This window comes from Caballeronia sp. LjRoot34 (assembly GCF_964253815.1).
In the GTDB taxonomy this organism is placed as follows: domain Bacteria; phylum Pseudomonadota; class Gammaproteobacteria; order Burkholderiales; family Burkholderiaceae; genus Caballeronia.
Map to the genome: position 1 here is coordinate 574143 of NZ_CAXUSB020000003.1, position 112679 is coordinate 686821.

Consider the following 112679-nt stretch of genomic DNA (forward strand, 5'->3'; position numbering starts at 1 on the left):
ACGTCGAACAAGGGAGTCGGGAATTCACCCGGCGGCAGGCCCACCAAAACGCAGGTTCCGTGCTTGCGGGTCATGCCTACACCCTGCTTGAACGCCCCGAGCGATGGCGCGGTAATCAGCACACCATGGGCGCCGCCACCGGTGGCCTTCTTGACGGCGGCGATCGGGTCTTCGTCCCGGGCGTTGACCATCACGTCAGCGCCCAGACGTTTGGCGTGGGCGAGCTTGCCGTCGTCGATGTCGACCGCGCAAACGTGCAGACCCATGGCCTTGGCGTACTGGATACCCAGATGTCCCAGGCCTCCGACGCCTGAAATGACGACCCATTCGCCCGGGCGGGCCAGCGTTTCCTTGATGCCCTTGTAAGACGTGATGCCGGCGCAGATAAGCGGCGCTGCATCGCGGGCGGCCAGGTGCGCCGGAATGTGCGCTACATAGTTGGGGTCCGCGAGGATGTACTCGGCGAAGCCGCCGTTCTTTGTGTAGCCGCCGAACTGAGCTTCCGGACACACGGGCTCGTGCGCCGCGAGGCAATATTCGCAATGTCCACAGGCGGAATAGAGCCAGGGCACGCCAACGCGGTCGCCCTCTTTCACGGCCGTGACACCCGCACCGATTGCAGTGACAATGCCAATCCCCTCGTGGCCCGGGATGAACGGTAGCGAAGGCTTCAAGGGCCAGTCTCCATTCGCGGCATGCAGGTCGGTATGACAGACGCCACAGGCCTCGGTCTTGACCAGCACCTGCCCTGTTCCTGGCGCTGGAATGTCGACTTCCTTCAGCACGAGCGGCTTGCCGAACGCTTCGACAATAGCGGCTTGCATCTTCGTTTTCATGATCTTTCCCTCGGTTAATATATGTCAGCCGCTTTACGCCACGGCGGGCAAATTCAGGCCTCTGACTGCCTCGATCATCTTGACCAGCACGGTCTGCGCATCGCCATACACCATGTCGCAGTTATCGGCGTAGAAAAGGGCATTGACGATACCGGCGTAGCCCTTGCCTTCCCCACGCTTGATCACGAATACTTTCTTGGCGTAATCAGCGTTGAGGATCGGCATGCCGTAAATAGCGGAGGATTTATCAGTGCGCGCGGCCGGATTCACCACGTCGTTGGCGCCGATCACAAGGGCCACATCGGTACTGGCGAACTGGTCGTTGATGTCCTCTAACTGAACAATCAGGTCATAGGGCACGCCCGCCTCGGCCAGCAGCACGTCCATCTGGCCCGGCATCCGGCCTGCAACCGGATGGATTGCGAACTTCACCGACACGCCGCCCGCCTGCAGCAGTTTGACGAACTCGAAGAGCTTGCCCTGGCCTTGCGACACGGCGAGGCCGTAACCCGGCACGATGATGACCGACGCCGCATAGCGCATCGCGATACCTGCGTCGCCGGGCTGTATGGGCTTCAGGCTGCCTTTTATCTTCCCCTGCTTGTGCTTCGCCACTTCTCCGAAGTTCGTGAAGACCACGTTGCTGACGGAGCGGTTCATCGCCTTCGCCATCAGCAACGTCAGCAGCATGCCGGCAGCACCCACCACCATCCCCGCGATCATCAGCGCCGGGTTCTGAAGCACGTAGCCCTCAAGCCCCACCGCCAGGCCTGTGAAGGCATTGAAAATGGAGATCACGACCGGCATGTCGGCGCCGCCGATCGGCAACGTCATCAGGATGCCGAGCGCCAACGCGCAACCAAAGAACAGGTAGATCGTGGTCGGCATGGCCAGTACCAGTGCAGCCTTGTCCGCGCTCGCCACGACAATGTATGCGCCGACCGCGACGGTCACGAGTATCACCAGCGCGTTGAAGGCTTGCTGGCCCTTCACCCGGACCGGCTTGTTGATCACCCCGTCGAGTTTGGCCCAGGCGATCAGCGAGCCTGACAGCGACACCGCGCCGATCAACGCTCCCAGCAAGGTCACGATGACCTCCGTCTCGCCTTGCGCCTTGTTGCCGAACAACTCCACGGCGGCGATAGCGCCGGCCGCACCGCCGCCCATGCCGTTGTAGATCGCGACCATTTGCGGCATGGCCGTCATTGCCACCTTACGGCCGCTCCACCAGGCCGCGCCTCCCCCAAGCACGAGGGCGACGACAGCCAGGCCGATGTTCATCGGCAGGTTCGACCGCGCAGCAGTGTCGACACCGAAGGCGTAGAGAAAGCTAGCGAGCACGGCCACCGCCATCCCTATACCGGCGACGAAGATGCCCGAAGGCGCCGTCACGGGCGATGACATGCGGTGCAGTCCATACAGGAAAAGAAAGGCGGCAGCCAGATCAGCGGCACCGATGCCGAGTTGTTCAATGAGGATCAGCATGGCGGCGTCCTCACTGCTTCTTTGCGTGGATCGACTTCACGCGAGCCGTCTTGCCGTGGGCGCCCCGCTTCGCGGGAGGGCCGCTGGTCTTGAACATCGCCAGCATGCGGTCGGTAACGGCATAACCTCCTGCGGCATTGCCTGCGCCGAGCAGCACGGCGAAGAAGCCGATCACCTGCTCCTGCACCGTCGATGCGTTCAGAAGCGCGTAGATTCCGCCCACCACCACGATACCGTGCACGAAGTTCGAACCCGACATCAAGGGCGTATGAAGGATCGCCGGCACGTGTCCGATGATGACCCATCCCGCGAAAGCGGCGAGCATGAAGATGTAAAGGGCAACGAAGCCGGAGATGCTGATCTGGAAGTCCATGCGTGTGTCCTCTGTCGGCTCGTGATATCTAACTGGATGTGGCCGGTGTCGCTTTCTCAGGCGGCACGGCGGGCGTGTCCGATCTTGCTGCTTTGTCGCCTTTGTCACTCTTGGCAGCTTTGTTCTCACCCGCATGCGTGAGAACCGTGTTGGCGAGTATTTCGTCGCTCCAGTCGATCTCGATCACGTTGTCTTTCATGATCAATGCGAGCAGGTTGTACTGATTCTTCGCATACAGTTCGCTCGCGTCCTCGCCAAGCATTGAAGGTACGTTCAACGGAGCAACGATCGTCACGCCACCCAGTTTTACCGTCTCACCGGGGCGCGTGTCCTCGCAATTACCGCCTCCCTCGGCTGACAAATCCACAATGACGGCGCCGGCCTTCATGCCCGCAACCTGCGCGTGGCTGATCAGCTTGGGCGATGCCTTGCCTGGGATAGCGGCCGTCGTGATGATCAGGTCGGCTGCCTGAATATGCTGTGTGAGTACTGCCGCAACCTTGGTCTTTTCCTCTGCGCTTAGCTCGCGGGCATAACCGCCTTTGCCACGCGCATCGACGCCGGTCTTCACGAAGGTCGCACCTAATGACAACGCCTGCTCCTCCGTTTCGGGACGCACGTCGTAGCCTTCTACAATCGCGCCAAGCCGGTGAGCCGTGGCGATAGCTTCAAGTCCCGCGACCCCCATTCCCATCACGAGTACATGGGCCGGCCCGAGGGAGCCCGCCGCACTCGTGATCTTCGGCAGCACGCGCGCCAGATGCGTCGAGCCAAGCTGTACGGCGTAATATCCGGCGAGCGCCGCCTGGCTTGAAAGCGCGTCCATTGCTTGCGCGCGGGTAATGCGCGGCACCCGCTCCATCGCGAAGCAGGTAATCTTTTTCTCGATCAAACGCTTCACCAGTGCGGGCTCGTTGTGCTCATAAATGAAGGAAACCAGGATCGAACCCTCCTTCATCGCATTGATTACATCGAGCGCGGGTGGTTGAACGGCAAGTACGACATCTGCATTCCTAACCAATTCGCTTCGATCCGCCATGAAGACCACGTTCTCGAAGGCCGCGTCGTTCAGGTCGATGGCCACCCCTGCGCCGGTTTGCATGTGCAGTTTCGCACCCAGCTTGATGAGTTTAGGAATGACAGCGGGCACGAGCGCCACCCGGCGCTCGTGTGCCTGTGTTTCCTTTAGCACGGCAACGTTGATATACATGTCGGAGTTTCCGTGGCGAGTCGTGACAGTCAGGTCGGAGCGTTCAGGTTAGCGGTGCGAACCAGCTTCTTATTGACGAACTCCTGAATGCCCATGTTGCCAAGCTCCCGCCCGTAGCCGGAATACTTGATGCCTCCGAACGGCAGTTCGGCGTCGGACCAGTCGATGTTATTGATGAACATCATCCCGGTGTCGATCTGGCTGGCCACGCGCTTGCCACGCGCCTCGTCCCTGGTGAAAACGGAGCCGCCCAGTCCGAAGTCCGAGTCATTCGCGAGAGCAATCGCGGCGGCCTCGTCCTTGACGCGGAAGAACGAGACGACCGGGCCGAAGAACTCGTCACGGAACGCCGGGTTGTCGGGCTTGATGTCCGTGAGGATCGTCGTTTCCATGAACGAGCCAGGCCGGTCGATGCGCTTGCCACCCATGAGCAGTTTGGCGCCCTTGGCCACTGCGTCGTCGACCTGCTTGAGCAGTTGTACCAGCGCCGCCTCGGTGGACAAGGGACCATGCGTGGTCTTCTCGTCCATCGGGTCGCCAGGCGTAAGCGCCGACAGAGCGAGCTTGAACTTCTCCAGAAACTTGTCGGCGATGGAATCGAGAACGATGAATCGCTTCGCGGCGCAGCAGGTCTGGCCGGCGTTGTACATCCGCCCCCATACAGCCCATGGAATGGTCTTTTCGAGGTCCGCGTCGTCGAGCACGATAAACGCGTCGCTGCCGCCGAGTTCCATCGACGTCTTCTTGAGGTTCTGCCCGGCCCGGGCCGCAATACTCTTGCCGGCCGCGACGCTGCCCGTCAACGCCACGCCCTTGATTCGCGGGTCGTCGATAATTTGCTCTGACTGTTCATGCGAGATCAGCAGGTTGGTGTAAGCGCCCTTCGGTGCGCCTGCGTCAATCCAGAGCTTTTCGAATGCAATAGCGCATTGCGGTACGCAGCCCGCGTGCTTGACCACCAGCGTGTTGCCCGCCATCAATTGCGGTCCGGCGACGCGCGCAAGCTGATAGAACGGAAAGTTCCACGGCTCCACGCAGAAGAGCACGCCGAACGGGCTGCTTTCCATGTGGGCTGCGCCTACTTTAGGATGGAGCTTGGTTGGCGCCAGGAATTTTTCAGCGTGCTCGGCGTAGTAAGTCAGGATGTCGGCGCTGAACTTCACTTCGCCACGCGCTTCGTCAATCCGCTTGCCCATCTCCAGCGTCGCCAGCTTCGCGAAATCATCAACGTGGGCGCGCATCAGTGAGGCGGCCTTCCCTACGATCGCAGCACGCTCCGCGTATGTGGTGTGCTTCCAGGTCTGGAAGCAGGACTCGGCGGCGGCGAGCGACTTTTCCAGCTGTGAGTTGTTCAGTTGATCGAAGCTCTTAAGGATTTCGCCGGTGCCAGGGTTGACGCTTTGGTAGGCCATTGTCTTGCCCTCTTCAGGTAGAAGTTTTCCGGAGGTCAGGGAGACGACCTCAAGTGTGTTGAATCAACTTTTATAACTGCATTAGTTATACTGACTAGTAACTTTGGAGACGTTAAATTTCAGCCTAGTTAAGCCACGCATACTGAAGCCGCGCATGCGCATTGCGTGCCCGCAGAACCCGCTTCAACAAAACGGTATCTGACGTTGACCTTTGAGTTGATGCCCCATCATAGACTGTGTCCACACTAAAACCAGCCTCGGAAACTACTCAGTGCTTATCCGGCTTACCGGCGATGCGCCATGACACAAATCGGACACGACACCACTTAAGCCGCAGACCCTGTTTAAAAGAGCATCCACCTGTGCAAGCCCCGCTTTGAGGGAAGGAGTCCCCTGATATTCCGTCCGGTTCGGCGAAATTGGATAATAAAAAGTCTCGTCTATTCTCCTTGGCATCGGGCGAATGAGTCGTTAGCAACGGGACGAAAATTTCCGAACTATCCCAGGCCCGGGAGCACCTTGACTTGGATCAAGCGTCCAAGCATTTCCTCACGAATTTATTCGGCAGTAGACCGAGGCATTATGATTTTCGTCACAACTCGGATTCGGCAAACTAAGTAGTTTCCGATCCCACCCAGCCAAGGTTTTGCGAATTACATTGATCAGTTAGGACCGAGATGGCTTCGCTATTTCATCGCCGGAGGTGCTGTCCCGTAAAGCCAAGAGTATGGTCATGGCGCTGCCAAAAAATAAGACTGACTATGCGGAGCAGGAGATTCCCGCGTTCTCCTAAAGCGAAGTCGTACCCTGGATGGTCCGCGAGCTTACTTTTGTGAAGAACACGGACGGTTCGATCATCGTGTACTTCACTCCAACGACACCAACAGGACATAATGCAAACTGACTGTACACTGCGGCGAGCAAGAAATGGTTCGGGATTGTCCGGCTCTACGACTCGAACAAACCACGCTTCAACGAGACATGACGGTTTATCGGCATTGAGCCAGTTTGGGCATTGAGCATGCGGGAAAAGTATGGCGGCCCCTCGATGGTTGTATGCCAGCGGCAAATCGACTACGGGGTTTGTAAGGTCGAGATGTTCGTCGAGGGTCGACTCACTGAGTATCCGGGGGAGCGCCCGTGCTCACAAACGCACGATGAGGATATATCAAATGGAACCGAAGTCTTCTAACCCGGATAAGCCGCCGCGCCGAAAATTATTGCTCAGCAAAGTACACATCGCTCTCGCTGCCATTGGTACGTTATCCTCGGTAGTCGGCATCGGAGTCGCGATAGATGGCGGGCTTGAATTCAACAGAACGAAGGTCTTTGTCGGTGTTGGAATCATAGTCGTTTCGACGATTCTCTATATTTCCATGCTCTTCGTCCCGGACGTTGAATAGGACGAAGACGCTATCAGCGCTTTCGCAGTTGTGACGCTCATGGCATAGTGCGGCCACGTCCATTAACGGAGGCCAACATGCCAACGCTCGAACAACTTCATGAAAAGATGAAAAAACTGCAGGCGCAAGCCGATGCATTGATTGCAAAAAAGGCGCAAGCAGCGGTCGACCAAATCCGAAAAATTATGCTGACTCACGGCTTGACTACGGCGGACATCGAGGCGAAAGCAAAGGCAAGACGAGAAACGAAAGCAGCCAACGGCATTGCTTCGAACGTCCAGGCGAAGGTTACCGGCACTCTAAAGAACGGGGCTCTACCGAAATATCGTCACGCCAAAACAGGCGCGACGTGGACTGGCCATGGCCGCGCTCCGGCCTGGATTGCTAACGTCAAGGACCGCACCAGGTTTTTGATTACAAGTGATACCGATGCTGCTCGTGCAACGAGCGTCGGTGCTGCGGGTAAAGCGAAGACAGCACCCGGGAAAGCAGCGGATGTTGCCGGCGCTCGTGCTCATAAGGGACAGCGCAAAGGTCCGCAACCCGCGAAATATCTTGATCCCAAGACCGGCGCGACATGGAGTGGGCGTGGTCCGGCGCCGGCGTGGCTTGCGGCTGCAAAGGACCGGACGAAGTTTTTGATTGCCGACGCCGTCGCGACGAAGACGAGTACTGCAAACAAAGCGGGTAGACCGAAGTCCCCGCCAAAAAGGAAGTGACAGAGAAGGCCGCGACGGTCGCTGAGTCGACGACCTGAGCACTGCCGTCAGTTTCCCGGTGGGGCAGCGAAGCGCCCGGCCCACCGGGAACCGAGTGACGCGATGTTTTATTGAGCTTGTGGCATTTAATGCTCAACAGGCTATTCGCTCGTGTGCTTCGTCGCTAAGTGCCTTCCCACTGCGTAGCCTCCAACCGCCGTAACGACCATATGTATTCGGCATAGTGGCCTGCTCCTGCAGTCTGGACACACGTCGCAATTTTTGGGTCTCGGCGGGTGCATGGGCTACGCAATTCTGAACGCGACGCTCCGCTAAAGCCATTCGCAAAATATGTCGCTAACTGCTAACTGCCATTGTCAAGTTGCGGGATCGGTGGCGTAAATTGACACACTGACGAAATCGCTCTATGACGGTCACCATTTTCCAGCAGTGGTCGTCAGTTGGGCTGTGCGTTGGCACTTCCGCTTTCAGTTAAGCTTGCGCGACATCAAGGCCAACGCGTGAACAACTGCGTTCGCCACCTTACGTTTCGCGCCACCGCGGCGTGCGTTTCTGAATGAACGCCTCCGTTCCCTCGAGCGCTGCGTCGTCCAACATGTTGCGCGCCATCGTGTCTCCGGCCAGTTGGTACGCCGTATCGATGCCTGCCTCCAGTTGCCGGTAGAAAAGACTTTTGCCAGCGGCGATCGCTACACGCGGCTTCTCGCTGATACTTACCACGAGTGCATGAACTGCATCGTCCAGCCGCTCGGGCGTGGCGACTCGATTCACAAGTCCGCGCTCACACGCGGTTTGTGCATCGATATAGTCGCCGGTCACAAGCATTTCGAATGCGGCCTTGCGAGACAGATTGCGCGACAGCGCCACACTCGGCGTCGAGCAGAACAATCCCAGATTGACCCCCGACACGGCGAAGCGAGCCGTGCTTGCGGCTACCGCCAGATCGCACATTGCGACCAGTTGGCAGCCCGCCGCGGTCGCGACTCCGTGCACGCGTGCGATCAGGGGCTGTGGCATGCGCTGGATGGTCAGCATCATCTGCGAGCATCGAGCAAACAGAGCCTGGTAATACTCGAACGACGGTTTGGCGCGCATCTCTTTCAGATCGTGGCCCGCGCAAAACGCACGGCCCGCGCCCGCAAGCACGACGACGCGCGCATCTGATGCAGCCACTTCATCCAGACTTCTCTGCAGCGCGTCGATCAATGCTTCGGATAACGCATTAAATGATTCGGGACGGTTCAGCGTTATCCGCGCTGCGCCGGGCACTCCGTAGATATCCTGATCGATGACCACCTGCGGGTCTGGATTGGCGCTTTCGTTCATGTTCGCCTCCGTCATACGTCGATTGCCGCAACCGATCCGGCGCGCTTACGCAGCTCGAACTTCTGTATCTTGCCGGTCGATGTCTTCGGCAATTCGCAGAACTCCACCGCGCGCGGCACCTTGAAACTGGCAAGATAGGCCCTGCAATGCGCGACCAATTCAGCGGCGCTTGCCGTTGCCCCCGCCTTTAACTCGACGAAAGCGCAAGGCGTCTCGCCCCAACGAAGGTCCGGCTTCGCAACCACGGCGACCGCAAGTACTGCTGGATGGCGATACAGCACATCTTCAATTTCGATGCTTGAAATATTCTCGCCGCCCGAAATGATGATGTCCTTGCTGCGATCCTTGATCCAGACATAGCCGTCCGGATCAAGGATCGCCAAGTCTCCGGTATGAAACCAGCCGCCGCCAAGCGCTTCCTGCGTGGCGGCCGGGTTCTTCAGGTAGCCCTTCATCATGATGTTGCCGCGAAACATGATCTCGCCGATTGTCTCTCCATCCGCCGGCACCTCCTGCATCGTCAGAGGATCGCGTACCGTCACGGCATCCTGCAAGTGATAGCGCACGCCCTGCCGCGCATTCAGGCGCGCGCGTTCACTTATGTCGAGCGTGCTCCATTGAGCTTGCTGCGCACAGACCGTCGCCGGGCCATAAACCTCCGTCAAGCCGTACACATGCGTCAGCTCGAAGCCGAGCCGCTCCATTCCTTCGATCATTGCCGCAGGCGGCGCCGCACCGGCGACCATGGCGTGAACACGGTGCGTTATCCCGGTTTTCATCTCGTCGGGAGCATTGACCAGCAGGTTCTGCACGATCGGCGCGCCGCAATAGTGCGTCACTCGCTCACGGCGAATCAGATCGAAGATCGTTTTCGCATCGACCTTGCGCAAGCATACGTTGACGCCCGCCCGAGCGGCCACGGTCCAGGGAAAGCACCAGCCGTTGCAATGAAACATCGGCAATGTCCACAGGTACACCGCGTGCTTTGGCATATCCCATTCCAGTATGTTGCTGACCGCGTTGGTGTACGCCCCGCGATGGTGATAGACCACGCCCTTAGGATGTCCTGTTGTCCCCGACGTGTAGTTCAGGCAGATCGCGTTCCACTCATCGGATGGAGGTGCCCACTCGAATGCAGGATCGCCGCTTGCCAGCAGCGCTTCATAATCGAGTTCACCGATACGCTCGCCAGGTCCGGCATATTCGGAATCGTCGACATCGATGACGAGAATCGGCCGGTCTGCATTCGCGATCGCCTCGCGCATCACGGCGGAGAATTCGCGGTCGACCAGCACCACTTTCGCTTCGCCATGATTCAGCATGAACGCGAGCGTGTTTGCATCAAGTCGGGTGTTGAGCGTATTGAGGACTGCGCCGATCATCGGGACACCGAAATGAGCTTCTATCATTTCGGGAATATTCGGCAGCATCGCGGCGACCGTATCGCCAACGCCGATGCCTCTGGCACTCAGCGCGGAGGCTAAACGCCGCGTGCGCGCATAGGTCTGCGCCCAGTCACGTCGCACCGCACCGTGTGAAATGGCGGGCATGGTTGGATACACCAACGCCGCACGTTCGATGAAGGTCAAAGGTGTCAGCGCCGCGAAGTTGGCAGCGGTCTTGTTCAATCCCTCTTCGTACATGTTATTGCTCATCGCATCTCCCTTATCCCGTTCGGCCTTCGGTTTTTCGCAGGACTGTTCGGATGGCGAAGTTCGCCCGCCCCTTGGCACTCGATATTACGCGCGATAGATCGTAGTAGCGGTGATTACGCTTCTGATTGCCGAAACCGCCGCATTTCGCGAGACGCGCGAGCTTGCACCCGGAACCTCGAACCCTCGAATCCTCAAGACGCCGGGTGCTGCTCAAGACGTGTGATTTCGTCTGCAAGCCGTTGCGCCTCAATTCCGATGTCGCGCAACATACCGGTCGGCGAAACGATAAACCCACAGTAATGCAGCCCGGATTTTTCCTCCCCGCCGTTCGGCGGCTGCAACGGCTTTCCCTCGAGGATATCGCTCTGTGGCCTCAGAAAGCCCTCGCCCTGTGGGCGAAATCCCGTCGCGGCAACGATTGCATCAAAGCTCCGCGAACGCCCGTCCTCAAATGTCACTTCAGTCTCGCCTATCTCGCGAATGTCTCCGAGTACCTCGATGTGACCCTCGCGGACCAGTTTGATTGTGCCGACGTCGATGAGCGGGATTCGTGTCCTCGCCTTGATTTGCGTAAAGGGACCCATTGGGGGTTTGCGGAAACCCAGCTTGGTGATGTCTCCGATGGTAAGCCGCACCAGTGGTGCGGCCAGCGCGTCAGCGAACCGGGCAGGAAGGCGGTTCAACGCAATAGAGATAGCGAGCACGGGGACACCGAGGACCTCGCGAGGGACAATGTTCACCGGCCCGCGCACCGCCATTGCCACTCGCGCGCCGTGTTCGTGGAGATCGATCGCAATCTCTCCACCACTATTGCCCAAGCCGACGACCAGAACGCTCTGGCCGCGGAATGACTCGCCGCTGCGGTACTCGCTGCTGTGCAATATGCGGCCGCCGAAGCGCTCCTGGCCGCGCCACCGCGGCAGGTAGGGAACGGCGTTGTAGCCGGTGGCTACGACCACCTGGCGCGCATAATAGACGCTGGCTGTCGTGGTCACAATCCATCCGGGGTTGCGTGGCCGTACCGTCCTGACTTCCTCGTTGAAGTGCGGTACCAGCTTGAAATGCCGCGCATACAGTTCGAGATACTCAATCACCTGTTCGCGCGACGGATAACGTGGCGTTCCAGCGGGAAACGAAAGATAAGGCAGCGCCGAACGATCCCGGTCCGAGTGAAGGTGCAGCCGGTCGTAGTGACGGCGCCAGCTCGAACCGACCTCGGACGCCCGGTCCACAATGATGCAGGATGCACCCCGCTTCTTCAGGCACGCAGCAACCGCGAGGCCCGCAGGCCCAGCACCTATCACGAGCGTATCTATTTGCTGTTCCATCTGCGCCCCCACGAGGACTGGTTATCGCAACGCGTTGAATTCGACTCACAAAACCAGGCGTATCAGCGAGCAGGCGCTAATGAGCTGCACGAGCCGGGGCACGTTGCTGTCAAGTACCCGCGCATGACCCGCCCTTGCGACGTTGCAGCCGCGCCAAGCACCAAGGCTAAAGTTAGGGCCAAATCCAAACCCGGAAAAGGAAATCCATTCCGCAATCAGGGTCGGTCTTTACGGCAACATTATTCAATTACACCGCGTCACAATCAGCCCATCAAATAAGCGCTTATCGTACAATTCGCGGCCACCAGATCGTTTATCAAACTCCGGAATCGCAATGATTAACCTGAGATTGCAATCTCGGGCCGGGGAAGCCCTGTCCGTTGTATGCGCGGTGCTGTTATTCGTGGGGATGTTCGACCATCTGACAGCCATTAAATACATTGGGATCGGCGTCCTCACAGCCATTGTCTTGTGGCTTGCCATTAAGTCTTTGCTAACAAATTCCCGCGAGGGAGCATTCCCTGCATCTTCCTTGCTAATAGCGCTTGGCGTCTGGTCGCTTTGGACCTTGATGTCCGCAACATGGTCAGTCGACGCAGGCGCGACCTTGCATGCATGGCTTGACGAAGTGGCTTATCCGCTAGCGGCGTTCTACGCCTTCTGGCTCGTTGGACAATCACCGCTCAAGCAGCAGCGCCGATTACAAAACGTGGCGTGGACCACATGCCTGATTCTGGCGGTGATGAGCGTCGTCTACTTCCACTATCTTGACCCGGGCGCACCCAAGCCGGGGCTGATGCATTTCTACGCGCGGGTCGGGCATTCCAGCACGCTGGCGCTAATGGCCATTCCCCTCTTTGCGACAATGGCCGCCAAGACCGAAACGAAAATACGCGGCCTGACGGGCGTGCTATTTTGCGTGGTGATTGGCGGCGCTACGTTGAACCGCTTCTTCTGGATTGCGCTGGCGGTGGTTGCCGTGGTGTTGTTATGGCCCCGTTCGTCACGCGAGCGTGTGCGGGCGTGGACCGCGCTGGGCGCGTTGCTTGTAGTGACGCTGGTAGCTGTAGGGTTCAGCAACAAGCTCCGGCTAATGGGGCCGGCCGTCAGCAGCGTGGCCGCTCCCGCCGTGCACGTGTCCGGCGCAACGCCGGGCATGCTGCGTGTCGTTGCTCGCGCCCCTGATATGCAACTTACGACTATAGAAAGCGCACCAGAGCCCAGGCCCGCAACGTTGATCGAGCGGCTGCGTGTTGTCAGCGGCATGAACCGGGCAATGAGTTCGGATGCGCGGCCAAGAATCTGGGCGTTCTATGGAAGCCAGGTCGCGAAGCACCCCTGGATAGGCATTGGCTTTGGCAAACCCTTACCCTCGCTGGCTTACGGAAGCCTTATTCCCGACGACCTGTTCAAGCTGGACGGTAATGTGCGCACGCATGCGCACAACCTCTTTCTCAATACGCTGCTTCAGGTCGGGATTGTTGGGCTGGTGCTCCAGCTTGCAGCTTTGGGTTGCCTCGCTTATCAGTTTTTCAAGGTGCGCCTGATTTATCCTCAGTTGTATCGAGCAGGCATTGCGCTGATTCTAGGTATGCTCGCCAAGAACCTGACCGATGACTTCATGTGGCAATCGACCATGCTGATGTTCTGGTCTTATTGCGGCTGGTTGTTAGGTCAATCCACCATTCGCTCGAATACGCTTGGCGCACCAGCCAGTGGACATCGCGCGGCGCCGCATCCTGTCGACGCCAAGCCAGCAGAGCGTGAGTTGGAAACTATCGGCTGACGGTTTTAGGGAACGTTCGCGGCTTAGGGAATGCGACGTTCTCCTATGCCCCCTGAACGTATCGATCCAGTCCTTCAGCCAGGGCTGCAAACGCGACCTTACAACTAGGGTTGTCGCGCAGGTCTTCATGCATGGCAAGCCAGGTATCCAGTCGAAGCGATATCTTCTCGGGGAAAAGACGAATCAGATCGGGGTCGCGGCGAGCAAGCCCAACCTGACACATTCCAATACCAAAACCCGCCCGCAACATCGCAAGTGAAGCCAGGTCGCTGTCGGTGCGTAACGCCATCAGCTCCCGGCGCAATTCGGGTAGCTGGGTCTTCATGCTACGAATAAAGGCGGTTTCCTTGTCGAAGCCTATGAGCGCGTGGTTAGCCAGCTCGTCGATATTCGCCGGCTTGCCGCGTCGTTCCAGATAGCGCTTGTGCACATGAAGGCCAAGCTCGACATTTCCTATCCGGCGCGCAATCAACACGCCCTGACTTGGCCTCTGCATTCGCACGGCTATGTCCGCTTCGCGCTGCAACAGGTCTTCCATCCGGTTGGACGGCATCAGTTCGATGACCAGTTCAGGGTAAGCGGCGTGCAGCGCAGTGATGATAGGCGGCAGCACCTCCACGCTAATGACGTCGCTTGCAGTAATACGGAGGGTGCCGCGCACCCCCACGCCCTGACTCGACGCGGCACGCAACAGCGCCGCGCTATTCGATTCCAGCGCCTCGGCAAACGGCTTCAGCGCCAGCGCTTCCTGCGTAGGGCTAAGGCCCTGTTGCGTACGGATAAATAGCGCATAGCCCATGGCCAGTTCGAGTGCATCCACATGGCGCCCTACCGTAGGCTGCGTCAGTCCTAGCGCACGCGCCGCCCCCGAGAGCGAACCCTCGCGCAACACGCCAAGGAAAGTCCGGTAGAGGTCCCAGCCAGGTTCAGTGTCAGTCATACAAAAATGTATAGCAGCTCTATTGGTATCGATAATTTCATTTAACCGCCGCCTGCGCAAGAATAATCACCATTACTTCAGGAGGCAAAGATGACAAACACTCGTACGGCATTGGTTCTGGGGGCTACCGGCAGCATCGGTGGTGAAGTAGCGCGGCAACTCGCGGCGCGTGGCTGGAAGGTGCGCGCGTTGCATCGCGACCCCGCTTCGTTGGCCGATCGCGACGATCGATTCGAATGGATCAAGGGAGACGCGATGACTCGTCAGGACGTTATCGCAGCCGCGGACGGCGTGCAGCTTATTCTCCACGCAGTCAATCCACCGGGATATCGCAACTGGGCGCGGTTGGTGCTGCCCATGATCGACAACACCATTGCCGCGGCGCGCGCTTCGGGCGCAAGGATCGTGTTGCCCGGCACGGTTTATAACTACGGTCCGAACGCGTTCCCCGTTTTACACGAATCGTCGTCCCAAGAACCGCTCACGCATAAGGGTGCGATCCGCGTCGAGTTGGAGCGTCGCCTGCAAGCGGCAAGCTCGGAGGGTGTACGCAGCCTTATCGTCCGGGCAGGCGATTTTTTTGGTCCCGGCAGTAATGGGAATAGCTGGTTTTCAGGCGGCCTCGTCAAACCGGGCAAACCCGTTCGCGCCATGTTTTATCCGGGCAAGGCCGGTATCGGACATCAGTGGGCTTATGTACCCGACGTCGCGCAAACCATGGTGCGACTGATCGAGCAGGAACGCCAGCTACCCACCTTCGCGACCTTTCACATGCGGGGCCACTGGGACGCCGACGGCACGCAAATGACCGGTGCAATCAAACGCTCGGTCGACCAGCCCAGCGTCAAGGTACGTGCGTTCCCCTGGTGGGTGCTTCCACTCATGTCGCCCTTCTCCGAGCTATTCCGTGAGATGCGGGAGATGCGCTATTTGTGGAAGGAACCCATCCGCATGGAGAATGCCTCGCTGCTGGCTACGCTGGGTGAGGAACCGCACACGCCGTGGGACGAAGCGGTCAAGACTACGCTGACTTCGCTGCGTTGCGTCTAAGCGTCATGTTGTCCGCACGGCGTGTGGAGGGTGCGGCGTATCTTCTGGCCAAGCAATCGCGTTGAAAGAATTCAGGTCACGTTGCTTGGCGTCAACGCTTCGCCTGTATGAATCGTTTAACTGCAATCGCTGCCTGGAGGTGGTGCTTGTTATCCGGTGAAAATCTTGCCGTAAGACTCGTCACAAAACCCGCAAGACAATAAGGAGCAGGATCGTGCGTATAGGCGGTCCGCCGGTTTGGTTTGTGGCGAGGTTTATCGGCGTGGGGCCTTTATTCGGCGGTTCTGCTCGGTTCTTAGTGGACGGGGGCGGGCGGTTTTTTGGTTGGCGGGGGCTATGCTGGGGTGTTTGGTTCTGGGTTAGTGGTCGGGGTCAATTGCCGGGTTGGTGCTTTCAGTGTTAGTGGTCTGCAAGAGTCGGATTTTCTCTTTACCACTATTAGCCACTGTGCGTGGCGGCACGTCATTTCTTTGTCCAAAGCGACAAAGAAACGAAGCAAAGAAAACGCTTTAACCGCTCTACCCTAAGTGTCCACAGCGTGCAGTTTCTATTCATAGGTGCCCCAAAAGCACGGTGCTCGCCAGAGCGAAGGATGTTTGAACCCCTCCTTCTCGCGAATCCTGACACGAACACGCTTCGCCACCAGTGCTCTCGGGCAAGCACTATTGTCAAGGAATCCGTACGGTATCACGCGTTCCGGCAGTTGCGGTCTTCGCGTGTTAGCTACGTGGTCTGACGGTTATGTCCATAGGTCACGGCCTCGCGCGTATTTACTGCTTCACTTCTTGGCGGGTTGTCTGCGTGGTCCGCACAGTTATTTTCGTGGGTACGGCCTTACGCATCTTCGCGACCTCGTTTCCAGCAGGGTTGGCGACATGGTCGAGGCGCGTACACATTGAAGGGAGGTCGTCCGCGGATAGCGCGGGGTGTCCCTTGGCAGGTTCAATCACTGGTGGCGAAGCGTGTGGGTATCCGTGTTCGGAGAAGGAGGGGTTCACACATCCTTCGCTCTGGCGAGCACCGTGCTTTTGGGGCACCTATGAATAGAAACTGCACGCTGTGGACACTTAGGGTAGAGCGGTTAAAGCGCTTTCTTTGCTTCGTTTCTTTGTCGCTTTGGACAAAGAAATGACGTGCCGCCACGCACAGTGGCTAATAGTGATAAAGAGAAAATCCGACTCTCGCAGACCGCCACGGCCGAAAGCACCAACCCGGCATCAACCCCGACCGCTAACCCAGAACCGCCCCCCAACCACTAACCCAAAACCAAACACCCCAGCATATCCCCCGCCAACCAAAAAACCACCCGCCCCCGTCCACCGGCGCGAGCGAACAATTAACGGCAATATTTAAGAAAACTTTAGGGCTATTTTCGTATTAATTATATTGCTCAAAGAAGAATAACCCACCTCCCAATCCCAGCAAGGCCCACCCCTACGTACCACGTTATTTCTCTTCACCGGTCACGTATTAGTAACATTAAATCAACACTATTCGAGTCTCTTAAAGAATCGCCAATTTCGCAACACCGACCTGTTCTTAGTCAGGGCTCGATACACCAGTTTAGCCCGGGGAGTTCTCAAATGACTATCCGTCATCGCATCACGTTATTGGTCATCCTGATGTTCGTCGCTTTATCGGCGATAGGCGGTTACGCCGTCTACCAGACGCGGCGCAGCGCATCGGAGGTCAGGCAAGTCACGGAAGGCGTGGTGCCCAGCGCGCTGGCTTCCGCCGACCTGGTTTCCCAGGTCAAGGACGTGCAACTCGCCACCATGACCCTCGTGTATTCGCCCGACGGTAACGTGCTCACCCAAGCGCAAGACGCACTGAAAGCGAAGAAGGCGTCCCTGCAGCAAGCACTCGCCTTCCAGGCACGCAACGCACACAGCCACGCGCAAGTCGGGCTGGTAAGCCAAGCCAACGACAGCCTCGAGAACTATTTCTCGGCCATCACCGACACCGCAAAGATGAAAGCCGCAGGCAAGAACGAACTCGCGCAAGCGTATTTGTTCGCTAACGTGGCCCAGTATCGTGACGAACTTGAAGGGATTGTCGAGACGCTTCGTATAGAGAAGAACCGCGAGAAGGACGAGGCAATCACAGCGCTGAACCACACGCTCGCTACAACCACGACCGCCATCGCCATTGTCACAGGTATTGCTATCGTGCTCTTGAGCCTGATCGGTTCCCTGCTCTACCGCCAGATCACGCGACCGCTAAGCCGCATGCAGGCGATGATGAGCGAGATTGCTTCCAGCCAGGACTTCACGCGCCGCGTGCCGGTGGGACGAATGGACGAGATCGGCCACTCTATCGTCGCGTTCAACGGGATGATAGAGAAGATCCAGGAGAACTCGGCCTTGCTCAAACAGAAGACTGCGGACATCCAGGCCATGCTGCAAAACATGCAGCAAGGCATCCTGACGGTCGTATCCGGTGCCGTTGTCCATGCCGAATACTCGGCGCATCTTGAAGCGATCTTCGAGACCCGCGACATTGCCGGCCGCAGTCTCATGGACCTGGTGTTCTCCAATACCGATCTTGGCGCCGACGCATTCTCGCAAGTGGACGCGGCCAGCCACGCATGCCTGGGCGAAGACAGCATCAACTTCGAATTCAATCAGCACCTGCTGGTCCGCGAAACCGCAAAGCGCATGCCGGATGGTCGCGTAAAAATACTCGACCTGAGCTGGTCCGCCATCACCGACGAAACCGATACCATCGTTCGCCTCATGCTCTGCGTGCGCGATGTTACCGAGCTACGCGCACTCGCTGCCGAAACCAGCGAGCAAAAACGCAGGCTGGAAATGATCGGTGAAATCCTCGCGATCAACCAGGAAAAGTTCCACCACTTCATCGAGAGTTCAACCCGCTTTATCAGCGAGAACGAACGGATCATTCGCGAGCATCGCCAAGCGAACGGTGCCGCCATTGCCGAGCTGTTCCGCAACATGCACACGATCAAGGGCAACGCGCGCACCTACAGCCTCCAGTACCTGACCGACATCGTGCACGAGACCGAGCAAAGCTACGACGACCTGCGCAAGCCCGACCCGCAACGGACCTGGGATCAGGAAGGCCTGGTGCAGGAACTCGCTCGCGTGCGTGAAGTGGTCGAGAGCTACGCCGAGATCAACGAGGTCAGCCTGGGACGCAAAGGACCGGGCCAAGGCGGAAACGCGGAACGGTACCTGACGATCGATATCGAGCATATTCAGGAAAGCCTGCGTCAACTGGAAGCCATGAACGTAGGGAACCCCGGCGACCTCATCGAGATGCGCGACGCGGTGCATCAGACCTTGCGCCTGCTCGGAACCGAAAGCATCACCCAGGTCCTCTCCGGCGTGCTCGACTCGCTCCCCTCGCTGGCAAGGGAACTCGGCAAGGACGCGCCTCTAGTACGCATTCGTGACAACAACACCCGCCTGCGCAGTCACGCCAGCGGTGCGTTGAAAAACGTGTTCATGCACCTGCTGCGAAATTCGATGGACCACGGCATCGAGACACCCGAGGTGCGTGCGGCCCAAGGAAAGACGTCGGGCGGCACCATTGATATCAACGTGGCCCTCGAAGAGGATGCGGTTCGCATTACGCTGAAAGACGACGGCCGCGGCCTCGCTTTAGGGCGGATTCGCAATATTGCAGTTGAGCGGGGTTGGATCGGCACGGACGAAAAGACCAGTGACGAGGAGATCGCCGATCTCATCTTCCGCCCGGGCTTCTCGACTGCAGAGCAGGTCACGGACGTGTCGGGCCGTGGCGTGGGCATGGACGCTGTGAGCGACTTCCTCAAGCGTGAGAACGGCAGCATCAGACTGCGTTTTACCGATGATCGTCAAGGTGCGGAATTCCGGCAGTTCGAAACGGTTGTTTGTTTCCCGGACGACGTCGCCGTGGAAAGTACCGGTGCACGGCCGCAACGCGAGGCCGACGAAGTTTCAGCCTAGCACTCACCAAGTACACAAGAAGCGCCGCATTGATTGAAACCCGGAAGGATTGATTGTGATTGAACAGTATCTGTTGGCAGCATTGGCAGCGGCCGTGGCGATGGCGATGCTGGCCCTGCTTTTGCACAAGTTGCATAGCGCACAAGCGTTGGCCCGGCTTCAATCGGAAACGAACAACCGCATCAAAACACTGATGCAAACCAACGCAGAGCAAAGCGCCCTGATCGATCAGGGGCAGCAAAAGATCGAGCAACTGGAATCTTCCATCGCTCAATTGCACGATGACTTTGCCAGGCAGTTGAAGATCGCCGGCGAGGATCGCGCGGCGCTGGCAGCGGCCGTTGAAGACAAAGAGAATTTACTCGATCAGGCCAGACGGATCGCCGCCGAAGCATCGCGGCTCAAGAGCCTCGCGGCAACGTTCGAACGGTGGCACGAGCAGATGATCTCGCTGATGACGCAGAACCAGGACATGCACGCGAAGAATCACGAGCTGTCGTCCATCGTCAAGCATGTAGTCATCGTCTCGCTGAACGCGTCCATAGAGGCCGCGCGTGCAGGAAACGCCGGCCGCGGATTTGCGGTGGTCGCGGGAGAAGTGCGGGCACTCGCGGCACGCTCGGAAGAACTCTCGCGGAGCTACCGGGACAGTCTGCATCGCAATGACCTGACCACAACCGCCACGTTCCAGGACATCCAGGCGGGCGGAAAGATGATCACTGCATCGCTTAGCAGCGTTGAGGTGCTTGCAGATCAATTTCAAGCAAGGCTCCACTAGGCGTCGAAATGATCAGTAACAACGCACAAGCCAGTATTGAAGGCATCCTGCTTAAAGCCGTGCGCTCAAGACTGCCGCAACAGCCGGACGATGCGTGCGAGATCGTCCCGCTGGCCCAAGCCTATGACCGCGCGCGCTCCGAAGCTAACGTGATCATCCTGACCATCTCCTCCATTCTGTTCCGGCTTCTGCTGGTTTTTCATTTCGATGACGACGCCAACACGCGCGACTACTTCGCAAAGGAAACCGGAGACGTTTCACTTGAGGACATGCTTCTTGAAATCTGCAATCTTTGCTGCGGCGCCGTGAATCAGGACCTGCTCCCGTATTTCCAGGATCTTGGCATGTCGACACCGTATGTGCTTAGCGCCCGCTGCCTGCCCTACCTTGAAGGCTTGAGGCCGGACTATCTCTCGTCATACGCGATCACGATCAATGGTTCAGTCGAACTGGCCGCAACGGTCTGCGTGTGCGCCCATGCGCCCATCGACTTCGTGGCCGACATGACTGCCGTTGAAGAAACCAGCGGCGAGCTCGAGTTGTTCTAATTTGGCGTTAATACCATGATGACAAGCGATATGAACGAGAACAAGCCGGTCAGTAAAGTGCTGGTCCTCGATGACTCCCCTGCGCATGCCAATGCGATCAAGCGCTTCTGCGACGAACACAATCTGGTCGGCCTGAAGGTCCGCAAGAATCGCTTGCTGTCCGTACTGCGATCAAACATAGACCTGGGCGCCATCCTCTTTTCCGAAAGCTACGGCGGCTCCCTGGAAGAGAGCACCGAGATCGCGATCAAGATCAACACCGTGCGTCCCGAACTGCCGATCATCATCCGCCGCGACTCGAACCCCACGTTCGACGGTCTGCCGGACGGCCTGCGCCGGGTCTTGTGCGCCGCCTACCTGGCCGAAGACATGGCGCCGTTGCGCAAGGTCATCGACGAATATATCTTCAGCCTGGATTATCCGAACGCGCTGGTACGCGGCATATTGGAGATCACGGAGTCGATACTGAGCAGCCTGTTCAAGAACGTCAGCATTACCTGGGACACACCCTGCATCGTGCGGGACCGTATTATCTTCGGCGAAGTATTCAGCCTGATTCCGCTCGAGAGCACCTGGTGCCGCGGTTACATGATGATGCAGGCCGAAGAGCAACCTATCCTCGAGTTGCTCGACCGGCACGGGATGTGTGACGGTCCCGCTGACTTCCGCGACCTCAATAGCCTGCTGGGCGAGATCACCAACCTGATCTGGGGGTCATTCAAAAACCGCTACATGGGCGACGCCGACGCGCTCGCACGCAGTCAGGTGCAAGTACCGCTGCTGGTCAATCACAAGCAGAAGTACATCTCGTTCGGTACCGCGAACCCGCAGTTGTGTTTCATGTATCACCTGACCGACGAACTGTCGGGCCACACGGTAAAACTTCATCAACGCTTCATCTTCAACCTGAGCTGGTCGCCCGAGGACTTCAGTGAAGTCACGAAAGACATCGGCGCGGTGGTTGAAGCAGGCGAACTGGATCTGTTCTGATTTCTTAGGGAAAAATCATGTCGAAAATTCTTGTTGTCGATGACTCCAGCACGGTGCGCGACGAGGTCGCCGGTTTCTTGCGAAAGAACGGGCTGGACGTGGAGACTGCTATCGATGGAAAAGATGGCCTCTCCAAAATGAAGTCGAATCCCGGGATCAAGCTGGTGATCAGCGACGTCAACATGCCCAACATGGACGGCCTGACCATGGTCGAAAAAATCCGGGGCGAGCTCGTGAACACCACGGTCAATATCATCATGCTGACGACGGAAAGCAGCCCAGCCATGAAAGAGCGCGGCAAGGCCGCCGGCGTCAAGGGCTGGATCGTCAAGCCGTTTAAAGGCGACGCCGTGCTGGAAACCTTCAGGAAGCTGGCAAGCTAAGCGGACTTAAAACCTGGCCTTAAAACTCGGCATCGAGTTCGTCGATCTCCTCGACCTCCTGCTGTGCGTCCGCTATCCACTGCTGCATCTCGGGCAGTGCGAGAATGCGCTGCGCATACGCGACAATTTCCGGTTCGAGCTTGACGTCGTAAGTCACAAAGCGCGTGACGACCGGGGCGAACATTGCATCGGCAGCGCTAAGCGCCCCGAACAGATAAGGGCCGTCGTATTGCTTGAGACAGTCGAGCCAGATTGCCGTAATTCGCTCGATATCCGTCTGCGCGCGTGCCCAGATCGTGAAGTTCGGAAAGTGCGCTTTTATGTTCATCGGCAATGCCGAGCGCAAGGAAGCGAAGCCCGAATGCATTTCACCGCAAATAGAACGGCAGTGCGCGCGCAGGCGCCGGTCAGCAGGCAACAACCCTGCTTTCGGCCGCACTTCGTTCAAATACTCCGCAATTGCAAGCGTGTCCCAAACCTTGATGCCGTCGTGAACCAGGCAGGGAACGAGAATGGACGGCGACAGCAGCAGCAGTTCGGCTCGCGCGCCGGGGTCGTCCATGGGCATCACGAACTCGTCGAACGGCAGCCCGCTGAACTTGGTGAGCAACCAGCCTCGTAACGACCACGACGAATAGTTCTTGCTGCTGATCGTAAGCGTAGCATTCGTCATCTGAAGCTCCTCGGCGGTTCAAACGAAACACGCACGGCAGATGCGCGGCGCAGTGCACACACGCACCAAAAGACAGCATGTTCAGTGCGTGTTCAGGAATGCTGCAAGGGATGTGCCACTTTCAACCGCCCTCATGCTGACGCTTTACGTTGGCATTCAGTTGGCATATGTATTGCGTGCTTTTTCACGACTCGACAATACGCGCTCAAGCGAAAGGCGATGAACCCATTCGCATACTCCGGCTATCAGGCCATGGCAGATCTCACGCTGCCGGTACGCCACGGCGCAGCACTGATGAATCACGCGCTCGACGCGTGGCCGTTTCTCGCCGAGACGCCTCAAGGCCGGTCAATGCGAGCCACATGCGAACTGCTGGCGCTATCAGCACTTACGCATAGCCGGCGTCCATTCGCTATCGACTCAGTGCAGATGGACGGCAAAAGCTTGCCCGTGGTCGAGGAGATTATGCTCACCACGCCGTTCTGTTCGTTGCTGCATTTTGCGAAGGAAGGCGGACCCAAACAGCCGCGCGTCCTGGTGATCGCGCCCATGTCCGGCCACTTCGCCACGCTCCTGCGGGGCACGGTACGCACCCTGCTGCCCGACCACGACGTCTACATCACCGACTGGATCAACCCTCGCGACGTCTCGCTGGCGCAGGGCCGCTTCGGCTTTGACGAATACGTCCAGCATGTAATCGACTTTATCGTCGCACTGGGACCCAACACCCACTTGCTGGCTGTCTGCCAGCCGACTGTTGCCGCCCTCGCTGCAGTGTCCCTGATGGCCGCAGACGATCATCCTCTGCAACCCGCCAGCATGACGCTGATGGCCGGGCCTATCGACACGCGTATCAATCCGACTTCGGTGAACGTGCTGGCCAAGAGCAAGCCGATCGAATGGTTCGAACAGAACCTGATCAGTGCCGTGCCGTGGGGTTTCGCGGGCGCAGGCCGGCGCGTTTATCCGGGCCACACACAACTGATGGCGTTCATGTCGATGAATCCGGCGCGTCATTTCGATGCGTTCGAAGACATGGTGTATCAGCGCGCCAAGGGCGACCCTGCGAAGGCCGAGGCCATCCGCGTATTCTATGAAGAATACTTCGCGACCATGGATTTGACGGCCGAGTTTTATCTCGAGACCGTCGACACCATCTTTCAACGACACGCATTGCCGCTCCAGGAACTCGAAGTACGCGGACGCAAGGTCGATCCGTCATTGATCCGGCGAACCGCGCTGCTCACCGTTGAAGGCGAGCGCGACGATATCTGCGCGGTCGGCCAGACGCTTGCCGCGCAGGAACTATGCAGCAAATTGCGCCCGTACATGAAGACCCACCACGTGCAAACGGGTGTCGGCCACTATGGCGTATTCAACGGCAAGCGTTGGGAACGCCATATCTATCCGCGCGTGCGCGCAATGATCCACGACAACGAGCCAAACCCGGTTGTCATCAATGCGCGCGCCCAGCCTTTGCAGTCATTGGCGCCGCTAGCACGCCCTGTCGCACCGCGCATGGATGTGAATGTGCAGTCCGAAGGGCCTTGATAAGGTTTGTTGAGGGCGCCACCTCAGCCGCGTTTCATGCGGGTTGCTGGCTCGTCCATGGCGTGAAAGCGGGAACGTCACATGGACCCTTTGCGTCGATGGTGGTGAAGTTGGCAGGGCCAACTATCTCCAGATACTCCATGTCCTCGGAGTAATCGAAGAGGTAATGCACGATTCCCGGCGCCTGATGAACGCAGTCGCCGGTTGCAACGAGCGTCTCCTTGTCGCCGTACATGAAGCGCGCCCAGCCCTTGAGCATGATCACAATGTGGAATTCAGCCTCATGACGGTGCCAACCTGTGCCTTGCTCTGGTGCATTGTTAGCTTTCACGAGCTGCGCAATCACCTTGCCGCCGGTCGCGTCTGCGATCCCTAAATCACGATAAAGAAAAAAATCGCGCAACCCTTGATCCTCATAAGGGGTGTCTTGTGGCCGGATATGCGAAAAGCGAGTGGCAAGTTCGAACGTTTCAGATGACATGGGCACGCTCCGGTTAGGCAGCAAAACTGTCGAATGAAAAGGGCTGGCTACTTTGCTATGCATCAAGCGTTCCAACTTGAAGGGCCTAAAGGAAACTGCAATCAAGCGACTGCTTGCGGTCTTCCCTGGACAAAAGCCAAGGCGTGCGCTCGATTAAAAGTGGCATTTAAAAAGCACATTCACTCGCGAGCAATTCGCGCTCAAACTCCGTTAAAGACATTGCACATAAACAGGTGTGTGTTGCTAAACTTGGTTCCGTAGCGTTTCGTGGCGGTTGCAGCGCGAGCCATCCTGGGTACGTTCACTGGAGAGATCGACACCATGTCCTACATCAGCGTCGAGATCAGAGCCTACGATGAAGCGCGAAAAATAGTCACCGTCGCGTTCAGTGAAAAATGGCCCGTCAAACTCTCCTCTGCCGTCATAGCGGAGTTGACCCTTGAAGACTGCGACACCATCGGGCGCGACGGGGAATTGATCGAAGCAGGGCTGACCGATGACGAAGCATGCGTCCTCAAGATGCTGTTCGAGGACGAGGGCACCATTGAAGACTTCCTCGCTAATCCGTCCAGGCTAATTGGTTGCACAAGCGAGCTCGACGAATAAGGCAGTAAGCTTGCGAGGAGCAAGCGCTATCTCTTCCGCAAAAGACCTGACAAACCCTCCCCCATGTTTTGCACGTTCAGGCAAGAACGCGCGAGGATCGGTCTATCGTGCGGGCATCGCATCATGGTTCCATGAAGGCTCAATCAGCAAAGGAGCCGATGATGCAGAAAACATGGTTTATCACGGGCGCAAGCCGCGGCCTTGGCGCGCTTATCGCCAAGGCCGCGATCCAGGTAGGTGATCGAGTCGTCGCCACGGGACGCAAGCGCGAAGATATCGCCAAGAGCCTGGGGCCGGACAACGACCAGTTGCTTAGTGTCGCGCTGGACGTCACCGACGCAGCCCAGGCGCACGCCGCCATCAAGGACGCTGTGTCGCGATTCGGCGGGATAGACGTTCTGGTGAACAACGCGGGATACGGCCATCTGGGATTCTTCGAAGAGAACACGATCGAGGACGCGCAGGCTCAGTTCGCCACCAACCTGTTCGGTGTTTTCAACGTGACGTGGGCCGCGCTGCCTGTCATGCGCTCCGCTCGCCACGGACACATCTTCAACATTTCATCGCTTGCCGGCATCCTCGGTGCGGAACTGGGCTCGCTTTACTGCGCCAGCAAGTTTGCGCTCGAAGGTTTCTCCGAGTCCCTGGCGAAGGAAATTGCACCGTTCGGTCTCTTCGTGACGATTGTGGAGCCCGGTCCTTTCCGTACTGACTTCCTCACCAGCGAATCGCTTCGCTTCGGGGAAACGGTGGTGGCCGACTACGATGACCGGCGCGATCGACTGCGCTCGTCCTTCGAACAACGTAACGGCCATCAACCGGGCGATCCTGTGAAGCTCGCACAAGCGCTGATCGAGCTGGCAAACGAGGCCGAGCCGCCGATGCGTTTTATCGCCGGCTCGATTGCAGTGAATGCCGCGGATGCGAAACTCGCTGGCATGCAAGCCGAACTCGACCGCTGGCGCCCGCTCTCCGTCGGCACTGACGGTGACTACGCCGCCTAGCGCGTTCATCTGCATGGATCGCGTCAGCGCCGCATCGGGCGGGCGCTGAGCGGCCGGTGCCGGCCTCGTTTCCATTGACCCCGGCACGGCGATTCATCTCGCCTGCTGCCACCGTCCACATCGCCCTGTTCCGGCTTCGAGTAAATTCGGAAATGCCAGCCGGTAAACCGGCACTCGCGCATACTTCTGCCGTCCTTCCCTGGCCCCCGCCAAACATCAGTTTCACCGCCGCGGACAAAATCGTGGTCTCCTGTCGTTTCGCGTCGCGGGCGCCCATGCCTATGCGTCCATCGACCCTCACGCCAAATTTTTTCGTGCCGGCCACAATATTCCCGATCGTGAAACGTCTTCACCTGTATGGAACAGCCGCCGACGACGAACCCGATGATCGATAGAGACAGCGACATCACCGCGACCGTCTTGCGTGAGCGTACGAAACTCGGAAACTTCATCCGGCGTCGCGTGCGTGATCCAGGCGATGCCGAAGACATCCTGCAAGACGTGCTTCACGAGTTCGTTCAGGCGTACCGGCTTCCCGAACCTATTGAACAAGTCAGCGCATGGCTGTTTCGCGTGGCGCGCAACCGCATCATCGACCGCTTTCGCAAGAAGAAAGAGCAGCCTCTGAGCGAGACAGCCGGGGCCAGCGCGGCCAACGCGGCCAGCGATAACGCCGATGCCGTCGACGACGAATACCGGCTTGATCTGACGCTCCCCGCACACGATGCCGGACCGGAAGCCGCCTATGCCCGGTCGGTGCTCCTGGCGGCCCTGCAACACGCGCTCGACGAATTGCCGGAAAACCAGCGCGACATTTTCATCGCCCACGAGATCGAGGGCCGCAGCTTCAAGGCACTGGCTTTGGAAACTGGCGTGGCTCTTAACACGCTGCTGGCGCGCAAGCGTTATGCGGTGCTGCATCTGCGCGCCCGCTTGCAAGCCGTCTACGACGAACTGGATATTTAAAGGAGAAGGCAGATGAGTTTCAGACTGAGATTCCTAAGCAAGGCATTGCTGGTGATCGTGGGCATTGCGGTGCTGGGATGGATGGTGATGACCCTATGGAACTGGGTTGTCCCGGCGCTGTTCGTCGGGGCTCGCGCAATCGATTTTGCCCATGCGCTGGGGCTGTTGATCCTGAGCCGGATCCTGTTCGGCGGATTCCGGGGGCATGGCGGCTGGCGTGGACGTCAGCACTGGCGCAGGTGGGAACAGATGACACCGGAGGAGCGCGAGAAGTTTCAGAAGGGCATGCGCTGCGGGCGCGGCAAGCCGCAAGCGCCGCAAGAGCCGCAAGAGCCGCAAGGGGATACGGTATGAGCAATACGCCGGCATCCGCATGCAAACAGGCGCCGGGCGTGATCGTGCCCGTTGTGAACTTCAACCGCTGCGAGGGCAAGGCCGATTGCGCGGTCGTGTGTCCCGAGAACGTCTTCGACATCCGCCGGATCGATACCGCCGACTATCAGCGCCTAGGGCCATTGCAGAAATTCAAGCTGCGTGTGCACGGCATGAAGGTCGCTTACACACCGAACGCCGATGCATGCCGGGCATGCGGCTTATGCGTGACCGCGTGTCCCGAACGGGCCATTACCTTGGCCCGGATGAGTTAAAAACGCCGCGCTGAAGCGGACAAACCAATTGTCCTGATCGCGCCGGCGCCGGGCATTTTCCGGTCTTGCGGACCCGGCGCCATGCCAGGCCCCAAGCTTTTCGCTGATTTTTTTGCGCGTGCCGTCATTAGCGTTCCAAGGCGGCCGCAAACGGCGGCTCAAGCAATCGGCTTAGCAATTTAGTCTTTAAATTTAGGTGCTTAAGCGCGTCAGCGGGGTGACCCGGAACGCTCCACAACCCTTCGCGACAGCATTAAAAACCCTCAATTTGCGGGTTGCAATGCGAAACGCAGGGTCGGTTCAGCCCTCTTGAAAGCAAAATCAGGCAAAATTCGATGGTTAACCCCGGTCGTTGACGCAGCCGGCGGCGCCCCCAACCCATTTTTCTTGAGACTAGCGATGAGTACCGAGCAACCTACGATCATCTACACCCTCACCGACGAGGCCCCGCTGCTGGCGACGAGCGCCTTCCTTCCGATCATCCGCACGTTCACCGCGCCGGCCGGAATTCGTGTCACCACCAGCGACATCTCGGTCGCTGGCCGTATCCTGGGCGAATTCCCGGAATTCCTGACCGAAGAGCAACGAGTGCCGGACAATCTGGCCGAACTCGGCCGCCTGACGCTGCTGCCTGACACCAACATCATCAAGCTGCCCAACATCAGCGCATCCCAGCACCAGTTGATCAGCGCGATCAAGGAACTGCAGGGCAAGGGCTACAAGGTCCCGGATTTCCCTGAGGAACCGAAGACCGACGCCGAGAAGGCGATCCGCCTGCGTTATTCCAAGTGCCTGGGCAGCGCCGTGAACCCGGTGCTTCGCGAAGGCAACTCGGACCGCCGCGCGCCCGCAGCCGTCAAGAACTACGCCCGCAAGAACCCGCATAGCATGGGCGAGTGGAGCATGGCTTCGCGCACCCACGTGGCGCACATGAAGCATGGCGACTTCTATCATGGCGAAAAGTCCATGACTGTTGCGAAGGCTCGCGACGTGAAGATGGAACTGGTTACGCAAAGCGGCAAGACCATTGTGCTCAAGCCGAAGGTCTCGTTGCTGGACGGCGAGATCATCGACAGCATGTTCATGAGCAAGAAGGCGCTGTGCGACTTCTACGAAGAACAGATGGAAGACGCGCGCAAGACCGGCGTGATGTTCTCGCTGCACGTGAAGGCCACGATGATGAAGGTCTCGCACCCCATCGTCTTCGGTCATGCCGTGAAGATCTTCTACAAGGAAGCCTTTGAGAAACACGGCAAGCTGTTCGACGAGCTGGGCGTGAACGTCAACAACGGCCTCGTCAACCTGTACGACAAGCTGGAAAGCCTGCCGGCTTCCAAGCACGAAGAAATCATCCGCGACATGCATGCGTGCCATGAGCACCGTCCTGAACTGGCGATGGTGGATTCCGCCAAGGGCATCTCGAACCTGCATGCGCCCAACGACATCATCGTGGATGCATCGATGCCGGCCATGATCCGCATTGGCGGCAAGATGTGGGGCGCCGACGGTCGTCCGAAGGACACGAAGGCGGTGATTCCTGAGAGCACGTTTGCGCGGATCTATCAGGAAATCATCAACTTCTGCAAGACCAACGGCAACTTCGACCCGGTCACGATGGGCACGGTGCCCAACGTCGGGCTGATGGCTCAGCAGGCCGAGGAATACGGCTCGCACGACAAGACCTTCGAAATACCGGAAGCGGGCGAGGCGCGCATTGTCGACATCGCCACGGGTGAAGTGCTGCTGACGCAAAACGTGGAAGAAGGCGACATCTGGCGCATGTGCCAGGCCAAGGACGCGCCGATCCGCGACTGGGTGAAGCTGGCGGTCACGCGTGCCCGCAACTCCGGCATGCCGGCCATTTTCTGGCTGGACCCGTACCGTCCGCACGAAGCCGAAGTGATCAAGAAGGTCGAGACCTACTTGAAGGATCACGACACCAGCGGCCTGGACATCCAGATCATGTCGCAAGTGCGCGCGATGCGTTACACGCTGGAGCGCGTCATTCGCGGGCTGGACACGATCTCGGTCACGGGCAATATCTTGCGTGACTACCTGACCGACCTGTTCCCGATCATGGAACTAGGCACCAGCGCCAAGATGCTTTCCATTGTCCCGTTGATGGCGGGTGGCGGCATGTATGAAACCGGCGCAGGCGGTTCGGCGCCGAAGCACGTCAAGCAACTGGTGGAAGAAAACCATTTGCGCTGGGATTCGCTGGGTGAATTCCTGGCGCTGGCGGTGTCGCTGGAAGACTTGGGACTGAAGACCGGCAATGCGCAGGCCAAGGTCCTGGCCAAGACACTCGATGCCGCCACGGGGCAACTGCTGGAGAACAACAAGAACCCGTCGCCCAAGACCGGACAACTGGACAATCGCGGCAGCCAGTTCTATCTCGCGATGTACTGGGCGCAGGAACTGGCAGCCCAGACGGAAGATGCTGGCCTGGCGGCTCAGTTCGCGCCGTTGGCGAAGCAATTGACGGCGGACGAGAAGACCATCGTGGGTGAGTTGTCGGCGGTCCAGGGTCAAGCGGCGGACATTGGCGGCTACTACAAGCCTGACTTTGAAAAGCTGGAGTCGGTCATGCGTCCGAGCAAGACGCTCAACGCTGTACTGGCGGCAGCTCAGGCTGAAGCGTTGAAGGGCTGATTGGTGTATAGCCGTTGATCGCTTTCTTCCGGCATCGACCGGAAGAAAGCGTGAACGGTGTGGTTTCTTGCGGGCATCGGCGCGGATAGTTCAACAGGATTCTCCGCGCTGGTTTTCGTCCCGTTTAGTTCGTATAACTATCTATTGTTTGGCGGCCGGGCTGCTTCCGTTCCCGGCCGATCTCCTCCACTACAACGCCAGACTACCCATTTCCGCGTAAGCGCGATTCAACCACACCTTGACGCGCTGCCGCTCCAGCAAACCAAGCCCGGAAGCTGCTCGATCCGGATGATTAACGGCCGCCCAAAAACTAACGCCATGCTGATCGATTTTCTGCATGGTGGTATCGGGCAGGCGCCGCAGGCTGATCACACTGGCACCCAGCGCTTTGGCCCGGGCGAGTTCCCCTGACGCTTCGAGAATCTCGAACCGGTCCCCACGAACCTCATTCAGCACGATGACCAGCTTGATCCGTCCGCCGAACTGATCGAGCCACTGCCGCAGCAGGTCGACCGAATCGCGCCCGGCGTCCATCACATGCCACCAGGTCAGCGTCAGGCCATGCTCTTGCGCGAGATCAATAATGTCCGCGTCGTCGAGCCATTTCCCGAGAGACTGCTGTGTCTGCGCGGCAAGATCAACCAGGATGCGCCGCTGAGGATCCTCAAGCGCATGTTCAATGATGGGGTCCAGGCTATCGTGACGATCAAGCACGGCTGGTGCAGCAAAATCCGCATAGAAGCGCAATAACGCGCCGTGCGATTTGTCGGTGTCGAAACCCGTGAACGGGATGTTCCGATCGACAAAATACTGGGCTAATACGCGGGCGACGAGCGATTTGCCGACGCCTCCTTTTTCGCCACCGATGAAGTGGATGTAGCTCATTTATGCGAATCCTTTGTCGAGGAGCGGGCTGGGTGAAAACAAGAATATCGAGTTTCGATGACGTAATAGCGACTCGGGTAACGGCGACTCAGGCTACACGGAAAAGAAATGCGTGACAGCAGCATGCGGTGCTCTCGCATGGAATTGTTAAATCAGACGGAAGCCGGGCTTGGAGCGGTCCGCATGAATGATACGACCGCACATGACCCATGCCCGCACCGCTAAATAAAGGGGCTAACGTGCCGTTAACCAAGAGAAAGCATCTACGATCAAATTTCCCCCGACAACAGCTCCGCGGTTCCCGATAGATAATTCACCGGTTTTTCCGAAAGAAAACAGTCTAATGATCGTGTTTTGTCCGAGTAGACGATTCCGGCGGGCTGCGGTATGTTGAATCACCGGCTGCAATAAGTCGCCCTGTTTTAAGAATGTGCCAGGCAAGCGACCTGCTGCGAATTAACAAAAATGCCCTCAACCCGGATCTTGCTTGCCAAGCGACTCAAGCTGACAACAGCCGCCCTGTGCGTGCTGGTCTTGAGCCTTGCGACGCCTTTGCTCCTGCATAAATTACGCGCCTATTCACTGGCGGAGAATGGGGCTCAATCGTTAGACCTCTTTCGCGCCGCGTTGCTCGCCATGGAAAGCGTATCGGCAGAACGCGGCCCCACTAACGGCGCGCTCGGCGCAGACGCGCGCAGTGCGCCGTCTCTGCGACTTCCCTTAATCAACGCGCGTGCCGAAAGCGACCACCGCCTGGCAGTGTTGCGCTCACTGATCACAAGTCAGGCGTGTCCCGGCTGCAAGATTGAACGCGCGTCCGTAGATATAGTGCAAGCGCAGCTTGTTGCCGCCCGCAAGCAAGTCGACGGCCTCATCGCTCAGCCCATCGAACAACGTGGCCATGATGCCGTCCTAAGCGCGGTCAACCAGATGGTCGCCGTCATTCCCAATTTCGGGCCGCTGGCTAATGCCAGCGCGGCGGGCATTGTGCGGGGCGACCCCAACGCACTGAATTGCATATTGATCGCCCGGTTGTCCGCTCAACTTCGTGAACAGGCGGGGCTTCTGGGGTCGACCTTCACTGCGGCGCTGACCGCTCACCGGCCCTTGAGTGAAACTGAATTATTCGCGCAAGAACGGGCTAAAGGACGTATAGATGAATTGCGCGGCCTGATAGCGGCGCGCGTAGAACATACACCGATCGGCGCCGCTACCTATCAGCGACTCACCAGCGTCTATTACGACACTGGCCTGAGCTACATTGCGCGCGTCCGCGCAATGGCAACGCGCCCGGAAGGAGTCAATCTCACGGCTGCCGAACTGGCCGCTGATTATGTGCCGACCATGCAGCCCATCGCGCAGTTTCGCGACTACGTGCTGGACCTGGCCGGAAACGAAGTCAAAGGACATCGTAACGATTCGCTGATGTTGCTGGTTGCGAGCACAACGGGCACTGCGGGCGTTCTCTACCTGTTGCTGATTGCGTCCGTGTACTTCAGGCGGCGGTTCGTCCAGCCGTTCATTGAAGCTGCGGACATCATCATGGCGATCGCCGATGGAAAGCTCGAGACGCCCATCCCTCACGGTGAACACCCGTTTGAGATCCGCAACCTGTTTCACGCGATCCTGGTGTTGAAGGAAAACAGCATCGAAAAAATGCGGCTGGAGCACGAGCGCAATATCCTGCTGCGCGAACTCGAGACCGTTGCCGACACCGACTTCCTGACCCGTTTGCTCAACCGCCGCGCGTTCGAACGCAAGGCGACCGCAACGCTAAGCAAGCGCGCGGGAACGCAAGCCAAGCAGGTCCTGATCACGTTCGACGCGGACCGCTTCAAGGAGATCAACGACACCCTGGGCCACGCCGCCGGTGATCTCGCGCTGCAGACGATTGGAAGACTATGCAGCGAGATATGGCATCAGCCGGACATCGTGGCACGCCTCGGCGGCGAGGAGTTCGCGGTGCTGACAAAGGTCGATGATGCCGGCGAAGCCATTGCCACCGCCAACGAACTGCGACGGCGTCTGGCGTCCACGGTGCTGGAACTGGATGGTGTCCGCTTTACAGTCACGTTGAGCTTCGGGATCTCGCTGGCTTCGCAAACCGGGCGTGAGACGCTCGACGCCCTTCTGCTACGCGCCGACAAGCTGCTTTACAGCGCCAAGCTGGGCGGCCGCAACTGTATTGTGTCGGACATCGAAAACTCGACAAGCCACTAGCATCGACTGCGAGGAGCGTGCAGCGGTCGCGGACGCCCATGCAGCGCGAGAGTGCCTGCTGTCTATCATTCCACCATGGTTGTTCGCACGCGTACAGCGAGGAACTGTACGAAGGTGCGCACCTTGCTCGAATGGCGGCGATTCGGCAGGTAAGCGGCGTAGACCACCGAATCGCCCGCATGCGGATTGACCTCGGTGTTTTCAAAGAGGCGCAGCAAGTGACCGGCACCGATCTCCCCCGCCACCAGCCACTCGGGCAGCAGTGCAATGCCCCTGCCCGCGAGGACGGCTTCGAACAGCACGTCGGGGTTATTGGCAATCAGGTTTCCTCGCACTTCGACCCGTTCTTCTTCGGCTCCGTGCCGAAACGTCCACACCTGCCTTGTAGCCCGATGGGGTCCGCCATACGAGAAGCGCAGGCATTCGTGGCTAGCCAGCGCCTGCGGTTCAGCAGGTATGCCGTGCCGCTCCAGGTACTCATGGCTCGCCACGACAAAACGCTTGTTGTCGGCCAGCTTCCTGACGACCAGGTTTTCATCGCGTGAGGGCAAGCCGATTCGAATCGCGACATCGATACGTTCTGCGGCCAGGTCTACATAGTGGTCAGCGACCACCACGTCGAGAACCACACGGGGATACTCACTCAGGAAAGTAGTAAGGTGCGGCGCCAGGCACAGGCGGCTATATGCCGTAGGCACGGAGATGCGCAGCGCGCCAACGGGCGCCGCGCCGCTGTCGAAGATGCTGTCGTCGGCTTCAGCGAGGTCGTCCAGCACCTTGCTGATTTGCTCGACGTACGCGGTGCCGGCGTCGGTAAGGCTGACGCGCCGCGTGGTCCGCGTGAGCAACGCTGTCCCAAGCGATGCTTCGAGCGCGTCCATCAGGCGCGTCACCGACGAAGTGGCCACCCCCAGGCGCTGGGCGGCCTTGGAAAAGCCGCCGGCCTCGGCCACTTCCAGCAAGGTAGTCAATGCAACCAGTTTGTCCACTTTGATGGCTCCGCTGTCTTGGCGTTGCGTGGCACGCAACGCGAGATTGCTCTGCGAACGTATTCTACTAACGAATCGCAATCGATATCCTGTGCGTAATCTTCCTCAGGAGCCCACCGTGCAAGCCATCGAGATCTCTGTCTACTACGACTTCATTTGTCCGTGGTGCTGGATCGGCCACCTGAATCTTGCATCCGGAATTCGCAGCGCCAACCTGCCGGTGCCCGTCTCAATCGAATATGTGCCGTTCGAACTGAACCCGGCGATGCCTCCCGACGGAATGGACCGGCGCGAATACCGGACGGCCAAGTTCGGCAGTTGGGTGCGCTCGCAAGGCATGGACGCGCAGGTCGCGGCGACGGGCCTGGCTGCCGGCGCGCAGTTCAACTACGACAAGCTCAGCAGAACGCCGAACACACGCCTCGCCCATCAGTTGATGCAGTACGCGTTGAGTACCGGCGACGCGCACAAGACCAAAGCGCTCTACCAGTCGATTTTCGTCGCGTACTTCTCGGAGGGACGCGATATTGGCCTGCCCGGCACGTTGGTCGAGATTGCAGCGAAAACCGGCTTCGATGCTAAGGCGGCAGAGGACTACCTGACGCAAGGTCGAGGTCTTGCAAAGGTCGGCGAAGCGCAGCGGCTCGCGCAACAACACGGCATTCGTTCGGTGCCGACGGTGTTCATCGCGGGCGAAGCGATAAGCGGTGCGCAACCGCCGGCGGTATTCGCCGGCGCGCTGCGGGCGGCGCTCGAACGGAGCGCCGCATGAATACGTCAGTGAAGCTGCGTTGGGAACGCGCGCAGCTTCAGCCCGGTAGCCGCATGACCGACCTTGGCACGTCGCTCTGAACCGCCCGATGAACATCGAACATCAGTACCAATTTCAGCCACTGAAGGATCCATCACATGACGCCTAACGCACCTGCTGCCGACCAGAACGGCGGCACAGTCAAGCTAACCCAGGGCATGATCGCGCTATTCGCGTTCTGCTGCGGCGCGATTGTCGCCAATCTCTACTATGCGCAACCGATCACCGAGCTCATCGCACCGGACATCCACTTGTCGGGCGGTGCGGCAAGCCTGATCGTCTCCCTCACGCAGATCGGCTACGCATTCGGACTGTTCTTCCTGGTGCCGCTCGGCGATCTGCTGGAGAACCGCAAGCTGATGATCACGACAGCCATTGTCTCGATCTTCAGTCTCGCGCTGGCAGCCGTCACGCGTCAGCCGAACGCGTTCCTCGCGGTCTCGTTGCTGGTCGGTTTCAGTTCGGTTGCGGTGCAGATCCTGATCCCGCTGGCCGCGCATCTTGCGCCCGACGAATCGCGTGGCCGCGTGGTCGGCAACATCATGAGCGGGCTTCTGCTCGGCATATTGCTGTCACGTCCGATCTCAAGCGTGGTGGCCGGTCATTTCGGCTGGCGCGCCGTATTCGGCTCGGCGGCGGTGTTGATGGCGATAGTGACGACGGTCCTGGCGTTGACAATCCCACGCCGCCAACCCTCGCATCAGGCAACCTATTTTCAGTTGATCCATTCACTTGGCGAACTGGTTGTGACGTTACCCATACTGCGTCATCGCGCGCTGTATCAAGGGCTGATGTTTGCCACGTTCAGCCTCTTCTGGACTGCGGTCCCGATCGAGCTGACACGTCATTACGGCCTGTCGCAGAATGCGATCGCCGTGTTCGCGCTGGTCGGCGCGATAGGCGCGACGTCCGCACCCGTGGCAGGACGGCTTGCCGACGCCGGGCACTCGGTCCGCGCTACGTTGATTGCCCTTGTGGTCGGCGCGCTCGCGTTCACGCCGTCGCTGATTCATCCTGCGTGGGGCGTGGGCGGACTGGTTGTGACCGGCGTTGTGTTGGACTTCGCCGTGCAGATGAACATGGTGCTCGGCCAGCGCGAGATCTATGCGTTGCATGCGGCCAGCCGGAACCGTCTGAATGCGCTTTATATGACCAGCATCTTCATTGGCGGCGCGATTGGATCAGCGCTTGCCAGCAGCTTGTATGACCATGGTGGATGGACGTTGACCGCGACGGTGGCGAGCGTTTTCCCGATCATCGCCCTGATCCATTACCTGACGGTCGGCAGGTCGGTTGCAGTGGCAACGGCTTGAACGGAGTTGAGCGCTCCTCGCAATGGCGGGGGCGCTGGCGTGATAATGTAAGCACGCTACAAGCGGTGCCGGAACGCACGTTGTATGGCAATCAACTCGTGGACTGCGAGCTTGGCATGATGAAGCAAAGTAAGCGCTATTCGCGCTTACAGAGAAGAAGACGATCAACAGATCGTGCTTGTTGCGTGCGGTCTCAATCCGTTCGAACGTCAGTCGCTGTGCGGTGAGATCGCCGGCCCTGCCGGCGATCTCACCGCACAGCCGCAATAGCGCGGCTGAACCGCCGCTTAGCTTAGTTCGACAATGCGGTTTGAATCGCCTCAAGCAGACGCGGATCATCTGCCGTGACATCCGGAGAGAAACGGCCCACTACATGGCCGTCCTTGCCAATCAAGAATTTCTCGAAGTTCCACAACACATCAGGCGCCGGGTTGGGCTCAATGCCGTAGCCTTTGAGCCGCTCGCGAAACGGGCCGTCGCCGGTCGTGTCCGGCTGCGTGCTGGTCAGCGTCTTGTACAGCGGATGCTGGTCGGCGCCGACCACTGATACTTTCGAAAACATCGGGAATTTCACGTCGTAGGTCAGGCTGCAAAATTCCTTGATCTCGGCGTCACTGCCTGGTTCCTGACCCTTGAAGTTGTTCGCCGGGAAGCCCAGTACTTCCAGGCCTTCGGCCTGCTTGTCCTCATAGAGTTTCTCCAGGGCTTCATATTGCGGCGTGAGCCCGCACTTGGAAGCTACGTTTACGATCAACAAGACCTTGCCCTTGAACGGCTCAAGCGTAAGCGCCGCGCCGTCGATGGATTTCACGGGAATATCGTAGATTGTCTGGCTCATGTTTTGACTCAGTGGAGAAAGGGAACAATCAGGGATCAGGCGCATCCGGGAATGTGATTAAGCGCGATCTATCCTACTCCGGAACCGTCAGTGGCTGCAGAGGTCGCCCATTCTCTTCAGTGGGCCGTGCCGTTGATGGCCAGTCCCGCAGGACGCGCTTCAAAGCGGTATTGAAGATGCGTGGGGTATTGCACGTCGACCTCGCGTACCAGACGATCGATTTCATGCTTGAGTTCATCGGCCCGCTCGACTCCCAGCAAGTATCCCGCCTTAACCAGACCTTCACCGAATTTCTCGATCATCACTGCAGCCAACGCCGGCGTTTCCGCGCCACGCATCACGTCCTGCGCGCGATTTCCTGCGTAGCGTCGAATTTCTTCGATCAAAGCCTGAACATCGCCGGTCATAGCACTCCCGCTTTTTATAGTTTCGATCTTGCGAAAACCGTACTGCCTTCGGATCGCCTGGTATGGTTGTATTGTTGACCTTCCGCGGTAATTACCGTGTCGAAAGAACACTCCCCACCGTATATTTTCTGTAAAAACGACGCCCGGCAAAACGATAACAGCCCGACGGCGATGAAAGCGTAATCGCCATCGGGAGATGCCGCAAGAAGCCCGAGTTGAGGAATGAAACCCGCTCTAATCGTAGATCGACCCGTCATCCTCCATGGCATCGATCATTTCGTTATCCTGCATACGCGTCAAGATCATCTCGGCGTGTGAATTCCAGTGTCTCAATGCAGTCACGCGGCCGCCGTCCATCACAAACTCAAACGTAGTTTTCGGACTTAGGCGGTTTCATGTACCGGATCCGCTCGAACAATTGCTTCGGCGACAGATGCGCTTCGTACCAGATCATGTCGTGTCGCGGCACGCCGGTCCGGTGACCCAGCATGTCGCGCAGAGTGACCGCTTCATCGAGTGATTTATCGTAGAAGCTCAAACTGGGGACGAAATCGCGGATCGGCCGGTCGAAGCTCAGCAGACCGCGATCGACCAGCAGGCCCGCCGCCACGGCGGTGAACAGCTTTGTGTTCGACGCAATCGGGAAGCCGGTAGCCGGCGTAAATGGCAGCTTCTGAGCGTGATCGCGATACCCATATCCCTTGGCGAGCAGGACCTCTTCGTCCTTCAGAATACTTACGCCAATACCCGGAACGTTCCAGTCACGGACCAGCGTCTCCATGAAAGCATCAAAATCACTCAATTCTTTCAGCATCGTTGGTCCTTTAATGGCGAGTTAACTGTCAGAGAAGCGTATTGGGTCGTATTGGGTCGCGGCGTTTCTTGAAGAGTCCGGTAAGCACTGGCGCAATGAAGTTAAAGGGAATCGCGATGCGGGTCAACGAAGTACCATCGAATTTCCTGACACTGGATTTTCATTCCAATGCTAACGATAAATCGACCCGGAAGAAGTGCGGTCGGTTCCCTTTATCTTTCCTGGCACGCGAGAGGATCGCTACTTCTCAGCTGGCCACCGCCCGCATTAAGAATGACATCGAGCAGCGCCATTGCGTCCATGCCTTCCGGCAAACTACGGACTATGCCGTCGAGACGCCCGTCGATCTGTAGCAAGGCGAACCCATGGACAAGTGCCCAGGCCGCGACTACCCGCGCGGCGCCGTCCGTGGGCAAGGGAGCCTCGGGCCCTTGTGACGCCCCGACCGTTGCGCGCAACACCGACAACGCGTCGCTCATCGCTTCGCGCAAACCCGGCCGTCCGAGGTCGAGCCGTTCGCTGCGAAACATCAGCATGAAGAGACCCGGAAACTGCGTCGCGAACTCAACGTAGGCGTGTCCCTGGGCGGCAAGCCGCGCCTCGGGAGTGGCAGCCGCGGCGGTCGCTTCGAGCAGGCGGCGCTCGAAGCGGCGAAATCCTACGGCGGCCAACTCGCTGAGCAGTCCCGTCACGTTGTCGAAGTGGTTCTTGGGCGCGGCGTGAGAAGCGCCTGCCTCGCGCGCGGCGGCTCGCAGCGTGAGCCCGCCAATGCCCTCGCGGGCGAGGATGCGCTCGGCTGCCTCCAGCATTGCCTCACGCAATGCGCCGTGGTGATACGGACGCCTGGCTGCGTCGGTTAATGCGTGTTTCGCTTGTCTGGCTTGTTTGCTGATCTTCTTGATGGTCATCCGTTTTCACCGATGTTGACGGCGTCAATTTTAACTTGACGAATGCGGATACAGCATTTATTTTAAATGTTGTCATCGTCAACATTCAAGCGAACCTATGACACTCTTCGTTGCAGGTCTCCTGGTTTTCCTCGGTATTCACTCCGTCTCCATCGTCGCGCCACGCTGGCGAGACGCGCAAGCCAGGCGGATGGGCGAGAACGGGTGGAAAGGACTGTATTCGCTGGCGTCGATCGCGAGTTTCGTTGCGATGCTCTACGGTTACGGCATCGCGCGACAGATACCGGTCATGATCTACATGCCGCCGATGGCGCTGCGGCACCTCGCGCTGTTACTCATGGTGCCGGTGTTTCCTCTGCTGATTGCAGCCTATCTGCCTGGCCGCATTAAACGCCTGTCGCGCAATCCGATGTTGCTCGCCGTGATCTTGTGGGCGGTGTCGCATTTACTCGCCAACGGTACGCTGAACGATCTGCTGCTGTTCGGCGGTTTCCTCGGCTGGGCGGTGGCAGACCTGATCTCGGTCAGCCGGGGCGCCCACGTCCGCCCGGTGCCGTCCGCGCCGGCTTCGGCGGTGAACGATGTGATCGTGGTCGTCGTGGGGTTGGGGCTGTACGCGTTCGTGCTGCTGTGGGCCCATGCACGTGTGATCGGCGTGTCGCCGCTCGGCTGAATGCGGCGGGGTTTCAACGTTCACTGCGCGTAACGCGTCGGCAATTGGCGTCACTCAGAGGACTCATGCTTCAGATGCACGATGGATTCGTAGCGGAAGGAAAGCCGCCACCCCGAAAGCCAATAAGCCTTGCGCGCGGTGGGTTCGCGTAGAACTGACGGACTCCTGTGTATCGATCAACGATCCGCGAGTTTCCCCGAGATAGTTCGCACCAGCAATGCGCCCAGCACAAGGCACGCGGCCACAAAATACAAGCCCATGCGATTGTCGTGCGTCGTCACGTTGAGCCATCCCACCGCATAAGGCGAGACAAAACCGGCGAGGTTGCCCACGCAGTTGATTCCAGCAATTCCGACAGCCACGGAAGTGCCGGCAAGGAACGACGATGGAATGCTCCAGAACAGCGATAGCGCCGACAATATGCCCGCAGCCGCCACGCTCAACCAGATCACCGCGAGCGTCGGGTGGTGACCCACGTAGCCACTCGCAGCGAATCCGATTGCGCCGATTACAGCCAGCACGGAAAAATGCATCCGGCGCGAGCGGAAGCGATCCGAGCTCATTCCAGTGAGCACGATCGCGGGAATGGCGACAAGGTATGGAATGGCCGATAACCAGCCTATCGTCGATACATCACTTAAGCCCGAGTCCTTGATGATCGACGGCAACCAGAAGCTGATGCCGTACAAGCCAATGATCTGGCAGAAGTAGACAGCGCAGAGTTTCCAGATGTGGCGATCGGAAAGAATGGCGCCAAGATTGTGATGCGTCGTCTTCTCCGAGTCCTCCCGGTCGATCTCCCCTGTGACCAACGCTTTCTCATCGTCGGTCAACCACTTCGCCTGCGTGGGACGATCGACCATCAAGGCTAATACCGCAATGCCGCAAAGCAGAGCCGGAATTGCTTCGATCAGGAACAGCCACTGCCATCCCGCCATGACGGTTGAATGGCTGAAGTTGCTGAGTACCCAGCCCGACAACGGACCGCCGACCACACCCGACAGCGGGATCGCGATGTAATACACGCCAAGCGCAAAGCCCCGTTTTCTCGCGGGAAACCAATACGTCAGGTACAACATGATGCCCGGCGAGAAACCCGCTTCGGCCACGCCCAGGAAAAAGCGGGCAGTGTAAAACTGCATCGGCGTTTTCACCAGCAGCGTGAGCGCGGAAATAATGGCCCACGTAATCATGATGCGCGCGATCCAGAGACGAGCGCCAACCCGATGCAGGATCAGGTTGCTGGGTACTTCGAAAATAAAATAGCCGATGAAGAAGATGCCCGCGCCCAAGCCATAGACGGCATCGCTCATGTGCAGCGCATTGAGCATCTGCAACTTGGCAAAACCGACGTTCACCCGGTCAAGATAACCGCACAAATAACACAGCACGATGAACGGCATGATGCGCCAGCCGATCTTGCGATACACGTCGGTACGCGCCGCGGGCGCCACCAAAAGGGTTTCGCTGATATGGCTCATGTCTCCTCCGTCGTCCTTTGCCGGACGTTATAGAGTGCGGCCGGGCGGACGCCAGACCATCGATCAGGGATGCTTAAGATGCGAGTTTTTCGGCTGCCACCTCTACGCCCAACTCCTTGCGGAACAGCGCCTCCATCTCCAGACGCACGCGCACGGCTTCCTTGGTGGAGTCGAAGGCCACGTCGCTCCAGCGAACCGCTTGCCCTGCCGCGACCGGGCGCTGCAGCACCATGTTGTGCGCGAGGCCAATGGGCAACGCGCCTTGCAGCAGCGAGTCCACCGCGGGCATCAGCTTGCCGTAGACGGTGTGACCACCCTCGCCGTCCAGCCGTTCACCTGCTCGCAGGTCACGCTTCGCGGTGGCCGCAACGTCTCCGTGGAAGCCCGTGGTCGCCCCCGTTGCCTCACCGCGCACCGCAATGCTCGCAATCGATACCCCGAGTTCAAGACCGATCAGGTGATACGGCTTGTACATGGCGGCGAAACGTCCGCTCTTGTCAGTCTTGAGACCGTATTGCGCAAAACAGTCGCGGACGTAATCGGAGGGCGCTTCAAAAATGGCGTAGACGCCCCAGCGCAAGTCCCGGAACACGGGACGGCCATCGCGTTCAAGCGACGACACCACTTCCACGCTGCCGCGATGCGGAAGGATTCCGCCCTCGGAGGCCGGGCGCAGCAACTCAGGCAGGTCGTCGACGCCACAGGCGGGAAACGCCAGGCCGTCAGGGGGCGGACGCAGATCACATGCGTTCGATACCGCCGCCATTTCCAGCGCCGACTTTGTGCCGTCGAGGAAGGAGTTGAACATCTGCGCGTTGAAGTCGCCGGAAGCAACCTGCTGTTCCGTGAAGCCGTAATAGCTCCAGACGGTGTCAGGGGTCGACTGATGATAGACCGGCAAATACTTAGTGCCCTTGCCCGCGCAGATGACGTCAAAGCCGATCGTGCGAGCCCAGTCCACCAGTTCCGCAATCAATGCCGGCTGATCGCCCGAGGCCATCGAATAGATGATGCCAGCCTCCGCCGCACGCCGTGCAAGTAGCGGACCGGCGAGCACATCAGCTTCAACATTGACCATCACGATGTGTTTCTTGTGCTTGCAGCACAGCAGCGCGTGATGGATGCCCGCCGCTGGGCTGCCGGTTGCGTCTATAACGATATCGACGTGGTCGCTTGCGATCATTGCATCGGCGTCGTCGGTGATGAAAGTCGAGCCGCTACGCAAAGCCTCTGCCCACGAACTCGCCGAATAACGCGCTTCTTCCCAGCCGACACGTTGCATCGCGCTGCGTGCCCGTGCCGGCGAGAGATCGGCGATGCCGACCAGATGAATGCCCGGCGTACGCGGCGCCTGCGACAGATACATAGAACCAAATTTGCCGGCGCCGATCAATCCTACTCTGACGGGACGCCCTGCCTGGGCGCGGGCTTCAAGCTTCGCGATAAGCGACATGCTGTCTCCTTTATTCATACGGTTGAATCGCGGTTCGTCATGGTTCGTGATGCCGGGATCGAGCCGCGCGCCTTCATCGGGGAAGGACATGAGGTCAAAGATAGCAGCCCGCTTTTTGCAATAGAATGGGCAATTCCACAACTGCGCTGTGCAAAAATCCCCATGCGAAGATTTGATTGGGATTCCCTGCAAGCCTTCCTCGCGGTCGCTCGCGCAGGGCGTCTCACTGTCGCAGCGCAGCAAATGGGCGTAGACCATTCCACGCTAAGCCGGCGTGTTGCTTCGCTTGAGGCAAGCATCGGCGTGCAGTTGTTCGAGCGGCGTTCAGTCGGCTTTCTGCTGACGCCCGAAGGAGAACGGCTGATGACCGATGCCGAGGCAATGGAGAGCCTGGCTCTGCGCATCAACGCACGGTTGGGCGATCCGTCAGCTGGATTGACGGGAACGGTAAGAATCGGCACACCCGAAGGATTTGGGACCTACTTTCTTGCGCCGAGGCTTGCAAAGCTCACGGCCATGCACCCGGACCTGGAGATAGAACTGGTTGCCAATCCGCGCATGTTCAGCCTGTCCAAACGCGAAGCCGATATTGCGGTAACCATGACGCGCCCAAGTCAGGGGCGAGTTTATGCACACCCGCTCAACGACTATTCCCTTGGGGTTTATGCAGCGCCTCAGTATCTCGATACCCATGCGCCCATCGCCACGTTTCAGGATATCTTCAATCATCCGTGGATCGGCTACGTCGAAGATTTGATGTGGAGCGCGGAGCTCGATTACCTGTCGCAGATCTCGACGTCGCTCACGCCGTCGGTGCGTATTTCGAATGTGATCAGTCAGGCGGCGGCCGTTAGCGGCGGCGCGGGGATCGGTGTGTTGCCATGCTTTATCGCACGCATCGATCCCACCCTCGTGCGTATTCTCCCCGATGAAATCTCGCTCAGCCGCTCCTACTGGCTGGTCACGCATGCGGACTCGCACGATGTAGCGCGAGTCAAGCTCATAGCGGATTTCATTCGCGCCGAGTGCAGCGCATCCGGATTATTCTGGGTGGGATAACGTCGACCGACAAGCCGGGCCCCGTGATGCACAGCGCTTGTGTCGTCTAACGCGCCTGAGATTCACCATACATCGCGGGATTCAGGCTGCATGCAAGACCTTGCCAGTCGACATCGCCGGCCGCCCATCGGGCGGCATTTTCATGGGCGATACGTTGGTAAAGCTGCATCGCCATCTGGTCGTCCAGATGCTCGGTATCCTGCCCCAGATGCTCAAGTAGAAGCTGACAGCGCAGCGCTCGCACCACGTCACGATCCCACACCGCTGCATTCATCTCGCTGTGCCCGAACAGGGAATTCGCATGCAGGTTGCACGAGCCAATCGTCGCCCACGCGTCATCGACCAGCATGATCTTCGCGTGAACGTAGACGTATTTCCGGCTACCGGATTGCGTTTGCCCCGCGATGCCCGTCAGCGTGAAATGCTCGTATCGGCTAAGTGCTTCCAGCCGCTCGAAAAATGGCTTGCGCTCAGGACGTTGTCGCCACAAGGCCAGATATTCTTCCGGCTCGCCCGGCACGAGAAGGACGACATGCACGCCTCGTTTGAGCGCTGCCTCGAGCGCATACGCAATCTCCGGCACAGGCAACGCCTGATTTTCCAGATAGATTGAGCGGCAAGCCGTGTTGATCGCCAGCAAGTATTGATCCGTGATCGATCGCCGTCGACGATGTGATAGGCAGACCCTCCGGGCGTTGCATGAGGGTCGCGATAACAGCCCGCATGCACGTTGCGTTGAATCTGGACGACGCTGTTGCCTCGTGCATCGGATAGGTCCGTTGGGAAGGGCAAACGCTCGTCGCTGTCATGGCCCCAACCTCCCAATGCCACGTTCCGCTCGCTGGCCTCGTTCCATCGCTGGACGAAATTGTGATGCACGTCGGTAGCGGACGGGCCCGTGATCTCAGCATCGATATCGTGGCGTTGCCCCTCGCCCGTATGTCCCGGCTCGACCACTGCAAAAGTTGGATTGATCCCGCCGACAAAAGCTGTTTCCGATGACCGCCCTGCGTCGATCAACCAGCTTTTCTGATGATGACAATAGGCGAGAGGAGCACGGTCCCAGCGTGCGAGAAAACGCGAGCCGCGTGCGGCAAGCAGATCGAAGTCCGCCCTCGTGCCGGCGAACGCCTGCCCGTATCCGCTGCTCTCGGGGTTGGGCCGCCAGAACATCACACGGACGTCCAGACCTCGTTCGACCGCACGGTCCAGGACATCGAAAATCGAGCCGCGGCCATCCGGCATCTGGAAATCCGTGGCGATGAAAGTGACCGTGATCCAGACGCTGTGCTGCGCTTGCTCCACCGCTTCGCAAATCCGGTGAAAGGCGGGGCCGCTGTCAACCAAGGGCCTGAAAAGATTCCCTCCCCGCCTCGGATAGGAACCATGCGTTATGAACGGAATGTCTTGCGCGGTTTCAATGGTTACCGGCGCGTTGTGCTGACCCATCGGGCGCTCTCAGATTAACAATGGATACATCAAGCTGAACGACAAAGTAACCCAGCGAAGTCGCCGCCATGAACAGGGCAAGTTTCCACCAACCCATCCTGTCGATCGCGCGGGCATTCGGGACCGCAGCAGGAGTTTCAATCATTTTTATTTTTATACGCACGAGTAAATGGGGTGACGCAATCCCGCTGACCGGTCATTCGATGGAACGGATCATCAGTTGTCGCCGGGAAAGTCGGCCGACGCAAGAATGCGATGCTCCGAGGCACGTGGCCAATATATTATTAGTGGCTTATTAGGTCGAAGAATATATTAATATGTATGCGTCAGTGCCGGGTTGCATCGGTTTCGGCCACCAGGAACCAAGCGGCTGACCGCCCTGGTTTTGTGCGCCCCTCGATATCTGGATAGCCTCACCAGTAAGACGATTATCGCTGCTTCGACCCTCCCCACCCAGACCATGACCAACGAGGTTTCCGTTTTGCCATCACCTTCAGCGTCCAGCCGTCTCTCGCCCAACGAAGTTCCGGTGGGCGAACCGCTCGTGTGGTCTATCGTTGGTGTCGATGGCGCGCTCTTGTTCGAAGCCGGCACCACAGTAACGAACCTGGCCGCGCGAAGTTTCCTGTTCGAGAACTTCGAACCCTACAAGTTTGAAGAGGCAGGCGCACATAACGCGAATGATTCGACGCAGACCGCAAACGCAGGGTCGCCCGGCGATGAGTCCTCCGGGCATCTCACACTCGACAATATCGGCCTGAAGATCGGTGCACGCCTGGGCTTGCGTGCGGCCCCGGGGTCCGCCATGTATTCGAGCCGTGTCATTGGTTTCTCCACGCCGGGAGCGCGCCGCGCCCGCGCGGTATTTATCACGCAACCTGTCATCTCAGGCCACCAGCCGCTGGACCTCGCACGTGGCGAGCAGGTCGAGCTTGTCGCGCTGACAACGCGGTCCGTGTTCCAGTTCGCGTGTACCGTCGACGCCGTATGCCACGAACCGTTTTGCTACCTCGTGTTGTCGGAACCGGGAAATATTCGCCGCTTGCGTGCCCGCAAATTCGTGCGCATGACCACGCGAATGCCCGCGCATTTTTTCAACGCGAGCAGCGAGGAGCACACCCCTCAACTCGGGCTGATTCGCGACATCAGCCCTTTCGGCATGTCGTTAGCCGTCGCTGAGCCGACTGCAAGTCTCGACGACCGGCTCCGCTTGTCGTTTCGTTTCCACACGGACGACACCGACGTCAACATCGACTGCGACGCAATAGTGCGGCATGTCCATGAGGTCGACGCACAGGGTATCAACGGCGCGTATGGCCTGGAGTTCGAGAAAATTGAACCGTCCCAGCGCATTGCGTTGAAGTCGCTCATGGCTGAACAAGTTTGATTCGGCGCTGGGCAAGGACGTCCAAAAAACGGATGTCTGTCTAGCCACGCTGTTTTTCGTCGAGACACAATAGAAGCTTCCAGCGGCATCAAGGCATATTGCCCGATGAATGCTTCGCCTTCTGGAACCTTTTTCCGCGAGGCCGACAACATGACAGCATCCCCCGCGCTAGTCCTGTTCGACATGGAAGGCGTACTGTCCCACTACGACCGTTCAGCACGAGTCGATCACCTGTCAGCCGTGTCAGGTCAGCCGCCCGACGCCGTGCGTCACGCCATCTGGGGGTCCGGGCTCGAAGCGCGCGCCGATGCCGGACAGATCAGCGACGACGAGTATCTGAGCGCATTGGGCGACCTGCTAGGCTGCCCCATCAGCCGCGACGACTGGCTGGCTGCCCGGCATGCATCGATCACGCCTTATACGGAAGTGCTCGCACTCGCCGCAAAAGTGGCCGAACGCTGCCGGATTGCGGTGCTGACAAACAATTGCCGCCTGGTCACTGATTACATCGGCTATCTGAATCCTGCCGTCGCGCAACTCTTCGGTCCTCACGTATATGCATCCGCATCGTTCGGTGCAGCGAAGCCGGCAGCTCAAGCCTATCTTCGTTGCCTCGAGCAACTCGGCGTGGGCGCGGACCAAACTCTTTTCATCGATGACACGGACACCAACGTAGCCGGCGCGATCAATGCCGGTCTGCACGGATACAAGTTCGTCAGCGCCGAAGCGTTGGCAGAAGAACTGGAACGTTGGCAGTTGCTTTAGCGCGTGCGTTGCCAATCCTGATCGCCTTCAAAACGCAGACAACCACGCGTCACTATTTCCCAAATCAATCGTCCGCGCGCCGCCGATGGAAGCTGTAGATGCCGCACATCGAGCAGGAATAGCGGCGTGCTTTCCCGGTCTTCATCTGTAGGTTATTGCAATGCCGTTGCACATGCTCAAGACCATCGCAACACACCGTCGCGAACATATTGCGCGAATGCTCGCGCCGCCGGGCCGCCGTCCGGCAAATGCAGACTGATCGCAAAGTTCGGCAGCGCCGGCATGCCGGTATCTGTATCGAGGATATCCATGTCGGCGGGGACGGTAGACGCCAACCATGCCGTGATCGCGAGGTCGCTTCTCACCGTCGCCGTTGTCGCCTCGATGTTGCCGCTCTCGAAGACGCTTCGCCATTCGAGATTCTTCTCGCGAAGTGCTTGTAAAACAACCGGCCTGAACGCGCAGGATTCCGCCACGATCGAGACGGGCAACGGCCGCTTCAGATGCGCCATTCCCCCTCTTGCGCCCACCCACACAAGTCGTTCGACCCGCAGGCATTCGCCCGCCGCTTCGTCCGTGGCGGCTTCTATGACAGCCAGGTCGAGTGAACCGCTGGCAAGCGCCTTGGAGAGCTCAGGCGACGTCGCGCACATGAGCGATATCTCCACGTAGGGGCAGGCTTCCGCGAACGCCTTGAAGATGGGCGGGAAGCACGTTCCCACGAGGTCATACGGCACGCCGATCCGCAGCGGTCCCTGTAGCGGACGCGTTGCCATATCCGCCCAGATTTCGTCGTTCATTCCAAGCAGGCGTTTGGCCTTGCCCAGAAAACGTTCGCCGATCCGGGTCAGTTCAAGGCGGCGGCCCTCTCGCTCGAACAGACTGCAATCGAACGATTCTTCGAGCCGCTTGATCTGCTGGCTCACCGCCCCTTGCGTCAGATGAAGGCTATTCGCGGCCACGGTCATGCTGCCATGGTCCGCCACAGCGACGAAGGTCCGCACGAGATTGATGTCGAGATTCTGGGTCATGGACATATTATGGATCGTAATGCGTTGCATCAATAAGTATCGATTCTCTAATGCGAACTAGCGGCATACAGTGCGATTCACGCTTTGTCACGCCAGGGGACCCATCATGAGCAACGCCATGACAACACGGACAGTCGGTTTCATCGGACTCGGCGCGATGGGGGAAGCGATGGCGCTGAACCTCGCGAAAGCCGGCACGCCGCTCGTGGTCTGGAACCGCACGCCGGCGAAAACCGGGACCCTCGTCGCTGCCGGCGCAGAGCTCGCACAAGATGCGGCTGAGGTGTTCGCGCGTGCCCCGACCGTCATCCTGATGCTAGTCGATGGCGCCGCCATTAACGCGGTCCTCAAGCGTGGCTGCCCCGCCTTCGTGTCCCGCGTACAAGGCCGTACGATCGTCCACATGGGCACTACCTCCCCGGCCTACTCGCGTGGTCTGGAAGCCGATATCCACTCGGCTGGCGGGCATTACGTCGAGGCTCCCGTGTCGGGATCACGCAAGCCCGCCGAAGCGGGCCAGCTCGTCGCCATGGTGGCGGGCGATGCGGATGCTGTAGAAGCCGTCCGCCCGCTGCTCGCCCCGATGTGCCGCGAGACCATGGTGTGCGGACCCGTTCCGAACGCCCTTCTGATGAAACTATCGGTCAACCTGTTCCTGATTGCACTCGTCACGGGGTTGGCCGAAGCTGTGCATTTCGCCCAGCGCAATGGACTCGATCTCAGCCGGTTCCTGGCCGTGCTGAATGCCGGCCCCATGGCGAGCGATGTATCACGCGTGAAGGCGCCGAAACTCATCGACCGGGATTTCGCGGTGCAGGCCGCGATTTCCAACGTGCTGGAAAACAACCGCCTGATCGGCGAGGCGGCGCGTGAAAACGGTATCGCTTCCCCGCTGCTGGACGTCTGCCACGCGCTCTATGGCGAAGCGCTTGGACTGGGCCTCGGGGAAGCCGACATGGTCGCCGTGCTCAAGGCAATCGAAGCACGCAGCAGCCTGCAACAATGATTGGTTTCTTCCTGACTGGTCTTGTACCCGCTGCTCACATGGTTTGTTCTCGGGCACGTGATGGCGCTCGATGCGTTCTGGGTGCAAGCAGGCGTTCTGATTGCGCGCTTGCCCTCAGCCGGGAATATCTACGTGCTCGCGCAGCGGTATGACGCCGATCCGCAACGAGTGTCAGCGGCCATTCTTTTGTCCACGATCGCCAGCGTGATGACCTTTCCGTGCGCCGCATGGCTCGTCCTTCGGTAAGACTTCCATGACCCATCGATGAACGACTGTATATTCAAGCTACCGACGAACTCCCCAAACGAGAAAAACAACTATGAGTGATGTCCAGCCTACGCCGGTCACGATACATGCCGATGACGGCTACGCGCTGAAGGGCCAGATATGGCGCCATCACGATGCCCCCGATGCGGGCGGACCCAGGCCCGTGGTCATCATCAACCCGGCCACATCGGTCCGATGCAGCTACTACTCGCGCTTCGCCGCGTTCCTGCACACGCACGGATTCGATGTCATCACCTACGATTATCGAGGCATCGGCGGGTCTCGCCCGGCGTCGCTTCGCAGTTTGCAAGCAGGATGGCTGGACTGGGGACGTCTCGATTTCGAAGCCGTATTGCGCATGGCATCCAGCACGTTTGCTCGCCAGCCTGTGCAGGTCGTCGCCCATAGCATAGGCGGCGTCCTGGTGGGACTGGCTCCGTCGAATCATCTGATCGACCGCGTTTTCACCATGGGCGCGCAATTCGCCCATTGGCGCGACTACGCCAGTCACAAACGATTCGGCATGCTGATCAAATGGCATCTAATCATGCCGGCGCTCACGGCCGCACTCGGCTATTTTCCGGGTGGCACGCTAGGCTGGATGGAAGACACCCCGCGCGGCGTGGTGCGCGACTGGACCGCGCCGCAACCCAGGTTCGAGGATGCGTTCCGGCACAGTCCGCACGCCCTGACGGAAGCAGAGCGCGCGACGCTGGTCAAAGGTTTCGCCGCATTGCATGCGCCAATGCTCGCACTCAGCGTAACCGATGACGAATTTGGCACGGTATCGGCCATCGAACGTTTGCTTGCTTACTTCAGGAACAGCCCGATCACCCATCTGCGTATTCCTCCCGAAGCGATGGGGTATCGCGAGATCGGCCACTTTGCGTTTTTCCATAGCCGCTTCGAAACGTCGCTATGGCAGATCCCGCTCGAATGGCTGAAGGCTCGCTCAGTGCGTGCGGACCTTGCAGGGTTTGTCGTCAAGACTAACGCTCGATGAGAGCCTCAGGCCGATGTCCGCGGCTCCCACGCCAGTTCCATGAATACCTGGCATAGCGCTTCCATTCCTTTGGCATCGTCCGCGTCGAAGCGGCCGACCGAAGGGCTGTCGACATCCCAGACGCCGGCCAGAGTGCCGTCCTTGGCAACCAGAGGCACGACAATCTCCGATTGCGAAGCCGAGTCGCACGCAATGTGTCCGGGAAACGCGTGAACGTCTTGCACAACCTGTGTGAGCCGGGTCTGGGCCGCAGTGCCGCATACGCCTTTTCCCAGCGCGATGCGAACGCACGCCGGTTTTCCCTGGAAGGGACCCACAACGAGTTCGACGCCATCGAAGAAATAAAAACCGCTCCAGTTCAGGTCGGGCAGCGTGTGATACACCAGCGCCGAAAAGTTGGCGGCATTGGCGATGCAATCGGTTTCATCGCTGAGAAGCGAGCGCGCCTGAGCAATAAGTTCGTCGTATTGCGCTGCTTTTGAACCGGTGGATTGTTGAACGGTGAAGGACATGATGGCGATGGTGTGCGCCATGACCGGCTAGGTCATGGCTGTTGGAGAAGGAAGTCATTCGACCATAGCACAGCGCGCTAAATCGAGCACACATGCACCTTCTACGTCTATCTCGGCGCTTGCAGCATCACTGTCGTCATGGCCGGATCGGCGGTTATGGCCTCTTCGGTGAACGGAAAGCGCAGCCATTGCTTGCCGGCAAAGCGCCGGGTTGCATCGGAGAAATGGGGCGAGGCGGGGTCGTCGGATTCCGAATGCGCCAGCATCGTGTCCGCTTGCACGCCATTCGCGTCGAACGAAACCACTTGCAGGTAACTCGCACCGTGGCCGCTGCGATCGACGGCGTAGCCGTTTGCATCGACGGGATGGAGCGCACACATTACCGTGAAATAACCCGCTTCGTCGCAACCGCCAAAGAGCGGCACGCGCTCACCGTTCCGGTCGGCGTGCAGCAGTTCGCCACGCGTGGAGTCGAGCGCAAAACCGTAACGCTGCATAGCGAGCACCGCGCCGCCGAGCGCCTGCTGAAGAGCGGGTTTAAGCGCGGGATTGGAGGCGTCGAGACCGCGCGGCGTCGCAAGCGGCGCGGCTGGATCGAACGGCACACGGTAGAAATGCGCCAACCCTGCCCCGTTCAGGCGACGCCAGAATTCGTCCCATAGATTGGCCCCACGCGCCTGGGTGTTGGCGGTGCCGTCCCACTCACGCAGTACCTTGCACGCTTGCGCCAAATCCACCGTTTGCGGCTTGCCGCCGGGCGTTCCTTGCGTGACCGAAACCACCGAAGCCGATGCGTCCGGCACCTCGGTGCAGACCGCGTCAAGAATAGGCTTGCGGAACAATTGCTCCGACATCGACCGGCTATCGAGCACCTTCGCCTCCAGTGCAAGCCGTGTCACGCCACCCTTCTGCGCCTGTAACTCGGCCGCGAGCATGTGGCCAAAACGCGTGCGCAGCGACTGCTCCGTGCCGGTAATGCCGGCCACATGCGGGTAGCCGGTCATTGGCGCGTTGGCGTTGGTCAGCCAGTAACTGCCGTTGAAGTTACCCACGTAATCGCCGCGCGCCATGCCCGGCATCTCGGAGACCGGCAATGCTCCTGCTTGCACACTCGACACTTCCACGCGCCATTCACAGGCGCTTTTCGAACCATCGAGAAACGGCACGCCGGGCGCTTTCGCATCGAACGCCCGGCCAAGCGGCGGCGTGCAGGCCGCCGCCAGCGAATCGGGCACGTCCGGCACAGCGCCAAAGTCGGCGAACCATGCACGCGGGTCATCGCGGCCGATCGCCAGGGTGTTGACCCACGGCGTGGCTGCGAAGCGCTTCTGGATCGCGATGAAATCGTTGAGGGAGCGCGCCTGATCCCACGCCAGGAAGTTCTCGAAGGCGCGTGTGTTATCGGTATTCACGTCGCGCAGCGCGAACGCGTGTTGCGCATTCCATGCGAGTGCCGGTGACATCGACGACAAATCCACGAGCGGACCAAACCGCGAGCGATATAGCGTGCGCGTAATCGGTGTCAGGCTGCCGTCGGCGTTACGCGTTTCGACCGTGACGGGCACAGGTGTCATCGGCTCGCTGACGCCATCGTAGAAATAACGCGTGGGATCGGCGGGATCCAGCGACAACTGGAAAATGCCGAAGCGCCGAGCGCTCGACACGGTATGGGTCCACGCGATGTCGTCGTTAAAGCCGATCATCACGAGCGGCACGCCAAGAAACGACACGCCCGCTACATTCAACTGACCCGGGATGGTTAGCTGTGCTTCATAGAAGCGGTCAGGCCCGCGCCAGAACCAGTGCGGGTTGCCGAACAGGAGGCTTCGGCCTTCCTGCGTGACCGGCGCGCCGAACGCAAGCGCATTGCTGCCAATGCCGCGCTGCCCGCCTATGTCGAGTTGCGAAGGCGCGATATCGACGCCGCCAGTCTGCACGGACGGCCCCAACGGGGCGGGTTTTGCAGGCGGCTGCGCGCTCGCTATCTGTGGCAAAAACCGTACAGCACCACCGGCGAGATTGGCTGCCACGAGCCGGCGGATCATATCGTCGGAGTTGATCTTGCCGACCCACGGCTTGCCTCTGCACGCCGCGTTCGCCCCGCCCATGCGTCCCGCGTCCAACTCGTCGACGTAGCGGTTATAGCCCGCCACGAAACCGTCTATCAACTCGCGAATGGGCGCGGATTGAGCGGATCGATAACGTCCGACAGCGCTCGCGTCGTCGACGAAACGAAAGAAGAAATCGGCTTCAAGATTGCGCGGTTGTCCGAAGGAAGCGGCCGATGGCGGCCGCGCATCGGCACCGAAATTCGCCGAGCGCTCGCCGCGAAACGTGACGAAGCCGTCTGCGAGCGTGCACAGGTTGTCTTGCGCCTGCACGTAGCCATAGCCATAACCGAGGCTCGCCCAATCGTCGGCCTTGATATGCGGGATACCATCTTGCGTGCGGCGAATCTCGACGCTAAAAGGCGGCTCGGCGCTCGCCACGTTCCGGGGGACTTGCACACAACCGCTCAATGTGGCTGCGGCGAACACCACCGCCACCACGAGCCTGACAACTTGCTTCATGAGATCGAAACCTTGAATCAGTGGGCGAAACTGATGGGTGAACCGCCGTGAGGGTGCGGGACCGTGCCCATCGGAATACCATAAATCGCGCCGAGTGTGTCAGCGTGCATCAGCTCCGCGGGCGTGCCCGATGCCAGCAGGCGGCCGCCCTTGAGCGCCAGGAGATCGTCGCAGAAACGCGCAGCCATGTTGACGTCGTGCAGCACCACCACCACACCGAGCCCGCGCTCGGCACTCAAGGTCCGCACCAGTTGCAAAACCTCGATCTGATGCGCAATGTCCAGCGCCGAAATAGGTTCGTCAAGCAGCAGGCATTCGCTGTCCTGCGCGACCAGCATGGCGAGCCACACGCGCTGGCGTTCGCCGCCGGAAAGACTGTCCACCGTGCGGTCCGCAAAACGCTCGACGTCGGTCTGCCGCATGGCTTCTTCCACCTTCGCGCCGTCTTGTGTGCTGAAGCGCCCGAGCGCACCGTGCCACGGATAACGCCCCAGCGCGACGAGTTCGCGCACGGTCATGCCGTCGGCGGCGGGCGGTTGTTGCGGCAGATAGGCGACCTTGCGCGCAAACGCGCGGCCTTCCCAGTCGTCGAGCGGCTTGCCCGCGAAGCACAGCGTGCCGCTGCCGGGCGCTTGCTGGCGCGCGAGCAGCTTCAGCAGCGTGGACTTGCCAGAACCATTGTGCCCAATGAGCCCGCATACGCGACGCTTGGGCAATTCGAGCGACAGCGGATGCAGCAGCACCCGCTCGCCGATGCTGAACGAGACCTCTTCGAGCGAATACATGGACTCGGAATCGGACTCACGAGTGGCCACGCGCTCTGCGTTCCGATCGAGAAATGCGGGGTTGGCGTTCATATCCGTTATGCCGATGCAACCGGCGCAGGCGCCTGCCCTTGTGTCTGCGGATGAATGGCGTTCGGATGATCGACGCGCAAGTCTGCGCCACGGCCGAGTTCAACGACCTGACCGTAGTCGAGCTTGATATAGCGATCGGCGAGATGGTAATAACGATCGTCATGCGTGATGACCACGATGGTCTTGCCCTTCGCCTGAAGCTCCGGCAGCAACTGCTTGTAAAACACTTCCTTGAAGGTCGGGTCCTGGTCAGCGGCCCATTCGTCGAAGACGTAGAACGGCCGGTCTTCCAGATACGTGACCAGCAACGCAAGACGCTTGCGCTGACCTTGCGACAGGTCGGTCGTGGAAAACGCGCCGTCCTTGATCGTGACCTTGTGATCGAGTTGCAGGTGTTCAAGCAGCAACTTCGCCTGACGGTCGAGTCCTTCCACCTTCATGCCGAACAGCGTGTCGAACAGGTAGAAGTCATTGAAGACCACCGAGAAATGCTGGCGATAAATATCGCGGTGCGCTTCATCGACCGGTTTGCCGTTGAGCAGGATCTGGCCGCCTTCGGGCGCGTAAAGTCCCACGAGCATTTTTGCGAGCGTCGTCTTGCCGCTGCCGTTACCGCCGATCAGATAAATCAGTTCGCCCGGCTTGAACGTCAGGTCGATGGGGCCCAGCGTGAAGACTTCGTTCTCCTTTTCGCGGAAGTATCGATGCGTCACCTTGTCGAACACGATGCTGTCGAAGGACTTGGCCGGTGTTTCGCGCAAGGTATCTTCGAGCGGCAGTTCGGCATTGACCTGTTCAATACGCTCCATCGCAACCTTCGCCGAACTGATGTTCGGGATAGCGGACAGCAGGCCTTCAATTGGCATGATCATGTACAGAAAGATCATCGCGTAGCCGGACATCACGTGCGTGCTCACCGGAAACGTACGCGCCAGCACGAACAGCGTAATGCCGATGAACGCAAACAAAATGAAGCTGCCCCAGCTCGCGGCCGCAGCGTACAGGATGTAACCACGCGTGCGCTGAACGCGTACCGCTTCCACGTTGGTTTCCAGCGTGTCCGTCACGAACGCATTCTTGCGCTCACGATGCAGCTTGAGCTCCTTGGCGCCGTCGAAGAGCGCGCGGAAATGCTTGACGAGATCGTCCTCCTTGCGCCGCGACCCGCGCAGATGAAACAGCGCTTTCGTGTTGGCAATATGAAACCCGAGCGAGCCGATGAAAATGGTCACGACAGCGAAGAGCAGGATCTGCCATGACAGATAACCGAGATACGCGAGGCAACCTGCGATCACCGCGCCGTGCATCGCGAGCGCGGGCAGGCTGACGAACAGGATGACGATCGTATCCAGGTCTTGCGTGAGCACGGTGAGCGCTTTGGACGCGCCCTGCTTTTCCAGATGCTGATACGACGCTTCGGCAATGCGCCGGATGGTGCGCATGCGCAGCGTCGCCTTGGCGCGCTGGCCGAGCTGCATGAACAAGGTTTGTGAAAGGGTTCGCGTGCCGAGCACGACCACGCCCACGATCAGGAATTGCCAGCCGAGTTCGACGAGCTTCGTATTCGACGCCCCAAGCGCCTGGTTAATCAGCGCGATGAGCGCCGCGTTGCCGAACCCGCTGACGAGGCTCGCCACCACCGCGACAGCCAGCACCCAGCGTGAGTTGCGGACAAGATACAGGAACAGCGACATGAAACTCCTTGTGGGGCAACGACCGTAAACCGGGCTCAATCCCGCCAGTGAAAGGACGTAAAAAGGACGACCCAGCCGCGTCACAGAATAATTAATTTGACAAGTGAAGTCAATTAAATGCGAATCATTTGCATTATGCTACTTCACCGATAAAGCGGCCGTTTGGGTGCCTCGAGAGGGTGATCGAAACAGGCATCACGAACCGGACGCATCCCGTGGGCTGCGCTTGAACATCGTGACAATCAGGTACACGCCGCCCAGCAGCGTCGCCATCACGCCCGCCGGCATTTCCTGCGGGAACAGGACCCAGCGGCCGAGCCAGTCGGACGCGACCATCAGCGCCGCGCCCAGAGCCGCCGAAATGAACAGGAGCGGCACAGCCCGCCGGATACCGAGCATGCGTGTCATGTGCGGCGCCATGAGACCGATAAATGACAGCGGGCCGATCACGAGTGTCGCCGCCGCCGTCAGCAGCGCGCTCAGCAGCAGCAGCGCAAAACGCGCGACGGTAATGTTCACTCCCAGGCCGCGAGAGACGGCCGCGCCCAACGGCAGGATCTCAAGCCAGCGCCGGCAAAACGGCACCGCGCACAGTGCCGCCAGCGCGACCACGGCCACGACACCCGCTGCGCCCGCGCTGACGTTATAAGTCGATCCTGCGAGCAGGTTGTAGAGGACGATCACGCGGGGATCGTCGCTGGCAACGGCAATAGTCGACACTGCCTGGAACACGGCGCTGATTGTCACGCCGGCGAGTATCAGCGTGTCGGGGGCATAGGACGATTTGCGTGCAAAGAGCAGCAGCGCGCCCAGCGTAATCACCGACCCCGATGCACACCAGACAAGAAACGTCGGCAGCCCCGGACTGGCAGTCAGGAAAAGTGCGCCGGTAAGCCCCATCGCGCCGCCGGCCGTGATGCCGAGCAGGTCGGGGCTCGCCATCGGATTGCCGGTCATGCGCTGGACGATGCCGCCCGCGAGCGCGAGCAACACGCCTACGCCCATCGCCGCGATTACATGCGGCAAACGCAGGAACAGCAACGCAGCGATCTCGTCCGGGCGGCTGACGTGCCAGCCTGCAAGACCTCTCCCCACGCCAAGCGACAAGCCGATGACCACCAGCAAAAACAGTATGCAGACGCCCGTCGTCAAAGCCAGTGCACGCGATGAAAGCGGAGCTGACTGGATCGCGGGCGCGTGGGTCAGGTCGGGCCGTCCACGCAGGCGCCGCAACATGACCAGCAGCAGCGGTGCGCCCAGCAACGTGGTGATCGCGCCCGTCGGAATCGTGGTTCCGTAACGTCCCGCGAATTCTTGCGCGATCTGGTCGGCCAGCCACAGCAACGCCGCGCCGAACAACGGCGACCACAACATCCGGTCACGTAAGCGGCGCGCGCCGGCGAGACGCGCAAGCGTAGGTGCGGCAAGTCCAATGAAGCCGATCACGCCCACGGCGCTCACCACGAACGCGGTCACGAGCAGGGTCAGGAAGAGCGCGGCGCCGCGCGTCATTCGCAACGAGACGCCCAGGCTGCTGGCGACGGTGTCTCCAAGATCGAATACGGCCATGGGCCGCATGCACAGCAGCAACAATGCCACGCACGGCACGAGCCGCACGAGCAGTGCCAGCGCCACGCTCCAGTCGTGCTGGCCGAGCGAACCGCCGCCCCAGATCATCAGCGCGCTCAACAGGTCGTAGTGGGAGATCGCGAGCGCGAAACTCAGCGCGCCGCAGCACAGGTTGACGATCATGCCGCCGAGGATCAGCGCGAGCGGCGAGATGCCGCGTCGCGCGGCCAGCGCAAAAACAATCGCCAATGCCGCTGCGCCACCGGCCAGCGCGACACCATCGCGACCGGATACGAGCAAGCCGGGTGCGTAGACCGTTGCAATCGAGAGCCCCAGGTAGGAGCCGGAGAAGATGCCGAGCGTCATCGGCTCGGCGAGCGGATTGCGCAGCACTTGCTGGGTCGCCGCACCGGCAAGCCCGAGCGCCGCGCCGCACAGCCACGCGACCGCGATGCGCGGCAGGTCGCCGTAGTGGACAAGCAGCTGGCGCAGATCCGTCGGCGATGGCGCCACAAGCGCTTGCCACCACAACGACGCCGGCAACCGCTCCTCCAGCCTGTGCAGCGACAACACCGTGGCCAGCACGATCACAAGACAAACCGGCAGGAGTGGCCAGCGTCGTGAGGAAATCACGGGCACGGTCGCGACGCTTTTCATGCATGCTCCTTCGCGGTATTGGTCTGCTCACTGGCCTGCTTACTGACCTGCCCGAAGGCATCGACGAGCACGCGGGCGAAGAGCATCGCGGAGAGGACGCAGCCGCCGTCGGGAGGAACGCGCGGCAGGCCGATCATGCGGCCCTCGTTCGTGAATGGCATGGCCTGCCACACGGGACTGGTTTTCATCATGTTCGCAACGGATGACGCAAGCGGCTTCATGTAGAGCAGGGTCGCATCAGGCACCCCCCCCAGCACGTCGAAACCAGTTGTGGAGAAGGCGCCCGAGTGGACCGCGTTTTGCAGTCCTAGCGTTGTCATCAGTTCGCCATAGAAGCTGTTGGGGCCGAACACGCGCACGTGCGCTTCATCGATAAAATTCACCATGTAAAGCGGCCTGCCTTTTGCACCACCCGCACCACCCGCACCACCCGCACCACTTACACCCGGCAGCGCGGCAAGCGCCGTGCGCGCGTGGCCGAGTACCGTGTCCGCTTGCGCGAGAACGGCTTCGGCGCGCGCTTCGCAGCCCAGCAAACGCGCGAGCTGCAGCGTCTCGGCACACGCTGCGGAATAAGGCGTTTTACTCGACCGGTAACGCCCGAGCGTGACGGTCGGCGCGACCCGTTCGAGCGCTGCCCGCAACGTCGCATGGGCCGGCGAGATGATGATCAGGTCAGGCTTCAGCGCGAACAGCAATTCCATGTTCGGCTGGAACATCAGGCCGAGATTCACCACCGACGCGGGCACATCGCAGGCCGTGAAATTCCTGAGGAAGTCCCGCGTATTCGCTATCCCGACCGGCACCACGCCAATCGACAACACCATCTCCGTCAGTCCCCAGTCGAGCACGACAATACGGCGCGGTGGAGCTGCGGGAACGTCGCCGGCCAGTGCAACATCGGAGAGTGCGGTTGCGGCAAGTGCGCCGGCGCCCAGCAGCGCGGAAAGCATGGCGCGTCGGTTCATCGCATGAGTTCGGAAAGGATGGATTGCATGTCGTCGGTCAAGCGGTCTTGTCCTTGTCCCGCTGCCGCCGCGGTCTCTCGCGCAGTCGGGTACGCAATACAGCCTGCCGTGTGCGCACGACATTCAGCGCCTGCTCAAGCGCGCTGATATCGGCCTGGCCGCGCAAGTGAAAAACGCGCGCCAGATGGTAGGCAGTGGACAGCGGCGCGAGCCGCTGCATGAACCAGAGCCCTTCCTGCGCAGGAGACAGTGGCCGTGGTCCGGCTTGCTCGCCGGGCGTCGTTAAGGTCGCCGTTAAGGCTCTTGCCGCAAAAGACCGCATTGGCGCCCTGCCTCCTGATGAATTACCACTGATACTTCAATCCCGCGAGTACGAGTCGACCTTGTCCCCAGTAGCAGGAACCGTTGCTGCACGACGCCATGTAAGTGCGGTTGAGCAGGTTGCTTGCATTGAGCGAGCCGGTCCAGCCATGCATGGAGGGGAACGCGCGGCCGAGGTCATAACGCAGCGCCAGGTCGACGAGTGTTGCCGACGAGGTCAGGAGCGTGTTCGCCGTATCGCCGTATGAACCGCCGATAAACCGCAGGCCCGCGCCCGCTTGCACACCATTGAGCAGCCCGCTGGTCACCGTATAGTCCGCCCACAGCGAGGCGGTATTACGCGGAATACCGAGCGGCGCCTTGTCGAGGTTCGACGAATTGCTCTTCGTGTTGAGCAGGTTCGTGTACGTGTAGCTGAAGATCAGCGCGAGGTTGTTGGTCAGGCTCGCATGCGCTTCGACTTCGAAACCCTGGGACCGCACTTCGCCGGTCTGCACCTGGAAGTTGATGTTGTTCGGGTCCGTCGTCAGCACGTTTTGCTGCGTCAAATGAAACGCCGATACCGTGACAAAGCTGTTGTAACCCTTCGGCTGGTACTTCACGCCGACCTCATACTGCTGGGCGGTAGTCGGTGAAAACGACGTACCCGAGAAGGTCGAGCCGACCTGCGGCTGGAACGACGTCGTGTAGCTGGCGTAAGGCGCAAAACCATTGTCGAACTTGTACACACCACCCGCACGCCAGGTGAACGCGCGGTTGAACTGTTTCGTCTGCGCACCGTTCACATACGACTGGCTATCTTCGTTCGTCCAGTCTTCGCGCACACCCAGCAGGAACGACCACCGGTCGATGTCGAACTGGTCTTGAGCATAGGTGCCAAGCTGCTTGACCGACTGCTTGTTCGACGTGCCCAACTCGAAGGTCGGATACGGAATGTACTGGCCGTATTGCGGATTCGTAATGCTGAGCGACGGCACATTGTTGTCCGCCGATGCGAAGAAAACATGGTCGAACTGGGTATTCTGGTAGTCGACACCCACGGTCGCCGTATGCGACACCGGTCCCGTGTTGAACCGCGCGGTTGCCTGGTTGTCGAGCGTGTGCGAGTTCAGCCGGCCGCTGTTCAGGTACGCCTCGCGCGCCAGCTCCGTACCGTTGTTTATATAGCCCAGATCGTCGGCCACATATTGAACGGTCTGGCTGTTATGCAGGAAACGATAGCTCTGCTTGAAGGACCAGATGTCGTTCAGGCGATGATCCAACTGGTATCCGATTGACTCCTGCGTCTTGCGGAAACTGTCGAAGTCCGGCTCGCCCGGATAGAAACTGCGCGGCAACTGCGACACACCGGTCTGAATCGTGCCCACCACCGGCACGCTGTTATAGATACCCGCTTCGGGATCGGCCTGGTAGTTCGCAAAGACCGTGAACGTGGTGTCTTTCGTCGGTTTCCACGTGATGGTCGGCGAAATCGCGAAGCGCTGCTGGTTCACGTAGTCCGTTTGCGTGCCGGTATTGAAACCGTCCGCCGTCAAACGGTAAAGCACTTTGCCATCCTGATCAATAGGACCACTGAAGTCGAAGAACCCTTGCAAGCGCCCATAGCTGCCGGTCTGGATTCCGACTTCGTGCAGCGGCTCGGCTGTCGGCATCTTGCTCACAAGGTTCACCGTGCCACCCGGCGAACCTTGTCCGTACAACACCGACGCCGGTCCGTGCAGCAACTCGATACGCTCGAACATATACGGATCGAAGCTCGTCACGTTGAAGCCGAAACCGCCGGCCGGACCGGGTGTGCGCAAACCGTTCCAGAACTCGTCGACGAGAAAACCGCGCGCGTACAGGTACTCGAGCGAATCCGTATTGGTGCCGCGCTGCTCCGGGTTGACGCCGGACGTGTAGCGCAGCGCCTGCGCCACGCTCTGCACGTCCTGGATGTCCATCTGGTCGCGCGTCACCACCGAGATCGCCTGCGGTGTCTTGATGATCGGCGTGTCGGTCTTGGTGCCCGCTGTGCTCTGCTTCGCCACGTAACCCTTCACCGGTCCCGTGCCCGTTTCAGCATCGCGTTGACCCTTCACCACCACAGCCGGCAACTGTTGCCCCGGGCTGGCGGATGCGGCCGGCTGGCCAGATCCGTCCGTAGGCACAACAGCGTCACTTTGCGCAAACGCAGACGTCGCCAGGAACACGCCCGCTGCGATCGGCGCGAGCCGCCAGGGATTCTTTGCGCGCCCGCGCGCGCCGATACGGTCTGCGCCGCGTCGTTCTGATTGTTGTCGTGCCATGGTCTCTTGCGGTTGGTGTGGTTGGATTTGTGAACGATAATGCAAATGCGAATGATTATTATTTCATATTAAATTGTCCGATGCAAAGACTGCTTCAAAGCTCGCTCGTCAGCGTTGCGGCAGCAGGCTCAGAGTCCGAATGCCGGCGCGCCCGAGTAACCGTCCAAGTCGTCCAGAGACGTGAAAGAGACGTGAACGCAACGCCATCGGGGCCTGCGCGTTGGTCACATCATCGGCGGGCCAGCGCCCGGCTGTCGGAATCGGGATCGGCGCGGGGGGGCATCGACGGACAATCTCAGAAATTGCGAACAGGACCGAAGCATAGGCATCTACCATGACAAAATCAAGTTATTGAGAATCATTTGCAATACGATGCATTTTTCGCGATCATGGATGCCTTGAGAAAGCTTGGAGCTATCCATGGAAACGATGAACCCCGGCGTCAGTGCCGACGCCCTGAGCGTGTTGATGACGCGTCAGTCGCACTGGCCGCTAGCCGAACCCGCGCCCGACGATTCCCAGCTTCAACAGATTTTCGATGCCGCCCTGCGCGCGCCCGATCACGGCGCGTTGCGGCCGTGGCGCTTTGTGCTGATTCGCGGGAACGCGCGGCTGAAACTCGGCGAGTTGCTGGTCGATCTTGCCTGCACCCGGGCTCCCGAAGAGCCGCGTTCGGCGCATGAACATCGCGGGCGCCGCGCGCTGGCGGCGCCCGTTGTGATAGCGCTTGTCGCGTCCCTGACACGCGAGACGAAGGTCCCTGAAGTCGAGCAGTTACTGTCCGTTGGGGCAGCGGCCATGAACATGTTGAACGCTATTCATGCACTCGGTTTTGGTGGTTTCTGGGCGACCGGACCGGATAGTTACGAGCCGCAAATGCATCGCGCGCTTGGGCTGGCCGAGCGTGATCGTTTGCTTGGATTTTTGTTTGTCGGCACGCCGCCTGACGGCGTGCGCGCGGTGAAGCGCCCCTCCAGCGACCGCTACGTGACCGAATGGCTCGAAGCCCACGCTTAAGCGGTGGCAGACAGAACTGGTGCGAAAGGAACGGCGACATCAACGCCATTTTCGTTCGTGCTCCTATCCCTCATCGGCTTGAGAGGAACGCCCGGCGGTTCGCCAGATCGATCCGGCGTGGTCGTGTCCGGTCTCCCGGCACATGCCCTCTCGATCTGAAACGGTACTTAACATGCCTATGGGTTTATTGATTGAGCGCTCATTGATGCAGACATCGACGCGGAATTTTATCGATAGCCTCGATGCGCCGATCCGACTCGCCGATAGCGAAACGCAACCGCAGTTCTTACCGCTTCGCATGAACGAAACGCTTTCGCTGAGTCAATGCACGCCGGCACCGGGCGAGATCTTTATGTTCCGGTTCCGCAGTCAATGGCAACGCGTGAGCGCACACGATTCGGCGCAGTGGCTGACGCAGGACGAAACCCGGCGTGCAGCGTTATTGCCCAGTCCTGCGCTACGGTACCGGTATATATCGAGCCGTGCGGTGTTGCGACTGGCTGCGGCCCGGATGCTCGGATGCCAGCCCGATGCGGTTGATCTGCGCGATGACGCCAGGGCGTCGGATGTTCGCACAAGACGCCACGGGGGACGCCGTTTTATGCGCTGATATAGCTTACGCCGGTGTCTGGATCATGCTTGGCATCAGCGCCAGTTATCTGGGTTTGGGAACGTCGCTGCCTTCGTACAAGATGGCGTCCGACGACGAATCATTGCTGCCGGGCCGGGTATCGGGCCAGATTTCGCCGCCGTCGGATGGTTTGTTATTTAGCAGGCAGCGAGCGCGTGATAACAGTTTGCTTAGTGCTGCCGGACATCGATCGGCTATCGATCATTCGAACCTTGCGTTAAGCGAATCTGCCCCGGCTTTGGCTAGCATGTCAGGGGGTGGGTCTTGGTTTGTCTTTGACTTGCCTATGCCAGGGCAACTTTGCGCGTCGGTGTGTAGTTCAACGCCGCTAAGCACCGTTTTCGCTTTTGGGTGGAGTAAGCGTAATGAGGCTTGATTTTTGCTCGCGGGGGGCGGGGTAAGGGTTGGATTGGTCGGTTTTGGGGTTAGTGGTCAGGGTTAGTGCCTGGGGGGTCGGTTCCAGGGTTAGTGGTCGGGGTCTATGCCGGGTTGGTGCTTTCGGCCGTGGTGGTCTGCGAGAGTCGGATTTTCTCTTTATCACTATTAGCCACTGTGCGTGGCGGCACGTCATTTCTTTGTCCAAAGCGACAAAGAAACGAAGCAAAGAAAACGCTTTTAAACCACGCTACCCTAAGTGTCCACAGCGTGCAGTTTCTATTCATAGGTGCCCCAAAAGCACGGTGCTCGCCAGAGCCACGGATGTGTGAACCCCTCCTTCTCCGAACACCGATACCCACACGCTTCGCCACCAGTGATTGAACCTGCCCAAGGGGCACCCCGCGCTATCCGCGGAGGACCCCCCTCCAAATGTGCACGCGTCTCGAACCACGTAGCCAACCCGCCTGGAAACGAGGCCGCAAAGATGCGAGCGGCCGTAACCGACGAAAATAGCTGTACAGAACGCGCAGCCAATTCACAAAACGGAAGTAGTAAACACAAACACGCATGAAGCTGTGGCCTATGAATACGGTCGCACAGACCCGGTAGCTAACCTGTCAAAAAAACGCAGCCGTAAATATCTGTAAGGCCGTGCGGGTTCATTGGCAATTGTGCTTGCCCGAGAGCGTACGGGGCGAAGCGTGTTCGTGTCAGGATTCGCGAGAAGGAGGGGTTCAAACATCCGTGGCTCTGGCGAGCACCGTGCTTTTGGGGCACCCATGAATGAAAACTGCACGCTGTGGACACTTAGGGTAGCGTGGTTTAAAAGCGCTTTCTTTGCTTCGTTTCTTTGTCGCTTTGGACAAAGAAATGACGTGCCGCCACGCACAGTGGCTAATAGTGATAAAGAGAATATCCGGCTCTCGCAGACCGCTAACGCTGAAAGCAGCAACCCGGCACCAACCCCGCCCGCTAACCCAGAACCGACCAACCCAGCACTAACCCCAACCGCTAACCCCGGCACCGACCACCTCAAACCCCAACGCCCTAAACCCCGCCGACGGCCCTCACATGCCTTGAGGCCAACCTCCCGGCAATACCCATCGCGTCATAGATCAGCACGGCAAGTAACCCAACAATAACTCCACCCTGCAGGATAAAAGCAGTATTCGAGGTCTGCAGACCCGCAATAATGACATCGCCCAACCCCTTCGCCGCCACGGTCGACCCGATAGTCGCAGTCCCCAGATTGATCACAACGGAAAGGCGCAGGCCCGCGAGAATAACCGGCAGCGCGAGCGGCAGTTCGACCGCGAACAACTGCCGCGCCGCGCTCATGCCCATGCCTCGCGCCGCGTCGATAGTCACAGACGGAATCTCTTTCAGACCCGTGATAGTGCTCTCGAATATCGGCAGGAGACCATAAAGAATCAACGCGACCAAGGTCGGCTTGACACCAAACCCGACCACGGGCACCGCAAGCGCCAGCACAACCACCGGCGGAAACGTCTGCCCGATATTCACTACGCTGCGCGCGAGCGGCAGGAATTCCACACCCGCCTCGCGCGTGACGAAAATCCCGGCAAGCAACGCAATCACCGCACCCACCAGACTGGCGGCGGCCACGATCGCGAGATGTGCAAGCGTGAGGTCCAGCAGGCTCGCCCGGTCATAAAGCACCGGCGCGCCGTTTTCAGCCAGCGGGGCAAGGAGCGGCTGGAACACATGCGGCTTGAACAGCAACGTGAGCAGTACGGCAAGCGCCAACGTACGCGCTATCCAGGCAGCTGATTTCATGTGGACCTCTCGGCACGCGCCAGGATCGATGCAAGCGATATACGGCCCTGCACTGCACCGTCCGCCGATGCAACCGGCAAGCTCTGCGCGCCACGCCAAAGCAACTCGGACAAGGCATCGCGAAGGCTCTGCGTGCCAGCAATCGCACTGCCCTCGGCGGCGCCCGCTTCGGCGATTTCACTAACAGGAATCAGCGACAGTAGCCGGAACGGCCGGTCGACGCCCGCCACCAATCGCTCGACAAAACCCGGCGCAGGCCGCCTCAAGATCTCGGCAGGCGTAGCCGCCTGAAGCACGCGGCCACCGTCCATCACCACAATGCGGTCACCCAGATGCAACGCCTCTTCCATATCATGCGTAACAATCACGACCGTGATCCCCAGACGCCGCTGAAGCGCAAGCAAGTCTTCCTGCGCCTTGGCGCGAATGATGGGATCGAGTGCACCGAACGGCTCGTCCATCAGCAAGATTGCAGGCTCCGCCGCCAGCGCCCGCGCCACCCCCACGCGCTGCTGCTGACCACCCGAAAGCTGGTGGGGATACTTGTCCAGGTAGGCATCGGCGTCGAGATTGAAGAGCGCCAGCAACTCGCGCACACGCAGGTCGATCCTCGCCGCGCTCCACCCCAGCAAGCGCGGAACCGTCGCGATATTGCGAGCCACCGTCCAATGCGGAAACAAGCCGTTGCCCTGGATCACATAACCAATCCCGCGCCGCAATGCCTCAGCCGACACGGTTGCGGTGTCGCTTCCGTCAATGCGGATCGTGCCGCTCGTGGGCGCGATCAGACGGTTGATCATGCGCAGGAGCGTGGACTTGCCGCTGCCGGATGTGCCGACAAACGCAGTGATGGTGCCTCGTTCGATGGTGAGCGAGACGTCGTCGACAGCGACGATATCGCCGAAACGCCGGCTGAGTTTCTCGATTTCGATCATACGTGGCGTCCTTGCGTCCTTTAGTGACGTCCTTTAGTGACGTCATTTAGTGACGTCCTTTAGCGAGTTCGGTCACGGCGTTGAACACGATTGCCGCAGCGAGACCGAGCGCGATGGTCGGCACGGCGCCGAGCAGCACGAGATCAGTCGCCGCTTGCCCAAGACCCTGGAATACGAAAGTACCGAAGCCGCCCCCGCCGATGAGCGCAGCCACGGTCGCCAGACCAATGTTCTGGACCAGCACGATCCGCACGCCCGTCAGGATGACCGGCAACGCAAGCGGCAGTTCAATCGCAAAGAGCCGCTGGCGCGGGGTCATGCCCATCGCCACTGCAGCTTCAACGCTCTCGTGCGGAAGCTGCGCAAATCCCACCACAACGCTTGCCGCGACCGGCAGCAGCGAATAGAGAAACAACGCAATTCCCGCAGGCGCGACGCCGATACCGCGAATGCCAAGTGCATCGAGCAGCGGGAACCGGGCGGCAAGAAGCCCTAGCGGAACCATCATCAAACCGTACATCGCGATGCTCGGGATGGTTTGAATAATGTTGAGTACAGGTAACGCGACGGCACGCAGCGCCGACCACTTCGCACACGCTATGCCCAGTGGCACACCGATCAGGACCGCCGCCGCAACCGACCCCGTGACGAGTTCAACATGGCGGGCCGCTTCGAGCCAGAAGGTATCGGCGTGATTCGCATACTCCTGCATCACCGACAAGCCGCTCCATAAGCCACTGCCAAGAATGGCTGCAATAACGGCCGCGGCCAGTGCAAGCGCAAGAAGATGTTGCACCGGTCCGAACGAGAGTTTAGCGATAGCGTCGGTTACCAGCACCGAGAACGCGAAGAACAAGATCCAGAAACCACCCGCGGGCGACACCCGCGCCAACGGGTTATCGGCAGTGACGAGATGCGCAGGCACAAGGCCGAGCAGCACGCACAGCGTCAGGAGCAGGACAACGCCGACCACGAACCGAAGCGTCGGACGGCTGCGCAGCAACGCGAACAGCGCCCCTGCGGCCAGCACCGCAAGAAATGCCCATGCCTGCCCGGCTGTGAAGATGTCGGTCAACCCGAGACCTTTGCCGGACACAATCCGGTTCGCCCGAAACGTCACGAACGGTTCGAACACCAGAGCGAGCAAGACTATCGCTGCGATCAGCGAACCGACCTTGTCGATACGCAAAGCGATTGCACCCTGCTGCGCGCCGGCCGTGGCCGGCGTTTCATTGGTGTGTGCGTCGGCCCGTGTCCCGGCAATCATTTAACGAAGCCCTTCGATTTCAGATAGCTCGCCGCGACCGTTGCGGCCGGCTCGCCGTTGACCTGAATGCGGCTGTTCAACGTCTGCAAGGTCTTCAGATCAAGACTCGCAAATACCGGCTTGAGATAGCCGGCAATCTCGGGGTGCGCCTTCAGTACGCTCTCGCGAATCAGCGGTGTGGGTGCGTAGACGGGCTGCACGTCCTTGTTGTCCTCCAGCACGACCAGTCCCGCGGCCGCTATGCCGCCGTCCGTGCCGTAGACCATGGCTGCGTTGACCTTGTCGGTTTGCTCGGCAGCCGCCTTGATCGTCGCCGATGTATCGCCGCCCGAGAGCACAAGAAGTTGTTCAGGTTTCAGCTTGAATGCATAGGTCTTTTCGAACGACGGCAGTGCGGCGGCGGTATTGACGAACTCAGCCGATGCCGCGAGCTTGACCTGGCCGCCCGCCGACACCCATTTGCCGAAGTCCTCGAAGGTCTTGATCTTGTTGGCCTTCGCGACGGTTCCCAGCAGGGCCACGGCCCAGGTGTTGTTGGCCGGCGCGGGCGTCAGCCAGACAATCTTGTTGGCCGCGTAATCGAGCTTGGCGGCTTCCTCATAGCCTTTGGCCGCATCCTTCCAGAGCGGGTCATCGGCCTTGTTGAAGAAGAACGCGGCGTTGCCGGTGTATTCCGGATAGATGTCGATTTCACCTGTCGTGATGGCCTTGCGCACGATTGGCGTGGTCCCGAGGCCGATCTTGTCGGAGACCGCAATGCCATGCGACTTCAGCACCTGCGCAATGATGTTCCCAAGCAGATTGCCCTCGGTGTCGATCTTCGATGCCACGGTGACCGAGTCCGCTGCATAAGCGGTGGAAGCAGTGGACATGGTCAGGACGAGCGCGGCGGCGCCCCATGCCTTGATTGATTTTGCGATTCCCATGGGGATGTGGCCTCGGTTGAATAGTCGTTTTTTAAGGGGAACGGTTTCTTGGTCGCTTAAGCGCGGGTCGACATTATCGACCAAGTAGCAGTGAATCGGCTGCAATAGCTGAGGAGAGTAACGGTGCGCGAAACCATCACAAACCAAGAAATCCCGATTTGCAAATAGGTATCGATGGAAATGGTCTCGCTTTCCGCGCTTAGCCAAGCGCGCAACCCTCTGCATGCACCCGGCCATGAGAGAGCTGATAGGCGAGCGGCCAAGCAACGCGTTAAAGGTGATAACCAGGCGAGAAGCGAGACCTACTCTGTTGCTTGCCAGGCACGCAAGGTTTTCCGAGCGGCAATCTACCGGAACGACAAGCCCGTAATTAATTGCCTTGCTAACTATTTTGTGATTTAATCGATTCATGTTCGATCACTGCCTTTACTTCAACTCGGCTGCCCTCGCCCGTCTCGTGGAGCGGGAGTGGACTGTTGTCTATGCAGAATTCGGGCTGACGCCACCACAAGGATTTGTGCTTCGTGTCGTGCTGGCTACACCCGGCTGCCTCAGCAGTCAGGTGGCCGAGATCCTGGGTATAGCGCGCCCTACCGCAACCCGGCTTATCGACAGTCTCTGCGAAAAGCAATTAGTCGAACGCCGTCAAGACAAGGAAGATGGCCGGGAGTGGACAGTCCATCCAACTCCAGCCGGTCTGGCGCTCGATCGGCCAATCAACAATGCCAGCGCCAGGATTGCACGGACCTTGCGCGCAAAGATCGGCCCGGAGTTGTTCGAGTCGGCGGTCGCGTCCATGCACGACGTGAGGAAGGCATTGGTGTAAGTTCAACGGCTTTTTTTAAAAGCAAATAGTTGTCTTGCTAATCATAATGGAGGCAAGCAAATGGATAACGAGTTGCATCGAATGGCCGTGGTTAAAAAGCGCATGGGGTGGCGATGGTTTCCGGCACGAGCCACCAGCGCCGCTATAGCGGTCCTTGGATCAGCAGCGCTGATGGTCGCGCTTGCCTGTTCTGTCTCGAGCAGCCGTGCAAACAATGCGCGGTGCCTTCAGGCGTTCGCAAACGATGAGCACCGTAGTCTCGACGCTTTTTTCCAGGATCCGTCGATGCAGGATTCGCTTGTGCAAGCGATCGATCAATGTTCGCGTTGAACGTCGATCGATCACCCTCTTTGGCATGGAAGCGGCGCCGCGTACGTCAGACGCCGCTTCAGATGCTTTGCATATAGTCGCGGTCTTCGGCGGGTAGCGACGAAAGCCAGTTTTGTTCAGAACCGGGTTCCGGTAGAACATGGCCGTATTCGATCATCTGAGCCGGGGGCAGTTCGGATATGTAGGCCCAGACGTATCGCTTGGCAACCGCGGTGGTTTTCGAAATTGCGTCGACAATGCCCTCAAGCAACTCACGCTTGCGCTCTGCGCTGCGACCGGCGCGGATATGTCCGTGCACGAAAATCTGCTCCGAGCGAAGCGGACTTCCACCCACGAAGTGATTACCTTCCGGCACTTCGTTGAAAATCACCTGAGCGAAGAAAGACTGAGCACCGGTGGCCTGATTGTGAATCCGGGTGATCTCTTCCGCGATGCGTTGTTTGGCATCGGCAGACAGGCGGCCGTTCGCAGCGGAAACAATATAGGTAGGCATATAGCCCCTCCTTGAGCAATAAAACCGGCTTTCGTTACTTCATCTTATCTATTGCATATACAACCATTTTGCAGAAGATAAAATTCAACGCCATACAGTTGCAACTACAACTAATCTAACAAATAAAAACTCGACAAACTAGTTGTAGCTACATCTTATGGTTTGCAGTACCCGTCGGATACACGTGTTTACCCGGCAGCCGATGCAACAAACCGTCAGCCGGAACCACAAGCGTCACACCTGTCGCCCCACGCCTTGAAGCGTTTCGAGCGCCTCCAACAGTCGCTTGCTGGCTGGCCCCTTCATGAATTTTTGAACTTCGCTTTCAACCTGCTTCTGGGCAACCTGCCAATGAGGTTCCGCACGCCGCAGCATTTTCAGCCCCTCCTTGCTTAAGGTAGCGACCTTGAAGCGGGCGTCTTCTTCGCTGCCGACCTTGACCCAGCCGGCATCGATCAGAACTTTGAGGTTTCTCGAGATAGTGGTCTTATCCAGCGCCGCTTCCACCGCGATTTCAGTGAAGGTCGCCGATCCAAGCCGCTCGAGCGCCCGGAGAAGGGAGAACTGCGTGATTTTTAATCCGATCGGCCGGAGCGCGTCGTCGTAGACGCTCGTCAAGGCGTTCGCCGAGCGGCGGAATTGTGTGCAGTAGCAGTCCGTGAACATGACACTCCAGAATCGATTAGCGGCGAATAATCACAAGCCGTTGCACCACCGCAATTAAGCACCCTCTTAGCACCGGGAAAACGCGGTCAGCGCCAAAATCAGATGCATATGCAACTTTTTTAGTATAGCTCGCATCTCGCGTGGTGCGTCAATGCGAGATTACAGGAGGTGTTTCGTCGATCAGAACGCGCGACGCTCGACCCGCCCGCTTATCGACATCGGGCGAAGGCGTCAATTCGTCTTCAGTGGGGTCCTACGTGTTGCTCAAGTTTTTCGCGCGGCCTTCGGGATCTTTCGAATTCCGCGAGCGAGGCTTGCTCGCGTTGCGCAATCGCATGCTTCATCGTCGATGCGTCGATGCCTAAATGCATCGATGCTCCACATCAAAGTACTGGTTCAAGCAGTTACCAGGAACTCGTCACGGTTCTTGTCGACGATCCAATGAGGCGCTCGACCGCGGCCAGACCAGGTCGCACCGCTCACCACGTCACGATATTTTGGCGCGCCCGTTGTAGCGGCCACCGCGGCAGTCGCCTTGACTTGAGTTTTGTGTCCCATGAGCTCGGCAAGCGAGATCTTATATTCGCCCATCTTGGCGACTATTTCAGCGAGGACGATTTCGGCCTGGCGCTGTCGAGCGATGTTCAATTGATCTTGAAGTGCTTCGCGTTGCGCGAGCAGTTCTTTAAGGGTGGGCATTTCCGTTTGCATTATAAAAAGTCGTTCTTTGAAGTTGTTTGGGTGTTCGACAGCGTATTGATCAACAAAGGTAAGCGCAGAGGCAATCGCATTTTGCTAACGGGTCACCGCTGCGTCTCAGCCGGTCTGGCCGCTGGGCGAACAGACCAAGCCTGCCAGACCGATGGTTGCCGGACTAAACGCATACCGGCCTGCGAACTTCGTCGGGGTTTTCAGTAGTCATCACACCGTGAACGGCGGCACGCCGTATCGGCTGGCGACGAAAGAGGTGTTGCCTGCACGCAGGGGTGGTTCCCCAGGGGCCTCTTCGCTGAAACAGCGGCTAGTGTACGCGCATCACGCCGAGTCGCAGCGAAAACAACCACGTTGCGGGGCAATAAAATATAAATACCACGCCCGGCCCAACTGATCTAGCCATTGATATTAACGATATCTTACACGCGGCGTCAGACTCTGAATCGGGTGAAACAATTCGTTCGCGGCCATTCCGACTCGTTAAAAAACGTGGATTCGCAACGCGCGATCTTTCAGTTTGCCGAGCGCAACGTATTGCAGGAGCAATACGCGCGCGGCAATATTCAGGGCCATTTCACGCTTCTGATCCGCCTTGATGTTCGTTTCACCGGAAGCTTATTGAAAGCATACGGTGGCCGAATTAAATCGACGGGACTACTGGATTCACACATTCGCTAATCGCTCGATAACCAGGTCAAGCAGCGCCCGCAGTCTTCCGAGCCGGCGCAGGTCGCGATGGTAACCGAACCAGACGTCGCGGCCAGGCGGTGTCTCTCCCAGATCGATGCGGTGTATGCCGGTCGTATTGTCCCCGAGCGCGCACGGGAGTACGGCGAGTCCGCCCCCCTCCGCACACATCCTGGCTTGTGCGCCGCGGTTGTTGCTGCCGAACGCCACGTGCGCTTTCGGCAGCACGCGTCTCGCCCAGTCGACGTCCGGCAGCGTTCCAAAAGCGCTGTCCATGGTGACGAGGCTATACCCGTCACCGTCGCCGGCCTGCGGCGGAACCATGTCGATCGGAGAGTACAGCGCGTAGTCCATGTGCATGAACTTCCGCTGGATCACATCGGCCTCGTCAAACTGCGTGATGCGAAACAGCAGATCCGCGTCGCGCCTTGCCAGATTGAACCGGCGGGAATCCGTCACGAGCTCGATGCTCACGCGCGGATTAGCCTTAAGGAATTCAGCGAAGAGCGGCGTCAGGACATGAATGCCAAACCAGTCCGACGATGACACCCGCAGCACGCCAGTAAGATGCGGCTCCTTGCCGGCCAAAGAGCGCTCGAACGCGAGTGCGTCGTCCTCCATACGTTCCGCGTGCATCAGTACGGCCGCTCCTTCGTCTGTCAGGACAAAACCGTCCGTGGTGCGTTGAAACAGGGTTTGGCCGACTGCTGATTCGAGGGCTCGCAGCCGCCGACCCATTGTCGGTTGTGTTTGACCGGTCCGCTTTGCGGCCGCGCCAAGCGAACCCGTGCGGGCAATCGCCAGAAAAATCCGAACATCGCCCCAGTCCATTTTTCCTCATGCATAAACGTTTGGTCGTCGTGCAATAACGTCGATTGTCGTAATTTCCCGCATGGACGAAGATGAATCAAGCAAATTCGATCAATCACCGGGAGAAACACCATGAACATGCAAGCGTTGGTTCTGAGCCGCTATAACGGTCCGCTCGAACTGACGAAAGTCCCTCGCTCAAGCGCGCAACCCGGCCAGGTGCTGGTCCGTATTAAAGCGAGCGGCTTGAATCCGCTGGACATCAAGATTCGCGCGGGCAGCGCCGCGCATGCCAGGCATCCGCTGCCGTTGGTGCTGGGTATCGATATGGCAGGCGTGGTCGAAGCGGTCGGGCAAGGCGTCGATCAGTTCAAGGTAGGTGATGAGGTGTACGGAATGACTGGCGGCGTCGGCGGTCTCCAGGGCTCACTCGCTCAGTTCGCAGCAGTAGATGCTCGACTGATCGCGTTGAAGCCTTCCAACCTGTCGATGAAAGAAGCCGCAGCGCTGCCGCTCAGCTTTATCACTTCTTATCAGGGAATCGTGGACAGAGCGCAGTTGAACGCTGGGCAAACGGTGCTTGTACAAGGCGGAGCAGGGGGTGTCGGACACGTGTCGGTGCAACTCGCGCGAGCATTAGGCGCTCGCGTTTTTGCAACGGTGAGCAAGGGTGACGCCGAACTCATGGCGAGTTATGGCGCGACTGCTATCGACTATCGTGAACACACGGTCGAGCAATATGTTCAGGAACACACGGGCGGGGAAGGTTTTGATCTCGTGGCCGACACCGTAGGTGGGGCAACGTTAGACGCGTCGTTTTCGGCGGTCAGGCAATTCGGGCATGTCGTGAGCGCGCTAGGCTGGGGGACGCACGCCCTCGCGCCGTTGTCATTCCGCGAAGCAACATACTCTGGCGTATTCACGCTCTCACCGCTGCTAACCGGCAAGCACCGTGAGCATCACGGAGAAATTCTGCAGGTAGCGACACGGCTGGTTGAGGCCGGAAAGCTCTCGCCCCGAGTGGACCCACGCAGTTTCGATCTGGCTAGCGCCGACCTCGCTTATCAGGCTATTGCGGCGGGAACCACCAAGGGAAAAATAGTCGTCGACGTTCAATAGTGGCATTGGATCAGGATGGATTGCCACGGCCGCATAAAGACAAAACAGACTGTCGGAGCCGGCCGCTGAGTTAGTCTGGAGCTTAACGCAGCGGGCCGCGCTCATGGGGGCAGCCAAAAAAATGCACTAACGCGATAACGTAACATCGACCGGTCGCGCGAATCGCTTGGCGCCGACCACGCACAGCACCACGGCCGTTGCGACAGCCACCATCGGCCAGCCGACCGGCTCGTGCAACAACGTCGCGGCAAGCACGAGCCCGAAGAACGGTTGCAGCAATTGCAACTGCCCGACAGCCGCAATACCGCCCTGAGCCAGGCCGCGATACCAGAACATGAAACCGATCAACATACTGAACAAGGAGACGTAGGCAAGTCCCATCCATGCCGAGCCACCCACATCGGCCCAGGACGATGGCATGGTGGCAAGCGCCAGCGGTGCCATGATAGGCAGCGACAACACCAGCGCCCACGAGATCACCTGCCAGCCGCCAAGCTTGCGCGACAGCCTGCCGCCTTCCGCATAACCAAGCCCGCAGACAACGATGGCCGCGAACATCAGGACATCGCCGACAGGTGATGCCCCCGTCCCCTGTGCCAGCGCAAATCCGGCGACAAGCAAGGCGCCAAAACCAGAAAACAGCCAGAACGCAGGGCGCGGACGCTCACCTCCGCGCAGCACGCCGAAGATCGCCGTCGAAAGCGGCAGCAAGGCAACAAAGACAACCGAATGAGCGGCGGTGATGTGTTTGAGCGCAAGGGCGGTGAGCAGCGGAAAGCCGATGACGACGCCGCACGCCACCACTGCGAGCGAAATCAGATCGCCTCTTTCGGGCCGCTTTTGCCGGAACATCAGCAAGAGCGCCAGTCCCAGCAAGCCAGCAATGCCAGCACGCGCGACCGTGAGAAAGACCGGGTCGAACGCCGCGACCGCTACACGTGTCGCGGGCAATGATCCGCTGAAAATCAGCATCCCGAGGAAACCGTTCGTCCATCCGCTTGCCGTCTTGTCCATCATGTTCCCCTATTTTCAGCTAGCGAGTATCGGCCCTCAAGACATGGATTTTCCAGAGACAGTGCACTACAGTTAGGGAAAACTGTATGGGTCAAAAATCAGTACACATGGAAGACACCACCTTTTTTGCCACAGACGCCGGCACGCTGGCCGAGCGTGTCATGCAGGCCATCCGGCAGCGGATTGCCGGACGCACCCTGACGCCGGGCGCCAAGGTTCCGTCCATCCGGGGCTTCGCCGAAACCTTGCAAGTCTCGAAGTCCACCGTGGTGGAAGCCTACGACCGCCTCGCTGCCGAAGGGGTCATTCAGTCGCGCCGCGGTTCCGGCTTTTACGTCGCCGGACACCTGCCGCCGCTGTCGCTCGCTGAACTGGGCCCGCGCCTGGACCGCGTAGTCGATCCGTTCTGGGTGTCGCGGCAATCGCTGGAGGCCGGCGCGAATGCCCTTAAACCCGGTTGCGGCTGGCTGCCTGCATCGTGGCTGCCCGAGGCGGGGCTGCGTCGTGCATTGCGATCCGTCGCGCGCACCGACGCGGCCGTGCTGGCCGATTACGGCACGTCCCTCGGGCTCCCGGCGCTGCGGCAATTGCTCGCCCGCCGCATGGCGGATCGCGGCATTGAAGCGGCGCCCGATCAGATCATCCTCACCGAATCCGGCACGCAGGCCATCGACCTGTTATGCCGCCTGCTGCTCGAACCGGGCGATACGGTACTCGTCGATGACCCCTGCTATTTCAATTTTCTCGCCCTGCTGCGTGCTCACCGGGCCAAGGTCGTGAGCGTTCCGTATACGCCCGCAGGTCCCGATATCGACCTGTTCGCGCAGGCGCTGGCGGAGCATCGGCCGCGCTTGTACATCACCAATTCGGCGCTTCACAATCCGACGGGCGCAACGCTCTCGCCGGTCGTCGCGCATCGGCTTCTGAAGCTCGCGGACCAGTCGGGTCTCACGATTATCGAAGACGATATCTTCGGCGACTTCGAGCACGAATCCGCCCCCCGTCTGGCAGCTTTCGACGGCCTGGAGCGAGTCGTCCATATCGGCAGCTTTTCCAAGAGTCTCTCGGCGTCAGTACGTTGCGGTTTTATCGCGGTGCGGCGCGACTGGGTCGAACGATTGATCGATTTAAAGATTGCCACCTCATTCGGCGGCGGACGACTTTCGGGCGAACTCATTCTCGGCGTGCTGAAAGACGGCACGTACAGAAAGCACATGGAGAACTTGCGGGAGCGCTTGTCCCGTACGATGGGACAAGCAAGCGCGCGGCTGGGAGCACTTGGTATAGAACCATGGATCGAGCCGCGAGGCGGCATGTTTCTCTGGTGCAAGCTGCCCGAAGGACTCGATGCAACGGACGTTGCCCGCCGGGCGCTGGCAGACAACATCATTCTTGCGCCGGGCAATGCGTTTAGCGTTGCGCAGTCCGCAAGCCAGTTCCTGCGTTTTAATGTCGCCCAATCGACGGACCCGCGCATTTTTACTGTGCTCGAGTCAGCGATGCACGGGTGACGTTCGACCGCTTCTAACGCATCCAATGCGAAGGGTGAACGCCACCGGCAACGCGTCAAGCCTGCGCCATCTTCGCCAGCGCTTCGCTGATCAACACGCGCGTCAATTCGCCTGCGGGCAGTTCACGCCCAAGCCGCGCCGCCTGCCCTGACCACAGGCTCGTGAAGTCGCCCTTGCCTGCCTGCTCGGCCTTGGCCTTGAGCGGCGCAAGCGCAGCGCCGGCAAGCGGAAAGGCGGGTGCCACGGCGGACAGCGGACCTAGTTCACGGATAGCCCGATTAATGATGCCGCGCGCCGGCCGGCCCGTGAATATGTTCGTCAACACGGTGGAATCATCCTGCGACTCGCGCAGCGCTATTCGATGCACCTCCGGCAGTTTCGCCTCGGGACAAAACAGATACGCGGTCCCCATCTGCACGGCCGACGCGCCCAGTGCAAACGCAGCGACAATTCCCCGTGCGTCGGTTATACCGCCCGCGGCGATCACGGGAACAGAGACGGCATCAACGACTTGCGGCACCAGCGCGAACGTGCCGACCTGCGCGGCATAGTCCTGCGTCAGGAAATTTCCACGATGCCCGCCTGCCTCAACGCCCATCGCAATCACGGCGTCACACCCATGCGCCTCAAGCCAGCGCGCTTCCGCGACAGTCGTTGCCGACGCGATGACTTTCGCGCCGGTCGCCTTCACGCGATCGAACAGTATTTTATCTGGCAGTCCGAAATGAAAACTCACGACCTCAGGTTTGAATTCTTCCACGACCGCGCAGAAGTCACTGTCGAATGGACGACGGCCTGCCGCGGGCGGTGTCACTTCGGGATCGAGTCCATACTCGACGTAATACTCCGCCAGACGCGCGCGCCATGCCATGCTGCGCGATACATCGGCTTGCGGCGGAACGTGACAAAAGAAATTGACGTTGATCGGGGAGCGCGTTTTCGACCGGATCAACGCGATGCCGTCACGCGCTTGCTCCACGGTGAGTAGCGCGCAAGGCAGCGATCCCAGGCCGCCTGCTTCGCATACCGCTATGGCCAATTCGGGCGTGCCGGAGCCCGCCATGGGCGCGAGAATAATAGGTGCGTCAATACCAAACAAGTCGAGAATCCGACGATTGCGCCAGGTGCTCATGCTTCTGTTCTCCTTGATCATTGCGATGCCTGAGTGCCTTGGATCCATCCGTTGCACTCGGCTTGACCCACGCGCGGGCCGGTTCCATTACCGTGAAAAGCGTGCTCCCAATGCCCGCATTGCTTTTCAATAGAACCGCCTGGTTTCCGCTTAAGGACGGCCTATAGCCCACGCCGTCAGCAGCGCAAAGCTTAGCAAGCTTTCAAGGAGAGCACGGCGCTTTGATGTGATAATTGCTATCACTTTTCCCGATATCGAGAGTCGACATGGACGCAGCCGATTTACGCATATTCGAGTCGGTCGCGCGAAACGGCAGCATGAATCGTGCAGCCCTGGAACTTCATACTGTTCAGTCGAACGTGACGGCGCGGGTTCGCTTGCTGGAAGAGGAATTGGGTGCACCCCTCTTTCACCGGCACCACCGAGGCGTAGAACTGACGGCTGCGGGGCGCAGGCTATTGCCTTTCTCCAGACAGATGGCGCGGTTACTCGACGACGCACGCAGCGCCGTCAAAGATGACGGCGTCCCGCGTGGACCGCTGATTCTTGGCACGCTGGAAACCACTGCTGCACTGCGTATGCCCGACGTCCTCGCTTCGTTTGCGCTGGCTTATCCGCATGTGGACATGGTGGTGCGCACCGGGACCACGGCGAGCCTGATCGACGACGTGCTGCAATACCGGCTCGACGGCGCGTTTGTCGCGGGTCCCGTGCGTCATGAGGACCTGTCCACCGAGGTCATCTTTCGAGAGGAAATGGTGCTCGTGACCGCGCGTCATATTCGCTCTATCGCTGAGCTTGCGCAGTCAGGCAGCGTGAAGACCATCGTATTCCGGATTGGATGTTCGTATAGAGCACGGCTGGACAGCGTGCTCACGCGGCATGGCTTGCAGGTCAGCACGCCACTGGAATTCGGCTCACTCGACGCCATGCTCGGTTGTGTGGCTGCGGGCGTCGGCGTGACGCTGCTGCCGAGAGGCGTAGTCGCCACGGCGTGGCGCGAAGGCCGCGTGGCAGTGCATGATATTGCGCCCGAAGAGGCTCGCGTTGACACGCTGTTCGTGCGTCGCCGCGACGTATATTCGAGCACCGCGCTTAACGCCTTTCTCGCGATTGCGCGTCCGGCTGTCACCCCCGCGCCCACGCTCGTGCTTGCTTGAACGATATGGACGCGAGCGATCAGATAGCGGCTTCGCGTAGATGCGCTTTCAAGTGGCCCCGCTCAGACGTGATTGCTGAAAACTTCCTTCGCAGCGAACAGGCCGTTGAGCGCAGCCGGGAATCCCGCATACACCGCCATTTGCATGATGGTCTCGACTATCTCGTCGCGGCTAAGACCCACGTTAAGCCCCGCGGCAATATGAACCTTAAGCTGGGGCGTTGCATTGCCCAACGCGGTGAGTGCTGCAATGGTGGCAATTTCACGAGCACGGATGTCCAGCCCCGGTCGCGAATAGATATCGCCGAATGGAAATTCAAACAGGTACTTCGCAAAGTCCGGGGCGATATCGGCAAGCGATTCGATGACCTTCTCCCCGGCTTCCCCGTCGATCTCCGACAACACCCGTTTGCCTCGTTCTAGGCGACTTTCCTGATCAGCTTGGCGTTCGATCTTGTCTTGCATTTTTCAGTCCTCAGTTGAGCATTGGCATAACCAGCTATCTTGTTGTCGAGGACGAGAAGGCATGCCTGAAGTTCCGCCACCCTGAGTTGAACCTGATCGCGATGCTCCGTCAGCAGCTTGCACCGCGCTTCCTCAGTCACTGCACCCTGGGCGCGAAGGCCGGCATAACGCAGCATTTCCTGAATCGGCATGCCAGTCGTTTTTAGCCGGCCAAGAAACTCGATCCATGTAAGGATGGAAGCGTCATACATACGTTGACCGGCGCTGTCTCGCGGCGCGAACGGGAGCAATCCAATCCGTTCATAGTAGCGAATCGTATGGGCCGTGAGGCCCGTCTGCCCGGCGATGTCACCTATCTTCATGGCTTCGTTCTCGTTTCGACATAGAGCATGGTAGGACTTAGAGCGCACTCTAAGTCAAGCGCTTTCGGGCATTGTGCCGCTAACGCGGAATACAGGGCACTGGCGTTGCGTTAGGTGTGCAGGCTTAGTCCCGGAAGATCTCGAAAGCTCGCTTTGTCCTCGTCGGCCGCTCGTCACGAGGCGCAGAAAGTTCACGTACCATACGTCGTGCGCCGTACTGGCTGGTCCCGTTTCAATGTCGCTTTTTCGAATAATCTCTACAAAGACGCGCGCTATGGAATACGTCCTTGTTTTAATCGTCGGCGTGGCGGCCGGCATGTTGAGCGGCATTATCGGCACGGGATCGTCCATGATGCTGATGCCGGTGCTCGTGATCCTGTTTGGTCCCCAACAAGCCGTCCCCATCATGGCAATCGGCGCGATCATGGGGAATTTCGGCAAGATCGTCGCGTGGTGGAGAGAGATCGACTGGCGTGCTTGCGGCGCCTATTGCCTGACCGCTGTTCCGGGCGCTGCGCTGGGAGTTCACACGCTGTTATTGTTACCCGCCCGCACAGTTGAAATAGCCCTCGGCGTATTTTTTGTAGCCATGATTCCCACGCGGCGATGGCTCGCGCGACGGTCGGTGAAGTTCAGCCTCTTGCACCTCGCGCTGATCGGCGGCCCAGTCGGATTTTTGACCGGCATTGTCGTCTCAACGGGTCCGATCACGGTGCCTGTTTTCACGTCTTACGGACTTGAACGAGGCGCTTTTCTCGCTACCGAAGCCGCCGGTTCGCTCGCCGTGTACGGGACCAAGATCGCTGCGTTCAAGGAGTTTGGCGCCCTGCCGGCGGGCGTCGTGTTTCAAGGCCTGATCGCGGGAACGGCGCTCATGACCGGATCGTTTTTCGCAAAGTCGATCGTCGTCCGCATGGCGCCGTCGACGTTCAAATTGCTGGTCGACGGACTCATGTTGTCGTCTGGCCTCTCCTTACTCTGGGCAGCGGCCGGCCAGTAGCCCCAAGCCAGCTTGGTGGCTTGAAAACCGCACAAATAATGACGCTACTGACCTTGTCTCGTCTTCGAACCGCTGCGGCGCTCACGTCCATGCTTACAGTCTATGGATGCGCCGCAGTACAGGAGACTCAGTGTGCTCCCGGCGAAGAGCGCGCGGTCAACGACGTAATGATCTTCGGCACGGCCAAGCCCGTCGGTGTCGTTACGCCCGGAGAGTGGGCGGAATTCCTGCGAACTTCAGTGACGCCCCGGTTTCCTCAAGGGCTGACGGTATGGCAAGCCTCAGGACAATGGAAGGGTGCTAATACCACGATCGTTCACGAAGCCTCGTTTGTACTTAGTCTGGTCCATCCCGACAACGAGCCTAGCGAAGCTGCGGTAAAAGCGATCGGCAACGAATACAAAGCACGCTTTAGCCAGGAGTCCGTGCTCAGGGTCAAGAGCCACGCTTGCATTTCTTTTTAAGCCTTTTTAAGTGCTCCCTTACGCGACAGCACACAGTTGCGCTCACAGGAGCTTCAGCGATCTTACGAACTGCTACCTCAACTAAAAAATAGACCGCGTTCCGAGCTAGTCAAGGTGGACATCCGGTCCCGCAGTTTCTGCGGCTCCGACGCGCGAGCGACTTGTTCAACCGGTATCGGTCTTATACAAGTTTCGCGAAACCGTCCGCGCTCCAGCGTTCGCTCCCTACGCCGTGATGAACGAAGAACAAGCCATCGGGATCATACTGATCTCCGCTCGAGATGTGCCGTCTTCCCTTTTGAGAGTCATTTCAACGATGCCATTCAATACCACGCAGTCGTCATCCGATGAGGCATACGAGCCTGGGGCACCGCATCGCCGGCTGGCGCTGGGTGAAAACCGCCATGTCGTCACGCATGGCCTCAAGACCTACTTCTGGCAGGACATCTATCACATAGCACTGACAGTCGGATGGCCGCTCTTCTTCGCGGTCGCCGCGCTGCTCTTTCTATTGCTCAACTTCGGGTTCGCGTTGCTGTACCTGCTGGGACATCACGCCATTGCAAACCAGTCTCCTCCAGGTCTGCTAGGCGCATTCTTCTTTAGCGTGGAGACACTTGCAACGGTCGGTTACGGCGACATGCATCCGGATACCATCTACGGCCACAGCGTCGCCACGCTCGAGATCTTCGTTGGGATGTCAGGCATTGCGTTGACGACCGGCATGATCTTCGCGCGGTTTTCACGGCCCCATGCACGTATTCTTTTCGCGAAACGCGCCGTGGTTCGTCCTATCGACGGTCGCATGACACTCATGGTCCGCGCCGCCAATGCGCGGCAAAACGTGATTGTGGAAGCGAAGGCCAAGATGCGCCTGATGCGTTCGGAGACCACTCCCGAAGGATTCTATTTTCGCAAGGTGCTTGACCTTCCGCTGATCCGCGAACAGCATCCGATCTTCCTGCTCGGCTGGAGCCTGATGCATGTCATCGATGAAGAAAGCCCGCTCTTTGGCCAGACGCTCGAGTCGCTCAAAGCGAGCAACGCCGAGTTGATGCTGATGGTGGAAGGCCTGGACGAAACCACGGCGCAGCCCATGCAGGCACGTTATGCATGGCCGCCTGAATTGATTCTTTGGCAGCATCAGTACGTCGACCTGATGGTCGAGCGGGACGGTGAGACGCATCTCGACTACGGCAAGTTTCACGATGTCGTGCCGCTCTGACACGGATTGAGGTTCGCGACGCTTGGGCATCAACTGACCCGGTGGTTCATACGGTCACTGTCTCTGTCGCACCGATTTCTTAGCGGATAAGCTAATGCACGCTATTCCGCTTGATGGATCGCCATCTGATTTTTGCCACGGAAGGAACCCATGACTGCCGCTAACAAGACCGTCCGAATGTTGACCCGCTATAAAGCCTGGGCCAACGATCTCACCTTCTCCATGCTGAGGAACATGCCGTACGAAGAAGTTGTCCGGCCACGGCAGACACGCTTCGGAAATATGGTCCACACGCTGAACCATATCTACGTCATAGACGCCGTGTTCCAGGCTCATCTGCAGGGCCGTGAACATGGTTACTCGGCACGCAATACGCCGAGTCATCCGTCTCTGGAAGAACTGTGGCAAGCGGTCCGGATACTGGACCAGTGGTATGTCGATTTCGCCGAGGGTCTGTCGGCCGACGATCTCGACCGGTCAATTCACTTCAAGTTTATTGGCGGCGGCGAGGGTGTCATGACCTGCAACGAAATGATCCTGCATGTGGTCAATCACGGCACCTATCACCGCGGCTTTGTCGGCGACCTGATGTATCAGGCAGGCGTCACCCCATCCGCTACCGATCTTCCCGTGTTCCTGCGCGACGTGGCGCAAGAGGATTAACGCTGCCCGGTTTCGGGATAAGCGCCGGCGCATGGTTTATGAGCGGTCGGGACCCATCGTTCCCGCAGTTGCTTGCCGGTCTTCGCGCGGCGACCGTTCCTTCGATCAGGCGAGCGGGAAGCGCTTCCTGCGAGGCTGTTACATGGACCGCGATGAACTGCTTTCGCGCATTCTCGTATTGCAGCGCGGTAATGCATACCCTTCAATCCACGCCGCTTAGCGATCGCTAAGGCCGTCACTCGGCTTGCTTAGAGGATGCAGCGGCCCATCGTCGCTGCATCGCTTCTACAAGGTGCCGCCACAAGAATTCAGCAGCCGGAGAAAGGCGCCGGCCGACGCGCCGTATTGCCTGGCTGCTGAATTCGCGTGCGATCGGATGCTCCAGTTCGAGTGCAACCAGGCGCCCCGCTTCAAGGTATTGCCGCGCCGCATCCGTCGACATGAACGCCACGCCCAGTCCCGCTGCGGCAATGGCCTGGGCAGCCGAGAAAAGATCGCAGCGGTACGACGGCGTCAGGTTCAGCCGCTCTGCCCGAATGATGGCATCGAGATATTGCTGGGCGCCGAAGCGCTCGGGCATGAAGATAAGCCGCTGATCGCGCAACTGTTCAAAGCGAATGCGCCGCTCACCCGCCAACGCATGGCGTGGACTGACGAGCGCACAGAACTGCGCCGCGCGGAACGTGCGAGCGCGTATGGCGGGGTCGCTGCCGCCGCCCGCGCATAAGCCAAGATCGACGTCGTCATTGCGGACCATCGCGATGATTTCCGACGTCGCACCGCTACGCAGTTCCACCACGATGTCAGGAAACTGCAAGCTGAAGCGCTCCAGCACGGTGGCCAGCAGATTCTCGACGAACCCTTCGCCCACGCCAATGCCCAGCCGTCCGCGTCGCAGGCTCCTGAAATCTTCCAGTTGCGCCAGCATGTCGGCATCGCGGCGGCAGCTCTCGCGGAAATGTTCGACGAGGCTTAGCCCAATCTCGGTGAGCACTGCGCGCCTGCCGCGGCGCTCCAGCAGTACAACCCCGTGGTCGCGTTCGAGTTGCGCCACTTGCCGGCTGATCACGGAACCGTTAATGGCTAGCGCGTCGGCCGCGGCACGCACTCCGCCATGCAAGTCGATTTCATGCAGATAACGCAAGCTCCGGGCGCTAAGCAAATTCTCGCGGGCAGGCGTATTGTCTTTAGCCATATCGTTGTCTGTTGACATGCAGGTCAACATTATCGGTCAACGAACGTCATTGATTAGCGGATTTTGCAGCAGAATACTCCCCCATTAGATTTCTTACAGAGAGACACCCACGACCATGGAAAATACCAAGGGCTTTTGCTCACTAGACGACACGATGGATCTGCGCGATGAACTAAGCGATATCCGTCATCGCCTGCATCAGAATCCGGAGCTTGCGTACAAGGAGTTTCAAACCTCCGACCTCGTTGCGCAAAGCCTGGAAAGCTGGGGTTACAAGGTGACGCGGGGCCTGGGTGGAACCGGCATGGTCGCGTCGCTCACGGCGGGTACGGGGACCCGTGCCGTGGCCGTGCGCGCCGACATGGACGCGTTGCCGATTGCCGAGGAAACGGGTTTGCCGTACGCCAGTCGCAACGCGGGCCTGATGCACGCGTGCGGCCACGATGGCCACACCACCATGGTCCTGGGCGCAGCACGCCACCTCGCGCGCACTCGAGCATTCAACGGCACGGTTCATCTCGTGTTCCAGCCTGCCGAAGAGATCGGCGCGGACAGCGGCGCCATGCGAATGATTGCCGATGGTTTGTTCGAGCGCTTCCCTTGCGAGGCAATCTTCGGCTTGCACAATCATCCGGGCTATCCGACAGGCACGTTCATGTTCCGCAGCGGCCCGTTCATGGCGGCATCGGATACGGTCAACATCACCATTCACGGCCGAGGCGGCCACGCAGCGCGCCCGCATCTTGCCGTGGACCCGGTGGTCATCGGTGCGGGACTGGTGACTGCCTTGCAAACGGTGGTCGCGCGCAGTATCGACCCGATGCAAACGGCCGTCGTCACGGTCGGCGCTTTCAACGCGGGTCATGCCGCCAACGTGATTCCTGAGTCCGCGCGTTTGCAGATCAGCGTTCGTTCGTTCGACCCCGCTGTGCGCAAGCTGCTCGAAGCGCGTATCCGCGCGCTGACGGACGCTCAGGCAAGCGCCTATGGCGCACGCGTGGAAATTGAGTACGTCCCGGGTTATCCGGTCGTGATCAACAGCCAGGCGGAGACGGAACTGGCATTGCAAGTGGCGCGCGAACTGGTTGGCGACGACCGGGTTGTCGATAACTTCGGCCCGATCGCAGGCAGCGAAGATTTCGCTTATTACCTGCAGAAGAAGCCGGGATGTTTCCTGCGCTTGGGCAACGGTGAAGGCGCGCCGATGTTGCATAACGCGTCCTACGATTTCAACGACGACAACCTCACCGTCGGCGCGGCCTACTGGACGCGTCTGGTCGAGCGATTCCTCGCGCAGTAGGCTTCTCTCGGGTGAATCGGTAGCACTTCGGTAGCAATATCGGTAGTAACGCAAAGCTTGCGCACTGTGCGATGCCTCGGCATCGCGCTTAGCCGTGCGCAAGACCCAAGCATTCACGGGACTTCCATGTCAGTCATTACAGCCCAGCCTGCTAAAGCGGTATCGCAAAGCAAGATCGTGATTGCCGCGATCATCGGCAACCTGCTCGAGTTTTTCGATTTCACCGTCTATAGCTTTTTCGCGCTCACGATCGCCAGGCTTTTCTTCCCGGCGCATGACCCGGTTGTCTCCACGTTGCTCGCGCTGTCCGCGTTTGCGATCGGCTTTGTCGCGCGCCCGGTCGGCGGCTTCGTGCTGGGTCACTACGCGGACAAACGCGGACGCCGTGCGGCGCTTACTCTGACCATCTTCCTGATGGCGATCGGCTCGGCCATGATCGGCCTGGCGCCGACTTATGCAAGCATTGGCCTCGCCGCTCCGGCGCTCATCATCTTTGCGCGGCTGTTGCAAGGCTTCGCGCAAGGCGGTGAGTTCGGCGCCGCCACGGCGACGCTGCTCGAGACGGGTTCAGCTAAAGGCCGCGGTTTTCGGGCTAGCTGGCAGCTCGCGAGTCAAGGTGCTGCTGCGCTGATGGGTTCGGGAATAGCGGCATTGCTGACTTACCAGTTAAGCGGTGAGCAGCTGCTCGACTGGGGATGGCGCGTGCCATTCCTGATCGGCACGCTGATCATGCCGGTCGGCGTGTATTTGCGTCGTCACATTGTGGAAGATCCGCCGAAGCAGGCCAAGGCGGCCAAGGCGAGTCTGGAGCCGGGCCTCGTGCGCAAGTGGTTCCTGACTGTATTCGCCATCATGGGCATGACGGTGGCAACTTACGTTCTCATGTACTACATTCCGACTTATTCGATTCAGTATCTGAAGATGCCGGCCAAGCTTTCCATGCTGGTGTCGATCTGCGCGGCGATTGTTTCGTTGACCCTTTGTCCGATCTGGGGTGCGCTATCCGACAAGATGCAACGTCGCAAGCCGTTGATTCTGGTGGGACGCATTGTGCTGATCGTGCTGCTTTATCCAGCGTTCTGGTTGATGAACCAGTTTCCATCGTTGCCGGTCATGGTGGGATTGATCGTACTGCTGATGTTGTTCTACACCATGGGTTCGGCGCCGGCTTATGCGCTTATGCCGGAGAACTTTCCTAAGCATGTGCGGGCGGGTTATCTTGCGAGTGCTTATGCGGTGGCAGTGTCGGTGTTTGGTGGCTCGGCGCAGTTGGTTGTCGCGTGGCTTATCAAGGTTACTGGCAATACTATGGCACCAGCGTGGTACATGATTGTATGCGTGATCATTTCGCTGATCGCCGTTTCGATGTTGGAGGAAACCGGGGGGCGTGAGTTGACCTAATGAAGGGGTTTTCGTTCGCACTCGGTTTTGGGGGTTGGGTGGTTCTGTTTGGTGGGGTTTAGTGGGCGGGGGGAGTGGTCGGAGTCAGTGTTCGGTTAGTCGGTTCTGGGGTTAGTGGTCGGGGTCAATGCCGAGTTGGTGCTTTCGGCGTTAGTGGTCTGCGAGAGTCGGATATTCTCTTTATCACTGTTAGCCACTGTGCGTGGCGGCACGTCATTTCTTTGTCCAAAGCGACAAAGAAACGAAGCAAAGAAAACGCTTTTAAACCACGCTACCCTAAGTGTCCACAGCGTGCAGTTTTGATTCATAGGTGCCCCAAAAGCACGGTGCTCGCCAGAGCGAAGGATGTGTGAAACCCTCCTTCTCGCGAATCCTGACACGAACACGCTTCGCCCCGTACGCTCTCGGGCAAGCACAATTGCCGAGGGACCCGCACGGCCTCACGCGTATTCGCTGCCGCGCTTCTTGGTGCGTTGGCCGAGCGTGCGCTGCTTTTTGGTGGGCTACACGGCCGAACGCATATTTACGGCTTCATGTTTGGTGGGTTATTGCACGGGCTGCACGGTTCTTTTCGCCAGCTACGGCCTGATGCATCCGCGTGGCCCCGTTTCTTGATGGGTTAGCGACGTGGTTCGTTGTGCATATAAATTTTTAGGGCGGCTGTCCGCGGATAGCGCGGGGTGCCCCTTAGGCAGGTTCAATCACTGGTGGCGAAGCGTGTGGGTATTGGTGTTCGGAGAAGGAGGGGTTCACACATCCGTGGCTCTGGCGAGCACCGTGCTTTTGGGGCACCTATGAATAGAAACTGCACGCTGTGGACACTTAGGGTAGCGTGTTTTAAAAGCGTTTTCTTTGCTTCGTTTCTTTGTCGCTTTGGACAAAGAAATGACGTGCCGCCACGCACAGTGGCTAACAGTGATAAAGAGAAAATCCGACTCACGCAGACCACTAACACTGAAAGCACAACCCGGCATTGACCCCGACCACTAACCCCAGAACCGACCACCCCAGCATCAACCCAGACCGCCAACCCTACCCCCCTAAAACCCGTCCACCGGCGCGAGCGAATACCAATCCTCGTATGTGGATTCGTTGCGATCCTCTCCGATCGAGGTATCCAGACAAATGCTATCCGAGAAGATCGAGCCCCGCCACACCGGCTAAAGGCTCGCACACCAGAACAACCGAAGCTTAGTTCGAGGCCGGCGCCGGAGCCGCCGCAGCAGGCTTATGCTTCCGCGGTATTGCGTGCTTCTTCGCTTGCTCATTTCGGAACAGCGGATCAGCAATCTTCTTCTGCTCATCGGACAGCGTAGCGTAAAGCGCACTGAACGACGCAGCCAGCTTCTGCATATTGTCCGCGTGCAATTGGGCCAACTCGGCGTAGGACTTCATGGCGTCGTCCGCATTCTCCGAAGGCAGCTTGTGCGCACGATCGCGGAAGGCATGATCGGTCTTGGCCGCGTTGTCGCGCATCGTTTGCGCAAAAGCGTCCCACTGTGGCGCTTGCTGGCTCGTGATCTTCATCTGCGCGTGCAGGTCGTCAATTCGTTTTTCCACAAAATCTGCGTGCTTCTGTGCATGGCTAAGGGGCGCCGAAGCGGCCGAAGAAGGCGCTGCGGTCGAATCGCTTGCCGCCGTGGTCTGCGCCCACGCGGAAGTCGTGAAGCAGGCAAGCGCCAGCAATGCAGGCGCAACAGCAATACGAATGGATGGTTTCATGTTGGGAAGCTTGAATTGAGTTGTTAGATTCGCGACGTTTTATCAGAACGCGTTGTGGTCTTGTTGCCGGCCAAAGTACTCGATAAGCTCAGGTGCGCTCAACGAGGTTGGCGGGCTCGAGGCGGCGAGCTCAGTAACCAGGAGGATAACTATTCGGATAATAAGCAACACCCGGCGGCGGTGGGGGCGGCGGTGAGGAATACACCACCGGAGGAGGCGCCTGTGTGGCGGCCCCCACGATAGCCGCCCCCGCGACAACACCCAGCAACGCGCCGACGAGCAAGCCACCACCACCGCCCCCGCCACCGCCTCGATAACCGCCACGGTCACCTCCGTGACCACCATGGTATCCACCGCGACCGCCGCCGTTGCCACGGTGTTGCGCTTGCGCCGGTAGCACGGACGTTGCAGCGGCAATCGCAATAGCGACCGTCGCCAACCGGCGATACAACAAACTTCGGGAACGCTGCATCATTAAGCTCGTCTCCTTTCATTTAAGAGGTGAAGTGTCTGCATCGACAACCGCGGCAAGATCACCGATGAACGACGATCGGGGCCAAGACGACCGGCGATCAAATGCAGAGGAGGAATGAGCCCACCGTCATTGCGCGACCAGCTTAACCCTCATTACTTACAGTTCCATCGCGCTAAACCATCGGCGACCCTCGTGCATCTGATAACCCGCGGTTCAAAAAAGTTTCCGAAGTACAGGCAATTGGCCGATCCATACACACTGAATCTCAAGGCCTGGTACGGATTCAATCTCACCATAGGCGCAAGAACCAAGCCAGCCCTCCTATAAAGGCGAACGGGCGTTCGTCCGCTCTTTTAACTCGCTAAGGAAATAAAAATTTCCACCTGAACTGCGGCGCTTTGCACCGTCCGGCGTAACGATGAATGAGTTCGCAAGCCCCTGTCAGCGACCTATAATCCTCGCAAGCGCTTGTTCGTTACAAGACGCGTCGGGCCGCCCCGGCCCTTCCTTGTCACTTAACTCCGTACTACGTAATTGGGGGGTAACGCCATGACCCGCAAATACATCGACTGCCGCGAGTTTCCTAGCGAAATGAACTGCACCATCGCGCTGTCTGCAGACTCCGACCAGGAACTTCTGGATGCCGCCGTCCAGCATGCCGTGTCCGTTCATAAACACACCGACTCTCCCGAACTGCGTACCCAGTTAAGTGCGCTGTTTCACCAAGGCACTCCGCCGGTCGATTCCCCGCGAACCACATGACTCAGCATTGATCGATCAGAACCTCATTTCCGCTCGGCGCAATTGATATATTAATAAGTATGACGAACAAGTTATAACCGGGCGCCGCGCATTTTAAGGGAGCATGTCATGGCAATCGACCAGTCAAAACTCGATGCATTCATGGGAGCGTTTGTCCATGATCTCGGCGCGGTGATGCATGCGGCCACCGTAGTAGTCGGTGATCAGCTCGGGCTTTATAAGGCGCTAGCCGCCAAGCCGCTAAGTGCGGAAGAACTCGCGCAGGCGACCGAGACGGACGCGCGTTATGTTCGCGAGTGGTTAAGCGCACAGGCTGCGAGCGGCTACGTGAACTACGATCCTGCGTCGGAACGCTTCAGCTTGAGCGAAGAACAGTCCTTTGCGCTCGCCGAGGAAGGCAGCCCGGCGTTCATACCCGGCGCGTTCCAGATCGCCGTCGCGCAGTTCAAGATCATCCCGAAGATGGTGAAGTCGTTCAAGACCGGACTGGGCGTTGGATGGCATGAGCACGATGTCTCGCTCTTTCACGGCACCGAGCGCTTCTTCCGTCCGGGCTATGCAGCGTATCTCGTGAGCAACTGGATTCCGTCGCTTGGCGGCGTCGAGACGAAACTCAAAAGCGGCGCACGCGTAGCCGATGTTGGCTGCGGACACGGCGCTTCCACCATCATCATGGCGCAGGCTTATCCGCAATCGACATTCGTGGGTTACGACTACCACGAAGGGTCGATCGAGCATGCCAGAGAGTCGGCGTCGACGGCAGGCGTGAGTGACCGCGTGAGTTTCGAGGTTGCTTCGGCCAGCGATTATCCGGGACACGGTTACGACTTTGTCGCCATGTTCGACTGCCTTCACGACATGGGCGATCCACTCGGGGCATCGCGTCACGTCTATGAAACCCTGGGAGATGATGGCACGTGGATGATCGTCGAACCGTTTGCCAACGATACGCTTGAAGAAAACCTGAATCCCGTTGGGAGAATCTTTTACTCGGCATCTACCTTGATCTGTACGCCGGCTTCCAGGGCTCAAGCGGGCGCCATGTGTCTGGGCGCGCAAGCTGGCGAGCGGCGGATTCACGACGTGGTCACGGAGGGAGGTTTCCGGCAGTTTCGCCGGGCGACGGCGACACCGTTCAATCTCGTGTTCGAGGCGCGGCGATAAAACGTGCTCAGGGTTCCCGGCTTAGCGTGGCGAGAACCCTCTTGCGCAGTCTTCTCTGCTACTTTTTTGCGCCAGCCTTCGCACCCTTGAGGGCGGCACGTTTCCTGGGCGTCGATTTCGCAACGGGCTTCTTTCGTGCACTCGATTCCGGCTTCTTTGCCAAACCCTCCCTGCTCCATTGCTCAAGCAGGATCTGCGTCTGCGTGCGCACCGTCGCCTTGAGCAAGTCGCCCTTCTCGGTGTCTATATCCTTCCATCCGAGTAACGCAAGCGTCGTGCGCGGCGCGACATGGAACATCAACAGTTGTCCGTGCAAGCTCAGCATCCGGATCAACGTAAGCTCATCGTCGGGTTTCGCGCCGGTGATCCGCGCGATCAACCTTGAGCCAACATCGTTCAAAGGCTGCCGCACGCGCCGCATCATGATCTCCGACGCAATGGTCGGCTCATGTCCTGCCTGTTCACGCGTAAAGAAAAGCCGCTGGTTGGACGTACCGCAAGCCTTCACGAACATACGGTCTGCAATGGCTTCCTGAATCCGAATGAAAGCATCGATGAGCACCGCAATATCACTGTCCTTGCTCAACACATCTGCTGCGTGCGTCACCACCGGCTCAAGCGTGACCCAGGACGAGTCGGCGAGATATTCCGCACACGCCCGATACACCCCTTCTTTATTCTCGAAGTAATACTGCAACGCGGGTGCATTGACCCCGGCGCGCGCGGCGATGTCACGCGTGGACGCGCCCTCGAAACCATGCTCCCCAAATGACTCGATCGCCGCTTCGATGATTCGCAGCCTTGTCTCGTCGCCTCGCACATATCCGCCGGCCGACGGACGGCGTAGCCGTTTTGTGTCGTTCATTCGTGCCTCTCCCTTCAACGAAACAAATATATCACTTGACACAATTCTACCAACTGGAATAATTGTTCCGATTGGAATAATTTGGATTAAAGATGTCAACAACCGCAGGCTCGCCTCCGCACGAAGTGCCGCAAGATTCCACCGCTGCGCCCACGCGGCGATCTGGAAAACGCCTGATCCTGGTGGTGCTTGGGATAGTCGTGCTTGTCCTCGCGGGAATCTGGCTTGCGCGCTGGTGGACGGTCGGACGCTTTATTGAAAGCACTGACGACGCCTATTTGCAAGCCGACAGCGTCACTGTAGCGCCCAAGGTCAGCGGCTACGTGACCGATGTCTACGTAGGCGACAACGCCACTATCAAAGCCGGCGACCCGCTGGTCCGGCTCGATACCCGCCAGTACCAGGTCGCGCTCGACCAGGCACAGGCGACCATCGCTGCACGCGCCGCAGATATCCAGCGCGCGCAAGCTGACATCCTCCAGCAGCATGCCAACATCGAACAGGCCAAAGCGCAGCAGCAAGTCGCACGAGTAAGCGCCCAGCATGCACGCGACGAAGTCCAGCGCTACGCACCGCTCGCTGCCACCGGCGCTGAAACCAGCGAACGGCTGTCCGAGTTGACCAGCACACGCGATCAGGCAATGGCAACGCTGGCAGCCAATAAGGCCGCGGTCGATGCCGCCGAGACACAGATCGCCGCCACCACCGCGCAGATCGCCCAGGCGCGCGCCCAGCTTGACTCAGCAGAGGCAAGCGCGCGGCAAGCGCACCTCGACCTGCAGGACACTGTCGTGCGCAGCGTACTGGCCGGCAAGGTTGGCGACCGCTCGGTTCGGGTTGGTCAGTACGTACAGCCGGGCACGCGGATGCTGTCGGTGGTTCCGGTGCAAAGCACCTATCTGACGGCCAACTTCAAGGAAACGCAGGTCGGCCACATGCGCGTCGGGCAGCCCGTGATCCTGCACGTGGATGCGCTGCCGGGCACCGATCTGCACGGCGTGGTGGACAGCTTTGCGCCCGGCACGGGTGCGCAGTTCGCGCTGCTGCCGCCTGAAAACGCCACGGGCAATTTCACCAAGATCGTCCAGCGAATTCCCGTGCGCATTCGCATTGAAACTGGGCCGGAGACACGCAGCGTGCTGCTACCTGGCCTGTCGGTTACCGCCGATGTCGATACGCGCTCCTCCCAAGAGGGCGACAAGCGCATCAAAGCCGAGAACGATCATGGCTGATGTGACCACGGCAGCCGCTTCCTCGCCCGCGGCGCCCGCGCCGGAAGCGGAGCGCGCGAGCGCGGCGGACTGGCTCGCGGTTGCAGCCGGCTCGCTGGGCGCGCTGATGGCCACGCTGGATATCTCTATCACCAACTCGGCCTTGCCGCAGATCCAGGGCGAGATTGGCGCAACCGGCACCGAAGGTACGTGGATCTCGACCGGCTACCTGATGTCCGAGATCGTGATGATCCCGCTTGCCGCATGGCTCACGCGTGTGTTCGGCTTGCGTAACTTCCTGCTCGTCAATGCCACGCTCTTCATCGCGTTCTCCATGATGTGCGGATGGTCGCACAGCTTGCCCATGATGATCGCCGGCCGCATTGGCCAGGGCTTCGCGGGCGGCGCGATGATCCCGACGGCGCAGACCATCATTCGCACCCGATTACCGCGCTCACAGATGCCCGTCGGCATGACGATGTTCGGCCTGATCGTGTTGCTCGGTCCGCTACTGGGACCGGTGCTCGGTGGATGGCTGGCGGAGAACATCAGCTGGAGCTGGTGCTTCTTTATCAACCTGCCTGTATGTATTGCGCTGATCACGTTGCTGATTGTCGGACTGCCGTCGGATCGGCCGCACTGGAGCACTTTTTTCAAGGCGGACTGGGTCGGCATTATCGGCCTCACGATCGGCCTGAGCTCGTTGACCGTCGTGCTCGAAGAAGGTCAACGCGAACGCTGGTTCGAATCCAGCTTGATTGTTTCTCTGACCTGCGTGTCGCTGGCCGGCATAGTGCTGATCGCCATTTCGCAACTCACCGCGCAGCGGCCGATCATGCGTCTGAACCTGATGCGCAACCCGCGTTATGCAAGCGTGATCGTCATTGTGTTTGCGGTCGGCGCGGGGTTGTATGGCGTGTCGTATCTGCTGCCGCAGTTCCTTGGCATAGTGTCCGGATACAACGCGCAGCAATCGGGCGCCATCATGCTGATATCGGGCGTGCCCGCCTTCCTGATCATGCCCGTCCTGCCGCGCATTCTCGGCAAGCTCGACTTTCGCATGCTGGTGATCGCCGGACTGTTGTTGTTTGCGTTGAGCTGCATGCTCGATATCGACCTGACCGCCCAGAGCGTCGGTCACGACTTCTTCTGGTCCCAGTTGATCCGCGGCTTTGCGCAAATCCTGGCGCTGATGCCGTTGAATCAGGCGTCGATGGCGGCCGTCTCGCGCGAGGATTCAGGCGATGCAGCCGGTCTCTACAACATGGCCCGCAATCTTGGCGGCTCGGTTGGGCTCGCAATCATCGGGACCGTGATCGACCGGCGCACCACCTTCCATACCGCAATGATCCGCGAATCGCTCACGGCCAACTCGCTGGTCGGCCAGGAGCGCATAGCGTCGAGCGCTGCGAGCTGGTTCGCGCAAACCGGCGACATGGCCTATTCCAAAATGCGCGCGCTCGGCCAGATCGCTGCGCAGATCCATATGCAGGCTACCGTCATCACGTACTCCGAAACGTTCTATCTGCTCGGTCTCGCGCTGCTTGCCTGCGTGCCGCTCGCGCTCCTCCTGAAGACTCCACGCGGCCCCGTTTCGACGTCCGCCGGCCATTGACGGCAAAGACACTATCCACGATGTTCCCTCGCCCTACCGCTCCTTTGTTTCTTACGTTGCCGCTTACGCTGCTGGCGTCCGTCTGCGTCCTCTCGGCCTGCACCGTCGGCCCCGACTACGCCGGTGCGCCCCAGGTCGCGCCCGACGCGGCGCATGCCTCCAACTTCGTGCGTACGCCCACGGTCGGCATTGTTTCGACACGCGCACCCAGTCAATGGTGGCTGTCGCTCAACGACCCGCAATTGAACGCACTGATCGACGCCGCGCTCGCCCATAACCCCGACGTTCACGCGGCGCAAGCGCGCCTGCGCGAAGCCCGTGCTCAGTTGCAGCACCAAAAGGCGAACGGTATGCCCAACGCGTCTTTCGACGCGGCCGCGTTGCGTATGCGCGAGCCCAACCTGAGTTCGCTGTCATCGTCACAGGGCAATTCGGGCAGCTCATCCTCGTCAGGAGGAGGACCGCTACAGCTCTATACAGCGGGCTTCGATGCGACGTGGGAAATTGATCTGTTCGGCGGCACGCGCCGCGCGGTGGAAGCGGCTACGGCGGAAGCGGACGCGGTGGACGCCGACCTCGCCGACACGCAAGTGTCGCTCGCCGCTGAAGTCGCGCAGGCCTATGTGGATCTGCGCGATGAGCAGCAGCGCCTGACGCTTGCACAACGCTCGGCTGAACTCGAGCAGCAGATGCTCACGCTGACGCAGCAGCGCCGCGAGCATGGCACGGCGGCCGACGTCGATGTGGAACGCCTGACCACGCAGGTCGAGAACACCCGGGCAACACTGACGCCGTTGGACGCGCAAGTCGCCGAGTCGCTCGATCAGCTTGCCGTCTTGACGGGCCAGGCTCCAGGGGCGCTCGATCAGGAGTTGTCCGCGCTACGCCCGTTGCCGGCCTTGCCGGCGTCCGTGGCTATCGGCGACCCTGCTTCAATGCTGCAGCAACGGCCCGATATTCGCGCCGCGGAACGGCGGCTCGCTTCCAGTAACGCTCAGATCGGCGAGCACAAGGCTGAGTTCTTCCCGAAGGTAACGTTGTTCGGCGACATCGGCTATACCGCCGCCGATCCCGGCCACCTTGTGCGCAAGAACAACTTCAGCTGGATTGGCGCGCCTTATCTGCAGTGGAACATACTGGACTTCGGCCGCACACTCTCGAGCGTTCACAGCGCCGAGGCGTCGCGCGACGAGGCCGATGCGAAATACACGCATGCGGTGCTAGCCGCGTTGCAGGACGCGAATACTTCATTATCGCGTTATGGGCATCAGCGCGAACATCTGGCAACGCTACAGCAAGTGCAGGCGTCGGCGGACCGCTCGGCTACGTTGATGCGTCAACGTTATAGGGCGGGCGCATCGAGCCTGATCGACCTGCTCGATACCCAACGCACGCAGTTCAGCGCGCAGCAGAATGTAGTCTCTGGACAAGCTGAATTGCTGAAGGATTTTGTCTCTTTGCAGAAGAGCCTGGGACTCGGCTGGCGCGTACAGGGGTGACGCGAGCGCGTTGAGAACACCGCCTCTCCCTTACGCGGCTTTGGCGCGCCGGCCTCGATAGAATCGGGCCGGCGCTGCGCGGACCTAATCCTGGACGATGCCGGGAATGTCCACCTTGAGATTGACATCGGCTTCATAGTTGACCCCCTCGATCTCGAATCCGAACAGCCGCAGAAATTCGCGCTTATAGCCGGCGAAATCGGTGATTTCGTAAAGGTTGTCGCTGGTGACCTGATCCCAGAGTTCCTGTACGCGAGCCTGGACCGCCGGGCTGAGTTCCTTGTAGTCTGCGCGCAACCGGCCCTCTCGATCCATGCACGGCGAGTCGCCATACAAGCTGTCTTTGTAGAGGCTATAGACCTGTTCGATGCAACCCTCGTGCGTCCCCTCTTCTTTCATGACCTTGAACAGCAACGACAAGTACAACGGCATCATGGGGATGGCTGAGCTTGCCTGCGTGACAACCGCTTTCAATACCGAGACACGAGCATCGCCACCCTGATTCGAGAGGCTGTCGCGGATAGCCAGGACCTTTTGATCCAGGTCTTTCTTGGCAGCGCCTATGGAACCGTTCCAATAGATGTCATGAGTTATCTTCTCGCCCAGGTATGTGAACGCAGTGGTCTTCGCTCCCTTTGCCAGAACGCCCGCTGCAAGCAGTGCATCAATCCACATCTGCCAGTCTTCACCGCCCATCACGGCCACGGTGTTGTCGATCTCGCTTTGCGTCGCCGGTTCCAGGCTGCTTTCCTTGACAACTTCCTTGTCGGTATCGAGGCCTCGCAGCGTAATGGCCTTACCGACAGGTTTCAGTGTCGAGCTGAAGACATCCCCGGTCTTGGGGTGCGTCCGCCGCGGTGACGCGAGGCTATACACGACCAGGTCGATGTGCCCGAGATCTCGCTTGATGACATCGATTGTCTTCTGCTTGATCTCATCGGAAAAAGCGTCGCCATTGATGCTCTTTGCGTACAGCCCCTTCGCCGCCGCGAATCGGGTGAAAGCTGCGGTGTTGTACCAGCCGGGTGTACCCGGCTTACTGTCTTCACCGGGACGTTCGAAGAAGACACCGAGGGTATCGGCGCCGCAACCAAACGCCGCCGTGATCCGGGCGGCAAGACCGTATCCCGTCGACGCACCGATCAGGAGGACTTTCCGGGGTCCCCCCGAAATAGGACCTTGTGCCGCCACATAGTCGATCTGTTTTTCGACGTTCGCTTCGCAGCCGACGGGATGAGTAGTCACGCAGATGAAACCGCGCACGCGTGGTTTGACGATCATGAAGACCTCGCTTGTGGGGACGCCGGGATTGCGGTCGGGCGGCACGAAAAATTTCGAGTATTGTAAATGACGGGCGTCATGTCGGTACCCGCGCGCTTCATTACATGGTGACCCATCGGGTTAAGATAGCGCTTCGTCAAAGCGGCGACAGGTGCGGCTTTCTACGGTATCCATGCAATGCATTCCAAAATATCGCGTCACTTGCGGCCTTCGTGAAAGCGTAACGCTTACATCATGATCTCTACCCAGTACATCAGCCGGATCAGCTTGCAGCGCGACAAGGTCGAGTCGTTCGATCGCTATCCGTTCTCGCTGCCGGCGGTCCGGTCGCTGGAAACGCTTGAGCTGCATCCAAAGATGACTTTCTTCGTCGGCGAAAACGGCTCCGGCAAATCAACGCTCCTCGAAGCCATCGCCGTATCGATGGGATTCAACCCGGAAGGCGGCACGAAGAACTTTAACTTTGGTACCCGGGCATCGCACTCGGTGCTTGACGAATACCTGCGCATTGCCAAAGGAGTGAGACGGCCGAAGGACGGGTTCTTTCTGCGAGCGGAAAGCTTCTTCAACGTGGCCACCGAGATCGAAAACCTCGATGCTGAACCGTCTTTCGGTCCTCCGGTCATCAGCTCCTACGGCGGGAATTCCCTGCACGAGCGCTCGCACGGCGAGTCTTTTTTGGCGCTGCTGATGAACCGCTTCGGCGGCAAGGGTCTTTACCTCCTCGACGAGCCTGAAGCCGCGTTGTCTCCACAGCGGCAACTCACTGCACTTGCAAGGCTTCACGACCTGGCCCGCGACGAGTCGCAGTTCATCATTGCAACTCACTCACCTATTCTGATGGCGTATCCGGACGCGTGGATCTATGAGTTCACTACGGAAGGCGTAACGCGCGTCAGCTACGAAGAGACAGAACACTTCCAGGTCATGCGGTCGTTCCTGGCCAACCCCGAACGCATGCTGCGCACGCTTCTGGGTGACGAGGAATGACATGGTCCGTCGAACGTTGCGGTTCATCGATCGCGGCGCTCCGGGTTCGTATCCTTCAACTCCTGAGCTTATGAGGTTCTAACGTGGAACACATCATTTTCCGGACCGCTCTCTTGGTCGATATCCCTGCAATCGTCGCCTTGTTAGCTGACGATGAACTGGGTAGCCAGAGAGAAATCATCGGCACGCCGCTCGACCAAAGATATGTCGACGCATTCCAGGCTATAGAAGCCGATGTGAACCAGCGACTGGTAGTAGTTGCCGACGGCGACAAAATAATAGGCACGTTGCAAATTTCATTTATCCCCGGCATTGCACGCATGGGGTCGTGGAGAGGACAAATCGAAGCGGTTCGAATCGCCGCGCATCGCCGTGATTCCGGGCTGGGCCAGAAGATGTTCGAATGGGCGATCTCCGAATGCAGGTCGCGAGGTTGCAGCCTGGTCCAGCTCACGACCGACAAGAGCCGTACCGACGCCCACCGCTTCTATGAAAAGCTCGGCTTCAAGGCAAGCCACGAGGGTTACAAGCTCACCTTGTAGAGCCTCCGGCGGCCCCGCTGCCTGAAACACCCACACGCTTCCGCACTCCTCCTGAACACAAACGCACGGGCATCCGTGCGTCTTCATTTCCGCTAAGACGGGGTCGTATCACGTATAGGCACGCAACAGAATTTGCTTGCCTAAATTGCTGCACGCGATAATATATTGGCATATGCAACTACATTCAATGTACTTGCAACGGGTCGATTCGCCCAGCCCGGCCGCCGTTATCCCATCAAGGCAAAGATATGCAGAAAAGATTTCTCTTGTTGCTGTGCGTGTCGGTACCGTCATTCATGATCAACCTGGACGCCAATATTGTCGCCGTGTCGCTCTCGTCGATTGCCCGTTCGCTCCATGCGGATTTCGCCGCCATTGAATGGGTGATCTCGGCTTACACGCTGGCGTTTGCCACGTTGGTGATGCCCGCTGGCGCGCTCGCCGACCGCTTCGGCAGAAAGCGCCTGTTAATCATCGGCTTGTTCGTCTTTACCACCGCGTCTTTCATCTGCGGCGCCGCTACATCAACGGTGGTGTTGAACAGCGCACGCGCGTTGCAAGGCGTCGGTGCCGCATTGCAGCTCAGCGCGGCGCTCGCGGTCCTCGCGCATGGATTCCAAGGGAAGGAGCGCGCCAAGGCGTTCGCATTCTGGGGCTCGGTGATCGGCGTGGCCATCATGCTCGGGCCCGTGGCAGGCGGATTGATCACGCAGTCACTGGGCTGGCAGTGGGCTTTCTATGTCAACCTGCCCGTTGGCGCAATCATGATTGCCCTGACGTATTTCGTAGTCGATGAATCCAAAGACCCGCACGCAATCGCCATCGACGTTTGGGGCGTGGTGACGTTCAGCGCGTTTCTAGGACTGCTGACCTGGGCGCTGATTTCAGGCAATCGCGAGGGATGGCTTAGTACTTCCGTCAGGGCGCGGCTGGTGGGCTCAGTCATGTTCCTTATAGCGTTCGTGATCGTCGAACTTAAGCAGGCGCGGCCCATGGTCGAGCTTGGCTATTTCATCAAGCGGACCTATCTCGGCGCGAATCTCGCCGGTGTGTCGTATGCGGTCGCGTTCCTGACCATGCTGACCTATCTGCCCTTCTTTTTCCAGAGCGCGCTCGGCTATTCGCCGCTCAACGCCGGCCTGCTGATGCTGCCGCTCGCTGTGCCCTTGTTCGGTGTGCCGCGCATTGTGTCCGTGTATCTCGATCATCGGATGTCGGGACGCATGCTGCTTGTTTGCGGCTTGTTGCTGGTCGCGGCCGGCTTGTTCGGAACCGCGCTGCAGATCCAGGCGTTCAGCTTTAGCGCGATCTTCCTCCCCATGCTGGTCGCCTCCACGGGCGCCGGGATTCTCAACGGTCAGATCGCCAAGGTCAGCATGACGGTAATCCCCGTGGAACGGGCGGGCATGGCGTCTGGTGTATCGGGGACCATGCGGTTCAGCGGCATTGTGGTGGGGTTCGCGGCGCTCGGCGCATTATTGTTTTATCGAATCCAGGCGAGCATTGAGAGAGAGTTGCCGGCACTTGGCGGTCACGACAAGCTGGAGATTACGCGCTCTATCGCGAATGGGAACCTGGCTTCCGCTGCGTCGCTGATTTCATCGCATCAGGGCCTTGGATCGATCGCAAGAGCCAGCCTTGGCTACGGATACGAGGGTGTGCTGTTCGCGGCGTCCGCTGTTGCATTCGTGGCGAGCGCGTTGTGCTGGCTGTTGATTCGCGCCGATGAAACTGCGCCTCATCAGGATCGGCAGTCGGCTATGCGCCTGGATGTGTCAATAGACTAAGATAGCCTGACGATCTTTGAACCGTTATTTTCACGCGAGCCATGAACACTTCGAATAAACAGCACTCGTCTGCCGCCGTTTCGTTATGCAACGGCGCCGCGTTGCGCAAGGCCACGCGCAGGCTCTCGCAACTCTACGACAGCGTGCTTGCGCCTTGCGGCCTCAAGCTGTCGCAACATTCCACACTGGCGCATATCGATCGCGCAGGCGCGCCGAACATGAGCGATCTAGCCAGAGACATGGTGCTTGACCGCTCCGCGCTTTCACACAATCTCAAGCCGCTCGAGCGCGACGGTTTTATCGAATCACTTGCCGATGAAACCGATAAACGCGGTCGTTGCGTTGCCTTGACCCCCGCAGGAAAAAAGAAACTGGCCGAGTCCAAAGCGCTTTGGAATGAAGCGCAAATGCGCTTCGAAAACGCCTATGGCTCAGCCAAGGCGTCGAAGCTGCGCGCGCTGCTTGCGGAGGTTTATTCCGACGAACTGGAGCAATCATTCCTCGACGAATGATTGCAACGAGTCCGCTTAAGCGAAGCGCAAATGCCCTTCGCCCAAGCGGGCGCCATTATCGCGGAGAGAAAAAAACGAAGTCCGTTGAATCGATTAAACGGTTGGCAGATCTTCCAACGTTTTTTCAATCCGGCCCTCTTCAAAAGAGGTTTCAATGCCAATGTGCCCGTTAGCGTAAGGGATGGAGCTAACCTGCGGACCCAGATAGCTTCGCCCCCCGAGCTTGAACACCGTGCGCACCAGCTCGCCTTTTTCGAGGACCTTCACCACGCGGTCCACATCCACGACTTTGGGCGCCGAGGTCCAGTTGGCCGTCAATTCATCGATGTTGCCCCAACGTACGTGGGTAACGCGATCATTGGTCCAACGAACACCATCAATAGCAACAATAGACATGGCTGACTCCGTCTATTAATGAAGTACCTTAATGAAACGGCGACCGCGTCCGATAGCGCTTTTTCTTCTTGTATTGACCCTGGGGACAAACGGCTCGCGTGACACGGCTCACCGAGTTGCGGGCTTCGACAGGGAATCGCTATTGATCGATTCTTTCAATGCAGGCACCGCACGGCGAATGGGAAATAGATTGACATGGTTCAAGCGAATGTACAAGCGAGCGCCGGGGCAGCGCACCTGAGAATCGCGGACCCGGAAAAGGGGCTCGATAGTGCGGTTCAACAGCATCGTGCATTTCCCACCCAGCCTCATTACTCAGTCGTCTGTTGAAGTTCAAGCCTGGCGCTGCGCGTATGTGTTTCAGGCATCTTCAGATAGACGAGCAAGGAGATGGCAGACCATGCCGTGACGTACCAGTAAAAATAGTGCTCGTGCCCGATCGACTTGAACTTCAGCGCGACGAATTCCGTGGTGCCGCCAAGGATGGCCGTGGTCAAGGCGTAGGGCAGGCCCACAGCCAACGCTCGAATGCGCACGGGAAACAGTTCGGTTTTAGCCAGCATGTGGACCGACGTAAAGCCGCTCAGCATGAAGAGCCCGCAAAAAGACAAGATAAACGCAACCAGCGGATCGTGCGTGGTTGCAAGCGTGCTGAAAATGGGCACGGAAAATAGCGTACAACTCAGCCCGAAAAAGATCAGGACGGGCCGGCGTCCGAGAATGTCGGAGGCGAGGCCAAAGAGCGGCTGCAACGGCATATACAGCAGCAGCGCCGCGGCTGAGACGAGCGTGGCCGTTTCCCTGCCGAGTCCGACGGTATTCACAAGGAACTTCTGCATATACACGGTGTAGGTGTAGAAACCCACCGTCCCGCCCACCGTAATTCCGACAGCCAATAAAAGTTGCCGCCAGTGAAGCAGCATTTCGCGACTGATAGGTGGACCGTGCCGTGTTCCGCTGTGTTGGAACGCCTCGCTCTCCACCACGTTGCGCCGCATGTAGAGCGCAAACAATGCAAGTACGCCGCCAATCACAAACGGGATTCTCCACGCCCACCGGTCGATCTGCCCGGCGGTGAACAGCAAGTGCTGCATGACCAGCAGCAGACCGAGCGCCAGCAACTGACCCGCCACCACGCTGACCTGCAGGAATCCAAGGTAAAAGCCCCGACGGTTCGCCGGCGCGATCTCACTGAGATAGGTGGCGCTCGTGCCGTATTCGCCACCCATGCTCAAGCCTTGCAACAGCCGCGCAAGGATCAGGATGGCCGGAGCGAAAGCCCCGATAGTCGCGTAGCCCGGCGTAACAGCAATGATCAGCGATCCAATGCACATCACCGATACCGACCAGGTCAGCGCTGACTTACGGCCACGGCGATCCGCATACAACCCGATCAACCAACTGCCGAGCGGACGGGCCACATACCCTACTGCCGCGATTGCCGCCGCGTTCATCAACTGGACCGTGGCGTTGTCGCTGGGAAAAAACGCCTTGGCGAAGTAGATGGAAAAGATGCTGTACGCGAGAAAGTCGTACCACTCGATCAGGTTACCGGCGAGGCCGCCTGCAATGGATCTCAACAGCGCGGGCCGAGCCGAAGCTCCTTCCATTCGAGGGGCGCTCATAGTCAGTCTCCTTTTGTTCGTTATGCGGTAAAGCTCGCGTGTCCGCTGTCTTTAGGTCTTTACGGCGCGGCCGGCTTAGTCATCATGCGCGGCGTATTTTTTGTCGAGCTGGTCGTAGAACGGTTTGTCGACCAGCCGCTGGCGCTCGCTGAACGGCACCACGAGGTCCGGATCTTCGTCGAGCTTTCCTTGATCCTTGAGCACGTTCAAAGCCCGCTGCATGCCGCGTACGGCGCTCTGTAGCGGTGCGTTCGCGTAGAGCGCTATTCCGAAGCCAAGTTCCGCAAGCCTGGATTGCGGCAAGGTCGGCGTCTTGCCGCCAATCACGATGTTGATAAGCTGAGGCGTCTCGAACATCGCGGGCAGGCGTTGGATCTCCTCGATCGTTTCAACCGCCTCAATGAAAAGAACGTCTGCACCCGCTTCGGCGAAACGGTGCCCGCGTTCGATGGCAGCATCGAATCCATGGGTCGCGCAGGCATCGGTACGGGCAACGATCAGCAGATTGGGGTCCTCGCGAGCATCAACCGCAGCGTGCAGTTTGCCGACCATCTCGCTCGTCGATATAACCGCCTTGCCGGCGAAGTGCCCGCACTTCTTGGGGCTCACCTGGTCTTCTAACTGGATGGCGTCGGCGCCCGCGCGTTCCAGGGTACGAACCGCATGACGCACGTTGAGCGCGTTGCCGTAGCCGGTATCGGCATCGACGATCAGCGGCAGGTCCACCGCGTCGCGGATACGCGCGGTATGGTCAGCCATTTCGTGCAGGCCGACAAACCCCAGATCCGGAAGTCCAAGAAACATGTTGGTCACACCGGCGCCGGTGATATACAACGCACCGAAACCGATATCGGCAGCAACGCGCGCGCTCAGCGCGTTGAACGCACCGGGCACGAGCAACGCGTGCCGGCTTTCGACCAGCGAGCGGAAGGCGCTACGACGTTCAGCGGATAGAAGCGACATGGTTGAACTCTCCGTGTTGAAATTAGTGACGTTAGTGATATTGGCTATGTAAGGGGAACTTATTCGGAATAGTTAGCATGGCTGATCACTTACCGAAATTCGCAAACGTTAGCGGTTGTGGAGCACGACGTGCGTAGTGGGCCGGTATACATCTTCAGTAGTCGCCACGGCTATAACTCGACCTTCAACGCTCAAAAACGGTTGACTATATTGTCGCAAGAATGGTAGCAGGTACACTAGCGCTGCCCGTGTATTCCGCGCCATGCAACACCTGTTCCGTCCGTTCAATGTAGTACTGTCTGGCAATCGCTTTTGCACGTAACTGCTGCAACGAAATGACTGCAAGGCAACTGCAAAGCAACTGCTGCAGAGCATTTCGGTGTGACCCAAAAGTGATGGGTTTTGTGATGAATGACGGTCGCCTTGCCCCGCAAATGCTTCAAATTATTTTTTCGTAAAGATTTAGCATCCATTAAAAGACTGAGCCAGATTTATGCATGCCAGAAAATTTAAATTTTACGCAAAAAATGTTATTTTCGATCTTTTTCCATCATTGATTTTTGAAAAAAGATATGACCGCATGTTCAGGAATCTGGACGAACAGCAATGGACTTATATCCGCTCACGCGCCAATTATTATAATAAGCTTGAGCAGCAATTTGTCCTGAATGAAACGGCAAGTCGCAGCAGCGCGCTGCCTTTGCGCGGCAATCCTAGCGCCTACTACTATGATTTCAAAGAGATATCTCGGTACTTCGCGCGCTCCTTAAAATTTAACTATGTTTTCACGGACATTAAAGAAGCAGTAGATGAGCCGACGCTTCTTAAAACCAGGCCACTCACTGAAGCCAATGAAAATTCCGTCATATTGAAGCTGGACAAAATGAGGCACTTCAATTTTATTGAAGACACGCGATCATTCGAAAGCAAAATCAACATGGCCGTTTTTCGAGGTGCGTGCTACCAGGAGCACAGAAAATCATTTGTCGCCAAGTATCACGATTTACCGATGGCCGACATTGGCGACACTGACGACTCCAGAAAAGGTCAACACGGTCATCGACCTTATATGAGTATTTCTGACCAGTTGAAGTACAAGTTCGTGATCAGTCTGGAAGGTAATGACGTCGCAACCAACTTGAAATGGATCATGCTTTCAAATTCCGTCTGCTTTATGCGCAGACCACGGGTGGAAAGCTGGTTTATGGAAGGTTCCCTGATCCCCGACCACCACTATGTACTTCTGGACGATGAATTTTCCGACCTGGAAGACAAAATAAATTATTACACCAAGCATACAGACAAGGCCATGGCGATAATCAAAAACGCCAATCGGTACGCCATGCAGTTTCTTGACACACGACGGGAAAAGCTCATTTCACTGCTGGTACTCAGAAAGTATTTCGATCTTTCCGGTCAGTGAAGGATCTGTCATATCGCAGACATGTTCCCCGCATGTCCATGCCGTGCATACTCCGTCCGTCAGGACAGACGTTCTTCCAGTGAGACCCTGAGTCTGCCGGGCGTCACGCCGTAGACTTCCTTGAAGCCGCGGATGAAATGCGCGGAGTCGGCAAAACCGCATTCATAGGCAATTACCGTGATGCGTTTTTCCGTATTGAGCAGTAGCCAGCGCGCGTATCGAAGCCGCATCGTCCGGTAAAACTCCTTGGGGGACACCCCCATTTCAGTCAGGAAATTACGTTCGAGTTGCCTGACGCTTGTACCCGTCATCTTCGCGATCACTGTGACGTTGAGCGGCGCCTCCAGGTTTTCCTCCATCAGCACAATAGCGTGCCGTACCAGCAGATCACCGACTGCCAGATAGCCCAGTGCCTTGCGGCGCTCCACAAACGACGTACCGCCATGACGGCTGACTGTCATTTGATGAATCACCTTGGAGGCTCTGTCCGAGCCGCAGTGCAAGCTGATCAAACGCGTTGCCAATTCAATGACGGACACGCCGCCGGCGCACGTAATACGGTTGCCGTCGATCAGGTAGTCTGAATTGGCGATGACCCGCAAGTCCGGGAACATCGTCTTGTAGTCCTCCAGATGGAACGCGTGGACGCAAGCAACACGGTCGCGCATCAAGCCTGCTTTCGCCAGCACGAAACTGCCGGTGCACATACCGATCAGCGGCACGCCTTCGGCGTCAGCCTGGCGCAAATAATCCCAGTAGCGCCGGTCGACCTGTTCCAGTTTCGGCAGAAGGCCACCAATCACCACGAGGTAATCGAATTGGCGCGGCGAGCCCTGTACGGCATGCACCGGCACGGCTACCCCGCAGCTCGCTTCCACGGTTTCATCGGCCATGCCGAGCAGCATCCATGCGCAACGCAGCGGACGGCTCTGGTCGCCGAGATCGGCTGCGTGGCGCAACGCGTCGCAGAAGCCCGCCAGCGAGAGCAGTGGGAAGGTGGGCCAGAGAAGAAATCCGATGTTCAGCTCGGCACCCGAACGCGACGCGTTGGCCTCTCGTTTGACGCTGGCGCGATCAAGCCGATCGACGAGATCCCGGCCAAGCGACGGCTCCCGGACATCGGGCAGTGTTTTTTCGCGTGCCATGACGTTCCCGCAAGGCGTTGGTGAGCCCGAGTATATAAGCCAAAAAATACCCTTGCCCGCCATGTCGCATTTCTTCTATTTTTTTGCGAGTCGGTGCAATGCCAGCCATTTTTTCCTCCCTAAAGTCGCTCCTGTCACCTGTCCCCGATCGATCACTGGCAAGCGTCGGTGCACCATCGTCCAGCAAGCTGCATAACGAGGAGAGTCTCATGTTGGCTAGATTTCACGGCGCGCTATACGCCAATATCGGAGTAAGTCTGATCATGCTCGGCTCGGCCAGCGCGTTCGCAGACGAAGTTGTCAAAATTGGACATGCGGCGCCGTTGACCGGCGCAAATGCCGAGTGGGGAAAAGACACCGAGAACGGCGCCCGCCTGGCGGTGGAGGAAATCAACGCGAAGGGCCTCGTGATCGGCGGCCAGAAGGTAACGCTTGAGCTGGATGCACAAGATGACGCGTCGGACCCGCGCCAGGGCACGCAGGTGGCGCAGAAGCTCGTCGACGACCACGTCGTTGCCGTGGTGGGCCACATGAATTCGGGGACCACGATCCCCGCGTCGAAGATCTACAGCGATGCGGGGATCGTCGAGGTCTCCCCTTCAGCGACCAATCCGGTTTATACGCAACAGGGCTTCAAGACCGCCTACCGGGTTGTCGCAACCGACGCCCAGCAGGGTCCGGCGCTGGCCGACTATGCGAAGAAAACGCTCGGGGCGAAGTCGGTGGCAATCGTGGACGACGCGACGGCCTACGGCCAGGGGCTGGCCAATGAGTTCGAGAAACAGGCGAAGGCAGACGGGTTGACCGTGCTCTCACACGATGCAACCAACGACAAGGCGGTCGACTTCCGTTCGATTCTCACCAAGATCAAAGGCGAGCATCCGGACATCATCATGTACGGGGGAATGGACGCCACGGGCGGTCCGTTCGCGAAGCAGGCGCAACAGCTCGCCATTGGAGCACGCGTGCTGGGTGGTGACGGCCTGTGCGCCGATTCGCTCGCGAAACTGGCCGGCGGGGCAGCAGACAACGTCGTGTGTTCGATCGCCGGCATGCCGCTTCAGGAAATGCCAAACGGGCCCGCTTTTGAGCAACGCTACGAAGCACGCTTTCATCAGCACGTGCAGCTCAATGCCCCGTTCGCCTACGACGCGGTGTACATCATCGTCGACGCAATGAAGCGCGCCAACTCGACCAAAGCCCCGGACATTCTTGCAGCGATGCCGAGCGCAGATTTCGTCGGCGTACTGGGCCGCACGCAGTTCGACGCGCACGGCGATCTGAAGCAGGGTGCGATCTCGCTGTATGACTACAAACGCGGCAAGCAAACGCTGCTCACCGTCGTGAAGATGTAGTGCTCGTGGACGTCCCTGTTCCAGGTGCGGGCGTAGTCGCCCTGACCGCCCCGCCGAAAGCGCGGATTGTACTGATTGGCACCGGCGGCACGATCGCAGGCCGCGGTGCATCGCCAGTCAACACGTCGGCGTACGACTGCTCCGTGCTGTCCATCGACCAGATTCTTGGCGGTCTTCCTGACGCGGCATCAGTTGCCGACATCCGCACCGAGCAGCTATTTCAGTGCGGCTCGGAGAATTTCGGCAGCGGGCAACTGCTGCAGTTGGGCAAGCGGATTTCAGCGCTGCTGAAACGGGATGACGTGGATGGCGTTGTCGTCACGCACGGCACCGATACAATCGATGAAACCGCTTATTTCCTGCATCTGACGCTCAAAAGCACGAAGCCGGTAGTCGTGGTGGGCGCGATGCGTCCCCCCTCCGCGCTCAGTTCGGACGGACCGCTTAACCTCTATAACGCCATAGTCGTGGCGGCGTGTCAGTCAGCCCACGGCAAAGGCACGCTGGTTGTTGCAAACGATGAGATTCACACGGCGCGTGATGTTGTGAAGGCCAATACGTTCAAGCAGGAAGCGTTCAGATCGCCCTATGGTCCCTTGGGATATATCGTCGACGGCAAGCCGGTCTTTTATCGATTGCCGGCGCGTCGGCATACGGTGCAAAGCGAATGGTCGACCGACGAGATCGACGAGTTGCCGGAGGTCGGTATCCTCTATGCACACGGCGGCATGAACGTCGCAATGGTCCGCGCCATGCTCGACTCAGGTGTTAAGGCGATCATCTATGCGGCGACCGGCAACGGCAATGTGGCGACCTCGGTAGTAGCGTCGCTGGTCGACGCGAGATTGCGCGGCATTCACGTCGTCCGGGGTTCGCGCACCGGAAGCGGCGTGGTCATCCGTAATGCCGCGCAGCCCGATGACCGCTACGACTGGCTGGTAACGGACGATCAGGTTCCGCACAAGGCGCGCATCCTGATGATGCTGGCGCTCACCGGAGAGCATTGCACACGAAAACTTCAGAATGCCTTTTTGACGTATTGATTCGGTTTCCTACTGATTCCATAAGACCCTGGCTACTGAGCCACGCGTGGCGTCATTCATAAGGTCTTGACCCAGCCAAGCGCATCATCCGCGAACTTTCGAAGCAGTCGGACAAGCTCGCCGACGTCTTTTTCTTCCCAGCCGGCAAGCAATTCTTCGATGATCTTCTGACGCGCCGCGTCCAGCGCGTCCGTCATGACCCGCCCCTGATCCGTAATGACAGCCGCGCGAACCCGGCCGTCATTCGGGCTTGCACACCGCGAAACAAGTCCGAGGCTTTCCAGCTTCGTGATCTGCCTGCTGACCGTGCTGTAATCGCGCCCCGCGAGTTCCGCCAGCTCGACAATACCAAGCGGCCCCCGCCGCTCGATCCTTGCAAGCAGAGGGAAAAGTGCACGATCCAGATCGACCCCTGCCGCTTCAATAAGGGCAGCGTCCGGTTGCGGCCGATTAAGCACGCCTGTCAGGTCCAATAGTGCTTCCCGCAACTCGCGTATCTCTTTCCCCATCGCGATTCGATTCCTTGTCAATGCCTTTATATGTGTATAATACACATATATTGGATGATCCAATCCCAGATAAAGCGTACGCTCGGATACTTGGAAAAGGAGAGCAGATATGAAAGCAGCACTCGTTAAAGAACTCGGCGCGACGCCGGTTTATGCCGACTTCACCGAGCCGGCTGTCACCGAAGGCATGGCCCGTGTCGCGGTTGTAGCATCCGCGCTGAGTCATGTCACCAAGAGCCGGGCCTCGGGCAAGCACTATAGCGCCTCCGCGACGTTCCCTTTCGTGCCTGGGGTCGACGGCACCGGTGTTCTAGAAGACGGCACGCGTGTCTATTTCGTGCTCCCCGAAGCCCCCTTCGGCGGCATGGCCGACTATTGCATCGTCGAAAAGGCGCGTTGTATTCCCTTGCCGGCGGCGCTTGATGATGTGACTGCGGCGGCAATCGCCATTCCGGGCATGTCGTCATGGGCGGCGTTGGCTGAACGTGCAAAGCTGGTGAAGGGAGAGACCGTACTGATCAATGGTGCAACAGGCGTATCGGGGCTGCTCGCCGTGCAGGTCGCCAAGTATCTGGGCGCAGGCAAGGTCATCGCGACCGGGCGGAACGCGGCAACCCTTCAGTCTCTGAAAGCGCTCGGCGCTGATGAGACGATCAGTCTCATGCAGGACAACGATGCACTCGAAAGCGCGTTCCGGCAGCAGTTTCAGCAGGGTATTGGCGTCGTGCTCGACTACCTTTGGGGACAAAGCGCGGAGCTGTTGCTGGCGGCCGGCGCCAAAGCTTTGCCGGAGGCGATGCCGCTCCGGTTTGTTCAGATCGGGGCCATGAGCGCGGCAACCATCACGCTGCCTGGCGCAGCGCTTCGATCATCGGCCATCGAACTCATGGGCAGCGGTATTGGCAGCATTCCAATGCCGCGCCTCCTTGGTTCGATCCAGCACTTGTTGAACGCCACGGTCCCCGCCGGTTTCAAGATCGCGACGAACGCGGTGCCCTTGTCTCAGGTCGAGGATCACTGGGCCAACGAAAACCAGGCGCGCACCGTATTTACGACCGGGTTTCAACCGTGACGCACGTGAGGCCGGCGTGAAGCGCAGACCACCAACCAAGAGATAGATGCGGCCACCCGATCCAGATCACCGGGAGCCGCTGGCCAGGCAAGACCTGCTTAATGCGCCGCGCCAACACCTGAGTAATGACCATGCCGCTGGTGTGCGTGGCGCCCCATAACAAGGCGATGATCGCCATGCTGGCATGGACTTCGCCGGCGCTGCGCATTCGCGGCGATTTCGCCACTCCCATGTTGCGTCGCGTCTCGGCGCGTATGGCGCCAGAGCCATCTGCGATCTCGTCCATCGT

General features: G+C 59.2%; 105 protein-coding genes and 1 pseudogene (2 of these 106 cut by a window edge). 53 read left to right on the top strand and 53 right to left on the bottom strand.

All coding sequences use genetic code 11. The features are described from left to right. The 5 genes in view from ACSQ36_RS33585 to ACSQ36_RS33605 are tightly spaced (at most 33 nt apart) and all read right to left on the bottom strand, a layout consistent with a single transcriptional unit that may run on beyond the window. A protein-coding gene (locus tag ACSQ36_RS33585) for a zinc-dependent alcohol dehydrogenase (protein ID WP_213764876.1) crosses the window boundary here: on the bottom strand, positions 1-836 show its 5' portion. 199 nt of this gene lie to the left of the window's left edge; only the first 836 of its 1035 coding nucleotides appear in the window; its start codon is at positions 834-836; its stop codon lies beyond the left edge, outside the window. A gap of 33 nt (positions 837-869) precedes the next feature. Further along, a complete protein-coding gene (locus ACSQ36_RS33590) occupies positions 870-2321 on the bottom strand; it encodes an NAD(P)(+) transhydrogenase (Re/Si-specific) subunit beta (RefSeq protein WP_436185386.1) in 1452 nt (483 codons plus the stop codon). Positions 2322-2331: 10 nt separating this feature from the next. Then, positions 2332-2694: an NAD(P) transhydrogenase subunit alpha gene (locus tag ACSQ36_RS33595; protein WP_436185387.1), complete on the bottom strand. Its 363-nt coding sequence runs from the start codon at positions 2692-2694 to the stop codon at positions 2332-2334. 28 nt (positions 2695-2722) lie between these two features. Next, a complete protein-coding gene (locus ACSQ36_RS33600) occupies positions 2723-3904 on the bottom strand; it encodes an NAD(P) transhydrogenase subunit alpha (protein WP_213764873.1) in 1182 nt (393 codons plus the stop codon). Positions 3905-3933: 29 nt separating this feature from the next. Further along, the gene (locus ACSQ36_RS33605) at positions 3934-5316 is read right to left on the bottom strand and encodes an NAD-dependent succinate-semialdehyde dehydrogenase (protein WP_436185388.1); all 1383 of its coding nucleotides are present in this window, start codon (positions 5314-5316) and stop codon (positions 3934-3936) included. A gap of 1172 nt (positions 5317-6488) precedes the next feature. On the opposite strand from ACSQ36_RS33605, the gene ACSQ36_RS33610 reads away from it, so the two are divergent. From ACSQ36_RS33610 to ACSQ36_RS33620, 3 genes and pseudogenes are all read left to right on the top strand, one after another. Beyond that, entirely contained in the window at positions 6489-6719 is a 231-nt protein-coding gene (locus ACSQ36_RS33610) for a hypothetical protein (protein WP_436185389.1), read from the top strand. Positions 6720-6796: 77 nt separating this feature from the next. Beyond that, a complete protein-coding gene (locus ACSQ36_RS33615; RefSeq protein ID WP_436185390.1) occupies positions 6797-7438 on the top strand; it encodes an H-NS family nucleoid-associated regulatory protein in 642 nt (213 codons plus the stop codon). A 381-nt stretch (positions 7439-7819) separates the two neighbouring features. After that, a pseudogene (locus ACSQ36_RS33620) lies at positions 7820-7930 on the top strand (IS6 family transposase); the annotation flags it as partial. A 30-nt stretch (positions 7931-7960) separates the two neighbouring features. On the opposite strand, the gene ACSQ36_RS33625 reads toward ACSQ36_RS33620, so the two are convergent. The 3 genes from ACSQ36_RS33625 to ACSQ36_RS33635 all read right to left on the bottom strand — a co-directional run bounded on the left by ACSQ36_RS33625 (position 7961) and on the right by ACSQ36_RS33635 (position 11747). Then, entirely contained in the window at positions 7961-8764 is an 804-nt protein-coding gene (locus tag ACSQ36_RS33625) for an enoyl-CoA hydratase (RefSeq protein WP_436185391.1), read from the bottom strand. An 11-nt stretch (positions 8765-8775) separates the two neighbouring features. After that, positions 8776-10419 (bottom strand): acyl-CoA synthetase, encoded by a 1644-nt coding sequence (locus ACSQ36_RS33630; protein ID WP_436185392.1) that lies wholly within the window; start codon positions 10417-10419, stop codon positions 8776-8778. 191 nt (positions 10420-10610) lie between these two features. Then, a complete protein-coding gene (locus tag ACSQ36_RS33635) occupies positions 10611-11747 on the bottom strand; it encodes a flavin-containing monooxygenase (protein ID WP_436185393.1) in 1137 nt (378 codons plus the stop codon). Positions 11748-12318: 571 nt separating this feature from the next. Here ACSQ36_RS33635 and ACSQ36_RS33640 point away from each other — a divergent pair. Further along, positions 12319-13533, top strand: coding sequence for an O-antigen ligase family protein (locus tag ACSQ36_RS33640; protein ID WP_436185394.1), 1215 nt, complete (start codon positions 12319-12321; stop codon positions 13531-13533). A gap of 43 nt (positions 13534-13576) precedes the next feature. Here ACSQ36_RS33640 and ACSQ36_RS33645 read toward each other — a convergent pair whose 3' ends face one another. Next, a complete protein-coding gene (locus ACSQ36_RS33645; protein WP_436185395.1) occupies positions 13577-14473 on the bottom strand; it encodes a LysR family transcriptional regulator in 897 nt (298 codons plus the stop codon). Positions 14474-14563: 90 nt separating this feature from the next. On the opposite strand from ACSQ36_RS33645, the gene ACSQ36_RS33650 reads away from it, so the two are divergent. The 6 genes from ACSQ36_RS33650 to ACSQ36_RS33675 all read left to right on the top strand — a co-directional run bounded on the left by ACSQ36_RS33650 (position 14564) and on the right by ACSQ36_RS33675 (position 22172). Further along, positions 14564-15523: an SDR family oxidoreductase gene (locus tag ACSQ36_RS33650; RefSeq protein ID WP_436185396.1), complete on the top strand. Its 960-nt coding sequence runs from the start codon at positions 14564-14566 to the stop codon at positions 15521-15523. Positions 15524-17106: 1583 nt separating this feature from the next. Further along, positions 17107-19473 (top strand): ATP-binding protein, encoded by a 2367-nt coding sequence (locus ACSQ36_RS33655; RefSeq protein WP_436185397.1) that lies wholly within the window; start codon positions 17107-17109, stop codon positions 19471-19473. A gap of 55 nt (positions 19474-19528) precedes the next feature. Beyond that, entirely contained in the window at positions 19529-20251 is a 723-nt protein-coding gene (locus ACSQ36_RS33660) for a methyl-accepting chemotaxis protein (protein WP_436185398.1), read from the top strand. 8 nt (positions 20252-20259) lie between these two features. Continuing rightward, on the top strand, positions 20260-20799 hold the full coding sequence (locus ACSQ36_RS33665; RefSeq protein ID WP_436185399.1) for a hypothetical protein: 540 nt from the start codon (positions 20260-20262) through the stop codon (positions 20797-20799). Positions 20800-20829: 30 nt separating this feature from the next. Next, a complete protein-coding gene (locus ACSQ36_RS33670; protein WP_213764983.1) occupies positions 20830-21789 on the top strand; it encodes a chemotaxis protein CheX in 960 nt (319 codons plus the stop codon). Between the two features lie 17 nt (positions 21790-21806). Continuing rightward, positions 21807-22172 (top strand): response regulator, encoded by a 366-nt coding sequence (locus tag ACSQ36_RS33675; protein WP_213764860.1) that lies wholly within the window; start codon positions 21807-21809, stop codon positions 22170-22172. 19 nt (positions 22173-22191) lie between these two features. Here ACSQ36_RS33675 and ACSQ36_RS33680 read toward each other — a convergent pair whose 3' ends face one another. After that, positions 22192-22845, bottom strand: coding sequence for a glutathione S-transferase family protein (locus tag ACSQ36_RS33680; protein WP_436185400.1), 654 nt, complete (start codon positions 22843-22845; stop codon positions 22192-22194). 219 nt (positions 22846-23064) lie between these two features. On the opposite strand from ACSQ36_RS33680, the gene ACSQ36_RS33685 reads away from it, so the two are divergent. Continuing rightward, positions 23065-24396: a polyhydroxyalkanoate depolymerase gene (locus ACSQ36_RS33685; RefSeq protein ID WP_436185401.1), complete on the top strand. Its 1332-nt coding sequence runs from the start codon at positions 23065-23067 to the stop codon at positions 24394-24396. A 34-nt stretch (positions 24397-24430) separates the two neighbouring features. Here ACSQ36_RS33685 and ACSQ36_RS33690 read toward each other — a convergent pair whose 3' ends face one another. Then, a complete protein-coding gene (locus tag ACSQ36_RS33690) occupies positions 24431-24877 on the bottom strand; it encodes a cupin domain-containing protein (protein ID WP_213764857.1) in 447 nt (148 codons plus the stop codon). 321 nt (positions 24878-25198) lie between these two features. On the opposite strand from ACSQ36_RS33690, the gene ACSQ36_RS33695 reads away from it, so the two are divergent. The 6 genes from ACSQ36_RS33695 (at position 25199) to ACSQ36_RS33720 (ending at position 30752) form a co-directional block, all read left to right on the top strand. Further along, positions 25199-25483, top strand: coding sequence for a hypothetical protein (locus ACSQ36_RS33695; protein ID WP_213764856.1), 285 nt, complete (start codon positions 25199-25201; stop codon positions 25481-25483). A 158-nt stretch (positions 25484-25641) separates the two neighbouring features. Beyond that, positions 25642-26487 carry an oxidoreductase gene (locus tag ACSQ36_RS33700; protein ID WP_436185402.1) on the top strand — a complete coding sequence of 282 codons (846 nt, stop codon included), beginning with the start codon at positions 25642-25644 and terminating at the stop codon, positions 26485-26487. 357 nt (positions 26488-26844) lie between these two features. Next, positions 26845-27453, top strand: coding sequence for an RNA polymerase sigma factor (locus tag ACSQ36_RS33705; protein ID WP_436185403.1), 609 nt, complete (start codon positions 26845-26847; stop codon positions 27451-27453). 12 nt (positions 27454-27465) lie between these two features. Next, the gene (locus tag ACSQ36_RS33710) at positions 27466-27807 is read left to right on the top strand and encodes a hypothetical protein (RefSeq protein WP_436185404.1); all 342 of its coding nucleotides are present in this window, start codon (positions 27466-27468) and stop codon (positions 27805-27807) included. Beyond that, positions 27804-28100 (top strand): 4Fe-4S binding protein, encoded by a 297-nt coding sequence (locus tag ACSQ36_RS33715; RefSeq protein WP_436185405.1) that lies wholly within the window; start codon positions 27804-27806, stop codon positions 28098-28100. The genes ACSQ36_RS33710 and ACSQ36_RS33715 overlap by 4 nt, the downstream gene beginning before the upstream one ends. A gap of 399 nt (positions 28101-28499) precedes the next feature. Beyond that, a complete protein-coding gene (locus ACSQ36_RS33720; protein WP_213764852.1) occupies positions 28500-30752 on the top strand; it encodes an NADP-dependent isocitrate dehydrogenase in 2253 nt (750 codons plus the stop codon). 189 nt (positions 30753-30941) lie between these two features. On the opposite strand, the gene ACSQ36_RS33725 is transcribed toward ACSQ36_RS33720, so the two are convergent. Beyond that, complete coding sequence (locus tag ACSQ36_RS33725; protein ID WP_436185406.1) at positions 30942-31637, bottom strand: mobilization protein; 696 nt, start codon at positions 31635-31637, stop codon at positions 30942-30944. A gap of 465 nt (positions 31638-32102) precedes the next feature. Between ACSQ36_RS33725 and ACSQ36_RS33730 the strand changes: the two genes are divergently transcribed. Continuing rightward, entirely contained in the window at positions 32103-33857 is a 1755-nt protein-coding gene (locus tag ACSQ36_RS33730) for a diguanylate cyclase (RefSeq protein WP_436185407.1), read from the top strand. Between the two features lie 65 nt (positions 33858-33922). Here ACSQ36_RS33730 and ACSQ36_RS33735 read toward each other — a convergent pair whose 3' ends face one another. After that, complete coding sequence (locus ACSQ36_RS33735) at positions 33923-34846, bottom strand: LysR family transcriptional regulator (protein ID WP_436185408.1); 924 nt, start codon at positions 34844-34846, stop codon at positions 33923-33925. A gap of 118 nt (positions 34847-34964) precedes the next feature. Between ACSQ36_RS33735 and ACSQ36_RS33740 the strand changes: the two genes are divergently transcribed. Continuing rightward, positions 34965-35618: a DsbA family oxidoreductase gene (locus ACSQ36_RS33740; protein ID WP_436185409.1), complete on the top strand. Its 654-nt coding sequence runs from the start codon at positions 34965-34967 to the stop codon at positions 35616-35618. Between the two features lie 137 nt (positions 35619-35755). Further along, on the top strand, positions 35756-36970 hold the full coding sequence (locus ACSQ36_RS33745) for an MFS transporter (RefSeq protein WP_436185410.1): 1215 nt from the start codon (positions 35756-35758) through the stop codon (positions 36968-36970). 292 nt (positions 36971-37262) lie between these two features. On the opposite strand, the gene ACSQ36_RS33750 is transcribed toward ACSQ36_RS33745, so the two are convergent. The 4 genes from ACSQ36_RS33750 to ACSQ36_RS33765 form a co-directional block, all read right to left on the bottom strand. Beyond that, positions 37263-37808, bottom strand: coding sequence for a glutathione peroxidase (locus ACSQ36_RS33750; RefSeq protein WP_213764846.1), 546 nt, complete (start codon positions 37806-37808; stop codon positions 37263-37265). 116 nt (positions 37809-37924) lie between these two features. Continuing rightward, complete coding sequence (locus tag ACSQ36_RS33755; protein WP_436185411.1) at positions 37925-38215, bottom strand: hypothetical protein; 291 nt, start codon at positions 38213-38215, stop codon at positions 37925-37927. Positions 38216-38579: 364 nt separating this feature from the next. Continuing rightward, positions 38580-39029, bottom strand: a complete 450-nt coding sequence (locus ACSQ36_RS33760) for a serine hydrolase domain-containing protein (RefSeq protein ID WP_436185412.1) — start codon at positions 39027-39029, stop codon at positions 38580-38582. A gap of 212 nt (positions 39030-39241) precedes the next feature. Continuing rightward, positions 39242-39937: a TetR/AcrR family transcriptional regulator gene (locus ACSQ36_RS33765; RefSeq protein ID WP_436185413.1), complete on the bottom strand. Its 696-nt coding sequence runs from the start codon at positions 39935-39937 to the stop codon at positions 39242-39244. 97 nt (positions 39938-40034) lie between these two features. Here ACSQ36_RS33765 and ACSQ36_RS33770 point away from each other — a divergent pair, with 97 nt between their 5' ends. Next, positions 40035-40610, top strand: coding sequence for an NnrU family protein (locus tag ACSQ36_RS33770; protein WP_436185414.1), 576 nt, complete (start codon positions 40035-40037; stop codon positions 40608-40610). 176 nt (positions 40611-40786) lie between these two features. On the opposite strand, the gene ACSQ36_RS33775 is transcribed toward ACSQ36_RS33770, so the two are convergent. Together ACSQ36_RS33775 and ACSQ36_RS33780 are read right to left on the bottom strand one after the other, a co-directional pair. Continuing rightward, positions 40787-42091, bottom strand: coding sequence for an MFS transporter (locus ACSQ36_RS33775; protein WP_213764842.1), 1305 nt, complete (start codon positions 42089-42091; stop codon positions 40787-40789). 73 nt (positions 42092-42164) lie between these two features. After that, positions 42165-43544 (bottom strand): NAD(P)H-dependent oxidoreductase, encoded by a 1380-nt coding sequence (locus ACSQ36_RS33780; RefSeq protein WP_436185415.1) that lies wholly within the window; start codon positions 43542-43544, stop codon positions 42165-42167. A 162-nt stretch (positions 43545-43706) separates the two neighbouring features. Between ACSQ36_RS33780 and ACSQ36_RS33785 the strand changes: the two genes are divergently transcribed. After that, the gene (locus tag ACSQ36_RS33785; protein ID WP_436185416.1) at positions 43707-44603 is read left to right on the top strand and encodes a LysR family transcriptional regulator; all 897 of its coding nucleotides are present in this window, start codon (positions 43707-43709) and stop codon (positions 44601-44603) included. A gap of 46 nt (positions 44604-44649) precedes the next feature. On the opposite strand, the gene ACSQ36_RS33790 is transcribed toward ACSQ36_RS33785, so the two are convergent. Both ACSQ36_RS33790 and ACSQ36_RS33795 read right to left on the bottom strand, forming a co-directional pair. Beyond that, positions 44650-45243, bottom strand: a complete 594-nt coding sequence (locus ACSQ36_RS33790; RefSeq protein ID WP_436185417.1) for a phospholipase D-like domain-containing protein — start codon at positions 45241-45243, stop codon at positions 44650-44652. A 777-nt stretch (positions 45244-46020) separates the two neighbouring features. Beyond that, complete coding sequence (locus tag ACSQ36_RS33795; RefSeq protein WP_436185418.1) at positions 46021-46197, bottom strand: hypothetical protein; 177 nt, start codon at positions 46195-46197, stop codon at positions 46021-46023. Positions 46198-46533: 336 nt separating this feature from the next. On the opposite strand from ACSQ36_RS33795, the gene ACSQ36_RS33800 reads away from it, so the two are divergent. After that, positions 46534-47439 carry a flagellar brake protein gene (locus tag ACSQ36_RS33800; protein ID WP_436185419.1) on the top strand — a complete coding sequence of 302 codons (906 nt, stop codon included), beginning with the start codon at positions 46534-46536 and terminating at the stop codon, positions 47437-47439. Between the two features lie 150 nt (positions 47440-47589). Continuing rightward, the gene (locus ACSQ36_RS33805; protein WP_213764837.1) at positions 47590-48204 is read left to right on the top strand and encodes an HAD family hydrolase; all 615 of its coding nucleotides are present in this window, start codon (positions 47590-47592) and stop codon (positions 48202-48204) included. 176 nt (positions 48205-48380) lie between these two features. Here the strand turns inward: ACSQ36_RS33805 and ACSQ36_RS33810 are convergent, their stop codons facing one another. Then, on the bottom strand, positions 48381-49235 hold the full coding sequence (locus ACSQ36_RS33810) for a LysR family transcriptional regulator (protein WP_436186442.1): 855 nt from the start codon (positions 49233-49235) through the stop codon (positions 48381-48383). 106 nt (positions 49236-49341) lie between these two features. On the opposite strand from ACSQ36_RS33810, the gene ACSQ36_RS33815 reads away from it, so the two are divergent. From ACSQ36_RS33815 to ACSQ36_RS33825, 3 genes are all read left to right on the top strand, one after another. Continuing rightward, positions 49342-50241: an NAD(P)-dependent oxidoreductase gene (locus tag ACSQ36_RS33815; protein WP_436185420.1), complete on the top strand. Its 900-nt coding sequence runs from the start codon at positions 49342-49344 to the stop codon at positions 50239-50241. A 21-nt stretch (positions 50242-50262) separates the two neighbouring features. Then, a complete protein-coding gene (locus ACSQ36_RS33820) occupies positions 50263-50487 on the top strand; it encodes a hypothetical protein (protein WP_436185421.1) in 225 nt (74 codons plus the stop codon). A 73-nt stretch (positions 50488-50560) separates the two neighbouring features. Then, positions 50561-51511 (top strand): alpha/beta hydrolase family protein, encoded by a 951-nt coding sequence (locus ACSQ36_RS33825; protein ID WP_436185422.1) that lies wholly within the window; start codon positions 50561-50563, stop codon positions 51509-51511. A gap of 5 nt (positions 51512-51516) precedes the next feature. On the opposite strand, the gene ACSQ36_RS33830 is transcribed toward ACSQ36_RS33825, so the two are convergent. The 8 genes from ACSQ36_RS33830 to ACSQ36_RS33865 form a co-directional block, all read right to left on the bottom strand. Then, a complete protein-coding gene (locus ACSQ36_RS33830; protein ID WP_436185423.1) occupies positions 51517-52044 on the bottom strand; it encodes a GAF domain-containing protein in 528 nt (175 codons plus the stop codon). A gap of 86 nt (positions 52045-52130) precedes the next feature. Continuing rightward, entirely contained in the window at positions 52131-54593 is a 2463-nt protein-coding gene (locus tag ACSQ36_RS33835; protein ID WP_436185424.1) for a penicillin acylase family protein, read from the bottom strand. Between the two features lie 17 nt (positions 54594-54610). Then, the gene (locus ACSQ36_RS33840; RefSeq protein ID WP_436185425.1) at positions 54611-55450 is read right to left on the bottom strand and encodes an ATP-binding cassette domain-containing protein; all 840 of its coding nucleotides are present in this window, start codon (positions 55448-55450) and stop codon (positions 54611-54613) included. Between the two features lie 5 nt (positions 55451-55455). Next, the gene (locus ACSQ36_RS33845; RefSeq protein ID WP_436185426.1) at positions 55456-57144 is read right to left on the bottom strand and encodes a cyclic peptide export ABC transporter; all 1689 of its coding nucleotides are present in this window, start codon (positions 57142-57144) and stop codon (positions 55456-55458) included. A 195-nt stretch (positions 57145-57339) separates the two neighbouring features. Next, entirely contained in the window at positions 57340-59370 is a 2031-nt protein-coding gene (gene fhuB / locus ACSQ36_RS33850) for a Fe(3+)-hydroxamate ABC transporter permease FhuB (protein WP_436185427.1), read from the bottom strand. Next, positions 59367-60338 carry an iron-siderophore ABC transporter substrate-binding protein gene (locus ACSQ36_RS33855; RefSeq protein ID WP_436185428.1) on the bottom strand — a complete coding sequence of 324 codons (972 nt, stop codon included), beginning with the start codon at positions 60336-60338 and terminating at the stop codon, positions 59367-59369. Before ACSQ36_RS33855 ends, fhuB begins: the two co-directional genes overlap by 4 nt. A 37-nt stretch (positions 60339-60375) precedes the next feature. Next, positions 60376-60660: a condensation domain-containing protein gene (locus ACSQ36_RS33860; protein ID WP_436185429.1), complete on the bottom strand. Its 285-nt coding sequence runs from the start codon at positions 60658-60660 to the stop codon at positions 60376-60378. Between the two features lie 22 nt (positions 60661-60682). After that, positions 60683-62947: a TonB-dependent siderophore receptor gene (locus tag ACSQ36_RS33865; RefSeq protein WP_436185430.1), complete on the bottom strand. Its 2265-nt coding sequence runs from the start codon at positions 62945-62947 to the stop codon at positions 60683-60685. Positions 62948-63367: 420 nt separating this feature from the next. Between ACSQ36_RS33865 and ACSQ36_RS33870 the strand changes: the two genes are divergently transcribed. Both ACSQ36_RS33870 and ACSQ36_RS33875 read left to right on the top strand, forming a co-directional pair. Beyond that, the gene (locus ACSQ36_RS33870) at positions 63368-63964 is read left to right on the top strand and encodes a nitroreductase family protein (protein ID WP_436185431.1); all 597 of its coding nucleotides are present in this window, start codon (positions 63368-63370) and stop codon (positions 63962-63964) included. Positions 63965-64169: 205 nt separating this feature from the next. Next, positions 64170-64574, top strand: a complete 405-nt coding sequence (locus ACSQ36_RS33875; protein ID WP_436185432.1) for a hypothetical protein — start codon at positions 64170-64172, stop codon at positions 64572-64574. Between the two features lie 1446 nt (positions 64575-66020). Here the strand turns inward: ACSQ36_RS33875 and ACSQ36_RS33880 are convergent. The 4 genes from ACSQ36_RS33880 to osmF are packed head-to-tail and all read right to left on the bottom strand — an operon-like array spanning position 66021 to position 69844. Beyond that, positions 66021-66770, bottom strand: a complete 750-nt coding sequence (locus ACSQ36_RS33880) for an ABC transporter permease (protein ID WP_436185433.1) — start codon at positions 66768-66770, stop codon at positions 66021-66023. Continuing rightward, positions 66767-67705, bottom strand: a complete 939-nt coding sequence (locus ACSQ36_RS33885) for an ABC transporter ATP-binding protein (RefSeq protein ID WP_436185434.1) — start codon at positions 67703-67705, stop codon at positions 66767-66769. Before ACSQ36_RS33885 ends, ACSQ36_RS33880 begins: the two co-directional genes overlap by 4 nt. Before the next feature lie 46 nt (positions 67706-67751). Then, a complete protein-coding gene (locus ACSQ36_RS33890) occupies positions 67752-68972 on the bottom strand; it encodes an ABC transporter permease (protein WP_436185435.1) in 1221 nt (406 codons plus the stop codon). After that, on the bottom strand, positions 68969-69844 hold the full coding sequence (gene osmF, locus ACSQ36_RS33895; protein WP_436186443.1) for a glycine betaine ABC transporter substrate-binding protein OsmF: 876 nt from the start codon (positions 69842-69844) through the stop codon (positions 68969-68971). The genes ACSQ36_RS33890 and osmF overlap by 4 nt, the downstream gene beginning before the upstream one ends. Positions 69845-70307: 463 nt before the next feature. On the opposite strand from osmF, the gene ACSQ36_RS33900 reads away from it, so the two are divergent. After that, positions 70308-70724, top strand: coding sequence for a MarR family winged helix-turn-helix transcriptional regulator (locus tag ACSQ36_RS33900; protein WP_436185436.1), 417 nt, complete (start codon positions 70308-70310; stop codon positions 70722-70724). A 388-nt stretch (positions 70725-71112) separates the two neighbouring features. Here the strand turns inward: ACSQ36_RS33900 and ACSQ36_RS33905 are convergent, their stop codons facing one another. From ACSQ36_RS33905 to ACSQ36_RS33915, 3 genes are all read right to left on the bottom strand, one after another. Next, positions 71113-71547, bottom strand: a complete 435-nt coding sequence (locus ACSQ36_RS33905; protein ID WP_213765149.1) for a tautomerase family protein — start codon at positions 71545-71547, stop codon at positions 71113-71115. 234 nt (positions 71548-71781) lie between these two features. Continuing rightward, entirely contained in the window at positions 71782-72213 is a 432-nt protein-coding gene (locus ACSQ36_RS33910) for a MarR family winged helix-turn-helix transcriptional regulator (RefSeq protein ID WP_213765150.1), read from the bottom strand. A gap of 396 nt (positions 72214-72609) precedes the next feature. Then, a complete protein-coding gene (locus ACSQ36_RS33915; RefSeq protein ID WP_436185437.1) occupies positions 72610-72924 on the bottom strand; it encodes an H-NS histone family protein in 315 nt (104 codons plus the stop codon). A gap of 450 nt (positions 72925-73374) precedes the next feature. Between ACSQ36_RS33915 and ACSQ36_RS33920 the strand changes: the two genes are divergently transcribed. Continuing rightward, entirely contained in the window at positions 73375-73605 is a 231-nt protein-coding gene (locus ACSQ36_RS33920; protein WP_436185438.1) for a hypothetical protein, read from the top strand. Here the strand turns inward: ACSQ36_RS33920 and ACSQ36_RS33925 are convergent. Beyond that, complete coding sequence (locus tag ACSQ36_RS33925; protein WP_436185439.1) at positions 73591-74445, bottom strand: LysR family transcriptional regulator; 855 nt, start codon at positions 74443-74445, stop codon at positions 73591-73593. The two genes, ACSQ36_RS33920 and ACSQ36_RS33925, sit on opposite strands and share 15 nt — an antisense overlap. 111 nt (positions 74446-74556) lie before the next feature. Between ACSQ36_RS33925 and ACSQ36_RS33930 the strand changes: the two genes are divergently transcribed. Continuing rightward, entirely contained in the window at positions 74557-75543 is a 987-nt protein-coding gene (locus tag ACSQ36_RS33930) for a zinc-dependent alcohol dehydrogenase family protein (protein ID WP_436185440.1), read from the top strand. A gap of 126 nt (positions 75544-75669) precedes the next feature. On the opposite strand, the gene ACSQ36_RS33935 is transcribed toward ACSQ36_RS33930, so the two are convergent. Continuing rightward, the gene (locus ACSQ36_RS33935; RefSeq protein WP_213765153.1) at positions 75670-76557 is read right to left on the bottom strand and encodes a DMT family transporter; all 888 of its coding nucleotides are present in this window, start codon (positions 76555-76557) and stop codon (positions 75670-75672) included. Between the two features lie 86 nt (positions 76558-76643). Between ACSQ36_RS33935 and ACSQ36_RS33940 the strand changes: the two genes are divergently transcribed. Then, positions 76644-78068: a PLP-dependent aminotransferase family protein gene (locus ACSQ36_RS33940; protein ID WP_436185441.1), complete on the top strand. Its 1425-nt coding sequence runs from the start codon at positions 76644-76646 to the stop codon at positions 78066-78068. A gap of 55 nt (positions 78069-78123) precedes the next feature. Here the strand turns inward: ACSQ36_RS33940 and ACSQ36_RS33945 are convergent, their stop codons facing one another. Next, positions 78124-79200: an NAD(P)H-dependent flavin oxidoreductase gene (locus tag ACSQ36_RS33945; RefSeq protein WP_436185442.1), complete on the bottom strand. Its 1077-nt coding sequence runs from the start codon at positions 79198-79200 to the stop codon at positions 78124-78126. A gap of 266 nt (positions 79201-79466) precedes the next feature. On the opposite strand from ACSQ36_RS33945, the gene ACSQ36_RS33950 reads away from it, so the two are divergent. Then, positions 79467-80360: a LysR family transcriptional regulator gene (locus ACSQ36_RS33950; RefSeq protein ID WP_436185443.1), complete on the top strand. Its 894-nt coding sequence runs from the start codon at positions 79467-79469 to the stop codon at positions 80358-80360. Between the two features lie 62 nt (positions 80361-80422). Here the strand turns inward: ACSQ36_RS33950 and ACSQ36_RS33955 are convergent, their stop codons facing one another. Next, on the bottom strand, positions 80423-80824 hold the full coding sequence (locus ACSQ36_RS33955; protein WP_436185444.1) for a carboxymuconolactone decarboxylase family protein: 402 nt from the start codon (positions 80822-80824) through the stop codon (positions 80423-80425). After that, positions 80779-81186, bottom strand: a complete 408-nt coding sequence (locus ACSQ36_RS33960; RefSeq protein WP_436185445.1) for a MerR family transcriptional regulator — start codon at positions 81184-81186, stop codon at positions 80779-80781. Before ACSQ36_RS33960 ends, ACSQ36_RS33955 begins: the two co-directional genes overlap by 46 nt. Positions 81187-81460: 274 nt before the next feature. Between ACSQ36_RS33960 and ACSQ36_RS33965 the strand changes: the two genes are divergently transcribed. The 4 genes from ACSQ36_RS33965 (at position 81461) to ACSQ36_RS33980 (ending at position 84538) form a co-directional block, all read left to right on the top strand. Beyond that, positions 81461-82186, top strand: coding sequence for a sulfite exporter TauE/SafE family protein (locus ACSQ36_RS33965; protein WP_436185446.1), 726 nt, complete (start codon positions 81461-81463; stop codon positions 82184-82186). Positions 82187-82224: 38 nt separating this feature from the next. Beyond that, entirely contained in the window at positions 82225-82650 is a 426-nt protein-coding gene (locus ACSQ36_RS33970; RefSeq protein ID WP_436185447.1) for a DUF3574 domain-containing protein, read from the top strand. Between the two features lie 316 nt (positions 82651-82966). Next, positions 82967-83875 (top strand): ion channel, encoded by a 909-nt coding sequence (locus tag ACSQ36_RS33975; protein WP_436185448.1) that lies wholly within the window; start codon positions 82967-82969, stop codon positions 83873-83875. 150 nt (positions 83876-84025) lie between these two features. Continuing rightward, the gene (locus ACSQ36_RS33980) at positions 84026-84538 is read left to right on the top strand and encodes a DinB family protein (RefSeq protein WP_436185449.1); all 513 of its coding nucleotides are present in this window, start codon (positions 84026-84028) and stop codon (positions 84536-84538) included. A 235-nt stretch (positions 84539-84773) separates the two neighbouring features. Here the strand turns inward: ACSQ36_RS33980 and ACSQ36_RS33985 are convergent, their stop codons facing one another. After that, positions 84774-85733: a LysR family transcriptional regulator gene (locus ACSQ36_RS33985; protein WP_436185450.1), complete on the bottom strand. Its 960-nt coding sequence runs from the start codon at positions 85731-85733 to the stop codon at positions 84774-84776. 115 nt (positions 85734-85848) lie between these two features. Between ACSQ36_RS33985 and ACSQ36_RS33990 the strand changes: the two genes are divergently transcribed. Continuing rightward, on the top strand, positions 85849-87033 hold the full coding sequence (locus ACSQ36_RS33990) for a M20 aminoacylase family protein (RefSeq protein WP_436185451.1): 1185 nt from the start codon (positions 85849-85851) through the stop codon (positions 87031-87033). 126 nt (positions 87034-87159) lie between these two features. Then, on the top strand, positions 87160-88434 hold the full coding sequence (locus tag ACSQ36_RS33995; protein ID WP_436185452.1) for an MFS transporter: 1275 nt from the start codon (positions 87160-87162) through the stop codon (positions 88432-88434). Positions 88435-89625: 1191 nt separating this feature from the next. On the opposite strand, the gene ACSQ36_RS34000 is transcribed toward ACSQ36_RS33995, so the two are convergent. Both ACSQ36_RS34000 and ACSQ36_RS34005 read right to left on the bottom strand, forming a co-directional pair. Beyond that, complete coding sequence (locus tag ACSQ36_RS34000) at positions 89626-90156, bottom strand: Spy/CpxP family protein refolding chaperone (protein ID WP_436185453.1); 531 nt, start codon at positions 90154-90156, stop codon at positions 89626-89628. A gap of 130 nt (positions 90157-90286) precedes the next feature. Continuing rightward, positions 90287-90631 (bottom strand): hypothetical protein, encoded by a 345-nt coding sequence (locus ACSQ36_RS34005; RefSeq protein ID WP_213765164.1) that lies wholly within the window; start codon positions 90629-90631, stop codon positions 90287-90289. Positions 90632-91180: 549 nt separating this feature from the next. On the opposite strand from ACSQ36_RS34005, the gene ACSQ36_RS34010 reads away from it, so the two are divergent. Then, positions 91181-91393, top strand: coding sequence for a DUF1059 domain-containing protein (locus tag ACSQ36_RS34010; RefSeq protein WP_436185454.1), 213 nt, complete (start codon positions 91181-91183; stop codon positions 91391-91393). A 108-nt stretch (positions 91394-91501) separates the two neighbouring features. Next, complete coding sequence (locus ACSQ36_RS34015) at positions 91502-92557, top strand: class I SAM-dependent methyltransferase (protein WP_436185455.1); 1056 nt, start codon at positions 91502-91504, stop codon at positions 92555-92557. 58 nt (positions 92558-92615) lie between these two features. Here the strand turns inward: ACSQ36_RS34015 and ACSQ36_RS34020 are convergent, their stop codons facing one another. After that, positions 92616-93422 (bottom strand): CerR family C-terminal domain-containing protein, encoded by an 807-nt coding sequence (locus ACSQ36_RS34020; RefSeq protein WP_436185456.1) that lies wholly within the window; start codon positions 93420-93422, stop codon positions 92616-92618. Between the two features lie 92 nt (positions 93423-93514). Here ACSQ36_RS34020 and ACSQ36_RS34025 point away from each other — a divergent pair, with 92 nt between their 5' ends. The 3 genes from ACSQ36_RS34025 to ACSQ36_RS34035 are packed head-to-tail and all read left to right on the top strand — an operon-like array spanning position 93515 to position 97747. Continuing rightward, entirely contained in the window at positions 93515-94654 is a 1140-nt protein-coding gene (locus ACSQ36_RS34025) for an HlyD family secretion protein (RefSeq protein ID WP_436185457.1), read from the top strand. Further along, positions 94647-96248, top strand: coding sequence for a DHA2 family efflux MFS transporter permease subunit (locus tag ACSQ36_RS34030; RefSeq protein WP_436185458.1), 1602 nt, complete (start codon positions 94647-94649; stop codon positions 96246-96248). Before ACSQ36_RS34025 ends, ACSQ36_RS34030 begins: the two co-directional genes overlap by 8 nt. A gap of 20 nt (positions 96249-96268) precedes the next feature. Continuing rightward, complete coding sequence (locus ACSQ36_RS34035; protein WP_436185459.1) at positions 96269-97747, top strand: efflux transporter outer membrane subunit; 1479 nt, start codon at positions 96269-96271, stop codon at positions 97745-97747. Positions 97748-97831: 84 nt separating this feature from the next. On the opposite strand, the gene fabV is transcribed toward ACSQ36_RS34035, so the two are convergent. After that, positions 97832-99028: an enoyl-ACP reductase FabV gene (gene fabV / locus ACSQ36_RS34040; RefSeq protein WP_436185460.1), complete on the bottom strand. Its 1197-nt coding sequence runs from the start codon at positions 99026-99028 to the stop codon at positions 97832-97834. Positions 99029-99262: 234 nt separating this feature from the next. Between fabV and ACSQ36_RS34045 the strand changes: the two genes are divergently transcribed. The 4 genes from ACSQ36_RS34045 (at position 99263) to ACSQ36_RS34060 (ending at position 102859) form a co-directional block, all read left to right on the top strand. Further along, the gene (locus tag ACSQ36_RS34045) at positions 99263-100018 is read left to right on the top strand and encodes an AAA family ATPase (protein WP_436185461.1); all 756 of its coding nucleotides are present in this window, start codon (positions 99263-99265) and stop codon (positions 100016-100018) included. An 83-nt stretch (positions 100019-100101) separates the two neighbouring features. Further along, positions 100102-100560, top strand: coding sequence for a GNAT family N-acetyltransferase (locus tag ACSQ36_RS34050; protein ID WP_436185462.1), 459 nt, complete (start codon positions 100102-100104; stop codon positions 100558-100560). A 248-nt stretch (positions 100561-100808) separates the two neighbouring features. Then, on the top strand, positions 100809-102347 hold the full coding sequence (locus ACSQ36_RS34055; RefSeq protein ID WP_436185463.1) for an MFS transporter: 1539 nt from the start codon (positions 100809-100811) through the stop codon (positions 102345-102347). A 41-nt stretch (positions 102348-102388) separates the two neighbouring features. Beyond that, a complete protein-coding gene (locus tag ACSQ36_RS34060) occupies positions 102389-102859 on the top strand; it encodes a MarR family winged helix-turn-helix transcriptional regulator (RefSeq protein WP_436185464.1) in 471 nt (156 codons plus the stop codon). Positions 102860-102952: 93 nt separating this feature from the next. Here ACSQ36_RS34060 and ACSQ36_RS34065 read toward each other — a convergent pair whose 3' ends face one another. The 3 genes from ACSQ36_RS34065 to ACSQ36_RS34075 form a co-directional block, all read right to left on the bottom strand. Then, a complete protein-coding gene (locus ACSQ36_RS34065) occupies positions 102953-103255 on the bottom strand; it encodes a hypothetical protein (protein ID WP_213765175.1) in 303 nt (100 codons plus the stop codon). Positions 103256-103566: 311 nt separating this feature from the next. After that, the gene (locus ACSQ36_RS34070; protein WP_436185465.1) at positions 103567-104880 is read right to left on the bottom strand and encodes an MFS transporter; all 1314 of its coding nucleotides are present in this window, start codon (positions 104878-104880) and stop codon (positions 103567-103569) included. A 75-nt stretch (positions 104881-104955) separates the two neighbouring features. After that, on the bottom strand, positions 104956-105843 hold the full coding sequence (locus tag ACSQ36_RS34075; protein ID WP_436185466.1) for an isocitrate lyase/PEP mutase family protein: 888 nt from the start codon (positions 105841-105843) through the stop codon (positions 104956-104958). A 493-nt stretch (positions 105844-106336) separates the two neighbouring features. Here ACSQ36_RS34075 and ACSQ36_RS34080 point away from each other — a divergent pair, with 493 nt between their 5' ends. Continuing rightward, positions 106337-107266 (top strand): glycosyl transferase family 90, encoded by a 930-nt coding sequence (locus tag ACSQ36_RS34080; RefSeq protein WP_436185467.1) that lies wholly within the window; start codon positions 106337-106339, stop codon positions 107264-107266. 59 nt (positions 107267-107325) lie between these two features. On the opposite strand, the gene ACSQ36_RS34085 is transcribed toward ACSQ36_RS34080, so the two are convergent. Continuing rightward, the gene (locus tag ACSQ36_RS34085) at positions 107326-108411 is read right to left on the bottom strand and encodes a GlxA family transcriptional regulator (protein ID WP_436185468.1); all 1086 of its coding nucleotides are present in this window, start codon (positions 108409-108411) and stop codon (positions 107326-107328) included. A gap of 263 nt (positions 108412-108674) precedes the next feature. Between ACSQ36_RS34085 and ACSQ36_RS34090 the strand changes: the two genes are divergently transcribed. Together ACSQ36_RS34090 and ACSQ36_RS34095 are read left to right on the top strand one after the other, a co-directional pair. Then, positions 108675-109766, top strand: a complete 1092-nt coding sequence (locus ACSQ36_RS34090; protein ID WP_436186444.1) for a branched-chain amino acid ABC transporter substrate-binding protein — start codon at positions 108675-108677, stop codon at positions 109764-109766. Continuing rightward, a complete protein-coding gene (locus ACSQ36_RS34095; RefSeq protein ID WP_436185469.1) occupies positions 109766-110809 on the top strand; it encodes an asparaginase in 1044 nt (347 codons plus the stop codon). Before ACSQ36_RS34090 ends, ACSQ36_RS34095 begins: the two co-directional genes overlap by 1 nt. Positions 110810-110865: 56 nt before the next feature. Here the strand turns inward: ACSQ36_RS34095 and ACSQ36_RS34100 are convergent, their stop codons facing one another. Beyond that, the gene (locus ACSQ36_RS34100) at positions 110866-111318 is read right to left on the bottom strand and encodes a MarR family winged helix-turn-helix transcriptional regulator (protein ID WP_436185470.1); all 453 of its coding nucleotides are present in this window, start codon (positions 111316-111318) and stop codon (positions 110866-110868) included. A 109-nt stretch (positions 111319-111427) separates the two neighbouring features. Between ACSQ36_RS34100 and ACSQ36_RS34105 the strand changes: the two genes are divergently transcribed. Beyond that, complete coding sequence (locus tag ACSQ36_RS34105) at positions 111428-112390, top strand: quinone oxidoreductase family protein (protein WP_436185471.1); 963 nt, start codon at positions 111428-111430, stop codon at positions 112388-112390. On the opposite strand, the gene ACSQ36_RS34110 is transcribed toward ACSQ36_RS34105, so the two are convergent. Next, a protein-coding gene (locus ACSQ36_RS34110) for a hypothetical protein (protein ID WP_436185472.1) crosses the window boundary here: on the bottom strand, positions 112368-112679 show its 3' portion. 9 nt of this gene lie beyond the right edge of the window; only the last 312 of its 321 coding nucleotides appear in the window; its start codon lies off the right edge, out of view — the gene reads right to left on this strand; it ends in the stop codon at positions 112368-112370. The genes ACSQ36_RS34105 and ACSQ36_RS34110 overlap by 23 nt on opposite strands.

Excerpts from the sequence above, each read along its gene's own strand:
- ACSQ36_RS34025 (WP_436185457.1), top strand. The coding sequence starts at position 93,515 with ATGTCAACAACCGCAGGCTCGCCTCCGCACGAAGTGCCGCAAGATTCC.
- ACSQ36_RS33600 (WP_213764873.1), bottom strand. The coding sequence starts at position 3,904 with ATGTATATCAACGTTGCCGTGCTAAAGGAAACACAGGCACACGAGCGC.
- ACSQ36_RS33840 (WP_436185425.1), bottom strand. The coding sequence starts at position 55,450 with ATGAACGCCAACCCCGCATTTCTCGATCGGAACGCAGAGCGCGTGGCC.
- ACSQ36_RS33830 (WP_436185423.1), bottom strand. The coding sequence starts at position 52,044 with ATGGCGCACACCATCGCCATCATGTCCTTCACCGTTCAACAATCCACC.
- ACSQ36_RS33675 (WP_213764860.1), top strand. The coding sequence starts at position 21,807 with ATGTCGAAAATTCTTGTTGTCGATGACTCCAGCACGGTGCGCGACGAG.
- ACSQ36_RS33885 (WP_436185434.1), bottom strand. The coding sequence starts at position 67,705 with ATGATCGAAATCGAGAAACTCAGCCGGCGTTTCGGCGATATCGTCGCT.
- ACSQ36_RS33705 (WP_436185403.1), top strand. The coding sequence starts at position 26,845 with ATGGAACAGCCGCCGACGACGAACCCGATGATCGATAGAGACAGCGAC.
- ACSQ36_RS33845 (WP_436185426.1), bottom strand. The coding sequence starts at position 57,144 with ATGTCGCTGTTCCTGTATCTTGTCCGCAACTCACGCTGGGTGCTGGCT.
- ACSQ36_RS34055 (WP_436185463.1), top strand. The coding sequence starts at position 100,809 with ATGCAGAAAAGATTTCTCTTGTTGCTGTGCGTGTCGGTACCGTCATTC.
- ACSQ36_RS33880 (WP_436185433.1), bottom strand. The coding sequence starts at position 66,770 with ATGAAATCAGCTGCCTGGATAGCGCGTACGTTGGCGCTTGCCGTACTG.
- ACSQ36_RS33670 (WP_213764983.1), top strand. The coding sequence starts at position 20,830 with ATGAACGAGAACAAGCCGGTCAGTAAAGTGCTGGTCCTCGATGACTCC.
- ACSQ36_RS34105 (WP_436185471.1), top strand. The coding sequence starts at position 111,428 with ATGAAAGCAGCACTCGTTAAAGAACTCGGCGCGACGCCGGTTTATGCC.
- ACSQ36_RS33590 (WP_436185386.1), bottom strand. The coding sequence starts at position 2,321 with ATGCTGATCCTCATTGAACAACTCGGCATCGGTGCCGCTGATCTGGCT.
- ACSQ36_RS33610 (WP_436185389.1), top strand. The coding sequence starts at position 6,489 with ATGGAACCGAAGTCTTCTAACCCGGATAAGCCGCCGCGCCGAAAATTA.
- ACSQ36_RS33690 (WP_213764857.1), bottom strand. The coding sequence starts at position 24,877 with ATGTCATCTGAAACGTTCGAACTTGCCACTCGCTTTTCGCATATCCGG.
- ACSQ36_RS33775 (WP_213764842.1), bottom strand. The coding sequence starts at position 42,091 with ATGAGCCATATCAGCGAAACCCTTTTGGTGGCGCCCGCGGCGCGTACC.
- ACSQ36_RS33910 (WP_213765150.1), bottom strand. The coding sequence starts at position 72,213 with ATGTTCACGGACTGCTACTGCACACAATTCCGCCGCTCGGCGAACGCC.
- ACSQ36_RS33960 (WP_436185445.1), bottom strand. The coding sequence starts at position 81,186 with ATGAAGATAGGTGACATCGCCGGGCAGACGGGCCTCACGGCCCATACG.
- ACSQ36_RS33725 (WP_436185406.1), bottom strand. The coding sequence starts at position 31,637 with ATGAGCTACATCCACTTCATCGGTGGCGAAAAAGGAGGCGTCGGCAAA.
- ACSQ36_RS33640 (WP_436185394.1), top strand. The coding sequence starts at position 12,319 with ATGTCCGCAACATGGTCAGTCGACGCAGGCGCGACCTTGCATGCATGG.
- ACSQ36_RS33605 (WP_436185388.1), bottom strand. The coding sequence starts at position 5,316 with ATGGCCTACCAAAGCGTCAACCCTGGCACCGGCGAAATCCTTAAGAGC.
- ACSQ36_RS33785 (WP_436185416.1), top strand. The coding sequence starts at position 43,707 with ATGCGAAGATTTGATTGGGATTCCCTGCAAGCCTTCCTCGCGGTCGCT.
- ACSQ36_RS33935 (WP_213765153.1), bottom strand. The coding sequence starts at position 76,557 with ATGGACAAGACGGCAAGCGGATGGACGAACGGTTTCCTCGGGATGCTG.
- ACSQ36_RS33720 (WP_213764852.1), top strand. The coding sequence starts at position 28,500 with ATGAGTACCGAGCAACCTACGATCATCTACACCCTCACCGACGAGGCC.
- ACSQ36_RS33915 (WP_436185437.1), bottom strand. The coding sequence starts at position 72,924 with ATGCAAACGGAAATGCCCACCCTTAAAGAACTGCTCGCGCAACGCGAA.
- ACSQ36_RS33680 (WP_436185400.1), bottom strand. The coding sequence starts at position 22,845 with ATGACGAATGCTACGCTTACGATCAGCAGCAAGAACTATTCGTCGTGG.
- ACSQ36_RS33730 (WP_436185407.1), top strand. The coding sequence starts at position 32,103 with ATGCCCTCAACCCGGATCTTGCTTGCCAAGCGACTCAAGCTGACAACA.
- ACSQ36_RS33630 (WP_436185392.1), bottom strand. The coding sequence starts at position 10,419 with ATGAGCAATAACATGTACGAAGAGGGATTGAACAAGACCGCTGCCAAC.
- ACSQ36_RS33970 (WP_436185447.1), top strand. The coding sequence starts at position 82,225 with ATGACGCTACTGACCTTGTCTCGTCTTCGAACCGCTGCGGCGCTCACG.
- ACSQ36_RS33975 (WP_436185448.1), top strand. The coding sequence starts at position 82,967 with ATGCCATTCAATACCACGCAGTCGTCATCCGATGAGGCATACGAGCCT.
- ACSQ36_RS33770 (WP_436185414.1), top strand. The coding sequence starts at position 40,035 with ATGACACTCTTCGTTGCAGGTCTCCTGGTTTTCCTCGGTATTCACTCC.
- ACSQ36_RS33715 (WP_436185405.1), top strand. The coding sequence starts at position 27,804 with ATGAGCAATACGCCGGCATCCGCATGCAAACAGGCGCCGGGCGTGATC.
- ACSQ36_RS33685 (WP_436185401.1), top strand. The coding sequence starts at position 23,065 with ATGAACCCATTCGCATACTCCGGCTATCAGGCCATGGCAGATCTCACG.
- ACSQ36_RS33615 (WP_436185390.1), top strand. The coding sequence starts at position 6,797 with ATGCCAACGCTCGAACAACTTCATGAAAAGATGAAAAAACTGCAGGCG.
- ACSQ36_RS34060 (WP_436185464.1), top strand. The coding sequence starts at position 102,389 with ATGAACACTTCGAATAAACAGCACTCGTCTGCCGCCGTTTCGTTATGC.
- ACSQ36_RS34010 (WP_436185454.1), top strand. The coding sequence starts at position 91,181 with ATGACCCGCAAATACATCGACTGCCGCGAGTTTCCTAGCGAAATGAAC.
- ACSQ36_RS33865 (WP_436185430.1), bottom strand. The coding sequence starts at position 62,947 with ATGGCACGACAACAATCAGAACGACGCGGCGCAGACCGTATCGGCGCG.
- ACSQ36_RS34035 (WP_436185459.1), top strand. The coding sequence starts at position 96,269 with ATGTTCCCTCGCCCTACCGCTCCTTTGTTTCTTACGTTGCCGCTTACG.
- ACSQ36_RS33625 (WP_436185391.1), bottom strand. The coding sequence starts at position 8,764 with ATGAACGAAAGCGCCAATCCAGACCCGCAGGTGGTCATCGATCAGGAT.
- ACSQ36_RS34075 (WP_436185466.1), bottom strand. The coding sequence starts at position 105,843 with ATGTCGCTTCTATCCGCTGAACGTCGTAGCGCCTTCCGCTCGCTGGTC.
- ACSQ36_RS33645 (WP_436185395.1), bottom strand. The coding sequence starts at position 14,473 with ATGACTGACACTGAACCTGGCTGGGACCTCTACCGGACTTTCCTTGGC.
- ACSQ36_RS34005 (WP_213765164.1), bottom strand. The coding sequence starts at position 90,631 with ATGATGCAGCGTTCCCGAAGTTTGTTGTATCGCCGGTTGGCGACGGTC.
- ACSQ36_RS33950 (WP_436185443.1), top strand. The coding sequence starts at position 79,467 with ATGGACGCAGCCGATTTACGCATATTCGAGTCGGTCGCGCGAAACGGC.
- ACSQ36_RS33860 (WP_436185429.1), bottom strand. The coding sequence starts at position 60,660 with ATGCGGTCTTTTGCGGCAAGAGCCTTAACGGCGACCTTAACGACGCCC.
- ACSQ36_RS34065 (WP_213765175.1), bottom strand. The coding sequence starts at position 103,255 with ATGTCTATTGTTGCTATTGATGGTGTTCGTTGGACCAATGATCGCGTT.
- ACSQ36_RS33875 (WP_436185432.1), top strand. The coding sequence starts at position 64,170 with ATGCAGACATCGACGCGGAATTTTATCGATAGCCTCGATGCGCCGATC.
- ACSQ36_RS33595 (WP_436185387.1), bottom strand. The coding sequence starts at position 2,694 with ATGGACTTCCAGATCAGCATCTCCGGCTTCGTTGCCCTTTACATCTTC.
- ACSQ36_RS33795 (WP_436185418.1), bottom strand. The coding sequence starts at position 46,197 with ATGATTGAAACTCCTGCTGCGGTCCCGAATGCCCGCGCGATCGACAGG.
- ACSQ36_RS34000 (WP_436185453.1), bottom strand. The coding sequence starts at position 90,156 with ATGAAACCATCCATTCGTATTGCTGTTGCGCCTGCATTGCTGGCGCTT.
- fhuB (WP_436185427.1), bottom strand. The coding sequence starts at position 59,370 with ATGAAAAGCGTCGCGACCGTGCCCGTGATTTCCTCACGACGCTGGCCA.
- ACSQ36_RS33805 (WP_213764837.1), top strand. The coding sequence starts at position 47,590 with ATGACAGCATCCCCCGCGCTAGTCCTGTTCGACATGGAAGGCGTACTG.
- ACSQ36_RS33635 (WP_436185393.1), bottom strand. The coding sequence starts at position 11,747 with ATGGAACAGCAAATAGATACGCTCGTGATAGGTGCTGGGCCTGCGGGC.
- ACSQ36_RS34030 (WP_436185458.1), top strand. The coding sequence starts at position 94,647 with ATGGCTGATGTGACCACGGCAGCCGCTTCCTCGCCCGCGGCGCCCGCG.
- ACSQ36_RS33700 (WP_436185402.1), top strand. The coding sequence starts at position 25,642 with ATGATGCAGAAAACATGGTTTATCACGGGCGCAAGCCGCGGCCTTGGC.
- ACSQ36_RS34045 (WP_436185461.1), top strand. The coding sequence starts at position 99,263 with ATGATCTCTACCCAGTACATCAGCCGGATCAGCTTGCAGCGCGACAAG.
- ACSQ36_RS33965 (WP_436185446.1), top strand. The coding sequence starts at position 81,461 with ATGGAATACGTCCTTGTTTTAATCGTCGGCGTGGCGGCCGGCATGTTG.
- ACSQ36_RS33980 (WP_436185449.1), top strand. The coding sequence starts at position 84,026 with ATGACTGCCGCTAACAAGACCGTCCGAATGTTGACCCGCTATAAAGCC.
- ACSQ36_RS34085 (WP_436185468.1), bottom strand. The coding sequence starts at position 108,411 with ATGGCACGCGAAAAAACACTGCCCGATGTCCGGGAGCCGTCGCTTGGC.
- ACSQ36_RS33905 (WP_213765149.1), bottom strand. The coding sequence starts at position 71,547 with ATGCCTACCTATATTGTTTCCGCTGCGAACGGCCGCCTGTCTGCCGAT.
- ACSQ36_RS33955 (WP_436185444.1), bottom strand. The coding sequence starts at position 80,824 with ATGCAAGACAAGATCGAACGCCAAGCTGATCAGGAAAGTCGCCTAGAA.
- ACSQ36_RS33750 (WP_213764846.1), bottom strand. The coding sequence starts at position 37,808 with ATGAGCCAGACAATCTACGATATTCCCGTGAAATCCATCGACGGCGCG.
- ACSQ36_RS33760 (WP_436185412.1), bottom strand. The coding sequence starts at position 39,029 with ATGCTGAAAGAATTGAGTGATTTTGATGCTTTCATGGAGACGCTGGTC.
- ACSQ36_RS33930 (WP_436185440.1), top strand. The coding sequence starts at position 74,557 with ATGAACATGCAAGCGTTGGTTCTGAGCCGCTATAACGGTCCGCTCGAA.
- ACSQ36_RS33655 (WP_436185397.1), top strand. The coding sequence starts at position 17,107 with ATGACTATCCGTCATCGCATCACGTTATTGGTCATCCTGATGTTCGTC.
- ACSQ36_RS33695 (WP_213764856.1), top strand. The coding sequence starts at position 25,199 with ATGTCCTACATCAGCGTCGAGATCAGAGCCTACGATGAAGCGCGAAAA.
- ACSQ36_RS33755 (WP_436185411.1), bottom strand. The coding sequence starts at position 38,215 with ATGACCGGCGATGTTCAGGCTTTGATCGAAGAAATTCGACGCTACGCA.
- ACSQ36_RS33650 (WP_436185396.1), top strand. The coding sequence starts at position 14,564 with ATGACAAACACTCGTACGGCATTGGTTCTGGGGGCTACCGGCAGCATC.
- ACSQ36_RS33810 (WP_436186442.1), bottom strand. The coding sequence starts at position 49,235 with ATGACCCAGAATCTCGACATCAATCTCGTGCGGACCTTCGTCGCTGTG.
- ACSQ36_RS34015 (WP_436185455.1), top strand. The coding sequence starts at position 91,502 with ATGGCAATCGACCAGTCAAAACTCGATGCATTCATGGGAGCGTTTGTC.
- ACSQ36_RS33985 (WP_436185450.1), bottom strand. The coding sequence starts at position 85,733 with ATGGCTAAAGACAATACGCCTGCCCGCGAGAATTTGCTTAGCGCCCGG.
- ACSQ36_RS33665 (WP_436185399.1), top strand. The coding sequence starts at position 20,260 with ATGATCAGTAACAACGCACAAGCCAGTATTGAAGGCATCCTGCTTAAA.
- ACSQ36_RS34080 (WP_436185467.1), top strand. The coding sequence starts at position 106,337 with ATGCATGCCAGAAAATTTAAATTTTACGCAAAAAATGTTATTTTCGAT.
- ACSQ36_RS33765 (WP_436185413.1), bottom strand. The coding sequence starts at position 39,937 with ATGACCATCAAGAAGATCAGCAAACAAGCCAGACAAGCGAAACACGCA.
- ACSQ36_RS33825 (WP_436185422.1), top strand. The coding sequence starts at position 50,561 with ATGAGTGATGTCCAGCCTACGCCGGTCACGATACATGCCGATGACGGC.
- ACSQ36_RS33890 (WP_436185435.1), bottom strand. The coding sequence starts at position 68,972 with ATGATTGCCGGGACACGGGCCGACGCACACACCAATGAAACGCCGGCC.
- ACSQ36_RS33945 (WP_436185442.1), bottom strand. The coding sequence starts at position 79,200 with ATGAGCACCTGGCGCAATCGTCGGATTCTCGACTTGTTTGGTATTGAC.
- ACSQ36_RS33925 (WP_436185439.1), bottom strand. The coding sequence starts at position 74,445 with ATGGACTGGGGCGATGTTCGGATTTTTCTGGCGATTGCCCGCACGGGT.
- ACSQ36_RS34070 (WP_436185465.1), bottom strand. The coding sequence starts at position 104,880 with ATGAGCGCCCCTCGAATGGAAGGAGCTTCGGCTCGGCCCGCGCTGTTG.
- ACSQ36_RS33940 (WP_436185441.1), top strand. The coding sequence starts at position 76,644 with ATGGGTCAAAAATCAGTACACATGGAAGACACCACCTTTTTTGCCACA.
- ACSQ36_RS33710 (WP_436185404.1), top strand. The coding sequence starts at position 27,466 with ATGAGTTTCAGACTGAGATTCCTAAGCAAGGCATTGCTGGTGATCGTG.
- ACSQ36_RS33815 (WP_436185420.1), top strand. The coding sequence starts at position 49,342 with ATGAGCAACGCCATGACAACACGGACAGTCGGTTTCATCGGACTCGGC.
- ACSQ36_RS33780 (WP_436185415.1), bottom strand. The coding sequence starts at position 43,544 with ATGTCGCTTATCGCGAAGCTTGAAGCCCGCGCCCAGGCAGGGCGTCCC.
- osmF (WP_436186443.1), bottom strand. The coding sequence starts at position 69,844 with ATGTCCACTGCTTCCACCGCTTATGCAGCGGACTCGGTCACCGTGGCA.
- ACSQ36_RS33995 (WP_436185452.1), top strand. The coding sequence starts at position 87,160 with ATGTCAGTCATTACAGCCCAGCCTGCTAAAGCGGTATCGCAAAGCAAG.
- fabV (WP_436185460.1), bottom strand. The coding sequence starts at position 99,028 with ATGATCGTCAAACCACGCGTGCGCGGTTTCATCTGCGTGACTACTCAT.
- ACSQ36_RS33835 (WP_436185424.1), bottom strand. The coding sequence starts at position 54,593 with ATGAAGCAAGTTGTCAGGCTCGTGGTGGCGGTGGTGTTCGCCGCAGCC.
- ACSQ36_RS34100 (WP_436185470.1), bottom strand. The coding sequence starts at position 111,318 with ATGGGGAAAGAGATACGCGAGTTGCGGGAAGCACTATTGGACCTGACA.
- ACSQ36_RS33870 (WP_436185431.1), top strand. The coding sequence starts at position 63,368 with ATGGAAACGATGAACCCCGGCGTCAGTGCCGACGCCCTGAGCGTGTTG.
- ACSQ36_RS33745 (WP_436185410.1), top strand. The coding sequence starts at position 35,756 with ATGACGCCTAACGCACCTGCTGCCGACCAGAACGGCGGCACAGTCAAG.
- ACSQ36_RS34020 (WP_436185456.1), bottom strand. The coding sequence starts at position 93,422 with ATGAACGACACAAAACGGCTACGCCGTCCGTCGGCCGGCGGATATGTG.
- ACSQ36_RS33855 (WP_436185428.1), bottom strand. The coding sequence starts at position 60,338 with ATGAACCGACGCGCCATGCTTTCCGCGCTGCTGGGCGCCGGCGCACTT.
- ACSQ36_RS33990 (WP_436185451.1), top strand. The coding sequence starts at position 85,849 with ATGGAAAATACCAAGGGCTTTTGCTCACTAGACGACACGATGGATCTG.
- ACSQ36_RS33900 (WP_436185436.1), top strand. The coding sequence starts at position 70,308 with ATGTTCGATCACTGCCTTTACTTCAACTCGGCTGCCCTCGCCCGTCTC.
- ACSQ36_RS34090 (WP_436186444.1), top strand. The coding sequence starts at position 108,675 with ATGCTCGGCTCGGCCAGCGCGTTCGCAGACGAAGTTGTCAAAATTGGA.